Source organism: Falsiroseomonas frigidaquae, assembly GCF_012163145.1.
Lineage (GTDB): Bacteria > Pseudomonadota > Alphaproteobacteria > Acetobacterales > Acetobacteraceae > Falsiroseomonas > Falsiroseomonas frigidaquae.
Genome location: NZ_JAAVTX010000009.1, coordinates 56,391 through 167,507, shown reverse-complemented (window position 1 = coordinate 167,507; position 111,117 = coordinate 56,391). Strand labels below are relative to the sequence as shown.

Sequence of the window (111,117 nt, the reverse complement as noted above, 5' to 3'; positions counted from 1 at the left end):
GCTGCGCGCGATCCGCACGATGCGTCCTTCGGCCTGATGTTGCGCGACGGCGCGCGTGACGGCATCCCGTGCCTGCGCGCCTTCGTCATTGTCCGCGCACAGGATCAATGTGCGCACCCGCGGCGGCAGGATGATCCGCGCGAAGTTGGATACGGATACGGCGGCGATCACGCGCAGATCCGGGCACGCGAGCGCGACGCTCAAGGCCGTCTCAATCCCCTCCGCTGCCGCGACCGTCTCACCCTCCGGCGCCTCGCGCATCGGCTTGGCGGATGCGCCACGTTGCAGCGGGATGAACCCTCCCGCAAAGCCACCCAGCGCGCGCTTCGCCGTTTCCAGCGAAGCCTTCCGCCAGTGCCCCGCGGCGTCGCGCGCCAGCCAGGTGCGATGCGTCGAGAGATGAACGCCCCCTCCATCCGTGATGGCGGCGAGCATCGCGGGCAGGTCGCGCCCTGCTTCCCCGCACCAGACGGCAGGATGGAACCGCAGGGCCCGCGGCTGCCGCCCGAGCTCCGCCAGGGCGATGCCACGCCCGCGCAAATAGTGGTCCACCGGCGTGCCGGCGATGGAAGGCTGCGCGGCTAGGAACAGCGCCAGCGCTGCCCGGCGGCGCGCCTCCGCCTCGGCATCCGGCCGGCGATCCTTCGGGGCAGGCGCCGCCGGCATTATTGCCGGTGCCACGCTGCCGGCGCCGAGGCCGAGCCACCCGCGCGCCCAGCGCAGCGCCTCCCGCTTGTCACCGCCGAAGCGGGAGGCGGCCACCAGGTCCAACGCATCCCCGCGTTGCCCGCTGGCGAAGTCGCACCACACGCCGCGCCGTTCCCCGTGGATTCGCACCGCCAGCGACTGGCCACGCTCGCCCGCCAGCGATCCGCACCGCCATTCGGCGCCGTCCCGGCGGCCGTTCGGCAGCAGATCGCGCGCCAGGTCTTCGACCCGCTGCGCCAGCATGTCCGCGATCGCGGCCGCGTCGAAGCCGTCGCGCGCCATCACCACGTCTCCGGCCAGACCGCGGGGACGCGCAGCGCCATGCGGAAGATGAAATCCCGATCTGCGGTGCGCAGCCGGCCATGGGTCCGCACCAGGTCCACCAGGATGGCGGTTTCCGATGCGCCGAACAGGGCCGGCCAGACCAGGCAATGCCGCGCGACGCCCCGAGGCGGCATCAGTTCCCACCAGAAGCGCGCGCGGGGCGGCACCTGGCGGCGCGGTATGGGCCCTGGCGCGTCGCGCAGGATCTCGTCCCAGGTGAGGCCGTGCCCGGCCAGTACGTCCGCCAGCACGCGGGCCGCTGAGTCCCTTTCCGCATAATCGAGGCTAGCCAGCCTGGCGCCCAGGCGAACGATCATCGCGCGCGTGGCCCCATGCGGGTTCGGCCCCTGTGGCAAGCTGGGCGGCATCCGCTGCACCGTCATCGCATGAAGACCGGCTGGCGTCCTGCCGCCAGCGCGCACCGCATGGCGGCGCGTCGGATGCTGGCGGTGACCACATCCAGCCGCAGCGCATCGGGCGCATGCACAGCGGCAAAATCTGCCCATGGCTGGTAGGATGTGGCGCCGCATTCGACAATGATGCCGCCTGCGGGCGAAGCGGCCGTGGCCGCGCAGAGGGCGGCGTAGGCGCCGGCATCGGGCGCCCCGGTGAAGACCCCCAGCGGCGCCCCGACCCGCATGGCGGCGAACCAGGCGCGCAGATCGGCGCAATCGAACGCCGCCGGGCCGCGCGTGCCGCCGGCTGCAGCCTCGGGATCATCACCCAGTACCAGAAGCGCCGGGTGGCCGGCACGATGCGGAGGCACAGCCCGCCCATGCACCACCAGGTGCAGGTCGCAGCCGAGGGCGCGCAGGGCGAGGATGGGTTGAAGGTGGGGAGGGGGCATCATGGCGCGGCGGCCTGCGGCGCGGCGCTGCCGCCTCGCACCGTTTCCTCGGATGTGGACCGGAAGCGGCGGGCCGCTTCCCACTCCACCACATCGGATTCGCGATAGACGACCAGGCGCCCGCCTGGCATGCGCAGGTAGGATGGCCCGCTGCCATCCTGACGCCAGCGCTGAACGGTTCTGATATCGACGCCTTCGCGCTGCGCGAGCTGCGCAGACGTCAGGTGGTTGGTTCCGCGATCGGTCATAGGGCCTTCCGGTCACAAAGCGACAGGCGGCGAAACTGCCCGCATCGCCCGCGCGCCGCCCGGAGACGACGGCGGAATGCAGGGCAAAGCGGGCCAATGCTGCGTGTCAGCCCGCGCCGCTCGTCATGCCGGAGCAGTCGCGCGCGTGGCCATCAACCACCCGGGCAGGGATGCGGAGCTCGCCGCCGGGCAGGTCTTTAAGGGGCATCTTGGGCTGGCCGTCCGCAATTAGAATCGTCAGCACACCCATGATAGCGTCTGAGTCCGGCTGTTTCCCGGAAGGCTCACCCGTCTGCACTTCAAGCAAGTTGTCGCGGATCTGTTCGCCGACCCGGGCGGCGAATTGGCGGAGTTCACCACCCCAGTCCTTCTTCAGTAGCCCGAGGTCCAACCCGCGCGCCTTCTGGATTGCTGCAACCGCAACGAGGCAGAGTGTGTTGGGCACGCGCTTTGCCGCCTCATGCTCAGGCCTGAGAAGCGCTCTGGTGTGTTCGCTGATCCAGCCTTCAGGAATGGTAACGCCGCAGGCAGAGTCCCCGCGGCGTCGCATCTTGAACCCCATCGCGCCCGAGAGAGCTTCGGCCAGCTCAGAGGAAACCCGCCTCCCGCCTTTGAATACGAGACCGAGGCGATCTCGGTTGTCTTCGTGTTGATGAATCCAGAACAGCGCTCTGGCCAACGGGAGAATTCGAGCCTCATCAACGTTGCGACCGCTCGCCGCGGCTTCACGATCTTTGCTTCCTGCCCGGCTTGGCCTTGCCTTCGCAGCCGGCGCATCCGCCATGGGTGTCGCCGCCTGCTCCGGCGTCGGAACCACGACCAGCCGCCGGAAGAACGGCAGCCGCTCCGCGCCGGCACCGGTGGGAATCAGCTCTGCGGCGCGCAGGTCGAAGCGCATTCGCGGTTCACGCCACCAGGATGCCGGCACCGCACGCGGCACCGCGTCGGGATCTTCAAATGGCGCGGCCGTGGCATGCCATGCGCCCGTGGCGAGCGCGCCGCATACCGCGGCCACCAAATCATCCCGACGAAGCGCGATCTGGCGCCGCAAGGCCACGGTCAATGCGGCATCGCGGCCGGGAAGCCCGAAACCCTCAAGCGCCATCCTGCGATCCAGGCCGGCAGGATGCTGCGTATCCGGCAGGCCGCGCATAAAAGCCGTCGGCGATATGGCGCCAGTGCCAGGAAGCCACATCGCCTCGAGATACCCGGACAGCATGGCGAGGAAACCCCGCCCATCCGGGCGGAGCTGGCCCGCAAGCCCACGGAAAGCCGGGTACGCACCATCCAAAAACCTAGCTGGATGCAGGGCATGCGGCAGCGCGGGTATTTCCACCGGCAAGCCGCGCTGGGCTGCGAAGACAACGAGCCGGAGGATGATGGCATCGCTTCGCAGTACCTCGCGAAGATGGGCGTAGGGCGACGCAGTCGGCGCCGGCCGACCGCCTAGAGGATCGCGCAGATCCCGCCAAACCAGACCCGGCCGCAGTCGTTCCTGTGCCTGGCGCAGCGTCGCCAGTTGATCAATCGGATCGGCCATTTCCACAGGCGCTGGCGGCGGCTCTACGGGGCTCAGGATGATCGCCTCCAATGCCGCCTCGAGGCTTGCCGCATGGCCATCCGGGACAACGCCAAGCCATCCCTCCCGCCGCGCCGCGCCGAGGATGGCGGCACCCTCGGCGATCGCCATCACGAGCGACCAGCCGGAGGCGCGCGCAGAGGCGGCCCCCGCATCATTGTCCTGGATCATCACCACCCCACGCAGGCCCGCCCCACGCGCCAAAGGAAGCGGCGCGGCCGGCCGGGCGTGGGGTCCCGGCGCGCGGCGGCCAACCGTGGCCGCGCCTTCGGTGAACATCGGCGCCGGGGCCTGGCGGAGCAAGGCGGAAGCCGCGTTCATCATGCCGGCCTCACATTGCCGGCCGGCACACCAGAGTGATGCGCGCGGTGCCAGGCAATCGAAGCGTCCATCATCCGGCCGATGTCGGGGGCAGGGAAATCGGCGGCGCGCCAGGCAGCGTAATCCATCAGCTCCGCCGCCTCCGCCATGCGCAGCAGCGGCAGGGGCCACCACGCGCCGCACAGGGCGAGGCGCAGCAGCTCCGTCGCAAACCCCCCGCCCACCGCGGCGGCATCATCGGGTGGAAGATGCGCCTCCACCACGCTGGCAATATCGCAGGCGACAACTGCCGCCGGCATCGCCTCCGCCGCGCGGATCAGCCGCGCCATGGCCGAGGCACCACAGGCTTCGACGGTCACCCCGCGCGGCTCAGCAGGTCGCACGCCCTGCCCATCGTGGCCGGAAGTGGTGCCGCTCATGCCACCGATCCGCCAACCAAGTCGCGCGCCAGCGAGGCCGCGAGCAGGCTCACAGGATCGTCGCGGCCCTCGATGCAGTCGCGCAGGATCTCGGCCTTCGCCGCACGGCCGCGCCGGGTCGCAGCCGGCGCGTCGGCGATGGCGCGCAGCGCCTGGCGCCGCCGTGCGCCGAGACTGTCCATCGCTGCGATAACAGCCTTGGCGCGCGGGCCGCCAATCGCCAGGCCGCCCTCCGCTTCATCCAGGCCCCGCAGTTCCGCCGAGAGGCTCGCCCAGCGATCGACCAGACGCAGCAGCGACGCATCAGGCGAGGCGGCAGGCACAGCCGGCGGGACCGGCAGTGCCAGGTTGGCGAGCAGCCGCGTCGCATCCTCGGCCGCGCCGGCCAAGAGGAGAAATTCCACATCCGCCACGCCGCCTCGCTGCTCGCGAAAGGCGACCGTCGCACTGATCTTTACGGCGACGCCGGTGAAGCTGGCTGCCGGGATCTCCGCCATCGCGGACAGCGCGGACTCATACTCATCCCAAGCCGCCTCCTGCGCCTCCTGCGCCTCCGCGCACACCGCCCGATCCGCGCAGAGCTCGGCCGCGCCGAACCGCTCCATGGCCACAGACTCGGCGTCAGATGCGGCAACCGCCACGGCGCAGAGGCGCAGCAGATCGCGATCGGGGCCAGTAAGCCCCGCGGATGCGACCTCGGCCGCCAGCGGCACTGACACCGGGGTCGCAGCGACCGGGGGCACGCGCACAAGGGCCAGGGCCGGCGCAGCAGCCAGGATTCCACGCCGTGAGGTTGCAGGTTTAGAATGGTCAGCAGCCATTGTTCGGGCCTCCGTAGGGCTCGTGGGGTGGTCAGGCCGGGCATGTGGTTGCCGCCACATGCTCGGCCGAAGCTGGCAATAGTTGCCAACCTCGCGTATGTTTGGGCTTGTGTCCCGGCAAGGTCAAGAACCGTTGATGACTTCCGCAATCACTGCCGAGCAATGCCGCGGTGCGCGCGCCATGCTGAACCTGCGCCGAGAGGATCTGGCCAAGGTCGCGACGGTGGGCCACTCGACGCTGTTCGACTTCGAATCAGGCAAGCGGCAGCCTCATCCGCGCACACTCGATGCGATCCGTGCCGCCTTGGAGGCAGCGGGCGTTGAGTTCATAGCAGAGAATGGCGGCGGGCCGGGTGTGCGGCTCCGAAAGCAAGGCGCCTAATCTTTGCCAACACTTCCGGACTGGCCGCTGCTGATGAACGAGCAGACGGCCTGCGCCTTCACCAGCCAATCGCGCCGCGATTTTCGCGCCCTTGTTTCTGCCGGCCTTCTGCCCCCTGGCCGCAGCTTGCTTCCGGACCGGCCGGCGGTATGGCATCGCGAAGAAGTCGAGAAGTTGACCGCCCGCATCTGGGGTCTAGGCCTCGCAGAACGCGAAGCGGCTGCCTCACGCGCAATGGCCTTAGCGGCCGTGCAGGCTTACGACCCATCGGCAGGACGCCCCATCCGGAACCGCAAACCGAGCTGAAGGCCAAGGTCGACCTGGGTGCTAATGCGGCATTTCATGCAAGCACGGGATCCGCCACCATCTCTCGCTGGCGCGCTGGCGCGCTGGCGCGCTGGCGCGCTGGCGCGCTGGCGCGCTGGCGGGGATGCCGATCTGCTCGGTGGTCGCGGGCCTATTGTCCGCAGTGCGGACAATAGCGAAAGCGGGGGTTGATATTCGGCCCCCACGCTTCTGGCGGCCCTACTTTCGCATGACGGCAGTTTGAATACGGTCAATCAAACGGCCGGCTCCCTTCGAAGCTCGACGCAAGATCCGAGCCGCGTCCAGCAAATCGCGGCGGCACCAGCGCGGATCGTCTTCATCAGTAACATCGGCAATCATCGGGTGCGTGCGAGTAATCAGGTTCATGATCTTGTCGCCTGGAATAGTAAGACGAGATTGGCGCTTGCTGTTGGCGTCAATCGACCGAAACTGATCCCTCGGCGTCGTCGTGGATCCGCCGTTTTCGATCTTCATGTAGAACCGACTGGCGCCTGCTAAAACCACGTAGTTGATGGCCCTGGACTCGCTCAGGGAAAGTTCAACAAGCTGCCCTTCATACATGAGGACTTGGCCTCCATGCTCGATATCCGTCATCACGTTAGCAATGACGTAGGCCTGGGCGTCGGCGAAGGTTTCGTAGTGGCGTCCGTAGATGGCGGCGAAGTATCCTGGACTATTCTGGAGCCACTTGGCGCACCGCTTGCCGAGCACGAAGGCGACGATCGACATCGTGAGTGTATAGAGGATCGAGAACAGGATCAGGGTGCCCGGCCGACACCGGAGGGGCGGGCCTGCTGCGCCCGGCAATGTCGCAATCTCGGCGAAGCTATCGATCAAGCTGCAGGACGATCGCCAGTCGAATAAGGCAAGAACCGCGACGCCGACGGTGCAGTGCAGTACCGTAGAAGTTACGGCGAACATCGCCGTGTCGATCAACGTGCCCCGACTGCCATCATGCCGCGATGGGTATTGAGGCTCCGCCAAGTGGAAACCCACCAGGAAGATGAAGCCGGGGCTCAGGATAATCAGAAGCGCAAGCGCCTGAGTGGAGAGCGATCCCACGATGCAGAAGGCTGGGGCCGAGTTATGCGGCGTGAACCGCAAGCGCCCCGTGGCCGCTCTTGATGGACCTGATCGTCTCCACCACGAGGCTGGAGCTCGGCGCCCTGTTGCCTGCCTTCCGCTTCGCTTCAACAAGGGCGCGCTCGACGATTTCGAGCCGTCCATCCGCCTCCCTGAGGAAGCCGTCGAAGATGCGCTGCTGTTCGGTCATGTTCATGACAGCCTCGTCATTGCTTCGTTCCTTCCCATGGCTCTAGCACGCCTGGAACCACACATAAAGATACCTTTATGTGTGGCTGAATTCAGGCCGGGCAAGCCCTGTTTGAGTCGACGCTAGCCCGCGCCATCTCGGTTTTACAGCGAATTCGATGACAAGGAGTTTCCTAAAACCTTGATTCGCGGCCACAGGATTGGCTCCTGCGGCGGCGCCTTGCTTGGCCCGGGTATCAATCGCCTGCGGCCGAGCCCAGGGCCTCCGCCAGCGCGGCTTCCACCGCGGCGACCTGCTGCCCCGCGACCATCGTCAGCACCGCCTGCGCCGCGTTGTTCCAGTCCGGGCCGGAAAGCTGGTCGATGGAAGAAGGCGGCACGGCGGCGAGCTGCGCGATCATGCGGTGCGCAGCCCGCGAATCGATGATGATGCCGCCTTCCGAATCTAGGCGGTAGGGCAGGCCGCATTCGCGGATATCCCGGCCCGTCGCGTGGCGCAGGTTCAGCGCCGTCATCGGATCGCCATGCGCGGTGATGGGGGCGGACAGCTTCAGCGTGGTGATGGTCATGGTCGAATCCCTTGCTGGCGCGGCCTGCGCGGCGCCGGTTGAAAATGATGCGTGGTGGACGAAGCCGAAGGACACCTCTTCCCGCTGGCGGCTTCGCCCTTGCACTCTGCCGCCCACGCGCAGCAGTCCCACCCAGCGGGGTTTCGTGCGGTGGCCGGCACTCCTGCCCGGATGGGGCAGCGACGCGCCAGCTACCGAATCATTCAGCCGTCGCGCGCTCCCGCGCGAAGGTGCCACGCGGCCCCCAGATCAGGCGGCCGGCCTGGCCAGCGCCTCGGCCGGCCGGCGGCGCCGCGATCGGCTCCGGAAGCAGCGCCGCCGGCGGTGTCAGGGTCAGGGTGGTGCGGCGGCCGGTCTTGGCGCCGAGCGCGAATTCCACCTCCTTCACCAGAAGATCGGCCTCGAGCTGCAGCCATGGAATGCTGGTGAAGGCCACCTCGTTCACCTGCCACAGGCGCCCATCCGCCTGCCGCCAGCCGGCCACGACGACCCGCACCGCCATGCCCTGGCTCCGCGACGTGGCAGCCGTCCACAGTGCCCGTGCCCGCGCATCGCTGGCCGTGCCGTCACCCTCTGCCCGCAGAACGCGGGTGCGGTTGCGCGGCACCTCAGGATCTTCGGCGGTGGCTACGATGCTGGGCTGCGCCCCACCGCCGGGAAGTTCCGCCGCACCATCCACGTCCACCTGGCGGGCGGCGAAGCTGGGCGCCTGCGACAGCACGATGTACTTGCGGAACCGCTTCGCGCCGTTGATCTCGGCCGAGGCGGAGACGATGTTCTGGCCAAGTATCAGGCCGCTTGCGGCGCGCCGGGCCAGGGCGCGTGTCAGCACGACCCGACCGCGCGCATCATCGGTTGCCAGGATGCCCCGCATGCGCGCCAGGCGTTCGATCACCTGCCAGGCGGTATCGGTTCGCTCGAACCGCTCCACCTGGAAAGGCGCGCCGCAATCCGCTTCCTCCACCACCTCGATACCCAGCGGTGCCGCCAGCGCCCGCGCGATGGCCGGCAGGGTGGTGCGGCGGAACTCGGTGCCAGCAATCTCCGGCATGCAGTCCACCAGGTCCCCGGTCAGCGACCGGCCCGACACGCTGGCGGAGCTGGCGCTCGCGTCAATGCTGCCATCCAGCCGATCCACGTGGCCCGTCACCACCAGGTCATCACCAAACCGCAGCTCCACCCGCGCAAAGGGCAGCACAGGCCAGGCCTCGCGCAGCCCATCCCACCCCCGCGCGATGCCCAGAGCGAAGGCGGAGCTGGCTTGTTCCAGGCCCCGCGTCACGCGGATATCCGTCCACCCGCTGTAGAGATGGCCGGCCACCAGCAGTGCCGGGCGATCCGCGCTTTCGCGTATCATGCGAAGCGCCTCGTGACGGGGCTCCATGCCGGAGGAGGCGTCTCGTCCCCCTCGCCACGCCATGGCATATCCGCCAGCGCCAGGCCGGATTTCACCCAAGCCTCATCGAAGCCAGGCGTACCGGAGACTTCGGCCATCAGGCGCAGGAACAGGTAGCGGTCACGCTCCACCACCATCGTCTGCGGCACCGGCAGCGGCAGCCCGCCGCGGCCATCGAAACTCACCACACGGTGGGTCCGGAACAGCAGTCCATCGTACATCGATACGATCTCCACACTCCGGCTGGCGCATGCGCCACCCAGAGCGCGCAGAGCCCACGGCGCAGAAAGGTCGAATCGCCCGGTATCCACGCTGGACATGCTGACCGTCGTTCCCCGCATATCCGACGGGCTGAACACTTCCGGCGCATCGGTTGTGACACGAGAGACCACGCCGTTGATGCGCACTTGCGGCAGCGATTTTTCCCACTCTTCGGCAGATCGAGCCAGTATGCGGCGGAGCGCTTCGGAAGGCTTCATGCCAGCCTCCCCTCAGCCGAAGCCGCGCGTGCGGACCGGCAACCAGACCGGCGGCACGCGGGCATTCACCAGAGTTCCGCCGATGGGCGCCGGCAGCACCACGTCTTCGCCGATGACATGCGCCCACCCCTTCGGCGCACCCAGCATGGAACCGGCGGTTTCCAGTGTCGGCAGGGGCGTGTCGCCCATCTCGGCATGCCGCACCTGCATCAGGTTGCGGGCTCGGCGCCACGCTTCGATAGCTGCCGCCTCGGCCTCCATTGCCTTCGCAATGATCCCGGCGTGCTTCGGGTACTCGTCCCGCATCCATTTGGCGAAATCCCCGGCCATGCCGTTGGCGAGGTTGATGGCGTCCACCACCTCCGACTGGCGCCGCAGCTTCTCCGCAGCGGTCTCATCCGCCAGCACCTGCGCCAGGCGTGTGCGCAGCACGCCGAGGAAGACGCCGATCCGATCCGCCTGGCGCTGCTGAGCGGCGGCCTCGGCCCCCGCCGCGTTCAGCTCGGCATCGGTCGCACGCAACAGCAGATCCGGCAGGCTGCCGTTCACCTGCGCGACGCGGGCCAGCGTCGCGGCGTGTTCCGTCTCCGCGCGGGTGATGGCCGTCCGGATGGCCTGCGGCGTGTTCTCTGCGGGCGCCAGTGCCCGCAATGTCTCGTGTTCGCTCATGGGATAGATCCTCGGCTTCAGGTGGAACGGGCCAGGGCGCGCCGGCCCATCGGGGTAGGCGGCGCGGCCTGAAGGGGTGGCAAGGCCGCGGCTTCGCTCCGCTGCATAAGCGCCAGCGCCTGGCCGCGGGGCAGGGCGGTCGTGGTGGCCAGGGCGATCGCCAGCGGCATCCGTGATGCTGCCTCCGGCGCGCCGAGGATGGCCGCGATGCGGCTGCGCTCCCGCTCCCGCGCTGCGGCCAGCGGGCCGCCGCCGGTCATCTCGGCATCCTGCGCGCATGGCGCTGCGAAGGCGGGCGGGGCAAACGGAGCCATGATGGCTCCGACCAGATGCGCAAAGCTCGGCGGCACGGTTTCAGACATTTGCGGCGGATTCCTTGCTCGTGGCGTCGTCAGACCGCGAAGGGGCGGGCGTAACCCACATCGAGGCGGATTTCCGGAAGACCCGGATCGCTCCGCTCCTGCCGCACCGTCGCTCCTCGGGGCAGGTTGGCGAATTCGACAACCAAGCGACCCTCGGCCGATCGGCCGGCGGCGCCACGGCCGCCACCCAGGATGCCGCCGCTACCGAAGCTGCCCGGGAAAAGCCGCACCGGCGGGCCGCCCGGCATGGACGGGAAGCGCGGCAGGCCTGGCATCAAGCCGGGCGGCACGGCGCCGGGCAGGGACGGGGCGCCCGGGATGGTCGGGAAGCGCGGTAGCGCGCCCTGCGGCACTGGCGGCGCCGTCGGCGGCCCGCGGAAGGCCTCGCGCATCTGTTGACCGGCGCGTTCCATCGCATCACCGATGCGGCGGAACATGTCTTCAATTCCCTCCCAGTTTCGCCAGATGACATAAGCCGCGGCACCGATTGCGGCGGCAGCGGCGGTCACGGCGGCCACCGGCAGGCCGAGCATGGCGGCGCCGATGGCGCCGAAGATCCCGGCCAGCCGGAGGATGATCGAACCGACGAGGATACCTTCGATGCCACCCAGGGCGCCGTAGACCGCTACGGCGGCGGTCTTGAACCGCTCGAGGTTGCGCACGGTTTCCCCGAGGTTCCATTCCTCCATGGCGGTCGCGACGTTCTTCACCCATTCGGAGACACGCGCCCCAATGAGGTCCTGGTTGGCGGCGGTCCATTCCGTCATTCGCTCGATGACGGGAGCAAGCGCCGGCATCAGCCGTACCGAGATGGCGTCGCGCACGCCGGTGATGGCCACGCCCAGCTTCGCGTAGGCATCCTCTGCGCGATCCAGCGCGCCGATGTTTCCATCGTTGATTTGCGGATTGAGTCGAAATCCCTCGGCCATCTGCTCCCGCAGGGCGGCCCCACCTTGCGTCAGTGCCGCGATCAACGGCGCACCAGCACGGCTGAACAGCGCATTGGCCATCGAATTCCGAAGGGCCTGGTTGGTGTTCTGCGCGAACAGGTCTGCGAGCTGCGGCAGCACCTGCGCTGCGGTCCGAACCTGGCCGGTGACGCCGTCGCGCAGCGCGATGTTGTTTCTGCTGAACAGCTCCGCCAGATCGCGGTTCTGTCCGTTGGTCGCGTCGAACATGCCGCGATTCAAGCGTTCCATGGCCGCGACTGCCGCGGGCATTTCCACGTCGGCCATGCGGGCGGCGTGCTCGAGGCCGCGCAGGTCGCGCACCGTCATGCCGGTCCTGGCCGAGAGGTCCGCCAGATTGCCCACGGCCGTCATGGTGGCGCGGCCCATGCCGAGCAGACCCGCGACGACACCAGCACCGGAAATCCCGCCGAGGGCGGCGATCTGCGTCAGGCCGCGGTTCACAAGCATGATGCCGCGCCCAGCGACATTCATGGACCGGGCCAGCGTGTACATGGCGGTGCTGCGGCCGATGTGGCCCAGGCGATCCGAGACGCCTTGAAGGCTGCGGCCGATGCCAGCACCCACCGGTCCGATCGCCGCCAGGCGCGCCGATAGGGCGCGCAGTGGGCCAGCCGTCTTGTCGTCGAGGGTGACAACAGCCTGAAACTTGCGATTCACCGTCACGGGCCACCTCCTGCGGCCACGTGGCGGATGCCACTGACCAGCCCGGAAAGGACCACGCCGGAGCCAGCTTTGCTCGCGATGCGCGGGTGAATGCAGGGTAATGCCGGGGAATGCCGGCAATTACCCGATGTTGACGGAAGCCCTTCCGCGCGGCAGCGCCACCACGTTTTCAGCACCGGCCGCCAAAGGATCGCGCCCGGCTGCCGCCGCCTGGATGAATCGCGACCAGGCGAGTAAGGCCCGCTCCCGCTCCGGCAGAAACTCGTGGCGCTGGTAGATGGCCGCCACCCCGCTGATGGTGCCCTCGACGTGGTTCAGCAGGCGGTCCGCGACATGCGGCGCGAAGCCCATGGCGGCGATAGCCGTGACCCCCGTGCGGCGGAAGTCATGCCAGACCCAATCCAGCGCCGGCAGCCTGCCGCGATGCGCCGCCAGCGCCTCGCCACCCCGCGCCTTGCGATCGGCCAGCACTGCGGCGCGCAGGCGCCTGGCGGCGGTAGCGAAGCCATTCACACTACCCTCACCGCGTGAGGTGAACACATGCTCGCAGCCCTTGAAGCGCGGCACATCGCCCAGGATTGCCCGCGCCTCCGGCACCAGGTGCACCACATGGGCCTTGCCGTTCTTTGACCTGGCGCCTGGCAGCGTCCAGCACTCGCCGGCCTCGGCCAGCTCCGCCCAGCGCAGACCGGCCACTTCCTCCCGGCGCTGGAGGGTTAGCATCAGGAAGCGCAGATAGGGGCCATACGGCCATCCCAGCGTGCCGGCTGCACGCCAGGCCTCGCCCAGTTCGGCATCCGTCAGCACCCGTTCCCGGACCCCCGCCTTGACCGGGGAAGAAACGCCGGTGAATGGGTTCTCCGCCAGCCGCCGCCGGCTCACCGCCCATGCGAAGGCGGCGTGGCCTCGAGCGCGGACATAGACCGCGGCGCCGGGCTGGCCACCGGCCGCCAGATCGTCGAGCAGGCGCAGAACCTCATCCGCGGTCAGGCTCTTGGCCGGGCGGTCAAGCCACGGCTTCAGGTGCTTCGCGAGGGACCCCTTCGCCGTGGTGAAGCTGCGACCCTTCTTCTGAACTTGCTTTGCAGCCTGCCAGTCATCCAGCAGCGCCCGCACGGTGTAGGATTCAGCCTTCGCCGCGGCGATGGCCGAGGCCGCGGCCGCAGCGGCAGCGCCCACCGGATCGCCCCCATCCAGCACCTGGCCTCGCAACCGCTCCGCGCGGATTCGCGCGGCGGCTGGCGTGAGGGTCCCGTACTCACCGATTCGCTTGCGCTTGATCCTCCCCCCCGCCCGGTACTGGAATAGGAAGACCTTCGCCCCGCCCGAGGTCACGCGCAGGGCGAAGCCTGGCAGATCCTCATCGAAGAACAGGATATCGCGCTTGCCGGGCGGGCAGACGGCGGCATCGATCGTCCGCTTGGTCAGCTTCACGATACCGGCACCGACTGGAACACCTGGAACACCTTGCAAAATCGCCGGTGTTCCAAAACGATCGGCCGCAACACACTGATATGTCTATAGATATAGAGGAAGGAACACCTAGAACACCTAGAACACCAGAACATATAGGTTCCCCCCCCATCAAAATCGTCTGCGGACTCATGCCCCGGCGAGCCCGCGGACTCGCAGCGGACTCATCTCGTAGCGTAGCCATGACGTCTGGTGACGGGTAGTGTCGCGTTCATGAGCTCTAAGATACTGATTTTCAGCGTTGGTGTCGCACCATGGCGCGTAGTGTCCGGACCGGATCGCCGCTTGGTAAGGGAGAGGTCGACAGTTCAATCCTGTCCAGCAGCACCATTTCCCCACGACATTTCTGTCGAGCGGCCTTTTCCGCCAGCCGGGCGGGCGATTTCCAAATCCTGACATGAATCCGGCTGCGACGGCATCTTCGTCGCCGCCACGGCGTTACGGACCCGTGCCGGTCGTGTCGTGACGCCGACACCACCTCTCGATGCGTGCCGCACCCCGCCGATCCCCGGTTCGCCTGCCCCGCTCACCCACCGGCGCGATGCTTCGGCTTCAGCAACAGACGCGGTTTCCTTCCTGCTGCCGATTGAAGTTTCTGTGTGGCATGGTTGATGCTATTGCGCGGAGGGCCGTTCTTCTTGCAATCCGTGAACAATAGCCGGCGGCGTGGTTCTTTGCCGCGTCATGGCCAGCTCTGCATTCGGGACTGATCGGATGATCCGCGTGGCCAACGTCAAAAGTTCGAACCCCGCCGTCTCGGCGCGGTTGTGCCGGGAGGCGGTTGGCCCCGAAACGCCTTCCATGCTGTTGGCCTTCTGCGGCGGCAAGCATGACCCAGATGCGGTGCTGGCGGCGCTCACGGTCGAATTCGGCCCGATTCCCGTCTATGGCGGCTCGGCCGCCGGCGTCATCGGTCGCGACAGCTTCGGCTATGGCGGCTTCGAGATGGGCATCGTCGCGCTGTACGACCCGGCGGTGCTGCCGCAGGCGGTGGTGACGGAAGCCCTGCTCGACGGAACCCGCGAAGCCGGCCGGGCGCTTGGGCATGCCGTCGGCGCCATCGCCAGCCCGGATGCGGCGGTGATGCTGCTGTTCGACAGCGTCGCCTCCCGCGCCCCGCCGCGCCTGCATTTCGCAAGCTCCATCGTCGATGGCTTCAACGACGGCTTCGGCACCACGCCACTGCAATTGTTCGGCGGTGGGCTGCTGACCGACATGAACCTGACCGGCGGCTGGGTCTTCGCCGGCCGGCGCGTGATGAAGCACGCCGCCATCGCCCTGGTGTTCCCACCGGGGATCGAGGTGGAGACGGTCATCATGCATGGCTGCCGCCCGATCAGCTCCTTCATGGAGATCACCCGGATCGACGGCGCCGACGTGTTCGAGCTGGATGGCGAGCCGGCACTGCGCGTGATCGAGCGCATGCTGGGCCTGCCGCTCGGCCAGACCAGGGCGCAGGAATTGTCGCTGGAAGTGACGCTGGGGCAGAAGCTGGGCGACCCCTACGCGCCCTACCAGGAAGGCGATTACGTCAACCGGCTGATCCTGCGCGCCAACAACGAGGCCGGGTCCGTCACCTTGTTCGAGCCTGATTTCGCGCTCGGCACGATCGTCCAGATCATGAGCCGCGACAATTCGCTGATGCTCGATTCGGTGCGCCGCGGCGTCGCCGCGATGAATGACGCGGTGGCCGGCGAGGACAATCTCCTGGCGCTCTACATCGACTGTGCCGGACGGGCCAGCGCGCGCAGCGGCGCGGCGGTGGAGGAGGCGGAACTGGTGATGCAGGGGCTGGAACCCTCGACGCCGTTGCTCGGCTTCTATTCTGGCGTGGAGGTCGCGCCCGTCGGCGGCGGCATCAGCCGTTCGTTGGACTGGACCGGCGTGCTCGCCGTGCTGCGCCGCCGCCGATGACGCGCAAGCAACCGGTTCCCAACCCTCTCGACCGCGAGCTCGCCTATTACCGACGCGAGTGCAACGACCTGGGGGCGCGCCTGCTGCGGTTGCAGGAGGAACAGAGCCAGGCCTTCCGGGAGGCGCGCCGCAGCCGCACCGTCGCCAAGCTGATCCGCGAGGCGCACCGGCTGTCGGATGTCTGCAACCTGCCGGAGGAAATCGGCGATCCGATGCTGGAAGTCGTCGTCGACAACGCGCTCTGCGACCGCGCCGCGCTGCTCGAACGCGTCGGCCCGGACGGGTCCGGCCGCTTCCGCGTCACCCATGTCATCGGCATGGGCGGGGAGGCGTGGCAGCAGAACGTGATGCTGCCATCGGCGCCCAGCTTCTTCTTCACCACCTCCCGCACCCTGATCGAGCCGCCGGCCTATGAGCTGACCTCCATCCTGCGGACGCCCTATGTGCTGTGGGCCTTCGACCCGTTGAGCGGGGTCGCGCTGATCCTCGGCAACCATTCGGAAGGCAACGTCACCCGGCCGTTCGAGACGCGGGACCAGGAACTCGTCGAGGGCGCGCTCTCCGTCTACATCGACGTGCGGGCGCGCAAGGCGGCGGAAGTGGAACTGCGCGCGGCGAAGGCGGCGGCGGAGGAAAGCGGCGCGACGCGGGCGCGCTTCCTGGCCACGCTGAGCCATGAATTGCGGACGCCGCTGAACTCCATCATCGGCTTCTCCGAGATCATGGCACCGGGATCGATGATCCCGACCACGGAGGAACAGCGCGGCACCTATATCGCGCAGATCAACGAATCCGGCCGCATGCTGCTGGACCTGATCGACAACATCCTGGACTACGCCAGCCTGGAGAACGCCGCCCCCAGCCTGCGGCGCGAATGGGTGGCCAGCGAGGGACTGCTCAATTCGGCCCTGGGCGAGGCCAGTTCCATCGCGCTGCGGCAGGGCGTGCTGCTGGAACCGCTGGAGATCAGGCCGGGAATCGAGTTGTTCATCGACCGCCTGCGCTTCCGCCAGGTGCTGGGCAACCTGCTGGGCAATGGCGTGAAGTTCACGCCGCCGGAGGGACGCGTGCGACTCGCGCTGGAGGTGCAGCCCGATGGCGGCGCGCGGATCAGCGTGGCGGATAGCGGCATCGGGATCGAGCCGGCCGACATCGCCCGTGTGCTGCAGCCATTCCAGCAGGCCTCGAACGGCCATCGCCGGCGCTTCCCGGGCACCGGCCTGGGGCTGCCGATCGCCAAGAGCCTGGTCGAGGCCCATGGCGGCAGCTTCCTGCTGGAAAGCACCCCCGGGCAGGGCACCACCGTCTCGGTGCAACTGCCGCCCGAGGCGGTGCGGATGCCGCGGGATGCGCCGCCGGCGCGACGCTCCGCGGCCACGAAGCCGGCCAGCCGCGGCTGAGGCCGGCTTCGGCCACGGCTCAGCGGCCGATGGTGGCCGGCGAGGTCGCCGCCAGGGTCGCCAGGTTGCTGTCCACCGCCTCGAACAATCCCCAGCACTCCGTATAGCCGTGCGGGAAGCCCGGGGAGCCGGCCTCGGCATCCTGCTGCCGCGCATGGATGTAGCTGGTCCAGCGCCGGGTCGCCGGGCGCCGGTGGTGGAAATCGTGGCAGGGGGCATCGCCGACCAGCACGAACAACCGGACGAACAGCTGCACCGTCAGCATGTCGGCCCACCAGGCGCTCCAGCGCCACAGGCCGCGCAGGGTCCGCACCGTGCAGGCCGGCGGCCGGCGGCCCGCGAAGACGCCGGTGGTGGCGTGGCAGACGAAGCTGCGGTCGCGCAGCGCGATCAGCTCCGCCTCGGGGAAGCGATGCTCGCACAGGATGCGGTAGATGGTGGCGATCTGCAGCAGCACCGTGACCGGCAGCACCCACAGGATGGCGAATTCCAGCAGCGTGCCGGTTGCCGCCGCTGTCAGGATCAGCGCGCCCCAGAACAGCCGGCCGGTCCAGTCATGCGCCTGGTCGCCGCTGAACAGCGCCGCCTTGACCCGGCGCTGCGCGAAGCGGGCATGGAAGACCGGTGAGATGGTGTTCACCAGCACCCGGCGCCACAGCTCCGCCTTCGGCAGCCCGGGCTCGAGCCGGCACAGGCCGAGCACGAAATCGGCGAATTCATCCTCCTCCGTCAGCAGCTTCTTGGCGCTGTGGTGCTTCATGTGCTCGCGCTGGTAGTCGTCGAAGCGCTTGAACAGCAGGAAGGCGGAAACCAGCCGGCCCACCTGGCGGTTGCGCTCGCGGCTGGCGAAGACGGTGCCGTGGGAGCAGTGGTGGAAGATCACCACCTGGAACAGCCCGAGGCCGGAGGAGGTCAGCAGCAGCCCGAGCGGCAGCAGCAGCCAGGCCCAGGACGGCGGCGCGGCGAGCACCAGCGGCACCGCGCCCAGCGCGGCGCCGCCCAGCACCAACGCCAGCGCGCCGGCGACGAAGCGCCAGGCGGCGATATCGGGAATTGCCTCGCCCCGCGCCGGCATCGCCGTCAGCCAGGTCAGAAAGGGCTGCGCCATCTCGGGCAGCCGGGCGGCCATCATCTCCCTCGGGGTATCGGCGATGGGTTCCTGGCTGAGCAGGGCGGTCGTGGTGTCGAAGCGTTCCGGCGACAGATACATCTACAGAAATCCTTCCTGTTGGCGCTCGACCTGGCGCGATGCGCGTCGAGGCGTCGGCAGACGTTGCGGTTGATCCTTGGAGGAGAGACCGGCAGCGGCGGCGGGTCCGGGCCCGCACGCGGCAAGACTCGGGCGCGTCGGCGAGTCAACGGGGGGGGCGCCCAGCGGCGCGCGGGCGGCAGGTGGGCCGGCAGGCCGGCACGTTCCGAGAGGGGGGATGGCCGTGTGGCGGTCCCTTGCCATCGGGCCGGCCGCATGAGCGGCGCCGTCACCCGCCCAGACTCCGCGGGTCCGGCGTCCATGATCGCGAAGGCGAGGAGCGGCCGGGCGCCGCCTTCTTCAACCGCATGGCCGACTCCTCAACGATCGTCGCAGGCCGAGCGCAGCAACCTTTCCAGCATGGCTTCTATACTTCAGTTCAACATAGTCACGGTCTATTGAAGTCTGCCGTCGGTCCAGGCGCCTCTCGTCAGAGGCAGCAGCCCGCGGCGCCGCGGGGAGCGACGGGCGGGCGGAACACGGGCTTCAGACGCCGCCGACGGGCCGGCCGGCCCTGCCGTCCAGCGCCTCCCGCACCTTGTCCGCCAGTTGATGGCGACGGTAGGGCTTGCTCAGCAGGGGCAGCGCGCCGGCCGGCGAATCGCAGCCGGGCGGCGGCGGCTCGTTGTAGCCGCTGGTCAGCAGCACCCGCAGCGCCGGCCTCATCTGCTGCGCCGTGACGGCAAGCTGCGGCCCGGTCATGCCGCCGGGCATGATCACATCGGTAAACAGCAGGTCGAAGGCGGGATCGGCGCGGAGAATCTGCAATGCCTCCGCCGCGTGCATGGCCTCCGTCACCTGGTAGCCAAGCTCCCGCAGCAGGTTTGCCGCGTGGTCGCGGACCGGCGCGTCATCCTCCACCACCAGCACCCGTTCATGCCCGCCCCGCAGTCCGTCGCGACGCGGCGCACGCCGGCCCGGCACGGCCGGCTGCCCGGCGGGCGGAAGGTACATGCTGATGCTGGTGCCATGGCCGAGGCGGGACCGGATCGAGACGTGGCCGCCCGACTGCTTGAGGAAGCCATACACCATGCTCAGCCCGAGCCCGCTGCCCTGGCCGATCTCCTTGGTGGTGAAGAAGGGCTCGAAGGCCTGCGCCACCACCTCCGGCGGCATTCCGGTGCCGGTATCGCTGACCCGCACCATGACGTAGTCGCCCGGCACGACCTCTCCCTCCGCCTGGGCGAAATCCGCATCGAGGCGCACATCGGCGGTCTCCACCGTCAGCCGGCCGCCATGGGGCATCGCATCACGGGCATTGATGCAGAGGTTGAGCACCGCGGTTTCCAGCTGCGGCGGATCGATCATCGCGACACTGAGGCGATGCGCCGGGCGCAGCTCGAACTCCACCTGCTCACCCAGGGTGCGCTTCAGCATCTGCGCCAGCCCGGACAGCAGCGCGTTCACATCCACCGGCTTCGGGTCCAGCGCCTGGCGGCGGGAGAAGGCGAGCAGCCGGCCGGTCAGCGCCGCGGCGCGTTCCGCCGCCGCCACGCTCATCTCCGCCATCTGGCGCAATTCGCCGCCCGGCGGCAGTTCCTCCACCAGCATCTCCGCATTGCCGAGGATGACGGTCAGCAGGTTGTTGAAATCATGCGCCACGCCGCCGGTGAGCTGGCCGATCGCCTCCAGCCGCTGCGCCTGGCGCAGCTTCCGTTCCAGATCCAGCCGCTGCGTCACGTCGGTATGGACCGCCAGGATGGCGCGCGGCGAGCCATCCTCATGCCGCACCAGGGTCCAGGAAGCCTCGACCACCAGCGCGCTACCGTCGCGACGCCGCTGGTGCAGCTCGCCGCTCCAGGCGCCATTCGCCAGCACCGCCTCGATCGCCGGCTCCACCGCATCCGGCACGCCGCCGATCATCGGCCCGGCGACGCGGCCGAGCACCTCCTCCGCGCGCCAGCCATACAGGCGTTCCGCGGCGCGGTTCCAGTAGCGGATGCGCTGGTCGGTGCCCTGCACCAGGATGGCGTCCTGCACCTGTTCCAGCAGCGCGGCCTGCTGTTCGAGCTGGGTCTGGTAGCGCCTGCGGTCGGTGATCTCGCGCTCGACCGAGACCCAGTTGGCGATGCTGCCATCGGCGGCCAGCACCGGCACGATCTCCATCTCCAGCCAGAATTCCTCGCCGGACTTGGTATAGTTCAGCAGTTCCGCCTGCACCGATTGCCGCATCGCCAGGGCCGCGCGGATGCGGTTGCGCTCCACCCTCGAGGTCTTCGGTCCCTGCAGCAGGCGCGGGCTGCGGCCGATCACCTCGGTGCGGCTGTAGCCGGTGCGGCGCTCGAAGGCCTCGTTGACGAAAACGATGCGCGGGCCGGGCTCCTCGAGCGGCGCGCCGTCGGTGATCAGCACGATGTGGTTCAGCCGGCTGATGCAGGTCTCCAGCAGGCGCTGCCATTCCTCCCGCCGCCGGCGTTCGGTGATGTCGTGCAGCACCACGGTCAGGCCCTCGGCGGCCGGGTAGGCGCGCATCTCCAGCCACAGGCCGGCGCCATCCAGCAGCACCTCGCAGCCGCGCATGGTGTGGTGCGCCATCGCTTCGCGCAGCGTCGCGCCCATCGGGTCCGCCGCCCCGAAGCCGGGCTGCAGCGCGACCGGCGAACCCAGCAGGTACTCCGGCGTGGTGCCGAACAGCCGGGCCGCGCGCGCATTCACATGCGTCAGGCACCCCTCGGCATCCAGCGTGAAGAAGGCGTCGGAGATGCTGGCGATGGTTGCCGCCAGCCGCGCCGAAAGCTGCTGGTTCGCCGCCTCCGCCGCCTTGCGTTCGGAGATGTCCTCGACGATCGCGATCAGGCCTTCCAGCGCCCCGTCGGCATCGCGGAGCGCGGAGGCACTGACCCGGGTCCAGATGCCGGCGCCGGACCGGGTGCGGAACTTCTTGTCGACCACGAAGCCCTGGCGTTCGCCACGCACCACCGCCTGCACCAGGGCGCGGCAGTCCGTCTGCTGCCGGTGGTCCGCCAGCGAGTCGAAGTTGCGCCCGGCCAGTTCCTCCGGGTCCATGTCCAGCATGGCGCAGAAGGCAGGGTTGGCCTCCCGCAGCAGGTGGTTCCGGTCGGTCGTGACGATGCCGACGGCGGCGTGGTGGAAGATGTTCTGGAAGGTGCCGGCGATGCGCAACACGTCTTCCTGTGCGCTGGATAGCAGGTGCCGCTGGCCGGAGGGGCCGATCACGGCATCGACCTGCCCGCCGGTCAGTTCGACCAGCCTTTGTTCGGTCGCGTGCAGGCTTTGCAGAAGCTGCAGGATCTCGGCCTGTTGCACGGTTCCGGCGATCGCGGAGATCACGGTGGCTCCAATGCCAGCGCTGCCAGCAGGGCTGCGCGGTCGCTGAGGTCGCCAACCACGGCGCGGGCGCCGCCCTCGGCCAGGATCAGCAGTTGCGGGGTCAGCAGGATGCCGTCCGCCAGCGCGCGCCCCGGGTGCTCGAACACATCCACGGTCTCGACGGGCCAGTCCGCCACCGTCGTGGTGGCACGCAGCCGTGCGAGGTTGGCGATGGCCTTGCGCGAATTCGGGCCTGCGCCGGCGACGTAGAGCCGCAGGTGCGGCATCGCCTCAGCCATCGGCGCCGTCCTGCTCCGAACCGTCCGCCATGCGCCTGTGACGCAACTCGCGCAGGGAACGGGCGGCCTCATCCTCGACCACATCGCCGGCGTGCCGCAGCGCCGCGACCTCGGCCTGCTTGAGCTGGAGTTGCCGGCGCAACAGGGCGAGTCGCCCCTCGATCTCCGCCGCCTCCGCATCCAGCCGCAGACGCTCCAGGTTGGCGGCGTCCGCCGCCTGGCTGGCGCGCAGCCTCGCCTGGTTTTCCTGTGCCCAGCGCATCGTGCCCATCAGCACCTCGCCATCCGCCAGGTACACGTCTTCCAGCGTCACGCCCTCGCTGGTCAGCAGCAATTCCCGCACCTGGTTGGAATGGCCGGTGCCGCGCGACTTGATGATGGTCAGCGCGCGGTTCCGCTCGCCGGCGCGGATGACGTAGCTCAGATGGATCCAGGTATCGGCGATGGTGGAGACCTGTAGCTGCGTGCCCTCCTGCTCCGGATGGGTGGCGCCAAGCAGGCTGGTGCAGAGCAGCGTGATGCCGCGCCTCTTGGCCCAGTCGATCAGCCGCTCGGCCACGCTGTGGGAAAATGCGGCGTTGCCGTCCTGCGACAGCGCCGAGAGCGGGTCGATCACCAGGCAGCGCGCACCATGCGCCGTGGCTTCCGCCTTGATCCGCATCAGATGCGCTTCGGCGCTGCCGTTCACCGACCGCGCGGAGAGGATCCGCAGGCGCCCGCTGGCCAGGTGTGGCGCCAGGTGGATGGCCACCGAGTCGAGGTTGCGGATGATCTCCTCGCCCCGCGAATCGAAGCTGACCAGGAGTGTCGCTTCGTCGCGCTGGCACGCGGCCTCGGCGAAGGCGCCGCAGAGCGTGGTCTTGGCGGTGCCGGGGGCGCCGCTGATCAGCACGCTGGCACCGCGGTGGTAGCCGCCATCCAGCATCGCATCCAGCCGCGCGATGCCCGTGCCGACGCGTTCATCCGTGACGGGTGAGGCGGTGTCCCGTTCGCCGGCCGAATAGGCCACCTCGATCCCGGTGGAGCCGATCAGCAGCGGCGCCTGGTTCTCGGCGAAGGCGGAGCCGCGGTACTTCAGGACGCGCAGGCTGCGCTGGGAGATTCCGGCCACCACCTCATGCCGCAGCATTATGGCGCAATCGACCATGAACTGCAGGAAGCCCAGCAATTCCGCATCGCCGGCGGCGCCGCGGCCGCTGCCGGATTTGGCGGTGAGGATCGCGGTCATCTCATGCGCCACCAGCCAATGATGCAGGCGGTGCAGTTCCCGCCGGCGAGTCACCGGGTCGGGCAGCAGCGCCAGCACCACGTCGATGGCGTCGAGCACGATGCGGCGCGCGCCGGTCTGCGCGATCTGGGCGCCGATGGCGGCCAGCATGCCGCCCAGGTCGAAGCTGCCGGACTGCACCATGTCCGGGCTCGGCTGTGCGTCGAGGAAGAAGATCGCCTGCTGCCAGGGGCCGTCACCGGCCCAGGCGAAGCCGGCGCAATTGGTGCGGATACGGTCGGGCGATTCCTCGAAGGCCACGAAGATGCCGGGCGCGCCGTCAGGTCCGGCGCCGCGCGCCAGGCTTTGCAGCGCCAGCAGGGTCTTGCCGGCCCCGGGACCGCCCTCGATGAGCGTCACGCGCCCGGCCGGCAGACCGCCATGGGTGATCTCGTCCAGTCCAGGAACCCCGGTAGCAGCCTTGACCATCCTGCTCCGCTCCCCCCTGGACCGGCCGGCGTGCTGCACCGGCGTAATGCTTGCTACTGTGGCATGCTTTCGCCGGGCGAAGCCAGCCGGCGGTTACCTACCAGACCAGGCGATAACCCCTGCCGCGCAGCGCAGTGATGGTGATCTGCCCGGCGGAGGCCGTGACCAGCTTCTGCCGCAGGTTGGAGGCGAGCTGGTCGACGCCGCGCTGTTCCGGCAGCAGGCGGCGGCCGAGCACGCGGCGCGAAATGGTTTCGCGATCCGCCAGATTCTCAGGCTCGGTCAGCAGCAGGTTCAGCAGCCCGGCCTCGCCGCTGGTCAGTCGTGTCTCGCTGCCATCCGCCGCCTGGATCCGGCAGCGCGACGGCTGGATGCACAGGCCGGCCAGGTTCCAGCGGGCCGGCTCGGCGACGGGCGGTGGCACGTCGAGGGCAGCAGGCGCCGGCTCCCCCTGCGCCGGCGCCGCGACGGCATCGAGCCGGCGGCTGAGGGCGCGGATACGGGCGACCATCTCGCGCAGCGAGAAGGGCTTGGTGAGGTAGTCGTCGGCGCCGACCTCGAGCCCGATCACGCGATCGACCTCCTCGGCCCGGCCGCTGACGACGATGATGCCGAGATCGGCACAGGCGGCAGCCTCGCGGACGAAGGCGATGCCGTTGCCGTCGGGCAGGCCGAGATCGGCGATGACGAGGCGCGGGTTGTCGCGGTGCAGCCGCAGCCGGCCCTCGGCGAGGGTGCTGGCGGTGACGGTGGTCCAGCCATCCCTTGCCAGCGCCAGGCAGATGGTCGCGGCCACCGCGGCATCATCCTCCAGCACCAGGACCGGACGCAGGCCGGCGTGCGGCGCCAGCGGCTCAACAAGCGGGGGCGTGCTGACCTGACCGTAGAGCGGCTCGGGAAAGGACCGGACCTCAAGGGCTTGGCGAAGCTTCGGCGTTGGAACGGAGCGGGTAGGGACCAGCGGGGCTGCCGAAAGGGACATTTTCAGAGGCCAATCACGATGCTGTCAGTAATCTTTACTTAGGGTGAATGCGTTTACGAAGTCTACACGTATAAGGCGAAAAAATGACCCAAGCCCCTCCCGAAAATTGTTGAGTTTGCGGCAACATATCGATACACTATATTAACAATTAGGCCCATTCCCCAGCTTTCCCGGGCGGTAGCGCCCCACGTTGCCCCCATTGCTCAGCCCCTCGTCCCTCGCCAGGGCCAGCATCGCCTTTTCATGAGGCCGTAACGCCGGCGCGGATATCCCGCCGCCCAACCGGGGGATCGCTGTTCCGAAGAGTGATGAATCGTCGGCGAACGTAACCGCCCGGGCGTCACGCGGAATGGGACGGGCCTCATCCGCCGCGTCGGCCGCCACATCCGTCTCAGGCCGAGGGCGACATCCCGGCGGAACCCACGTCCGGCGGCAAGGTGCCTGGCGTGTATGTCGTCCTCCGTTCTGCAACGTGAGGTTGGTCCTTCTGGCACGGAACAACTCCGTACAAAAGCTGGTTCGCGGAAAATGCGCGTCACGCGTTAACCGTAAGCTTACGGATCCGCCACCACAGGGACCACGGGGATGACCCAGCGTTTGCCGCCGCTGTCATGGCCAGAGCCGAGCCCGTTGCCGGGAAGGCACGCTACACCCGCTGGGCGCGGGCTCAGTCGCCGCGCGCTGCTGGCCGCCTCCGTCGCGACAGGCGGGGTGGCCGCCGGCCTGCCGCGTCCGGCCGGTGCGGCCGCCGTGGTCGGCGATTGGCTTGATTTCCGGCGCCGCTTCGTCAACGCCGATGGCCGGGTGCTGGATACCGGGAATGGCGGCATCTCCCATTCCGAGGGCCAGGGTGCCGGGCTGCTGTTCGCGGTGCGCTTCGACGACCGGCCCAGCTTTGAGCGCATGCTGGAGTGGACCCGCGGCGCGTTGCGGCGGCCGGACGACCATCTGCTGGCCTGGGCCTTCCGGCCGGGCGCGCCGATTCCGGTGCCGGACATGAACAATGCCAGCGACGGGGACCTGCTGGTCGCCTGGGCGCTGACCGAGGCGGCGGATCGCTGGGGTGTCCCGGCCTATCGCGCATTGGCCGCGGATATCGCGCGCGACCTGCTGCGGAAGGCCGTGCTGCGGCAGGGCGAGTCGACGCTGCTGTTGCCGGGGGCCGAGGGATTCCTGAAGCACGATCATGTCGTGGTGAATCCCAGCTACTACATCTCCCCGGCCTTCCGTGCGATGGCGCGGCTGGTGCCGGCGCCGGAGTGGCGCGCGCTGGAGGAGAATGGCGTGGCGCTGGCGGACCAGGCCCGCTTCGGCCGCTGGCGCCTGCCGGCGGATTGGGTGGCGCTGCCGCGCGGCGCCTTGCGGCCGAGGCCGGCCTCCGGCTGGCCGGCGCGATTCTCCTACGATGCGATGCGGGTCCCGCTGAACCTGGCATGGGGCGGCCATGCCCAATCCGCCGCCCTGCGCGCCGCGCTGGATTTCTGGCTGGACCCGGCGCACCCGGCGCCGCCCGCCTGGGTGGATCTGCGGAGCGACGCCCTGGCGCCCTATCCCGGCGATGCCGGGCTGCGCGCCATCATCCAGCTGGCCATGGCGACACTGGCCGGACGGGGGCGGGAGGAGACGCTTCCGCGGGTGGCGGAGGCCCCTGCCTATTATCCCGCCGTGCTGACCCTGCAGGCCCGGCTGGCCTGGGCGGAGCGCAGCCTGACGGAGGGCGTCTGCGCCCCCATCCCGCAGGCCTCGTTCAGCCCGACCGCCCCGCTGCGGCGTGAGGAGCGGGGCGGGGCGGCGGGCTGGCTGCGCGGCATCCTGCCGGCCAGCTGGTCCACCGGCGGCTGAAGCGCCGGGACTGCAGCGCCGGGACTGAAGCGCCCGGATCGGCGGGCAGCCCCTTCCAGGGCTGGCCCGCCCCACGCTGCGCGCTTCAGGCGGGCGCCACCGTCAGCGCATTGCCGGTCAGCGTCGCGGTTCCGGGGCCGGCCACCGTCAGCGGCGTGGTCAGCGGCGAACAGGTCAGCGGGTTGCCGCCGCTCGCGGCATCGAACAGGCCGACATGGGTCAGGGCGCCGGCCGCGCTGGTGAAGGTGAAGCGGATTGCCTCCACATTGCGCTGCGTGCCGGTGCCGGTGAAGGTGGCGCGCTGGCGGGCATAGCCGGTGCCCGCAGGCTCCCCGGTCAGCCCGGCGGCATCGCTGCCGCCGGTGCCCAGCGCCGCCCAGACCGCGGTCGGCAGGGTGGGCAGCCGGGCACAGAGGGCGCGGGCCAGCAGGTTCTTGGCGTGATCGGTCAGGTCGCTCATCCGGGTATCCTCGTCGTGCAGGGTGGGGAAGGCGGCTCAGAAGCTGCCGAGCAGGGCGCGGGCCAGCTGCGGCCCGGCCGGCGCCAGGCCGGGCGGCAGGGCGATCTCGCCCTGCGCCGCGACCGCCACATAGGCGACGCCGTCGAAGGTCTGCGGCGGCGTGCCGGCGGCGGGGACGAAGCCGCCGATGCGCGGATCCGCGGCGCCGGCCGGCGCCTCCCCGGGCGCGTGCCAGCCCAGTTCGCGCAGCGCTGCGGTGGCCGCCTCGGGGGTGCCCTGCCAGTAGATCATGGTCCAGTCGGTCATGCGGGGGTCCTCATGGTTCGGGGGGGAAGCCGCGTCAGGGCGCCGCGGCGCCGGAGAGCAGCAGCACCTTGGTGGTGCCGCCGTCGGGGCTGAACGCCAGCAGGGTTGCCAGCCCGCCGGCGCGGATCTTCGTCAGCCCGTCCGGGTTGCCCGGCGTCGCGGCGGTGAAGCCGGTCAGCGAGATCGCCAGGTCGGTGGCACCGCGATTGGCCACCAGGCAGGAGAAGCCATCGCCGGTCGCGGCCCAGTCGATGCCGAGCGTGGTGCCCGTATTGGCGCTGACCAGCCGGCCGTTATGCGCGGCCAGTGTCAGCGCGGTGGCGCCGGAGGTGGCGACCACCGGCAGCCGGCGCGTGGTGAACTGCGCGTCGACATAGCCCTTGTTCGCCGCCTGGGCCGCGGCGGTCGGGTCCGCCGGCAGCAGCAGCGGGCCGGTCAGCGTGACGGTGCCGGAGGCGGCGATGCGGAAGCGTTCCGCCAGGGTGCCGCCGCTGCGGGTTTCCACCACGAAGGCGCCCGATTCGGCGCCGCTCGTCACCGCCTCGCTGAGGCCGCCGGCGCGGGCGAATTCCGTCTCCGTCCCCGCCAGGTTTCGCCCGCTGAAGGCGAGCTGCCCCAGCGCATGCCCGGCCGCCGGCGTGGTGGAGGCGCGGCGCAGGGTCAGCTTCATCGGCGCCGTCATGTCGGATGGTGCGCCGAAGACGACGCCGCCATTCGGGTTGGCCTCCGTGTCACCGCCGATCGCCAGCGGCGCCAGCGCACCGGCGCCGACATTCAGGCGGTAGGCAATGGCGCCGTCCTGATTCTCCAGGTCCAGTTCCGCGCCCAGCGCCTCGGACCGGCGGCGCAGCAGGGCGCTGGTCTGGTCGGCGGATGAACCGAGCGCCTGCAGCCGGTTGCCGACCAGCGCGATGCGCGCCAGGTCCGCGCCGGTCTGCGCCTCGAAGGTGGCGGAGCGGGTGTCGGAGGCGACGACGGACAGGCTGTCGCCGGTGCTCGCCAGGTAGACGCGCGCCGCCGGCAGGTCGCAGGCCACCAGGGTCAGGCCGCCGTCGAACACCTCCACCGCGCGGCCGCCGCCATCGCCGCCGATCATGACGCCGACGAACTGGTTGTCGCCCTGGTTGGTGGCGGCGGAGTTCACGCGGATGGCGGTGGCCATGCTGCTGATGAAGCCGCCGACCCATTTGGTGCGGAAGGCGGTGCCCTGGATCAGGGCGCCCACGGTGCCCGGATCCTTCAGCGTCAGCAGGTCGTCGACGCTGCAATTATGCAACTGGATGGATTGCGCGCCGGTGCCAAGGTCGAAGCCGCGGTCGTAGCCATAGCAGAAGCAGTTGACGAATTCGGCGACGTCGCTGTCTTCCACGCGGAAGGCGATGCCGGTGCGGCGGTTGTTCCAGACGGCGAGCGTGCCGCCACCTGACCAGCTGCCGGTGAAGGCGCTGCCCTGCAGGTCGACCCGCGTGCTGTCCACCACCGTCACGACGTAGCGGCTGTTCGCCGCCGGCACGCCGCCCACGCCATAGACGTTCACCACATCCCCGGTGACCAGCCCATGCGTGGCCGAGGTGGTGATGCGGATTGCGCCGCTGCCGTTATTGGCCGCGGCGGAGACGCTGCGGGTGTACAGCGAGACACCGCTGAGGTTGCCGGTCAGGAACGGCCAGAAATGCACGTCGTGGACGCGGGAGATGTCGTAGGTCCGGGTCAGGTAGATGCCGTTGCGATTATCCCCGCGCAGCCGGCGCACGTTCAGGCGCTGGCTGTTGTCGGAGCGGATCGCCAGGTCGAAGCCCAGGATCAGCAGATCCTCCACCATCACGTCGTGATGGGAGCCGGAGCCGTCGCCGATGGTGATGGCCGTGCCCGCCATGCCGTCGCGCAGCGTGACGCCGGCGCGCATCGAGGCGGGCGGCGTGCCGAGGCCCTCGCGCATCAGCGTCAGCGCGCGCAGCGTGCCTGCCCGCAGCACCTGGATGGTGCGGCTGGAGGACAGCACCAGCGTGCCGGGAATGGTGCGGTAATCTGCCGCCAGGCGCTGGCCGCCGGGGAATGAGGCGGGGCCCTCGAGGCAGACATTCTCCTTCACCACCAGATTGGCGCCGCTGACCCGGTAGCGGCGCGGGCCGAGGCGGACGATGCCACCGCCGCCGGCCGAGGCGGCATCGATCGCGGCCTGGATCGCCGCCGCATCGTCGGTGGTGCCGTTGCCCACGGCACCGAAGTCGCGGACATGGAACATGCGCTCGGCATGCACGCCGGCGGTGATCTGGGCGAAGGTGGCGCGGCGCGTCTGCGCCGCCACGCCGCTGCCCTGGACGATGGGCGCGATGTCGGCTGCGGTGAGCGCCGAGGCAGCCGGCAGGTCTGAGATCTTGGCGTCGGCCATGGGGATTTCGGTTCCGATCGTGCGGGGAAGGGAGAGGTGTCGGTCCGCCGGTGCGCGGTTCAGACCAGCAGGCGGCTGCCATCCTCGATCAGCAGCGCGCCGCCGGCCTGCAGCAGCAGCCCGAAGGGCAACGTGACGCTGAAGGCGGGGGAGGTGTCGGCCACCGCGCCGTCGCTGGTGGAGACCACGCGCAGGCGATAGCCGGTGCCGGGGGCGGGTGCCGGCAGGGATGCGGTGGCGTTGCCGCCGGTGACGGTGGCCAGCGTCGGGCCGCGCACCACGGCGCCGCCCGCGTCGCTGATGCTGAAGGCGACCTGCGCCACCGGTCCGGCCAGCGTGGCGGAGGCCTGCACGATGCCATTGGACAGGAGGCCGGCGGCCAGCGGGCCGAGGATGACGGTCATCGCCACCGCGGATGCCGTCTGTGCCACGGAGAACACCTGCGCGCCGCGGATCTGCACCCGGAAGGGCGCTTCGGCGGTATCCAGCACCAGGCCGGAGGCGACGACATCGCCGACGCGAACCGGCAGGAAGGACATGGAATCGGAGGCGAGCATCACGATGATGTCGCCGGTCGCGAGCCGCGCGGCGGCCGGTTCGGAATAGCCCGGCGTCAGTGCATCGGCGCGGCTGTCGGTGGTGCGGTACAGCCACATGGTGAAGCCGCTATTGGTGACCAGCGGCACCAGGGCCGTGTTGACGAAGGGCATGGGCGGGGCTCCGTTCGGACGCGCGGCGGGCAGGGCGCGCGAAAGCGCGTCCTGGGCGGGACGTGACTGGGATGAAAAGCCTGCGGCGGGGGCGCAGCGTGTCCGGGCGAAGCCTGGCCGGCAGCACGTGAGCTAAGGGTTCTTGTGGCTGACCCCGGGGCACGGCGCTGAACGCAACTCGCCCCTTGGTGTCCGCTGACTACAGGCGGCCCCGGAACAAGTCAAGAACAAATTCCTGAGGAGTTGGGTATTTGTGCCTGGGTGCGGCATGCCGCGGCCGTGTTAGCATCGCCTGGATTGTAGCGCGGGAGACACCCCTGATGATGCGTCGCCTGGCCCTCGCGGCCACCCTGCTCACCGCCCTGACGAGCCTCTCCGCCGCGCCGCCGGCCGTGGCGCAGGAGCGCGTGGTGAATGTCTTCAACTGGAACGACTATATCGACCCCTACATGGTCCAGCGTTTCACGCGCGAGACCGGCATCCGGGTGCGCTACGACATCTATGACAGCCTGGAGACGCTGGAGGGCCGGCTCTCCGCCGGGCGGTCCGGCTACGACATCATCGTGCCGACCGGGGAGCCCACCTTCTCCCGCCTCGCGCGTGCCGGGGGGCTGCTGCCGCTGGATCGCGCGCAGATTCCGAACCTGGCGAATCTCGACCCCGCTCTGCAGGCGCAGGTCGCCTCCTCCGACCCCGGCAACCGCTTCGGCGCGCTGTATCTGTGGGGCAGCATCGGGCTTGGCGTGAACCCGGCGCGCATCCAGGCGCTGGCGCCCGACGCGCCGATGGACAGCCTGCGGCTGATCTTCGACCCGGCCCATGCGCGCCGCATCGCCCGCTGCGGCATCAGCATGATGGACAGCGCGTTGGACGTGATCCCGACCGTGCTGCGCTACCTCGGCAAGGATCCCAACAGCACCGATGCCGGCGACCTGCGGGAGGTGGAGCGCACGCTGATGGCGGTGCGGCCGTTCATCCGCACCTTCTCCACCGGCGGTGCCATCGAGGCGCTGGCCAGCGGCCAGACCTGCCTCGCCTTCGCCTATTCCGGCGATGCGATCCAGGCCGGCGTCAGGGCGCGGGAGGCGAACCAGGGCGTCGCCGTCACCTATGTGGCGGCGAATGAGGGCGCGCAGCTCTGGTTCGACCTGCTGGCGATTCCGGCCGATGCGCCGAACCCGGAGAATGCGCATGCCTTCATCAACTTCCTGCTGCAGCCGGATGTGATGGCGGCCATCACGAACCAGGTGCGCTACCCGAACGGCGTGCCCGCCAGCCGTGCGCTGGTGGCGCCGGAAGTGGCGGCGGACCCGGCGGTGTTCCCGCCCGAAGCCATGCGCGCGCGCTTCTTCACCATCGGCCCGGTGGCGCAGGCGGCGGAGCGCACGCGCAACCGCATGTGGGCGCGCTTCAAGGCCGGGCGGTGAGCCTCGCCGAGAAGCCGGGCTCCGCTGAGCCCTGGCGCGACCCCAATGCCGAACCCTTCCTTCGCATCGAGAAGCTGACCAAGCGGTTCGGCGACTTCGTCGCGCTGGATGAGGTCAGCCTCTCGATCTATCGCGGGGAACTGTTCGCGCTGCTCGGCGGCTCGGGCTCGGGCAAATCGACCCTGCTGCGCTGCCTGGCGGGGTTTCTCGAGCCCGATGCCGGACGGATCGTGCTGGATGGGCAGGACATGGCCGGTGTCGCGCCCTATGCGCGGCCGGTGAACATGATGTTCCAGTCCTACGCGCTGTTCCCGCATATGACCGTGGCGCAGAATATCGGCTTCGGCCTGAAGCAGGAGGGCGCGGCGCGGGGCGTGATCCGCGACCGCGTGGCCGAGATGCTGGCCATGGTGAAGATGGAGGGCTTCGGTGACCGCAAGCCCGCCGCGCTGTCCGGTGGCCAGCGCGCCCGGGTGGCGCTGGCACGCGCACTGGCCAAGCGGCCGAAGCTGCTGCTGCTGGATGAGCCGCTTTCGGCGCTCGACAAGAACCTGCGGGAATCGACGCAGTTCGAATTGATCAACATCCAGGAGCGCACCGGCACCACCTTCGTCATCGTCACCCATGACCAGGAGGAGGCGATGACCATGGCGACGCGCCTGGCCGTGATGGATCGCGGCACGCTGGCGCAGGTCGGCACGCCATCCGAGGTCTATGAATTCCCCAATAGCCGCTTCACCGCGGAATTCCTCGGCACCGCCAATATCCTGGAAGGCGTCGTCGAGGGCGTGGATGCCGAGGGTGTCCGCATCGGCAGTTCGGAGCTGGATTTCGACATCCTGGCGGAGCCCGCCGCCAGCAAGCCGCTCGGCAGCCGCGTCTTCGTCGCGCTGCGGCCGGAGCGCATGCGGATCGAGCGTGTGGCGCCGGGGACGCCGCTCGGCGACAACCGCCTGGTCGGGCGGGTGCGGGACATCGGCTACTACGGGGATTTCTTCCTGTATTACGTGGTGCTGGAGAACGGCAAGGATGTGCGCGTGAGCCAGCCGAACCTCCGCCGCCGCACCGAACGGCCGGTGGATTGGGAGGATACGGTGGCGGTGACCTGGGACCGCCAGGCCAGCATGGTGCTGCCCGAATGACGCCGGCGCTGCGTCGCCGGCTGGTCCTCGCCTTGCCCTGGGCCTGGATGGCGCTGTTCTTCGTGGTGCCCTTCGCCTTCGTGCTGACCATCGCCTTCGCCGAGCCGGCCGAGGGCCTGCCGCCCTATGCGCCGCTGCTGCGCTGGTCCGGCGAGGCGACCGCCGTGCTGCAGCTCAACCTGGCGAATTTCCAGCTGTTGCTGGACGATCCCTATTACCTCGACGCCTATCTCCGCAGCCTGCGCGTCGCCGCGATTTCCGCCACGCTGTGCCTGCTGATCGGCTACCCCATGGCCCTGGCTATCGCGCGTGCGCCGGAGCATCGGCGGAACCTGCTGCTGATGCTGGTGATCCTGCCCTTCTGGACCAGCTTCCTGCTGCGCGTCACCGCCTGGATCGGCATCCTGCAGGACCAGGGCTGGCTGAATGGCGCGCTGCTGGCGCTGGGGCTGATCGATCAGCCGATCCCGCTGCTCTACACGGATGTCGCCATGTATATCGGCATCACCTATTGCTACCTGCCCTTCATGGTGCTGCCGCTCTACGCCACGCTGTCGAAGCTCGATCCCTCGCTGCTGGAGGCGGCGGAAGATCTGGGGGCGCCGCCCTGGCGCGCCTTCCTGCAGGTGACGCTGCCGCTGTCGCTGCCGGGCATCGTAGCCGGCTTCCTGCTGGTGTTCATTCCGGCGGTGGGGGAGTTCGTCATTCCCGAACTGCTCGGCGGGCCGGGCGCGCAGTTGATAGGGCGCGTGTTGTGGACGGAGTTCTTCCAGAACCGCGACTGGCCGCTGGCCTCGGCGCTGGCCATCGTGCTGCTGGCGGCGCTGGTCGCGCCGATCGCGCTGTTCCAGTGGCGGGCCGGGCGATGAGGGGCCTCGGCCGGTTGGCCATTCCGCTCGGGCTCGGCTTCGCCTTCCTGTACCTGCCGATCCTGCTGATGGTGCTGTTCTCCTTCAACGACAGCCGCATGGTGACGACCTTCACCGGCTTCTCGCTGCGCTGGTACGACAGCCTTTGGCGGAACGAGGTGCTGATGGGCGCGCTCGGCCTGTCGCTGCGCATCGCCGCCGTCTCCGCCACCATGGCGACCATCCTCGGCGTGCTGGCCGGCTTCGCGCTGGCGCGCTTCGGGCGGTTCCGTGGGCGGGCCGGCTTCGGCGCCGTGATGGCCGCGCCGCTGGTGATGCCGGAGGTGATCACCGGCCTGTCCCTGCTGCTGCTGTTCGTGGCCATGGAATCCGTCTTCGGCTTTCCCGCCGGCCGTGGCGCCAGCACCGTTGCCATCGCGCACGCCACCTTCGGCGCGGCCTATGTGGCGGTGGTGGTGCAGTCGCGGCTCGCGGATTTCGACCTGAGCCTGGAGGAGGCGGCGATGGATCTCGGCGCCAGGCCATGGAAGGTCTTCGCCGTCATCACCCTGCCGCTGATCGCGCCGGGGATCGCCGCCGGCTGGCTGCTGGCCTTCACCCTGTCGCTGGATGACCTGGTGATCGCCAGCTTCGTCTCCGGCCCCGGTGCTTCCACGCTGCCGATGGTGATCTTCTCCACCGTCCGGCTGGGGCTGACGCCGGAGTTGTATGCGCTGGCGACGCTGCTGGTCCTGGTGGTGGGGGTGGCGCTGGCCCTGGTGCTGCGGCTGGCGCGGCGGCGCTAGCGGCCCCCAGGGATCGGCCCTGGCTTTTTCACAATCCCCTGCCAGATTGGCCGCATGCGCCCCCTGGTCCTGCTGCTGCTGATCCCGCTGCTTTCCGCCTGCGCCGAGCGCTGGTCCCGCCCCGGCACGACGGAGGCCGAGGCGGATGCCATGAACCAGGCCTGCGCGGCGGAGGCGCAGTTGGCGGTGCCGCCGCAGATGGTCTGGCAGCAGGTGGCCCCCGCCCGGATCGAGCGGGAGCGGAATTGCTGGCGCGATGGCGACCGCGAACGCTGCCGCACCACCGAACGCTTCCGCCCCGCCCGCTACGACATGGTCGATATCGCGACCCAGGCGCGGGACGCGCATCGCACCGCCTGCATGCGGGAGAAGGGCTTCACCTTCCAGGGCTACCGGCCCCTCCGGCTGGAATAGCACCGCCGCGGATGTGGACGCGCCCGGCGACCGGGTTTAGGAAAAGCGGCGCCGCCCCGCGGGGGTGGGCAGGGACGCCGGAACACCACACATGAACCTCATCGCCGATCGCCTCAACCGCATCTCGCCCTCGCAGACCATTGCCATGACCGGCAAGGCCCGCGCGCTGAAGGCGGCGGGCCGGGACATTATTTCCCTCTCGGTGGGTGAGCCGGATTTCGAGACGCCGCGCAACGTCAAGGACGCCGCCATCGCCGCCATCGAGCGGGGCGAAACGCGGTATACCGATGTGGCCGGCACCATCGAGCTGCGTCGGGCCATCTGCGAGAAATTCAAGCGCGACAGCGGCATCGACTACAAGCCGGAGGAGATCCTGGTCGCCACCGGCGGCAAGCAGGTGATCTTCGACGCGCTGGTCGCCACCATCAATGCGGGCGACGAGGCGATCATCCCGGCCCCGTGCTGGGTCTCCTACCCCGATATCGTGGCGCTGGCCGAGGGCACCCCGGTGATCGTCCCCTGCGGCCCGAACCAGGGCTTCCGCATGACCGGCGAGCAGCTTGAGGCGGCGATCACGCCGAAGACCAAGTGGCTCATCCTGAACAACCCCTGCAACCCGACAGGTGCCGGCTACAACGCCGCGCAGCTCAAGGAACTGACGGATGTTCTGCTGCGCCACCCGGATGTGTGGATCTTCTCCGACGACATCTACGAGAAGCTCGCCTATGACGGCATGAAGCCGGCGACGGTGGTGGAGGTGGAGCCGCGGTTGAAGGACCGCACCGTCACCATGAATGGCTGCTCCAAGGCCTATGCCATGACCGGCTGGCGCATCGGCTTCGCCGGCGCACCGATTCAGCTGATCAAGGCGATGGACAAGCTGCAGAGCCAGTCCACCTCCAACACCAGCAGCATCTCCCAGGCCGCGGCGATCGAGGCGCTGACCGGCCCGCAGGACAGCGTGGAGGAAATGCGCCAGGCCTTCGAGCGCCGGCGCAACCTGGTGGTCGGCATGCTGAACAAGGCCGAGGGCATGCGCTGCCCGATGCCGGAAGGTGCCTTCTACGTCTTCCCGGATGTGCGCGGCTGCCTCGGCAAGACCAGCGCCGGCGGGACCAAGATCGACAGCGACGAGGCCTTCGTCCTGGCGCTGCTGGAGGAGAAGGGCGTGGCGGCCGTGCACGGCGCGGCCTTCATGTTCCCCGGCCATATCCGCATCAGCTATGCGACGGATGATGCGACGCTGACGGAAGCCTGCACCCGCATCCAGGATTTCTGCGCCGGACTTGCTTAAGGGCAGACGCCGGAGGTGTCGGAGAGCACGTCTTGGATTTCGGGGGCGGCTCTTGCGGTAAGTCTATGCACCGCCGCATGGACGATCCGCCGCGATTGGCTTGATCGAGGACGACTTCGACTATCTGTCCGATTTATGGAGATTTACGACGGCTACTCGACTACGGAGCATGACGTCATCGTCTACCGGCTCGTGAACATCGGAAGGCAGCCGATGTTTGTAACGCAGCTTGGAGGCTCCTTTGCCGCAGGCAGTGCCTTTGTACTGACGAGCGACCAGTTCCCGCGATGGCTGAGGCCTGGCGAAGTGGCGACCGACTATCTGCGGCACTGGAGCGGGATCAAGCCCATTTCGCGATTTGAGGCCTACGACTCGGTTGGAGCACGCTGGAGTGCTCCAGTTGCTGATCGCGTCAGGGTCATGCGCAGAATACGAGAACTCGCTAAAGCTGGGCGATCCGGTTCGTGGTTCGACGAATGATGGTCGCTGAGCCGATTACTTTGCCCGACAATATCGTCTTCCGCCCGGCCACACGGGCGGATTTCGAGGCGCTGCTGGATCTGTCGGTGCGCGTCATGCGCCCGCATCTGGAACGCGTCGGCCGCTGGGACCCGCCGCGCCGCCGCGCCCGCATGGAAGCCGCCTTCGCCGGCGGCGGCCTGCAGGTGATCGAGGATCGGGGCCAGGCAATCGGCTGCATCGGGCTGGAGCCTGGGGCAGACTCCGTCACCCTGCACAGCCTGTATCTGGAACCCGCATTGCAGGGCAGGGGCCTCGGCGCCGCCGTGGTGGCCCAGGCGCTGGCGCTCCACCCCGGCCGGGGCCTCGCCATCGAGGTGCTGAAGGACAGCCCAGCCCGCCGTTTCTGGGAACGCCAGGGCTTCGTGCTGGTGGGGGAACAGCCATTCGACTGGGTCATGGCACGCCCGCCTACGGATTGAGCAGCAGGCCATCCCGGACTAGTTTGTGCTCCTTCGCCAGGAGTCACCCGGAAAAATGCCCGCGCTTGCCAATCGCCTGAAGGATATCGAGCTCTCCGCCTCCGCGGTCATGACCGCCAAGGGCCGCGAGCTGGCCGCCAAGGGCATCAAGGTCATCAGCCTGGCGATCGGCGAGCCGGATTTCGAAACGCCGCGCCATGCCATCGATGCCGCCTACCAGGCGGCCCTGTCCGGCGACACCAAGTACCCGCCACAGGATGGCACCAAGGCGCTGAAGCAGGCGGTGCAGCGCAAGTTCAAGCGCGACAACAACCTGGACTACGCGCTGGACGAGATCATGATCTCGAACGGCGGCAAGCAGGTCATCATGAACGCCCTGCTCGGCACCTGCGACCCGGGTGACGAGGTGCTGATCCCGGCGCCGTTCTGGATTTCCTACGCCGACATGGTGAAGCTCTCCACCGGCAAGCCGGTGCCCGTGACCTGCCCGCAGAACAACGGCTTCAAGCTGCGGCCGGAGGACCTGGAAGCGGCGATCACGCCGAACACCAAGTGGCTGATCCTGAATTTTCCCAATAACCCGACCGGCGCCGCCTGCTCGCGCGACGAAATGAAGGCTATCGCGGAAGTCCTGCTGCGCCACCCGCATGTCTGGGTGATGACGGACGATATGTATGAGCACATGGTCTATGACGGCTTCGAATTCTGCACGATCGCGGAAGTCGAGCCGCGCCTGAAGGACCGCGTGCTGACGGTCAATGGCGTCTCCAAGACCTATGCGATGACCGGCTGGCGCGTCGGCTTCTGCGGTGGGCCGAAGAACCTGATCGCGGCGATGGTGAACATGCAGAGCCAGCTCACCAGCGGCATCAGCACGGTCGGCCAGGCGGCCGCCGTCGCGGCGCTGGATGGCCCGCAGGACCTCGTGAAGGAACGCGCGGCGATCTACAAGGAGCGCCGCGACCTGGTGGTGGAGATGCTGAACCAGGCGCCGGGCATCCAGTGCCACAAGCCGGAAGGCGCCTTCTACGTCTTCCCGAACATCGCCGGCTGCCTCGGCAAGACCAGCAAGGGCGGCCGCAGGATCGACACGGATACCGACTTCGCCCTCGCCCTGATCGAGGAAGCGCATGTCGCGCTGGTGCAGGGCGCCGCCTATGGCATGAGCCCCTATGTCCGCATCTCCTACGCTACGGATACGGACAGCCTGCGCGAGGCCTGCACGCGCATCCAGGAGTTCTGCAAAGGCCTCGCCTGATGACGCTTCGGCCCGGCCGCGACGAGGACGCTGAGGGCTTCATCGCCCTCGTCGGTGATTGCTGGGCCGAATACCCCAACTGCGTGCTCGACGTGGATGGGGAGGTGCCGGAGCTGCGCGCGCTCGCAACCTATTTTGCTGAAGCAGGCGGCGCGCTCTGGGCGGCGGAACAGGACGGCCGGATCATCGGCATGGCGGCGACACGGCCGCTGGGCGATGACGAGGCCTGGGAGATCTGCCGCGTCTATGTGGCCAAGGCCGCGCGCGGCACGGGCCTGGCGCAGCGCCTGCTGACGGCGGCCGAATCCCATGCGCGGGAGTCCGGCGCCGAACGCCTGGTGCTCTGGACCGATACGCGGTTCGAGGCGGCGCACCGCTTCTACGAGAAGACCGGCTATGTGCGGCAGGGCTCCATCCGCATCCTGGACGATGTCTCGAACAGCCTGGAATTCCGCTACACCAAGCCGCTGCGCGGCCTGGTGGTGGAGGCGCTGGATGCCGCCGCCGCGGCGAGCGCGGAGGCGCAGCTTGCCCGCATCCTGGTGAACTGCGTCGCCGCCGGCGCCAGCGTGTCCTTCTTCCCGCCGCTGGCCCCAAGCGTGGCGCGGGATTTCTTCAAGCGCGTGTCGTCGGACGTGGCGCTGGGCAAGCGCGTGCTGCTGGCGGCCTGGGTGGACGGGGTGCTGGTGGGCACGGTGCAGATCGTGCTCGACACGCCGCAGAACCAGCCGCATCGCGCCGATATCGCCAAGCTGCTGGTGGACCCTTCGGCCCGCCGCCGCGGCGTCGCCCGCGCACTGATGCGCCGCGCCGAACAGGCCGCCCGCGGCCTCGGCCGCCGGCTGCTGGTGCTGGACACGGCGAAGGGGGAGGGGGCGGAACAGTTGTACCGCGATCTCGGCTGGGTCGAGCTCGGCGTGATCCCCGGCTATGCGCTGTGGCCGGATGGCAAGCCCTGCGACACGGTCTTCTTCTGGAAGAATGTTTGATGTCCGCGTTCTGGAAGAACGACTGATGGTCACGGTGGAATGGGTGCGGCTGATGGCCGCCTACAATGCCGAGATGAATCTTCGTCTGTACGCCGCGGCCGCCACGCTGACCGACGCGCAGCGGCGGGAGGATCGCGGCGCCTTCTTCGGCTCCATCCATGGCACGCTCAGCCACCTGATGTGGGGCGACGCCACCTGGATGTCCCGCTTCGCCGGCTGGCCCACGCCGGGCTGCAGCATCAAGGACAGCCCTTCGCTGCATCCGGATTGGGTGGCGCTGCGCGTGGCGCGGCAGGATCTGGATGCGCGGATCGCGGCCTGGGCGGCGGCGATGGAGCCGGCCTGGCTTGAGGGAAATCTGGGCTGGTTCAGCGGGTCCCTGGGCCGGGAGGTCAGCCGGCCGCGCTGGGTGCTGGTGACGCATCTCTTCAACCACCAGACGCATCACCGCGGGCAGGTGCATGCGCTGCTGACGGGGCTGGGCGCCGCGACGGGCGATACGGATCTGCCGTTCGTGCTGCCGGAGGACAGCTTCGGCTGAGGCGCGGCCGCTGCCCCCCACCCCGACCCTCCCCCACAAGGGTGGGGGAGGGAGAAGCGGGCGGTGGATTGCAATCTCCCTCCCCCGCCTGCGGGGGGTTGCGGCGCTGCCGCAACGCCGAAGGCTGGTCGGGGTGGGGGCAAGCGGCGCCGCCCTACCTCTCCAAAAACCCATCCAGCGCCCGAAGCACCTCCTCCGGCGCTTCCTCCGCCAGGTAGTGCCCCGAATTCACGCTGTGCCCGCTGACCGGCCCGCGCGCATAGTCCCGCCAGACGGCCAGCGCGTCGTACCAGACCTGGATCTTCCCCTTGGCCCCCCACAGCGCCAGCAGCGGGCATTCCACCTTCTGCCCCGCCGCGCGGCTGGCGCGGTCGTGCTCCAGGTCGATGCTGGTGGCGGCGCGGTAATCCTCGCAGATGCCCATCACCGTGCCGGGCTGGTGCAGCGCCGCGATGTAGTCCGCGCGCGCCTCGGGCGCGAAGACATCCGTCTGGCCGCGCGAGGTGTGGCTGGCGAACCAGTCCTCCACGTCTCGGAGAATCATGCGCTCCGGCTTCGGATGCGGCTGGGCCAGGAAGAACCAGTGATGGTAGCCGAGCGCGAAATCCATGTTCGCCGTCTCGAAGTGATGCAGCGTCGGCACGATGTCCATCACACACAGCCGCCGCACCGCCTGCGGCGCATCCAGCGCCAGCCGATGCGCGACACGCGCCCCGCGGTCATGCGCCACCACCTGGAAGGTCTCGTGGCCGAGGCCGCGCATCAGCGCCAGCATGTCGGCGGCCATCGCGCGCTTCGCATAACCCGCATGGTCCGCGCTGGGTGAGGGCTTGCCGGAGAAGCCATAGCCGCGCAGGTCCGGGCAGATCACGGTGAAGCGCTGCGCCAGCGCCGGCGCCACGCGGTTCCACATCATGTGGGTCTGCGGATTGCCGTGCAGCAGCAGCAGGGGCGGGCCCTCGCCGCCACGCCGCAGCCGCAGCGTCACGCCGTCGCCCTCGCGCCGTTCCTCGGTGAAGCCTTCGAACATGCCGTTTCCCCCGCTCGCTTGACCCCCGAAGCTGACGCCGCCAGCCTTGCCGGGACAAGAGGGGGAAATGGCATGGACGCCACAATCGGCCGCATCGGCTTCATCGGAATCGGCAGCATGGGCTGGCCCATGGCGCGCCGCCTGGTCGAGGCCGGCTTCAGCGTCACGGTGCAGGATGCCGTGCCCGGTCGCGCCGCGGATTTCGCCCGGCGCCACGGTGGCACGGCGTCGGAGAACGCCGCGCAGGGCGCGGAGGCCGTCATCACCATGCTGCCCACCAGCCGCGACGTCGCCGCCGCGCTGGCCGCCATCCGCCCGGCGCTGCAGCGCGGCGCGGTGGTGATCGAGATGTCCTCCGGCGAACCCTCCGCCACCCGCGCTTTGGCCGCAGACCTGTCTGCGCTTGGCGTGGCGATGGTGGATGCCCCCGTCTCCGGCGGCGTGGCCCGTGCCGAGACGGGCGAGCTCGCCATCATGACCGGCGGCGAGGCGGCGGCGCTGGACCGCGTGGACCCCCTGCTGCGCGCCATGGGCACCACCATCACCCGCTGCGGCGATATCGGCGCCGGCCAGGCGATGAAGGCGCTGAACAACCTGGTGAGCGCCGCGGGCTTCCTCGTCAGCGTGGAGGCCCTGCTGATCGGCAGCCGCTTCGGCCTGGACCCCGCCGTGATGGTCGATGTGCTGAATGCCTCGACCGGCATGAACAACAGCACCCAGCGCAAGCTGAAGCAGTTCGTGCTCTCCCGCAAATTCAACTCCGGCTTCGGGCTGGACCTGATGGTGAAGGACCTCTCCATCGCCATGCAGGTGGGGCGCGAAACCTCCACCCCCGCGCCGCTCGCCGCGCAGACGCGGGAGCTTTGGGCCGCCGCTGCCGCGCTGCTCGGCCCGGGCCAGGACCATACGGCCGCGGCACGGTTCAGCGAGGCGCTGGCCGCGGGCCAGATCTCCGAGCAGAAGGGCTGAGACGATGTGGCAGGTTTTCGCCCTGCGCTATGCGCATCACGACCGCAGCGCCCAGGCCAATTTCATCATGCCCGTCGAGGACGCGCATGACGCCATGCCGATGGACTATTTCGTTTGGCTGCTGCGCGGGCCCGACGGCCGGGAAATCCTGGTCGATACCGGCTTCGATTCCGCCACCGCCGCCCGCCGCGGCCGGTCCATCCTGCGCCCGGTGGAGGATTGCCTGAAGGCGCTCGGCACCTCGGCCGAGGCGATCCGCGACGTGGTGGTGACGCATCTGCACTACGACCACGCCGGCAATCTCGGCCTGTTCCCCAACGCCACCTTCCACATCCAGGACCGCGAGGTAGCCTTCGCCACCGGCCGCCACATGTGCAGCCACTGCCTGCGGCACCCCTTCGAGGTGGAGGACGTGGTCCGCCTGGTCCGCGCCGTCTATGCCGACCGCGTGCGCTTCCATGATGGCGAAGGCGAGGTGGCGCCCGGCGTCACGCTGCACGGCGTCGGCGGCCATTCGGATGGCTTGCAGATGGTGCGCGTGGCCACCGCGCGCGGCCCGCTGGTGATCGCCGGCGACGCCAGCCACTACTACGCCAATATGGCGCGGGAGAATCCCTTCCCCATCGTCTACGACCTCGGCGCCATGGTGCAGGGCTGGCGCCGCGCCCGCGCATTGGCGGGCGGCGACGAGAGCCTGGTGATCCCGGGCCACGACCCGCTGGTCTGCAGGCGCTTCCCGGTGGCGGAGCAGGATGCCGAGGCCTGGCGCCTCGACCTGCCGCCCTATTCGTAGAGGAACGAGTAGGTCGCCAGCCCCAGCCCGACCACCGAGAACAGCATCGAGACCACCGGCCAGCCCGGCTTCGGCCCGCGATGGCCGAACCACCAGTTCAGCGCGAAGGACCCGAAAAGCGCCGCTGTCGGGTCCGACCAGTGCCGCGTGGTGAAGCCGCGCAGGATCAGCACCACCCAGACGAGCAGCGCAGCGAAGGACAGCACCCGCCACAGCAGCTCTGCCGACGGGCTGTCCAGCCGCAGGCCCAGCTTGCCGGAGACGGTGTGGATATAAGCCGCGACCGAGAGCATCAGCGCGGCGATCATGAATGCGGACATGGCGCGCTGTTACGCCGCGCGCCGCATTGCGCGCAAGCTCAGCCGGCAAGCTCAGGCTGGGCGGTTGCCCATCAGCAGGCGCAGCCCAAGGCCCAGGAACATCGCGCCCGCCACCGCCTCCAGCCATCGCGCATGGCGGTTCAGCCGCGCCGCCGCGCGGCCCGCGCCGTGGATCAGCAGCCCATAGGCGGGCAGCGACATCAGCGGCACCAGCGGGCCCAGGATGGCCATCTGCAGCGCGACCGGGCCGCGGCCGGGATCGACGAATTGCGGCAGGAAGGCCAGGAAGAACAGGATGACCTTCGGGTTGGTCAGGTTGGTCAGGAAGCCCTGGCGGAAGGCGGCCCGGGCCGGCCCCGCCGGGCGCAGCACCCCGCCGCCGCGCCAGGCCGCCCGCAGCGCGCCCAGGCCGAGCCAGATCAGATAGCCCGCGCCCACCAGCCGCAACGCCTCGAACAAGGTGGGGGAGGCGGCGATCAGCGCCGCGATGCCGGAAGCCGCCAGCGCCACATGCACCAGGGCGCCGCAGACTATGCCGAACATCGCCGCCCAGCCGCGCCGCACCCCGCCGGCCAGGCTCTGGCCGATGACGAACAGCATGTCCGGCCCCGGCGTCAGGATCAGCACCCAGGCGGCGATCAGGAAGGCGGCGAAAAGCTGCGGGTCGATCGGCATGGCGAAAGCCTGCGCCACGCCTGGCACCGCGCCAAACGAATTGGCCTGATCCGGTACATCACCGCAGCTGATGCCTCAGGCGAGCCCCGCCATCTCCCGCCACTCGGTTTCCGTCAGCACGCGCAGGCCGAGCTCCGCCGCCTTCTTCGCCTTGCTGCCGGCATCGGCGCCGACGACCACGAAATCGGTCTTCTTCGACACGCTCTTCGTCACCTTGGCGCCGAGCCGTTCCGCCTGCGCCTCCGCCTCGTCGCGGGACATGGCTTCGAGCGAGCCGGTGAAGACGATGACCTTGCCGGCGAAGGGGCTGTCGGCGGCCGCGGCCACCACCGCATCCTCCGGCGTCACTTCCCGCGCCAGGTCGTCCAGCGCGGCGCGGTTGCGCGCCTCGGCGAAGAACTCTGCCAATTCCGTCGCGATGGCAGGGCCGATGCCCTGGATCGAGCCCAGCTCCTCCCGCGCCTCCGAGCCGATGGTGGTCGCCGCCACCATCTTCGCGCGCCACTCGGCAAACGAATGATAATGGCGGGCCAGCAGCTTGGCATTCGCCTCGCCGATGCGGCGGATGCCGAGGGCGAAGATGAAGCGCTCCAGCGGCACGCGGCGCCGCGCCTCGATGGCGGCCAGAAGGTTGGTCAGGCGCTTTGCATCCTTCCCCCCCCAGCCTTCCCAGCCGCGGATCGTCGCGGCGTGGTCCTTGATGCGGAAAATTTCGGCGGGCGTCTTCACCAGGCCGGCATCGTGCAGCGCCTGGATGTTCTCCTCGCCCAGCCCCTCGATATCCATGGCGTTGCGGCGGGCGAAGTGGATCAGGCGTTCCACCGTCTGCGCCGGACAGATCAGCCCGCCGGTGCAGCGCTTCACCACCTCCCCATTCGGGCGGATGGCGTGGCTGCCGCAGGCCGGGCAGCGATCGGGGAAGACGAAGGGCACGGCGCCCGGCGGCCGCTTCTCCAGCACCACGGAGACGATCTGTGGAATCACGTCGCCGGCGCGCTGCAGCACCACCGTGTCGCCGATCCGCACATCCTTCCGTGCGATTTCATCCTCATTGTGCAGGCTGGCATGGGTGACCATGACGCCGCCGACGCCGACGGGCTGCATCACCGCGCGCGGCGTCAGGGCGCCGGTGCGGCCGACCTGGATCTCGATGTCGAGCAGCACCGTCTCCGCCTGCTCGGCGGGGAATTTCCAGGCGATAGCCCAGCGCGGCGCGCGGCCGACGAAGCCCAGGCGGCGCTGCCAATCCAGCCGGTCCAGCTTGTAGACCACGCCGTCGATGTCATAGGGCAGCGCCGCGCGGCCTTCCGCCATGCGCTTCTGGAAGGCCAGCGCGGCCTCCTCGCCCTCCAGCGTTTCCGAGGCCGGGTTCACCCGGAACCCCCAGGCGCGAAGCTGATCCAGCCAGCCGGCGTGGGTTTCTGCCGGCGCGGCGCTGGCCTCGCCCATCGCATAGGCGAACAGCTTCAGCGGCCGCTGCGCGGTGATGGCGGGGTCGAGCTGGCGCAGCGACCCGGCCGCCGCGTTGCGCGGATTCACCGGCACCACGATCGCCGGGCCGAGCTTCTCGCCGCGCCGCCGCCGTTCCTCCCGCTCCGCCGCCGCCTGCGCCTGTTGCGCGCGATAGGCGAGGAAATCGGCCTTCTCCATGAAGACCTCGCCGCGGATCTCGATGCGCGCCGGCGCCAGGCCCTGCAGCCGGCGCGGCAGTTCGCTCTCCGGCAGGGTCAGCAGGTTGCGGCTGACGTCCTCGCCCTCCATCCCGTCGCCGCGCGTCGCGCCGCGGATGAAGACGCCGTCCTCATAAAGCAGGTTGATCGACAGCCCGTCGATTTTCGGCTCGCCCACGAAGGCCAATGGTTCCTCCACGCCCAGCCGCAGGAAGCGGCGGACGGAGGCGGTGAACTCCAGGAAATCGGAATCCCCGAACGCATTGTCGAGCGACAGCATCGGCACGCCATGCCGCAGCTTGGCGAAGCCCTCCGCCGTCTCCGCACCCACCTTGCGGCTCGGGCTATCCTCCCGGATCAGGTCCGGGAAGCGTGCCTCGATGGCGCGGTTGCGGCGCACCAGCGCGTCATAGGCGGCATCCGTGATCTCCGGCGCATCCTGCCGGTGATAGGCCTCGTCGTGATGCGCGATTTCGGCGGCCAGGGCGGCGAGTTCGGCGCTGGCCTCCTCCTCGGTCAGCGCCTCGACGGCGCGGCTGCGCAGGCTGGTCTCGCTCATGCCGCGCCACATCCTTCATCCGCGAGGCGGGCCAGCGCCGCGCCTTCCAGCAATTCGCCGCTGAACAACCCCTCGCTGCGCGCGCCGATGGCCCGGTAGAACAGCATCGCCTCGTCGTCACCCTCGTCCACGCCCCACCAGAGGCAGAGCGCGCCGTGGCGCCCTGCCTCCGCGGCCAGCGCCGCCATCAGCCCGCGCGCCAGGCCCCGGCGGCGGGATTCCGGCGCCACATACAGGTCGAGCAGCATCATCGCCCAGCCACAGCGTTCCGCATCATAGATCAGGGCGGCGGTGGCGAAGCCGGCCACCCGGCCTTCGTCTTCCGCCACAAGCAGCAAGGCCTTGGGCGCCGCGCAGATCAAATCCCGCAGCACGATCTCCGCCGTCATCGGCCGCGATGGGGCAGGGCCGTCCAGGCTGTTGATGGCGTTGATCAGCCCCGCCACGGCGCCGGCATCGCCGGGCACCGCCGCCCGGATCACAGCAGCCCGCCGGCCAGCAGGCTGTCCGCCGCCATCCGCGCCGCCTCCGTCACATGCTCGCCGGCCAGCATGCGGGCGATCTCCTCCCGCCGCTGCGCGGCATCCAGCGGCGTCACGCGCGTCTCCGCCCGCCCGGCCCTGACCGATTTGGCGACGGACAGATGCCGGCTGCCCCGTGCCGCCACCTGCGGCGAATGGGTTACCACCAGCACCTGCAATCGCTCCGCCACCCGCAGCAGGCGTTCACCCACCGCCGCCGCCGTGGCGCCGCCGACGCCGCTATCCACCTCGTCGAAGACCAGCGTCGGCACCGGCGATCCGCGCGCCAGCACCACCTTCAGCGCCAGCATCAGGCGTGAGAGCTCGCCGCCCGAGGCCACCTTGTCCAGCGCGCCGGGCGCCTGGCCGGGGTTGGTGGAGACCAGGAAGGTCACCCGGTCCACCCCGTCCGCCCCCCAGGCCGCTTCCGGCTTCGCGGCCACATCCACCACCAGCCGGGCGCGATCCAGCTTCAGCGGCGGCAATTCGCGGCCGAGCGCCTTCTCGAGCTTCGCCGCCGCCTCCCGCCGCGCCTCCGTCAGCCGGCCGGAGGCGGCGAGATAGGCGGTGCGGGCGGCGGCCAGCCTCGCCTCGGCTTCGGCCACCTGGCCGGTGCCGGCATCCAGCGCCGCCAGCCGGTCCTTCAGCGAGGCCAGCAGCGACGGCAATTCCACCACCGGCACCAGATGCTTGCGGGCGGCGGCGCGCAGCGCGAACAGCCGTTCCTCCACCTGCTCCAGCCGGCGCGGATCCGGCGCCGCGTCCTGCACCAGCCGCTCCAGCGCCGTCTCGGCCTCGCCCAGCGCATCCAGCGCCCGGCCGATCGCTTCCAGCGCGGGCTCGGCATCCGTATTCGGCGCCGGCAGCCGTTCCAGGGCGCGGGAGGCACCGCGCAGCGCGTTGGCGGGGTTGGCGCTGCGCCGGTCACGCGGCTGCAGGCTGGCCAGTGCCTCCGCAATCGCCTCGCCGCGCCGCTCGCCCTGCTGCAGGCGCTGGCGTTCGGCGGCGAGGTCATCCTCCTCACCCTCCACCGGCGCGAGTGATTCCAACTCGGAGACGGCGTGGCGCAGGAAATCCTCGTCGCGCTGGGCCGCGGCGATGCGTTCCCGCGCCTCGGCCAGCGCCCGCTCCGCCTCCCGCCATGCCTTGTGGGCGGTGCCGGTGGCGGCGCGCAGCTTCTCCAGCCCGCCCGAGGCATCGAGCAGCCCGGCATGGTTGGTGGAGTCGGTCAGCCCAACCTGGTCGTGCTGGCCCTGCACCTCGACCAGCAGCGCGCCGAGGCGGCGCAACAGCGCCAACCCCACCGGCTGGTCGTTGACGAAGGCGCGGGACCGGCCATCGGCGGTGACGATGCGCCGCAGCACGATCTCGTCCTCCGCCTCGATTCCCTGTTCCACCAGCAGGCTGCGCGCCGGGTGCTGGTCCGCCGGCGCGAAGGCCGCGGCGACGCTGGCCTGGGCCTGCCCGGAGCGCACAAGGCCACTCTCGGCCCGCGCGCCGAGCGCCAGGCCGAGGCTGTCGAGCAGGATCGATTTGCCCGCGCCGGTTTCGCCGGTCAGCACCGTGAGGCCCGGGCCGAAGCCCAGGTCCAGGCGCTCGATCAGCACCACATCCCGGATGGCGAGCGAAGTCAGCATCGCGGTCGCGGCGCGTGGAGCGTCAAGCGCGCCAACCGCGCCTGCCGGATCAGAAGATGGAACCGACCACGCGGCTGAAGAAGCCGGGCCGGTTCGGTTCGGTGCCCTCCGCGCCATCCACCAGCAGCGCGTAGCTGTCCTGGTACCAGGGGCTGCCGGGGTAGTTGTGGCCGAGCACGGCGGCGGTGCGCCGGGCCTCATCCACCAGGCCCATGGTCAGGTACAGCTCGGTCAGCCGGTGCAGGGCTTCCGGCACGTGGTTGGTGGTCTGGAATTCATCGACCACGCGGCGGAAGCGCCCGATGGCGGCGGTATGCAGGCGGCGCGTCTGGTAGAAGCGGCCGATCGTCATCTCGCGCCCCGCCAGGTGGTCGCGCGCCAGGTCCATCTTCAGCCGTGCGTCGCGCGCATAGGGCGTGTTGGGGAAGCGGTTCGAGACATCCTGCAGCGCCGCCATGGCCTGTTCGGTGGTGCGCTGGTCGCGCTGGATGTCGTTGATCTGCTCGTAGTAGCTCAGCGCCCGCAGGTAGTAGGCATAGGCGATGTCGCGGTGTGCCGGATGCAGCTGGATGAAGCGATCCAGCGCGCCGAGCGCCTCCGTGTAGCGGTTGCGCATGTACTCGCCATAAGCGGACATCAGCTTCGCGTTGGTGGCGAAGGTCGAATAGGGGTGCTCGCGCTCCACCATGTCGAACAATTCGACCGCGCGCTGGTAGCGCTCCGCCGTCAGGGCTTCCATGCCTTGGGCGTAGAGGCCCTCGGCGGAGCTGTCCTGGCCGCTGGCGCCGGGCGTGCTGGCCCGTGGCGAGCCGAGCGAGTTCATCCGCCCGTCCCAGGCCGAGCAGGCGGCGATGGGCAGGATGAGGATCAGGGGCAGAAGGCGTCGAAGCATCGCGCACCGGTCAGGCATGGGGCTTCCCTATACCATGCCGCGGCATGGTCACGGCAAGGCGCGGGTCGCCGCCGTGTGTCTTGCGCTGATCTATTGCAAAGCTGCCGGCCTGTCACTTCACCCAGCCCGGCGTGGCACCGGAAGCCCGATTTTTCAGGCCATGGCCGGGGCGGCGGCGGCGGGCAGGCGCGTCCCGACTCCGTCCATCGGCACCTCGCCATCCACCATGCGCCAGGCGCCGAGGTCGGCGAACAGCGCCCGCAGCAGCTTGTTGTTCAGCGCGTGGCCGGAGCGATGGCCGACGAATCGCGCGGACAGCGCCGCGCCGGCCAGGGCCAGGTCGCCCACCACGTCCAGCAGCTTGTGGCGCACGAACTCATCCGGCCGGCGCAGGCCGCCCGGGTTCAGCACCAGCGGGCCATCCACGACGATGGCGTTGTCCAGGCTGCCACCCTGCGCCAGGCCGGCGGCGCGCAGGCGCGCGATGTCCTCGGCCAGGGTGAAGGTGCGGGCATCCGCCACCCCGGCGCGGAACGCCGCGGAGGACAGGCGCAGGCTGACCTGCTGGCTGCCGATGGCAGTGGCGGGGAAGTCGATGCTCATCGCCGCCTCGAAGCCCGGGACATGGGCCGGCAGCAATTCGACGAAGGCCTCGCCCTCATCCACCCGCACGCGGCGCAACACCTCGATAACCGGGGCCGGGGCGTCCAGGCTGACGGTGCCGGCGCAGTCGATCAGGAACAGGAAGGGCGCGGCGGAGCCATCCAGGATCGGCACTTCCGGGCCGTCCAGGTCCAGGATCGCATCGGTGATGCCGCTGCCGGCCAGCGCCGCCATCACATGCTCCACCGTGCCGATACGCGCCTGCGGCGCACCTTCGGCAACCAGGGCGGTGCAGAGGCGGGTATCCACCACGCGGTCGAAGCGGGCGGGGATGTCGATGCCGAGATCGGTGCGGCGGAACACGATGCCGGTGCCGGCCTCGGCCGGACGCAGCGTGAGCGTCACGCGGCGCCCGCTGTGCAGACCGACGCCGACGCATCCAATCGCCGTCTTCAGCGTCTTGCGCCGTCTCCGATCGATCGGGAGGAAACCGTCCATGCTCGCCTTTGCGTCCCTGACCCCGTCCTGTGCCGCGACCGCACCAAGCGGCCTATCATCCAGACGTGTCCATCATCCCGCTTCGAAGCCCCGGCGATGCCGAGGTGGTCCGATCAGGAGAGACGCCAGACCCGGCGACCCAGGGGGTTAATGCCATTTCCCCCCTGGCGGCGCCATTCAAGCCTTGTTTCTCCATATTACGTCGCAAGCTACTGTAAAACAACGATTGGTGCGACGCGAGATCGCCCTAATTTCGCCCTATTTTGCCGCGTTTCGCCTCAGTTGCTCTGGCGCCGCAGGAAGGTCGGGATGTCGAGCCCCATCTCGTCCTGCTGCGTCGGCGGTGCCACCGGGCGGGCCGCGGGTTCCATGCGCGGCTGCTGCGCCGGCTGCATCTGCGGCTCCGGCACGTCGCGCCGCATCAGGCCGGTGGCGCGGCGGAACAGGTTGTTCAGCCCGCCCGTCGGCTGTGCCTGCGGCATCGGCGCCACGGGGCGCGTCCCTGCCGGCGCCCGCAGCCCGGGTTCTGCCTGGGGTGCCATGCTCACCGGGGCCTCGGCGCCCGGTGCGGCTTCCACCATCGGGGCCGCGGTGGCCGGCGCCTGCTGCATCGGCTGCGGCGCGGCGTAGGTCTGCGCCGGGCGCATCGCACCAGGATGCTGCGGCTGCTGATGCTGCGGCTGCTGGGGCTGCGGCTGGGCCGCCACGCGCGGCGTGAAGCCGGCCGGCGCGCGCATCGCGGGCTGCGGCGCCTGCGGCTGCCCATGCTGCGCCACCTGCTGGCTGCTCACCGCCTGCAGGCTGCCGCCGCCACCCACTGCGACCAGCTTCGGCCGCTCCGCCTCCCGCGCCTCGCGCGCATCGATGCCAGTGGCAACGACGGAGACGCGGATGCGGCCGTTCATCGATTCATCGACCGAGGAGCCGAAGATCACATTGGCTTCCTCGTCCACTTCCTTGCGAATGCGGTTGGCCGCCTCGTCCACCTCGAACAGCGTCATGTCGAGGCCGCCGGTGATGTTGATCAGCACGCCGCGCGCACCGTGCATGGAGGTATCCTCCAGCAGCGGATTGCTGATGGCTTCCTCGGAGGCCTTCACCGCGCGGCCTTCGCCCTCGGCCTCGCCGGTGCCCATCATCGCCTTGCCCATCTCCGCCATCACGGTGCGGATATCGGCGAAGTCGAGGTTCACCAGGCCCGGGTTCACCATCAGGTCCGTCACGCCGCGCACGCCCATGTACAGGACGTTGTCGGCCATGCGGAACGCCTCGGCGAAGGTCGTGCGCTCATTCGCCAGGCGGAACAGGTTCTGGTTCGGGATCACGATCAGCGTATCGACGAACTGCTGCAATTCCTCGATGCCGGCATCGGCCGCCTTGCGGCGCTTCGGCCCCTCGAAGTCGAAGGGCTTGGTCACCACGCCGACCGTCAGGATGCCGCGCTCACGCGCCATGCGGGCAATCACCGGGGCCGCCCCGGTGCCGGTGCCGCCGCCCATGCCGGCGGTCACGAACACCATGTGGCTGCCTTCCAGGTGGCGCGCCAGCTCGGTCTCCGCTTCCTCCGCCGCACCACGGCCGATCTCGGGCTTCGCACCGGCGCCCAGGCCCTGGGTCAGGTAGGAGCCGAGCTGCACGCGGCGATCCGCCTTGCTGTGCTGCAGCGATTGCGCATCCGTGTTGGCGACCAGGAACTCCACGCCTTCCAGCCCCATGGTGACCATGTTGTTCACCGCATTGGTGCCGCCGCCACCGACGCCGACCACCGTGATGCGCGGGCTGAAATCGGTGTGCTGCTGGTTCGGGATCGTCAGGTTTAGGGTCATGAACGGGGCCTTTCCTGGAAGCTCAGCCTTGCAGGCCGTAAGGGAGGGGTTTGGGTGGAAGCGGGGCGCATCAGACGCGCACCCGTAGCCATTCGATGAAGCGGCGCAGCCGGCCGCCATGCCGATCCGCGCCGGGAATGATGTCGATCAGCGGCCGGCCTTCGCCGGCGCCCCAGGCGAGCAGCCCGATCGCGGCGGCGAAGGGTGGGCCGCCAGCGGTGTCCGGCAGGCCGCGCACGCTGCGCGGGCGACCGATCCGCACCTGGCGATCCAGGACGCGGGCGGCCAGTTCGCGCGCGCCGATCAGCTGGCTGGCGCCGCCGGTCAGCACCACGCGGGTGCCGGCCTCCTTGGCGACGCCCGCGGCTTCCAGCCGCTCGCGCACGAATTCGAAGGTCTCCTCCAGCCGCGGCCGGATGATGTTGACGATCATCGCCCGCGGCACGCGCGCGATGTGGTCCTCATCCTCGCCGACCAGCGGCACGGGCAGCATCTCGCGCTCGTCATCCGCCGCGCCCATGGCGCCGCCATGCAGCGTCTTCAGCCGCTCCGCATGGTTGATCGGCGTGGACAGCACGCGCGCCAAGTCGTTCGTCACCTGCCAGCCGCCGACCGGGATCTGCGCGGTGTGGATGAGATGCCCTTCGCTGAACACGGCGAGCGAGGTGGTGCCGCCGCCCATGTCGATGACGGTGGCGCCGATGCGCTTCTCGTCCTCCACCAGCGTGGCCAGCCCGGCGGCGAGGGGGGAGGAGACCAGCTCCTGCACCTCCAGGTCGCAGCGCGCCAGGCAGGCACCCAGGTTCCGCAGCGCGGCCTGCGAGGCATCGACCAGATGCACGCGCGCGCCCAGCGTGTCGCAGACCATGCCGCGCGGGTCCTCGACACCGGGCGTCGCATCGACGGTGAAGGAAACCGGCGCGCCATGCACCGTCTCCCGCCCATCCTCCGTGCCGCGGCGGCGGCCTTCGGTGAGGATGGCGCGCAGATCCTGCTCCGTCACCGCGCGGCCGCCGATCGGCCATTGCACATGCAGCAGCCGCGAATCGGGCTGGCCGCAGGACAGGTTGACGATGGCGCCGGAGAGCTGCGTGTCCGCCATTTCCTCGGCCTGGCCGACGGCGGCACGGATGGCCCGCTCCGCCTCCTCCAGATCGATGATCGAGCCGCCCTTCACGCCGCGCCCACGCTGCCAACCGAAGCCGAGCACGCGGGGTTCGCCGTCGCCCTCGATGCGCGCGATCAGGCAGACCACCTTGGTGGTGCCGATATCGAGCACGCCGAAGACGCCGCTGCGCGCGCCGCGACGGCGGCGCTCGCCGGGCGGATCCACGCCGACAGGCAGGCGGGACAGCGCATTCATGCGTGGGGAACCTGGAATGCGTTCATCCGCGCGTGCTCCGGTTCGCGTTGCGGCGGGCGGGCGTGGCGGGCTGTTCCGCCACCGGCTGCTGCCGCACCACCAGGCGATCCGGCAGTCGCATGTCCACGGCGACCAGCGGCCGGTCGAGCAGCGCGTTGCGCGACTGCAGTTCCGAAAGACGGTTCAGCGCCGGCGCCTCATGCCCCTCCGGCAGCAGCACATCCGTGCCGCTGTGCAGGCGCAGGTTCCAGCGGCGCTCGCCGACGCGCACCAGCGCCTGGGTGCGGGCCAGGATGTTGCGATGCGCCAGCAGCAAATCGTACAGCGCCGCCGCGTGCTTCTCGGCGCCCGCGCCGACCACCAGCGGCAGCGGGCCGAAGGCGTCCAGCGTCTCCGTCTCCACCACCAGCCCCTCGCGGTCGATCACCGCGAAGCGGCCCTGGTGCTGCCAGATGGCGAAGGGCGCGCGTTCCGTCAGCCGTACCAGGATGGTGCCGGGCAGGCGGCGCTCGACATGCGCGGATTCGACCCAGGCGATGGTCTCCAGCCGCTCCCGCGCCTCATTCGGCGAGAAGCCGAGCATCGGGTCGCCGAGTTCGGCGCCGATGGCTGCGCGGATCAGGTCGGGCGGCGTGTTCTCGCGCCCCTCCACCACCACTTCCACCACTTCCAACCCGGCGGAGAGGCCGAGCTCCGCCGCATTCTCCACCACGGAGCGCACGCGCCCCGCCGGGTCCACGGCATAGATCGCATAGCCGCCGGCACCGAGCAGCCCGCAGCCGATCAGCCACAGCGCCGCCGGCCGCATCAGGCCACGCCGCCGCTTCAGCCACAGCCGCAGGCGGCTTGGCCGGTCCGGATCCTTGCGCGCCGGGCGCTGCGCCGTCCGCACCGGGGCGCGGCGCGGGGCCATCGGTTCACGGGCCATGACGCGCCTCCCGTACCATCCAGGCGCAGAGTTCCGGGAAGCCGATGCCGAGATGCGCCGCCTGCTCCGGCACCAGCGAGGTGCGCGTCATGCCGGGCTGCGTGTTCACCTCCAGCAGCACCAGCCGCCCCGGTTCGCCGGCGGTGTCGTCGTAGCGCAGATCGGCGCGGGACACGCCGCGGCAGCCGAGCGCCTGGTGCGCGCGCAGCGCGATCTCCATGGCCCGCGCACGGGTTTCGGGATGCACCGGCGCGGGCAGGGTGTGGCGGCTGCCGCCATCGGCATACTTCGCCTCGTAGTCGTAGAAGACGTGGCCGGTGTCGATCTCCGTCACTTCCAGCGCGCGGTCGCCCATCACGGCGACGGTCAGTTCGCGACCGGGGATGAAGGCCTCGGCCATGATGCGCTTGTCGTAGCGCCAAGCCCGCGCCACCTCCGCCCGCCGGTTGTTGCCTTCACGAAAGATCTCGACGCCGACGGAGGAGCCTTCGTTCACCGGCTTGACCACATAGGGCAGCGGCAGCGGGTCCTCCGCCTCCAGCTCCTCCGGCGTCACCAGGCGGCTTTCCGCCACCGGCAGGCCGGCTGCCAGGAACACTGCCTTGGCCGCCGACTTGTCCATGGCGACGGCGGAAGCGCGCACGCCGGAATGGGTGTAGGGCAGGCCCATCCAGTCCAGCACGCCCTGGATGCAGCCATCCTCGCCGTAGCGGCCATGCAGTGCGTTGAACACCACATCGGGCTTGGCGGATTGCAGCGCGCCGATGACGGAGCCGAGGTCGCCGCCGACCTCGATCGGCGTCACCTCGAACCCTGCGACGCGCAGCGCCGCCACCACCTGCTGGCCTGTGGCGAGGCTGACCTCGCGTTCCGCGGAGACGCCGCCGAACAGCACGGATACATGCATCACGCCGTCACCTCGCCGATGCGCTTGATTTCCCATTCCAGGCCGATGCCGGATTGCGCCAGCACCCGCGCCCGAACCTCCTCGCCCAGCCCCTCCAGATCGGCCGCCGTGGCGCCGCCGGTGTTGAGCAGGAAATTCGCGTGCAGTTCCGAGACCTGCGCGCCGCCGCGCGCCAGCCCACGGCAGCCCGCCGCATCGACCAGCGCCCAGGCCTTCTGGCCCGGCGGGTTCTTGAAGGTGGAGCCGCCGGTGCGTGCGCGGACCGGCTGTGTCGCTTCGCGCGCCGCGCGGATTCTCGCCATCTCCGCCGCGATTGCCGCAGTGTCGCCCGGCTGCGCATGAAAGCGCGCGCGCACCACCACGCCGCGCGCCGGCAGCGTGGCGCGGCGATAGGCGAAGTGCAGGTCGCCCGCGCTCAGCCGCAGCAGGCCGGCGGGGGTCGCCACCTCTGCCCAATCCAGCGTATCCACCACCTCGCGCCCATAGGCGCCGGCATTCATCGCCACCGCGCCGCCGATGCTGCCCGGAATGCCGGAGAGGAATTCCAGCCCGGCGAGGCCCACCGCGGCGGCGTGTTCCGCGACCACGGCATCCAGCGCCGCGGCACCGGCGATGATCCCATCCGCCTCGACCAGCACCTCGCCAAAGCCGCGCCCGGCCAGCCGCAGCACCGCGCCCCGCACGCCGCCATCGCGGATGATGAGGTTCGACGCTGCGCCCACCACCGTCAGCGGCACCGCATCCGGCAGGTCGCGCAGCAGCAGCAGCAGGCCATCGGCATCCGTCGGCCGCACCAGCCATTCCGCCGGACCGCCGACGCGGAACCACGTGAAGGGCGCGAGCGGCGCGTCCGGCGTCACGCGCCCGCGCAGCGGCGGCAGGGTGGCGTGCAGGGCCATGTCGCGCGGCGCCGTCACTTCTGCCCACCGGCCAGCCGCGGCCGAGTGCGCGACTGCAGGGCCAGCAGCTGCTCCGGCAGCGCATGCGCCCAGGTGGTGATGGTGCCGGCGCCGAGGCAGACGACATAGTCGCCCGACTTGGCGATGGCGTTGACCATCTCCGCCAGGCTGTCCGGCCCGGGCAGCGGCACCACGCTGCGATGCCCGCGCGCACGCAGGCCTTCGACCAGCGCATCCCGATCATAGCCCGGCATCGGCTGCTCGCCCGCCGCATAGACGTCCGCGACGATCACAGTCCCGGCGTCATTCATGCACGTACAAAAATCCTCGAACAGCGAGGCGAGGCGCGAATAGCGATGCGGCTGCACCACCGCGACCACATCGCGCGCCCCCGCCTGCCGTGCCGCCTTCAGCACTGCAGCGATCTCCACCGGATGGTGGCCGTAATCGTCGATCACGGTGATGCCGCCGGCATCGCCGGTGCGGGTGAAGCGGCGCTTGACGCCCTTGAAGCCCATCAGCGCGGTGCGGATGGTCGCCTCGTCGATGTCCATCTCCAACCCGATGGCGATGGCGGCCAGCGAATTCTGCACGTTGTGGCTGCCCAGCATCGGCAGGCGCATCGGCTTCAACGTGCGGCTGCGGCCCGTCGCGCGGTCCCGCACCGCAACCTCGAAGGTGGCGCCCATGCGGTCCGTGATCATCTTCTCCGCCCGCACATCGGCCTGCGGCGAGAAGCCGTAGGTGATGATGCGGCGATCCGACAGGCGCGGGATCATCGCCTGCACCTCATGGTGGTCCGCGCAGAGCACCGCGAAGCCGTAGAACGGGATATTGCCGACGAACTGGGCGTAGCCCTCCTTCATCGCCTCCGCCGTGCCCCAATGGTCCAGGTGTTCCGGGTCCATGTTGGTGACCACGGCGCAGACGGCGGGCAGCTTCAGGAAGGACCCGTCGCTCTCATCCGCCTCCACCACCATCCAATCGCCGGAACCGAGGCGGGCATTGGTGCCATAGGCGTTGATGATGCCGCCATTGATGACGGTGGGGTCGAGCTTCGCCGCTTCCAGAACGCAGGCGACCAGGCTGGTGGTGGTGGTCTTGCCATGGGTGCCGCCGATGGCGACGGCCCATTTCAGCCGCATCAGCTCCGCCAGCATTTCCGCGCGGCGGACCACCGGCACCAGCCGCGCCCGCGCGGCCTGCACTTCCGGATTGTCCTTCTTCACCGCGGTCGAGGTGACGACAACCTGCGCGGAGCCGAGATTGGCCGCGTCATGGCCGACCATCACCGGAATGCCGCTCTCGCGCAGGCGGGTGACGTTGTAGCCCTCCGCGATGTCGCTGCCCTGCACGGAATAGCCGAGATTGTGCAGCACCTCGGCGATGCCGGACATGCCGATGCCGCCGATGCCGACAAAGTGGATGGGCCCGATGGAGAGGGGCAGGGCGCGCATCAGCGGGACTCCAGCATCGCGACACCGCGATAGGTCAATTTCTGCACAAGGTCGGCCAGCCGCCGCGCCGCATCGGGGCGCGCCAGCGTGGCGGCTGCCGTGGCGGCACGGGCCAGCACGGCGGGGGTGGTGAACATCGCCTGCATCTGCCGGGCCAGCGCTTCCGGCGTGAAGGCCGGCTGCTTCATGATCCAGGCCGCGCCGGCGCCTTCCAGCAGCCGCGCATTGGCACTTTGGTGGTCGTCGATGGCATGCGGCAGCGGCACCAGCACGGAAGGCCGCCCGGCGCAGGCCAGCTCCGCCACGGTGGAGGCACCGGCCCGCGCCACCACCAGATGCGCCATGGCCAGCCGCACCGCGATGTCACCGAAGAAGGGCGACAGGTCCGCCGGCACGCCCGCCTCGCGATACGCTGCCTCGACCCGCGGCAGATCTTCCGCCCGCGTCTGCTGCGTCACCACCAGCCGCTGCCGCAGGCCTTCCGGCAGCAGCGCCACCGCGCCCGGCACCACATCGGCGAAGATGCGCGCGCCCAGGCTGCCGCCCAGCACCAGCAGGCGGATCGCGCCATCCTCGCCCGGCGCGGAGAAGTCCTGGCCGGCGAGCGCCGCCAGCGCCGGCCGCACCGGGTTGCCCACCACCTCGACATGGGCGGAGGACGGCACCCGCGCGGTGTCGACGGCCGATAGCGCCAGCAGGTCGGCGCCCGGCGCCAGCAGCCGGTTGGCGCGGCCGAGCACGCCGTTCTGTTCATGCAGCGCCGTCGCCGGCCGCGTCGCGCGCGGCAGGGTACGGGCCGCGATCAGCGGGGGCACGGAGGGATAGCCGCCGAAGCCGACCACCGCCGCCGCATCCAGCCGTACCAGGATGCGCCGCGCCTCGATGGTGCCGGCGGCCAGCGCCAACGCGCCCATCGCGGCACCACGCAGGCCGCGTCCGGCCAGCCCCGAGCCCTTCAGCACGAAGCGCTCGGCATTGCCGAAGGCGGGGCTTTCATAGGCGGCGCTGCGCGCATCCGTCATCAGCGCGATGCGTTCGCCGCGCGCGACCAGCTCCGCCGCCAGCGCTTCCGCCGGAAACAGGTGGCCGCCGGTGCCGCCGGCGGCGATGACGATGGGGCGCACCATGGGGCCTCTCATCGATCGTCCTCGGTCCGGGACAGGCGGCGGCGCGTCAGCGCCAGCAGCATTCCCATCCCGAGGGCGATGGCGACCACGGAGGACCCGCCATAGGACACGAAGGGCAGCGTCATCCCCTTGGTCGGGATCAGGTGCAGGGTGGAGGCCATGTTGATGAAGCTCTGCAGCCCGAACTGCGTCAGCAGCCCGGCGCAGGCCAGCACCACGAACAGGTCGCTCTCGCCCAGCAGCCGCACCAGCCCGCGCACCACGACGAAGGCGAACAGCGCCAGGATCACCAGGCACACCACCAGGCCGAATTCTTCCCCGGCCACCGCGAAGACGAAGTCGGCATGCGCGTCGGGAAGCACGTTCTTGATGCGGCCCTCGCCGGGGCCTCGGCCCAGCAGGCCGCCATTGCCGAAGGCCTCCAGCGCCACTTCGGCCTGGTAGTTGTCGGCGTTGGGGTCGAGGAAGCGCTGCACGCGGGACTGCACGTGCGGGAACAGGAAGTAGGCGCCGAACGCGGCCGCCACGCCACCGACGCCCGCCACGACGACGACCAGCATGTTCAGCCCGGCGACGAAGAACTGCGCGAAGAACACCGCCGTCACCACCAGCAGCATGCCGATATCCGGCTGCCGCTGCAGCAGCGCCGCGCTGACGATGAACAGCAGCACCGCGAGTGCCGTGGCGCCATGGCGCCGGTTCAGCTTGCCTTCCGCGATCAGCCAGGCGGCAACCACCGCGAAGCAGGGCTTGAGGAATTCGGATGGCTGCAGCGAACCGATGCCGGGCAGCGCGATCCAGCGCCGGGCGCCCTTGATCTCCGCCCCCACCACCAGCGTCGCCGCCACCAGCAGCAGCGAACTGGCAAGGCCGAACCAGGCCAGCATCCGCACCTGCTTCACCGTCAGCATGGAGACCAGCACCATCACGCTGGCGGCCAGCGCCAGGTAGGCGATCTGCCGGATGAAGAACATGTTGCGCGACGCGGCGCCGATGCGCTCCGCCACCGCGGGGCTCGCCGCCAGCATCATGACGTAGCCGAAGCCGATCAGCGTCAGCAGCGCCGCCAGCGTCCAGCGATCGACCGTCCACCACCAGCGGCCGACCGTCGAGGTATCGGCGCGAGAGACCTGGATCATGCCGCCCTCCCTTGATCCGCGGCGCGCATCGCCTGCACCAGCGTGCGGAAGCGGTCGCCGCGCGCATCGAAACCCGTGAACTGGTCCCAGGACGCCGCGGCCGGGGACAGCAGCACCACCGCCGTGCCCGTTGCCCGCGCGGCGGCGGTGGCGGCCGGCAGCGCTGCCTCCAGCGTGCCCGCCACCTCATGCGCCACGCCATGGGCGGCGAGCGTCGCGGCGAAGGCCGGGCCGTCGCGGCCGATCAGGATGGCATGCGCGATGTGCGGGAAATGCGGCACCAGGCTCTCGATGCCGCCTTCCTTGCCGGTGCCGCCGGCGATCCAGATGACGCGGTCGTACGAGGCCAGCGCGCGCGCCGCGCTTTCGGCGTTGGTCGCCTTGCTGTCATTGACGAAGCGCAGCCCGCCGATCTCGCCCACCTGCTCCTGCCGGTGCGGCAGGCCGCCGAAGCTGTGCAGGCCGCGCGCCACATCCGCACGCTCAAGGCCGAGTGCCAGCGCTACCGCCGCGGCGGCGGCGGCGTTCTGCGCGTTGTGCACGCCGGGCAGGGCAGGGGCCTCGCGCAGATCGGCGATTTCGCCATCCGCGTCGCGCAGGCTGCGACCTTCTGCCCAGATGCCGTCCTTCACCGCGTGGTAACCCGAGATCGGGATCATCCGGGCGGCCAATCCGGCGCCCATTCCCGGGGACAAATCATCGTCCTGACCGAGCACGGCGAAGTCCTCACGGCCCTGCCGCGCGAAGATATTCATCTTCGCAGCAGCATAGCCGGCCATGCTGCCATGACGGTCGAGGTGATCGGGGCTCAGGTTCAACATCACACCCACCTTGAAGCCGACGGACGCGATTCGCTCCAAGCTGTAGCTCGACATTTCGAGGGTGTAGAACCCTTCCGACCCCAACATGTTGAGTCCGAGGGCTGCCGGCCCGAGATTCCCCCCGACCTCGGAAATCCGTCCCGCACCCACCAGGATATGGTGCAGCAGGGCGGTGGTGGTGGACTTGCCGTTGGTGCCGGTGATGCCGAGGAAACCGGCCTGGCTGCCGCTGGCGCGCACCGCGCGGAACAGGAACTCCACGTCGCACAGGATCGGCACGCCCGCCGCCCGCGCCGCATCCGCCGCCGGGTGCGGCCGGGGCAGGGTGTGCGGGATGCCGGGCGACAGCAGCAGCGCATCGGCCGTGAAGCGGCCCTCAGACGGATCGCGCAGCACGAAGCCCGCCGCTTCCGCCGCCGCGCGCGCCGCGGCGCCATCGTCCCAGCAGATCACCTCCGCGCCCCATTCGGCCAGCCGCGCCGCCGCCGGCAAGCCGGCGCGGCCGAGCCCGACCACGGCGATGCGTTGGCCCGAAAAGGGCGTGAAGGCGCTCATCGCAGCTTCAGCGTCGAAAGGCCGATCAGGCCGAGGATCATCGCAATGATCCAGAAGCGGATCACGATGGTCGGTTCGGCCCAGCCCTTCTTCTCGAAATGATGGTGCAGCGGCGCCATCAGGAAGACGCGCTGGCCGGTGCGCTTGAACCAGAACACCTGGATGATGACGGACAGCGTCTCCACCACGAACAGCCCGCCGACGATCGCCAGCACGATCTCATGCTTCGTCGCCACCGCCACCGCGCCCAGCGCGCCGCCAAGCGCCAGCGAACCGGTATCGCCCATGAATACCGCGGCCGGCGGCGCGTTGAACCACAGGAAGCCGAGGCTGGCGCCGATCAGCGCGGAGCAGAACACCGCCAGTTCGCCCGAACCCGCCACGGCATGCAGCTGCAGATGGTCCGCGAAGATGCGGTTGCCGACGAGATATGCGATCAGCGCGAAGACGCCGGCCGCGATCATCACCGGAACGATGGCAAGCCCGTCCAGCCCATCCGTCAGGTTCACGGCGTTGGAGGCGCCCATCATCACCAGCATCGCCAGGATCGGGAAGGCGAAGCCGAGCGGGATCAGCAATTCCTTGAACACCGGCAGCGCCAGCTTGTCGGCCAGCGCCTCCGGCATCAGGAAGGTGAGCCAGACGGCCGCGAGAAGCCCGATCACCGCCTGCGCGATCAGCTTCTGCTTGCCGGAGACGCCCTTGGTATTGCGCTTGGTCACCTTCAGCCAGTCATCGGCGAAGCCCAGCGCGCCATAGCCCAGCGTCACCATCAGCACGCACCAGACGAAGCCGTTGCGCAGGTCTGCCCACAGCAAGGTGGATCCAGTGAGGGCAAGCAGGATCAGCATGCCGCCCATGGTGGGCGTGCCCTTCTTGGTCAGCAGGTGGCTGGCCGGCCCGTCCTCGCGGATCGGCTGGCCGCCATTCTGCTTTGCGCGCAGCCAGCGGATCAGCATCGGGCCGAAGAACAGCGCGATGATCAGCGCCGTGATGCAGGCGGCGCCGGCGCGGAAGGTGACGTAGCGCACCACGTTGAACAGCGCGAAATTGTCCGACAGCGGCGCGAGGAGATGGAAGATCATGGAGTCGGGCTTTCGCACAGCGCCTGCACCACGGTCTTCATACCCGTCGCGAGACTGCCTTTGACAAGAACGGCATCGCCATCGCGCAGCGCGGCGGCAACCAGGGGCGCCAGTTCGGCGGAACTTTCCGCCCAGGCGCCGATGCGTGCGGCGGGCAGCGCCGCCAGCGCGTGGCGCATCAGCGGGCCGCAGGCAAAGACCAGATCGGCGGCATCCGCGACATGCGGCGCCAGCGCCGCATGTTCGTCGCGGGCGAAATCGCCGAGCTCGCCCATCTGCCCGAGCACCGCCACCCGCCGCCGCGCCGGCAGCAGCTTCAGCAGCGCCAGCGCGGCGCGCATCGAGGGCGGCTGGCCGTTATAGGCCTCGTCCAGCAGGGTCGCGTGCCCGCCATCCGGCGTGGCGATGGCGCGGCGGTCGCCACGCCCCTGCAGCGCGCGGAAACCGGCCAGCGCGCCGGCCAGCGGCGCCACATCCAGCCCCAGTGCCGCCACCGCCGCCAGCGCGGCCAGCGCGTTGCGCGCCATGTGCAGGCCGGGCGTGCCAAGCCGGAAATCCACCCGCGCGCCGAGGATCTCGGCCCGCAGATCGCTGCCTTCCGCATCGGCCCGCACCTCGATGGCACGCGCATCGCCGCCCTCGCCGAAGGTCACCACCCGCGCGCCGCCGGCGGCTTCGCGCAGCAGCGGCAGGAACTCGCTTTCCGCCGGCAGCACCGCCACGCCACCCGGCAGCAGGCCGGACAGGATTGCAGCCTTCTCCCGCGCGATCGCCTCAAGGCTGCCCATATGGCCGAGATGCGCCGCCGCGATGGTGGTGATGACGGCGACATGCGGCCGCGCCAGCGCGGCCAGCGGCGCGATCTCGCCCGGATGATTCATGCCCATCTCGATGATGGCGAATTCGCTGTCGCGCGGCATGCGGGCGAGCGTCAGCGGCACGCCCCAGTGGTTGTTGTAGCTGGCCACCGCAGCATGGGTCGTGCCCGCCACGGACAGAAGGGCGCGCAGCATCTCCTTCGTCGTGGTCTTGCCGACGCTGCCGGTCACGCCCACCACGCGGGCGCCGCTGCGGGATCGCGCGGCGGCACCCAGCGCGCGCAGGCCCGCCAGCGTGTCGCGCACCAGCAGCAAGGGCGCATCCGGCGCCACGCCGTCCGGCACATGGTCCACCAGCGCCGCCGCGGCGCCGCGCGCCAGCGCATCCGCCACGAAGCCGTGCCCGTCCCGCACATCGCGCAGCGCCACGAACAGCTCGCCCGGCGCCACGCTGCGGCTGTCGATGGACACGCCGGTGATGGTGACCTCCGCCGCCAGCGTCCCCTCGGTCGCGTCGCGCAGCTCCTGGCTGGTCCACAGCACGCTCATGCCGCACCTGCCGCGGCGCGCACCACCGCAACATCGTCGAAGGGCAGTGTCTCACGCCCGATGGTCTGGCCGCTCTCATGCCCCTTGCCGGCCACCGCCAGCACATCGCCGGGGCCGAGCGCCGCCACGGCCCGCGCGATGGCGCCGGCCCGATCGCCCGCATCGATGCCGCCGGGGCAGGCGGCGAGCACGGCGGCGCGGATCAGTGCCGGGTCCTCGCTACGTGGGTTGTCATCGGTCACCCAGCAGAGATCCGCCTCCGCCGCACAGGCCTCGCCCATCAGCGGGCGCTTGCCAGGGTCGCGGTCGCCACCGGCGCCGAACAGCACATGCAGCCGCCCGCCCGGCGCGACATGCGCGCGCAGCGCGCGCAGCAGCCGCGCCAGCGCATCCGGCGTATGTGCGTAATCCACGTAGATGGCGGCGCCGTTCGGCAGCCGCGCCGCCAGTTCCATCCGCCCCCGCACGCCCTGCAACCGCGGCAGCAATTCGAAGGCGCGCTCCGGCGCCATGCCGGCGCCGATCGCCAGCGCCGCCGCCATCAGCACGTTGTCCGCCTGGAAGCGGCCGGGCAGCGACAGGCGCAGCCTTTCCCGCAGGCCGAAACCCTCGATGGTGAGGTCCTGCCCATCCGGCAGCGCGGCCTGGGCCACCAGGCGCAGCGTCTCGCCATTCTCGCCGACCGTCATCAGCCGCAGGCCACGCGCGGCGGCGATGGATTGCAGGGCGGCGCGGGTTGCGCCCTCCATCTCCGCATGCGCCACCGCACAGGCACCCGGCGGCAGCAGCGTGTCGAACAGGCGGAGCTTGGCGGCGCGGTAGGCCTCCATGTCGCCGTGATAGTCCAGGTGGTCGCGCGTCAGGTTGGTGAAGCCGGCAGCGGCCAGCCGCACGCCATCCAGCCGCCGCTGCTCCAGCCCATGCGAGGACGCTTCCAGCGCCGCGGCGCCGAAGCCGGCGCGGGCCAGCGCCGCCAGGGTACCATGCAGCGCCACCGGATCCGGCGTTGTCAGCGACGGGCCTTCGGGGAAACCTGCCGCGCGCAGCCCGAGCGTGCCGAGCGACGCGGCGCGCTGGCCATCCAGCGTCCAGAGCTGGCGCAGGAAATCCACGCTGCTGGTCTTGCCGTTGGTCCCGGTGACGGCGACCACGATCTCCGGCTGTCCGGCATGGAAGGCGGCGGCGAGCAGCGCCAACGCGCGGCGCGGATCGGCGGCCTGCAGCAGCGGGCGCGAAGCCACGCCCTCCGGCCATGCGGTGCCTTCCGGTGCCAGCACGGCTGCCGCGCCGCGCGCCACGGCATCGGCGATGAAGCGGCGGCCATCAGCCTGGCTGCCGGGCAGGGCGGCGAACAGGTCGCCGGAGGCGACCTTGCGGCTGTCCTCCGTCAGCCCGCCGATCGCGGGCAGCGCGCCGGACGGGACGGTGATCTCGGGCAGCGCGCGCAGCAATTCGTCCAGGCGGCGCGCGACGGGTGCGTCATCGCGGCGCAATGCTCGCCTCCCGCAACAAGGCGGGGCGCGGCTCGGCGCGGCCGGGGGCCCCGGCGGCACGGGTGGGCGGGGCGGCGCGCGGGCGGCCGGGCTGCATGGCGATGGCAAGGCCGGCCTGGATCTCCGCGATGCGGTCCGTCTCCGGCGCCAGGCCGAGGATGGGCGCAACGCGGCGCACGATCTCCCCGGCCGCGGGGGCGGCGACCCAGCCGGCGGTGGCGAAGCCGTGGCTGCGCGCATTCGGCTTCGGCTCGTCCACCATCACGTACAATGCGTAGCGCGGTGCCTGCATCGGGAAGGCGCCAACGAAGGCGGCGATGCGCTTGTTCCGGATGTAGCGGCCGCCGGGCCCGGTCTTCTCCGCCGTGCCGGTCTTGCCGCCGACGAAATAGCCAGGGACATCCGCGCTGCGGCCGGAGCCATCCGTCACCACCAGCCGCATCAGCCGGCGCATGGTGGCCGACGTGCCCTCGCTGATCACCCGCGTGCCCTCGGCCACGGTGCCCGGCGGCTGCGCCATCAGCGTCGGCTGCCGCAGCATGCCGCCATTGGCCACCGCGGTGACGCCGGTGATGACATGCAGCGGGGTGACGGAGATGCCGTGGCCGAAGCCGATGGTCAGGGTGTTGATGTCGCGCCAGGCATTGGCACGCGGGATCAGCGGCACCGCCGTTTCCGGCAGCTCGATCCCGATGCGGGACCCCATGCCCATCCGCACCATGAATTCGCGGTGCCGCTGCGGCCCAACTGCCGCCGCCATGTGCGCGGAGGCGAGGTTGGACGAATAGGCCAGGATTTCCGGCAAGGCGAGCCAGCGGTTCTTGCCGCGGTAGTCGTTGATGGTGAAGCGGCCATAGCGGATCGGGCGCGACGCGTCGTAGCCGCCCCAGATATTCACCGTGCCGAGTTCCAGCGCCATGGAGGCGGTGAGCAGCTTGAAGGTGGAGCCCGGCTCATACACGCCGACGGTGGCGCGGTTGAAGCGCGGGTTGTGGCCCTGCTCGTCGGCGCCCGGCGTCACCGCCTCGACCCGCGCCGGCTCGGCCAGGTCGAAATCGGGCAGCGAGACCATGCCGATCACCTCGGCGCTCTGCACATCCATCAGGATGCCGGCGCCGCCGATGCCGTTGTAGTCCGTGATCGCCTGCTGCACGGCGTCGCGCAGCGCGAGCTGCACGCGGACATCCAGCGACAGGCGCAGATCCTCGCCGCGCCGCAGCCGCAGGCGCTCATCGAAGTAGCGCTCGACCCCGGCCGTGCCGTTGCCATCGACATCGACGCCGCCGAGGATATGCGCGGCTGCGCGGCCCTGCGGGTAGATGCGGCGCTCGGCTTCCTCGAAATACAGGCCCGGAATGCCGAGCGAATTCACCGACTGCTGCTCGCGCGGCGTCAGCGCCCGGGCGAGGTAGGCGAATTGCCGTTCCCCGGTCAGCCTCGCGGCGACGCGTTCCTCATCCAGTTGCGGCAGCACGCGCACCAGCCGGCGGGCCACGCCGGCGGGGTCGGTGATCTCGCTCGGATTGGCGTAGAGCGCCGTGATCGGCAGCGTCACCGCCAGCAACTCGCCATTGCGGTCGGTGATGGCGGCTCGGCCGGGCAGGTGCTCCGCCGGCGGCGTGTTCTGCCGCACCATCGCGGCCAGCCGCTTCGGCTCCGCCGGGGAGATCAGCGTCGCATCGGCCAGCCGCGCCGCCACCGCCCCGAACAGCAGCGCGAAGCCGCCGGCGGCGATCAGCAGGCGCGATCGCGTGCGCTCCATCACCGCGCGGCGGACCAGCTCCGGCTGGCCGATCCGCACCAGGTCGGTGCGGCCGGCACCCATCACCGAATGGCCGATGGTGCGGCCGGCGGGCAGGGCGTTGGGGTTGGGGGCGTTCAGGGACATGTGCGGTTCAGCGCTGGCTGTTCAGCGTGGCCGCGGCGGCGGAGGAGAAGGGCACCGGCGGCGCCATCGGCCGGCCGAGGCCGAGCGACGACGCGCCACCGAGCGCGGAGACGTAGGTCGGCGTGGTCGGCGCGGCCTGGGTGGTGCGGATCGGCGGCGCGGTGCGCACCGGTGCGACATGGATGGCCGGGCGCACCGTCCGGGCCGGCGCGGCGGCACGCTCGGAGGGTGCGGCGGCGCGCGCCATGGAAGCGGAGGGTGCGGCATCGCGCAGCGGCGCGGCGCGGGCCGGAACGGGCGGCGCCACACGCGGCTGCACCGCGCGCTGCGCTGCCATGGTGGCGGCCAGCGCCTGCGGGGCGGGCGCTTCCTGGGCCTCGCGCACATCTTCCGTCGCGCGGGCCGTTGTGCTGGCGACGGGTACGCTGGAGGCGGGACGCGGCGCGGGGCGGGCAGCGGCGCGCGGCGCCGGTGCTGCAGGCGTGACCGGTACGGCAGCCGCGGCCGGTGCGGCAGCCGCGGCCGGCGCGGGAATCTGGGCCGCAGCCAGCATCACCGCAGCCTCCTGCGCCGGGCGTTCCGGCACGAACAGGTTCGGCGGGCCTGCAAAGGCCACGGCCTGCGGCAGGCGGCGCACCATGTCCGGCAGGCGGGTGAACTGCGCGGGCTGCATCGGCTCCAGCGGCAGATGGCGCTGCGCCACCTCGCGCAGCCGGCCCGGCTCGTTCAGCAGCGCCCATTCGGCGCGCAGGATCGAGGTGCGGTCGCGTGCCTGCTCGATCTGCCGCCAGACCTCGCGCAGCTCGCGGTCCTGCGTCGCGACCTGGTGCTTCACCTGGTACAGCCAGGCACCGGCACCGGCGAAGGCGCAGAAGCAGAGGATCGTGAAGGGCCGGATCATGGCGAGATTCCCTGGTTCATCGGCAGGCGGCGCTGCAGGCCACGCAGACGGGCGGAACGCGCGCGTGGGTTGGCATGCGTCTCCGCATCCCCCGGACGCAGCGCGCGGAAGGTCAGCAGGTCGAAATCGGGCGCCGGCGGCGGCAGCAGCGCGGCGGGGTCGTGGCGGGATGCGGTGCCGGCACGCCCGGCGGCGCCGACCATGGCGCGCTTGACGATGCGGTCCTCCAGCGAATGGAAGGACACCACCACCAGCCGCCCGCCCGGCGCCAGCAGCGACTGCGCCGCGGCCAGGCCACGCTCGATCTCGCCCAGCTCGTCATTCACCGCGATGCGTAGCGCCTGGAAGGACCGCGTCGCGCCATCGATGCCGGAAGGGTCGCGCGGCACCGCGCCGCGGACGATCTCCGCCAGCCGCGCGGTGGTGGTGATGGGGGCCACGGCGCGTTCGCGCAGGATGGCGCGTGCGACGCGGCGCGCATGCCGTTCCTCGCCGAGATCGGACAGGATCGTTACAAGTTCGCGCTCGCCGAGACTGTTGACCAGGTCCGCCGCCGTCGCCCCGTCCTGGCCCATCCGCATGTCGAGCGGCCCGTCATGACGGAAGGAGAAGCCGCGTTCCGGCTGGTCGATCTGGAAGGAGGAAACGCCGAGATCCATCACCACGCCGTCGAGCGCGTGGACGCCCTCCGCCGCCAGGCTGTCCAGCATGTCGCCAAAGCAGGACTGCACCAGATGCAACCGTCCCGGATACCGCGCCGCCAACGCGGCACCGCGCGCGATCGCATCGGGGTCGCGGTCCAGCGCCCACAATGTACAATCTGCAGCCGCCAGGATGGCGGCCGCGTAGCCGCCACCGCCGAACGTGGCGTCGAGGTAGATGGCGCCGTCGCGCGGCTGCAGTACTGCCAGAACTTCCTCCAGCATCACGGGGACATGCGTGCTCATGGCACGGCTTTCGGAGTCGTGTTGAGGCCTGATGCCGCAACGGTCAGGCGCAATTCGCGGGCGCGCTGCTTCGACTCGAGCACATGGGCGCGGCCAACCGCTTCATTCCAGATCTCGAAACGATTTCCCTTGCCCAGGAAGACCACCTGGTCGCCGAGGGTCAGCTCCTCGATCATTTCCTGCGGCAGCACCAGCCGGCCTTCGCCGTCCAGCTTCAGCATCTCACTGCCGGCGATGAGGGTGGCTTCCAGCAACTCGCGCTCCTCGGAAAAATGCGGCAGGGCCTCGATGCTGTCGACGATCTGCTGGAAAACCGGGCGCGAACGTGCCTCGATACAGGGATGCGTGTGGGAGATACGAAAGACGAGCTGGTTGGTCGCGGCAGCCTCCAGCTCTGCGCGGAAGGGCGCGGGCACGGAAATGCGGCCCTTGCGGTCCAGCTTTCCTGTATGCGTGCCCACGAATTGGGTCATCGCGCGATGCTGTTGCCCCCGATGAATTCCCCACTCAGCGGCCGGCGAGGCCCCCCGACCTCGCCGGCTCGCCCGACCATCCCTTGCAAGCCCAAAATGCCCCCCCGAGCAGGGCCCCGCATGGGATAACCAGGGAATATCCGGGATTTTCCGGGCAAGCAAGCTAAATCCCGGCGGGAGGCCGGTCTGTCCACAGCTAAAATCGCGTCTTAACAGTTGATTAGCGTCACGTTCTGAGGGGAGTGCAGAGAAAACTGCGCGTGATGACCCGCCGGTTCATGTATTCGTGGTTTGTTCTTGTTCCAGAGCAAGCTAAACCGTGCCGCAGCAGGAAGGTGGTGCCGGGTGGCCTGTAAGCCGGGTTCTGTCCATGCCTTGAAGCACTGGGCCTCGCGGCACTGGACGACCATTCCTCTGGAGCCTGCGTTGCCGCAGGCTTCTCGCGGCCAACCCGGGCGACGGGGCGAGAATGCCCCCGCGTCCATCCGGCCCGAAGGTCGAATCACGCCGGCCGCCCCTATTCGGCCTTGCTCCCGGTGGGGTTTGCCGTGCCTCCCACGTTGCCGTGGGAGCGGTGCGCTCTTACCGCACCCTTTCACCCTTACCGCGGGACGAACCCTTGCGGGCGCATGCCGAGGCGGTTTGCTTTCTGTGGCACTTTCCCTGGGGTTTGACCCCCGCCGGTCGTTGACCGGCACCGTATTCCCGTGGAGCCCGGACTTTCCTCCAGCAATGGATCGCTCCACCACCAGCGGTCGCCCAGCCACCCGGCACCGCGCGTCACATCGCGCGTGCGCGCCGCCGGGTCAATCGGTGATCACGCGCAAATCGGGCCAGCGCTGCAGCCAGCCCTTGGCGGCCATGCGCGCGCGCAGCACGGCGGGGTCGCCCCGCGGTGGCGACCGCAGCACCAGTCCGAGCAGATCAGCCACGCCATGCGGCGCCAGGATCTCGATGCCGCCCGTCGCGCAGCGCGCCGCGACGGCGGTTGCGGTTTCCGGCCAGCGGGCGAGTGCGGCGGCGAGGTCGGGGTAGGGTGCATGGCCATGCCGGGCCGCCATCCGCGCCTGGTTCTTCACCGACCAGCGCAGGCCGGGACGGGCGGCGCGCAAGGCGGCCTCGAAAACCGCATCGGCGGAGGCGTGGTCCAGATGCACCACGTCCAGGTCGTCCAGCGCCGTCACCTCGGGCGCGCGGCCACACAGCATGTCCCACACCGTATTCCGCACGAAGCCGGCGCCGAGCCAGCCGCCACGCGGACCGGCGAGCGCCAGCGCCTGCAAGGCATCGCGATGACCCGGGCTGGCCGCCAGCATCGCGGCGACCCGCGCGGCGGTCATGCCCCGGTCCTCAATCCCGGGTCGAGGTCACCGCCGCGGCCACCGCGGCCAGCCGCGCCAGCGTCTCCGCATCCGCCTGCCCATCGATGCGCGTGGGGCGCCAGCGGCGCTGGAAGGCGCGCAGCAGCACCGGCAGGGGCAGGTCCGCGCGGTAGCCGATGCGGGCGAGCAGCGTCGGCGCATCCGCATCCGGCACCGCCCCACCCTCGGGCCACAGGCCGACGCCATTGGCGGCGAGGCCCCGCCAGTCGAACAACTCGCCCGGATCGTCCTTGCGGTCCGGCGCGATGTCGGAATGCGCCACCACGTCGCGCGGCGCGATGGCGTGGCGCGACAGGATCTCGAGGCACAGGTCGCAGACCGCGGCCATCTGCAGGGCAGGGAAGGGGCGGTAGCCGAATTCATGGCCGGGATTGACGATCTCGATGCCGATCGAGCGTCCGTTCAGCAGGTCCTGCCCGCGCCAGTGGGAGATGCCGGCATGCCAGGCGCGGCGATCCTCCGGCACCAGCCGGAACACCGCGCCATCCTCCTCCACCACATAGTGGCTGGAAACGCGGGAGGCCGGGTCGCGCAGCCGCGCGATCGCCTCCGCGCCGCTGCGCATGCCGGTGTAATGCAGCACCAGCATGTCCACCGGCTGCGGGCGTTCATCCTGGTTCGGGCTGGGCAGGTCGCGGATGCGTATCAAAGGCCCCTCTGGCGCTTGATGCGGTCCCGATCCTCCGCGCGCGGCGCGGAGGTTCTGGCAAGGGCCTGCGACCGCTGGCGCAGCCTCACAGCCCGCGCTGCCGCTTGATGCGGTCCCGATCCTCCGCGCGTGGCGCGGAGGTTCTGGCAAGGGCCTGGGACCGCTGAAGCAGCCTCACAGCCCGCGCTGCCGCTTGATGCGGTCCCAGGCGGCGTTGATCTCTGCCACCTTGCGCGTCGCGCGGTCGACGAATTCCGCCGGCACGCCGCGCGCGGCCAGGCCGTCCGGGTGATTCTCCCGCATCAGCTTGCGCCAGGCGAGCCGCACTTCCTCATCCGTCGCGCTGGCCGGCAGGCCGAGCACGGAATAGGCGTCGATCTCCTCCACCCGCCGCTGCGCGGCACCGCCCTGTCCGGCCTGGCCGCCCTTGGCGCGGTCCCAGGCGGCCGCATCCAGGCCGAAGCGCTGGTGCACGCCCTGCAGCACGCGCAGTTCGCCCTTGGTCATCGGGCCATCGGCGCGGGCGATGTAGAACAGCGCGGCCAGCACATCCTCCAGCATCGCGCGGTTGTCGGCGAAGGCCTCGCCGAGCCGTTCGGCAAAAGGCTCCCAGCCGCCGGTGTCGCGGCGTGCCTCGTCGAACATCTGCGCCACTTCGCGCAGGTTTTCCGGCGGGATGCGGAACATCGCCTTGAAGGCGTCAATCTCCGACCGCTGCACGGGCCCATCCGCCTTGGCCAGCTTGGCCGAGAGCACGATGACGGAGATCGCGAACAGCGTTTCGCGATTGCCGAGCAGCGCGGCCAGATCCGCCGCGCCGGGCGCAACGCGCCCGCCCGGCCCCTGGTCCGCCGCATGGCCGAGGGCGGCGCCCATCACCGCGCCGAGTGGCCCGCCGGTGACGAAGCCAGCGACTCCGCCCAGCAATTTGCCCCAGATGCTCAAGCGTTCCTCACCCCTGTCCGCGCGGTGCTAGCACGGACCGGCGCCGGGCTACAGGGTGGCAGCGGCCCGCGCGGCCTGGTCGTAGAAGCCGGACAGGCCGCGCAGAAGTTCCGCAACCTGCGAAAGCTGGTCCTCCGCCGGGCCGGCGCCGCGCAGCGGGCGGGCGAGCAGCCGTTCGCGCACTTCGGCATAGGCGGCACAGAGCGCGGCGCCGGCCTCGGTGGCGGCCACCAGCTTTTCCTTGCCCGCGCGGCTGGTGGCGACCAGCCCGGCTTCATGCAGCTTGCGGATGGCGTAGCTGGCGATGTGCGTATCCTCGATGTCCAGCACCAGCAGGATATCCGCCAGGCGCTTCGGCCGGTCGCGGTGACGGACGGTGTGCAGGATGAGGATCTCGGTGGCCGACATGCCGGGCCGCCCGGCGGCGGCCATGCAGCGCACCATCCAGCGGTGGAAGCCGTGGCCGGCCAGGATCAGCCCGTACTCCACCTCCGACAGGGCAGGGGAGGCGCCTGCGGCGAGATGCGCCGAGGAGACCACGGGTTGGCCAGGCATCGAGATCTCCCTGTCGCTGCCGGAATACGTTGACGATTTGTTGGTAAATTGTCAATGAATGCGGAACGTCCGGGCAGCCTTGCACGATGCGGCGCCGGATGTGATCAGCGACCGACCGAAGGGGTGTGGGCATGAGCGGCTGGCAGTTCTGGATCGATCGTGGCGGCACCTTCACGGATATCGTGGCGCGCGACCCGCAGGGGCGCCTCACCACCAGCAAGCTGCTGTCGGAGAATCCCGGCCGCTACCGCGATGCCGCGGTGGCCGGCATCCGCGCCTGCCTCGGCCTTGCGCCCGATGCACCCATCCCGCCCGGCACCATCGAGGCGGTGAAGATGGGCACCACGGTCGCCACCAACGCGCTGCTGGAACGCAAGGGCGAACGGGTGCTGCTGCTGGTCAATCGCGGCTTCGCCGACATGACCCGCATCGGCAACCAGGCCCGCCCGCGGCTGTTCGACCTGCAGGTGAAGCTGCCCGAACTGCTGCAGGAAAGCGTCGCCGAGATCGGCGGCCGCATGGCGGTGGACGGCACCGAGATCGAGGCGCTGGACGAGGCTGCGGCGCGCTCCGCGCTGGCCGAGGCGCATGCGAAGGGCATCCGCGCCGTCGCCATCGCCTTCATGCATGCCTGGGCCTATCCGGCGCACGAGATCCGCATCGGCGAATTGGCGCGCGATGCGGGCTTCACCCAGATCAGCCTGAGCCACGAGGCCTCGCCCCTGCCGCGGATCGTGCCGCGGACCGATACCACGGTGGTGGATGCCTACCTCTCGCCGATCCTGCGCCGCTATGTGGAGCAGGTGGCCGGCGAACTCCCCGGTGTGAAGCTCTACTTCATGCAATCCTCCGGCGGGCTGGCCGAGGCGCGCAGCTTCCAGGGCAAGGATGCGATCCTCTCCGGCCCCGCCGGCGGCATCGTCGGCGCCGCGCGCACCGCCGCCATGGCGGGATTTGAAAAAATCATCGGCTTCGACATGGGCGGCACCAGCACCGATGTTGCGCTCTATGCCGGCGAGTTCGAGCGCGCCTTCGAGACGCAGGTTGCGGGCGTGCGGATGCGGGCGCCGATGATGGCGATCAACACCGTCGCCGCCGGCGGCGGTTCGATCCTGAAATTCGATGGCGCGCGTTTCCGCGTCGGCCCGGAAAGCGCGGGCGCGGTGCCCGGCCCGGCCTGCTACCGCCGCGGCGGCCCGCTAACCGTGACGGATGCGAATGTGATGGTCGGCAAGATCCAGCCGGCGCAGTTTCCCGCCATCTTCGGCCCCGATGGCAATCAGCCGCTGGATGCCGGGATCGTCCGCGCGAAGTTCACGGCCCTGGCGGCGGAGATTGAAGCCGCCACCGGCCAGCCCCAGGACCCGCAGGCGGTGGCGGAAGGTTTTCTCCGCGTCGCCGTCGCCAATATGGCCAATGCCATCAAGCAGGTCTCGATCCAGAAGGGCCACGACGTCACCCGCTACGCCCTGCAATGCTTTGGTGGCGCCGGCGGCCAGCATGCCTGCCTTGTGGCGGATGAGCTCGGCATGGAGACCGTGTTCCTGCACCCCTTCGCCGGCGTGCTCTCGGCGTACGGGATGGGCCTGGCCGACCAGAGCGCGATCCGCGAGGCGGCGGTCGAGGCGCCGCTGAGCCCGAAGGGCATGGACGACCTCGCCCAGCGCCTGGACGCGCTGGACCAGGCGGGGCGGGAGGAACTGGTGCGCCAGGGCGCCGCCGCCGCCGCGCTGCGCGCCGCCCGCCGGCTGCATCTGCGCTATGCCGGCACCGACAGCTTTCTGGCCGTGCCCTTCGGCACGCATGAGCAGGTTCTGGAAGCCTTCACCAACGCCCATCGCCAGCGCTTCGGCTTCGCCACGCCCGAGCGCCAGGTGGTGGTGGAAGCCTGCGTGGTGGAAGTGACCTCGCCCGGCGAGCAGGTGGACGAGGCCGCGCTGGCCGAACGCGCCGCCGGCAAGGCGCCGGACGCGCTGGCCGAGGTGCCGGTCTTCATGGCCGGTGCGGCGCACCAGGCCCCGGTGCTGGACCGCGAGGCGCTGCGCGCTGGCGACCGCATCGCCGGCCCGGCGCTGATCCGGGAGGCGATCGCCACCACGGTGGTGGAGCCCGGCTGGACCGCGGAGGTGACGGCGCGCAACCACATGATCCTGCGGCGGACGGAACAGCGGGAAGCGGCGCGCATCGCCGATGCCAGCCGGGTGGACCCGGTGATGCTGGAGCTGTTCAACAACCTGTTCATGTCCATCGCCGAACAGACCGGCGCCGTGCTGCAGAACACGTCGCTGTCGGTGAACATCAAGGAACGACTCGACTTCTCCTGCGCCATCTTCGACGAGACCGGACGCCTGGTGGCCAATGCGCCGCATGTGCCGGTGCATCTCGGCGCCATGGGCGAAAGCGTGCGCACCGTCATCCGGTCCCGGTCCGCCACGCTGCGGCCCGGCGATGTCGTGGCGCTTAACAACCCGTTCAACGGCGGTACCCATCTGCCCGATGTCACCGTCATCACCCCGGTGTTCGATGAGGCAGGGAAGGAGATCCTGTTCTTCGTCGGCTCCCGCGGCCACCACGCCGATATCGGCGGCCTCACCCCCGGCTCCACACCGCCGGGGTCGAAGACGCTGGAGGAGGAAGGCGTCGTCATCGACGATTTCCTGCTGGTCGCCGAGGGGCGGATGCGGGAGGCGGAGTTCCGCGCGCTGCTCGCCGGCGCCCGCTACCCGGCCCGCAGTCCCGACGTGAATGTGGCCGACATCACCGCGCAGGTCGCCGCCAACGAAAAGGGCGTGCAGGAACTGCGTCGCGCCGTGGCCGATTTCGGGCTGGAGACGGTGCGCGCCTATATGCGCCACGTGATGGACAATGCGGAGGAAGCGGTCCGCTCCGTGCTCGACCGGCTGGCCGATGGCAGCTTCGAGACAACCATCGACGACGGCACGCCGCTCAAGGTCGCGGTCCGCGTCAACCGCGCGACGCGCAGCGCGACCATCGATTTTAGCGGCACCGGGCCACAGCGGCCGGACAACTTCAACGCTCCCGCGGCGGTCTGCCGGGCGGTGGTGCTGTACTGCTTCCGCTGCCTGGTGGGGGAGGAGATCCCGCTCAACGATGGCTGCCTGGTGCCGCTCGAGATCATCGTGCCGGAGGGCAGCTTCCTCGCCCCGCGTGCCGGCGGCCCGGGCGGCGGCGCGGCGGTGGTGGCGGGCAATACGGAGGTCAGCCAGATGACCTGCAACGCCCTGCTGGCGGCGCTGGATGCCTGCGCCTCGGCCCAGGCCACCATGAACAACCTGCTTTTCGGCGATGCGGTTTACCAATACTACGAGACCGTATGCGGCGGCACCGGCGCCGGCCCCGGTTTCGCCGGAACCTCCGCCGTGCAGACGCATATGACCAACACGCGCATGACGGACCCTGAAGTGCTGGAACTCCGCTACCCCGTGCGGCTCGAGGAGTTCGCCATCCGGCGCGGGTCGGGCGGTGCCGGGCAATGGGCGGGTGGCGATGGCAGCCGCCGGCGCATCCGCTTCCTGCGGCCGATGGAGGCCGTCATCGTCGCATCCCGCCGCCGCGTTCCGCCGCATGGCCTGCATGGCGGCGCGGCCGGGGCGCCGGGGCGGCAATGGGTGGAACGCAGCGATGGCACGATCACGGAGATGGCCGGCTGCGACCGCGCCAGCCTGAACCCCGGCGACGTGCTGGGGCTGGAGACGCCGGGTGGCGGCGGCTGGGGCAGGACTCGGGGCGCGCCGGCCGCCTGATGACCGCCGGATCCGCCTCGCCATGAAGCGCCTTCTCGCCGCGCTGCTGCTGCTGTTCGGGCTGGTCGGCCTGGGCCTGTGGATCGGGCCGCGCTTCGTGGATTGGGAACCCTGGCGCGGCCGGCTGGCGGATCTCGCCTCCGCCCAGCTCGGCCGGCCGGTCACGCTGGAGGGCCCGGTGGAACTCGCCCTGCTGCCGCAGCCGGTGGTCCGCGTCGGCGGCGTCGCGGTGGGCGAGGCGGGAGAGGAATACAGCTTCACCGCCCGCCTGCTGCGGGTGCGGCTCGACCTCGGCGCGCTGATCGGCGGCCGCCTGGCACCGCGCGAGATCGCACTGGTCGGTGCGGATCTCACGCTGCCCTGGCCACCTGGCCCGCTGCTGTCGCTGCGCCCGCCTTCCTGGATCACCCAGCTCGACGCCAATCTGGAGGATGGCCGGGTACGCGTCGGTGATGCGGTGCTGGAGGGCGTCTCCGCCCGGCTGACCTCCGGCGGCCTGTCGCAATCGCTGGAGATGGCGGGCGCCTTCACCTGGAATGGCCGCGCCACGCGCTTCACCGCCTCGCTCGGCCGGCCGGGCTGGGACGGCATCGCGACCTTCGAGATGGCGGTGGTGCTGCCGGAAATCCTCGGCAATGCCCGCGGCGTGCTGATCCCCGGCACCGGCTTCGAGGGCAATGTGGAGGCCAGCGGCCCCGACCTTTCGGCCCTGCTGCCCAGCCCCGCCGGCCCGTTCCGCGCCGCCGGCCGGCTTTCCGCCTCCGCCGAGTTGATCGCGGCGGATGAACTGGCGATCGAGATCGCCGGCAATCCGGCGCGCGGCGCGGTGGCGCTGCGGCTGTCGCCGGCGCCGCGCCTGGATATCGCGCTGGTCGCCAGCCGGCTGGACCTGGATGGCTGGGTCGCCGCCTTGCGGGCGGGTGGCACGCGGTCCTGGCCGATCTCCATCGACCTGTCGGCCGAGGCCGGGCTGTATCGCGGCGTCACGCTGCGCAGGCTGCGCGGCGCCGCCTTCCTCGAGGAAGGCCGGCTGACGCTGTCCGATATTTCGCTGCTGCTGCCGGGCGAGACGCAGCTCGACCTCGCCGGTGCCACCGCCGGGCAGCGGCTGGAACTGGTGGCGCGCTTCGCCGGGCCGGATCTGCGCGCCAGCGCGGCGGCGATGGGCCTGCCGGTGGAGGATCTGGACCCGACCCTGCTGCGCCGGGGCGAGGGCCGCATGCGGCTGGTGCTGGAAGACGCCCAGGCGGCGATGCCCGAATTCACCGCCAGCTTCGGCGACCTGCAGATCTCCGGTGCCGGCGTATTGCGCCATGGGGCGCGCCCGGCGTTGGGGCTGGGGCTGTCCATCAACACGCTGGACCTGGCGCGCTGGCTGCCGCGGGGCTTCGACCCGGTGCGCGCCGGCCGCGCGCTTGGCACGGTCGACCTGAACCTGCGGCTGGCGGCGGAACGGGTGATCCGCGGCGAGGCCGTGCTGGAACGCGCGGCGCTGGATGCGGCGCTGGAGGGTGGCCGGCTGACGCTGCGGCGCCTGTCCGGGCGGCTGGCGGAAGTCGATATCGCGGCCTCCGGCGTGCTGGCGCTGGCGCCGCAGCTGCGGCTGCAGGATCTGACCTTCGAGGCCACCGGCTCCTCCGCCCGCGGCCTGTCGCTGCTGCTGCCGGGCGAATGGCCGGACCGCACCGCGCTGGCCGAATTGCCTGTGGCGCTGCGCCTGTCCGGCGGCGGCACGATGGAGGCGCTGGCGCTGCGCGGCACGGCGGAGCTGGGCGAGCTTCGCCTGGAGGCGTCCGGCACGCTGGATGTGCCGCAGCGGCGCGGCAACCTCGGCGTGACGCTGCGCCACCCGGGCGCGCCGCGGCTGCTGTCCGAGGCCTTCGGGCTCAGCGCCGGGGAATGGCTGGGGGAGGGGTCGTTTTCCCTGATCGCCTCGCTGGCCGGCGGGCCGCGCGGCATCAGCGCGGAGAGCTTCGAGCTGGTTGCCGCTTCCCTGCGGGCGCGCGGCGCACTGGCGCTGGATACGGCGCAGCCCCGGCCGCGCCTGACCGGACGGGTGACGGCGGAGAGCCTGCCGCTGCCCTTCCCGGGCTGGCGCGCGCTGGACCCGCTGGGGGTGCAGGCGCTGCGCGGGCTGGATGCGGAACTGGCGCTGGAAGCGGCCCGGATCGCCATTGGCGGCGCCGTGGCGGAGGACGCCTCCGCCATCCTGCTGCTCTCCGAGGGCGGCTTCCGGCTCGATGGCCTGCGCGCCCGGCTGGCTGGCGGCCGGCTGGAAGCGACGCTGACGGGGGAAACCCCGCCCGGCCTGCCGCCGCGCCTGGCGTTGGGTGGCCGCCTGACCGAAGCGACGCTGGGCGAGCCGGTGTTCGGCCTGCCGATCGACCTCGCCGCGGCCCGCGGCGACCTGGGCTTCACGCTGGAAGCGGTGGGGCATTCCCCCGGCGCGCTGGTCTCCACCGTCTCCGGCCGCCTGCAGCTGGACCTGCGGGACGGGGTGCTGGCCGGCTTCGACCTGGTGGCCGCCTCCGCCGCCAGCGCCGGGCCGGATGCGCTGGTCGCGGAGGCCGCGATCCGGGAGGCGATGCTGTCCGGCGCCACCGCCTTCGAGCGGCTGGAGGTGGAGGCGACGCTGGCATCGGGCCGGCTGCGGCTGGATGCCGCCCGTCTGGTCGCGGAGGGCGGCGCCACCGCCACCCTGGCCGGCGAGATCGACCTGCCGCGGGCGACCCTGGATCTGCGCCTGCTGGCCCGGCCGGCGGTGCCGGAGGCGCCGGATCTCGGCCTGCGGCTGACCGGCCCCGCGGAGGCGCCGCGGGCGCTGCCGGAGACCTCCGCCTGGGCCCGTTGGCGCGCGGAACGCGGCTGAGCAACACCACGTCCACATTCACCCGCCTGTGATGCATCCAGTACCGTCCCCGGTCGCGATGCATGGGGATGAACGGCATTCGGAGATGCGCCGTGGACAACCAAGCCGAGAACCAGCCGCAGAGGCCGCTCTACACCCGTCGCCTGCCGGACAAGATCCTGCTGGCCTTCCACCAGGCCTGCGACCAGGGCGACCTGGAAACCGCGCGCCTGCTGCTCGTGTGCTGCGAGATGGCGATGCGCAACGCCGCGCAGCCGATGCGCGACCGCCGGCGCGGGGCGGAGACGCTCTGCGCCGCGCATGAACGCCTGTGGCTGCTCCGCAACCGCGACCTGGTGGCGGCGCAGGATATGGAAGCCGCACAGTAAGACCTGCGGGTTGCGACCTGCGCCCGCCAACAGGGGCGCCGCGCCAGTGCGCGGGGGCGGACCTTTCGGCATCCGCGGGTCTGGCGGGGCGCATTTCGGGGGTCCGCGGCATTAGTCAACCAAACGGTTGACTTTTCTGGCGCGCGCCTGCATATTCAACCACATGGTTGAGAATCAAGCACACATCCTGGACAGCGTCTTCCACGCCCTCGGCGATGCCACCCGCCGCCGCATGCTGCGGGCACTGGCGGAAGGCGAGCTTACGGTGGGCCAGCTCGCGGAACCCTTCGCGATCTCGCTGGCCGCGGCTTCCAAGCACATCAAGGCGCTGGAAGCGGCCGGGCTGATCCGGCGGGAGGTGAGGGGCCGCACGCATCTGTGCCGCCTCGACCCCGGCCCGCTGGCCAGCGCGCATCGCTGGCTCGCCTTCTACGAGGGCTTCTGGACGACGCGGCTGGATGTGCTCGACCAGCTCCTCCTCGAGGAGGATGCGCGCCGGACCCCTGCCAAAGGAGACGAGTGATGACCGAGACCGCGAGCCTGGAACCGCATGGCGTGCTGGTCGAGCCCGCCACGCTGAAGATCGAACGCCTGCTGCCCGGCCCCATCGAGCGCGTCTGGGCCTGGCTCACCGACTCCGAGCTGCGCCGCAAATGGCTGGCGGCCGGGGAGATGACCCTGGCGGTCGGCGCCCCCTTCGAGCTGGTCTGGCGCAATGGCGAGCTGAACGACCCGCCGAGCCCGCGCCCGCCGGGCTTTTCCGAGGAGCATCGGCTGGCAAGCCGCATCCTGGCGCTCGACCCGCCGCGCCTGCTGGCCATCGCCTGGGGCAATGGCGGCGAGGTGTCCTTCCAGCTTGAGCCGAAGGGCAGCCAGGTGCTGCTCACCCTGATCCACAGCCGGGTGCCGGACCGCGCGACGCTGCTGAATGTCTCGGCTGGCTGGCACATGCATCTGGAGATGCTGCTGGCGCGGGCGAATGGGCGCCAGCCGCCGGTGTTCTGGGAGGGCTGGCTGCGACTGAAGCAGGAATACGATTCCAGGCTGCCAGCCTGAGCTTCAGCCGCGATCCTGCCCGGCCTGGGCCAGCGCGTGCACCCGCAGCGCGCTGGCCAGTGGCAGGTCGGGCACCGGCCGCGCCGCATCCACCTCGGCCACCAGCGCTGCCAGGCTCAGGCCTCGCGTTGCCGCCAGGGCGTCCAGCACCGCCCAGAATTCGGCCTCCAGCGCCACCGAGGTGCGGTGCCCGGCCAGGCGGAAAGACCGCTTCCGCAGATGCTTCATCTGGCCCGGCGCGGATTCACCCGCCGCCGTCCAGCGTGCCGCCCGGCGCCAGCATGTCCTCCGGCCGCACCCAGCGGTCGAAATCGGCCTCGCTGACATGGCCGAGGCGGGCGGCGGCGGCCTTCAGGGTGATGTCCTCCGCCAGGGCCAGCTTGGCGATGGCGACCGCCTTGTCGTAGCCGATGCGCGGGTTCAGCGCGGTGACCAGCATCAGCGACTTGCCGAGGTTGTCGGCGAGCTTCGCCCGGTTCGGCTCCAGCTTGTCCACCATGTTGGCGGCGAAGCTTTCCGCAACATCGGCCAGCAGCCCGGCGGATTGCAGCACGGCCTGGATGATGACCGGCTTGAACACGTTGAGTTCGAGATGGCCCTGCGCGCCGCCGATGGTGACGGTGACGTGGTTGCCCATGACCTGGGCGCAGACCATGGTCAGCGCCTCGGACTGCGTCGGGTTGGTCTTGCCCGGCATGATGCTGCTGGACAGGCCATCGGCCGGGATCACCAGTTCCGACAGACCCGCCCGCGGCCCGCTGCCGAGCAGCCGCACATCGTTGCCGATCTTGTTCAGCGACACGGCAATGGTGTTCAGCACGCCCGAAAGCTCCACCAGCGCATCATGCGCGCCCATGCCCTCGAAGGGGTTGGGATGGGCGGTGAAGGGCAGGCCGGTGAGCTCGGCCGCGATGCCGGCGAAGGTCTCGGCGAAGCGCGGGTGGGTGTTCAGCCCGGTGCCGGCGGCGGTGCCGCCCTGGGCCAGCGGCATCAGCCGCGGCAGCGCGTCCTGCAGCCGGGCGATGCCGAGTTCCACCTGGCAGGCCCAGGCCGCGGCTTCCTGGCCGAGCGTGACCGGAACCGCATCCATCATGTGGGTGCGGCCGATCTTCACCAGGTCGGCCCATTCGGCGGCGCGGCGCGCCAGGCTGGCATGCAGCGTGCCGAGCGCCGGGATCAGCCGCCCCGCCACCGCCTCCGCCGCCGCGATATGCATGATGGTGGGAAAGCTGTCGTTGGACGACTGCCCGCGATTCACATGGTCGTTCGGATGCACCGGCTTGCGGCTGCCCAAGGGCTGCCCGAGCGCCCGGTTGGCGAGGTTCGAGATCACCTCGTTCGCATTCATGTTGGTCTGGGTGCCGGAGCCGGTCTGCCAGACCGGCAGCGGGAACTCCGCATCGTGCTGCCCCGCCGCCACCTCCGCCGCCGCCGCCGCGATCGGGCCTGCGAGGTCCGGGGCCAGTTCGCCCAGCCGTTCATTGGCCTGCGCCGCCGCCTGCTTCTGCAGGCCGACGGCACGGATCAGGCCTGGCGGAAAACGCTCCGAGCCGATGCGGAACAGCAGCCGCGCGCGTTCCGTCTGCGGGCCCCACAGGCGGTCGGCGGGGATCTCGATGGTGCCGAGGCTGTCGGTCTCGGTGCGGGTCTGGGTCATGCCGGTCTCCTTTCGCAAGGAGATGGGGCGGGCCAGGGGGCGGCGCCCATCACGGATGGTTATTCGGTGAATCGGTCGCCATAGCTGGCGATCTCGATCAGGTTGCCGTCCGGATCGCGGCAATAGACCGAGGTGATCGGCCCCAGCGCACCCTGCTTGGCGACCGGCCCCACTTCCACCGTCACGCCGCAGCTTCGCAGATGCTCCGCGATATCCTCCGCCGCCACGGTGACGATGAAGCACAGATCCTGCGTGCCGGGTTCGGCGACGACCGAGGAGAACCACTCGGCCTGGGTCGCGCCGCGCGGCCGCAGGTTGATCTTCTGGCCGCCGAATTTCAGTGCGACGCGCGGCGGTTCGCCGAAGCTGTCGCGTTCCATGCCCAGCACGCGCTGGTACCAATTGGCCGAAATCTCGACCTCGGCGCAGGTGATGACGAGGTGGTCGAGGCGATCGACGGCAAAGCGCATGAGCCTATTTGTCCCCTTCGCGCCGGCGCAGCCGTGCCGTCACCTCGATCTCGATCCGCATCTCCGGCGTCTGCAGGCCGACGATCATCATCGTGGAGGCAGGGCGCGCGCGGCCGAGCCACTTTTTCACCACCGGCCAGCACAGCGGCCAGTCGGCGCGGTCCGGCACCAGGTAGACGGCACGCACCACGTCATCGATCCGCCCGCCGGCCTGGCGCAGCGCGAATTCGATATTGCGGAAGGTCTGCTCGCATTGGTCCACCACGCCGGGGGCGATGGTCATGGTGGCATAGTCGTAGCCGGTCGTGCCGGAGACGAAGATCCAGTCGCCATCGATGACGGCGCGCGAATAGCCGATTTCTTCTTCAAACCGGCTGCCGGAGGAAAAGCGGCTACGGGCCATGTAAGGATCGGTTCCCGGTCTGTGGCTGGAAAGTGGGCAAGCCATAACCCACTGGCGCTGCGGCAGGAAGGGCCGCTTTCGGCGGCACAACCTCCGCCCAGCCGGAAATGGCCCGGAGACTGTGCACAGCTTGCGGAATGGTGCCAATCTGGCGCGACGGCGCCCGATGGCGCGGATGGCAGGAAGGATTGTATTGCATGGGTTTCGTCACGCGCCTCGCCCTGGGATTGTCGCTGCTGGCCGTGCCGGCCGGGCTGCTGCCGCGCCCCGCGGAGGCGCAGACCCTGCGAATCGGCATCCAGTCGCCGCCGAGCACGCTGGACCCGCATTGGCTGCTGAACCTGTCCAACACCGGCGCGCTGCGGAACATCTTTGACACGCTGGTGATGCGCGATGCCGCCATGGCGCTGCGGCCGGGCCTGGCGGAATCCTGGCGCGTGGTGGACGACAGCACCTGGGAGTTCAAGCTGCGCCCCGGCGTGCGCTTCCATGACGGCAGCCCGCTGACCTCGGCCGATGTCGCGGCCTCCTTCGCCCGGGTGCCGAATGTGCCGGGCAACCCGAATCCCTATACCATCTACCTTGCCGGCGTGGCCGGGGTGGAGGTGGTGGACGACCTGACCTTCCGCATCCGCACGGATGGCCCGACGCCGAACCTGCCGACCAATCTGACGCAGATCTTCATCGTGCCGAAATCGGTCGCCGGCCTCGGCAACCCGGAGTTCAACTCCGGCCGCGCCGTCATCGGCACCGGGCCGTTCAAGCTGGAAAGCTGGCGCGCCAACGACCCGCTGGTGCTGCGCCGGAACGCGGATTACTGGGGCGGCGCGGTGCCGTGGGAGAGCGTCAGCATGACGCCGATCCCGAACGACGCCGCCCGCGTCGGCGCGTTGCTGGCCGGCGACGTGGACTTCATCAACAACGTGCCGCTGCAGGATGCCGAGCGCATCCGCAGCGACCAGCGCGTCACCCTGTTCGCCGGGCCGTCCATCTACGCCGTGAACATCTATCCGGATGTCGAGCGGGACGACGCGCCGGGCATCGATGCCGGTGGCCGCAACCCGATGAAGGATGCCCGCGTGCGCCGGGCCATGTCGCTGTCGCTGAACCGCGACGGCATCGCCCGGACCATCCTGGAAGGCCTGGCGGACCCGACGGACCAGGCCGTGCCACCCTTCATCTTCGGCGCGGTGGCGGATCGCCCGGTGCCGGCCCCTGACTTGGCCGCGGCGCGGGCGCTGCTGGCGGAAGCCGGCTGGGGCCAGGGCTTCGGGCTGAACCTGTTCTGCTCGCCCAACCGTACGCCGCGCGTCTGCCAGGCGATCGCCGCCGCCTGGAGCCGCATCGGCATCCGCACCACGGTGGAGGTGGTGCCGCAGGCCAATTTCCTGCCGCGCCGCAACCGGCGGGACTACGGGGTCTTCGTGACGGTGTTCGGGTCCCTGACCGGCGAGACCTCCTACCTCATCGGATCGCAGATCCACCGCCGCGGCGTGGTGACGGGGCTGGGGGCGCTGAACTTCACGGGTGCCGGGACGCCGGAGACGGATGCGGCGATCCAGCGCGCCCGGGCGACGCTGGACGATGCCGACCGCGCGCGCCAGCTGGCCGCCCTGGTGCGGCATACGGCGGACGAGGCGCTGATCATCGGGGTGGGCATCCTGCGCTCGGTCAATGCCGGCAAGGCCGGCCTGACCTTCCGGGCGCGGGCGGATGAGGAAGTGCGGGCGGTGGAAATCCAGCCGCGCTGAAGCGGGCGGGGCGGGAGCAAGGCCCCCACCCAGACCCTCCCCCGCAAGCGGGGGAGGGGGAGAGGAGGCGCGGCTCCCTCTCCCGCACTTGCGGGGGAGGGTTGGGGTGGGGGCTCGGGCCGGGCTACTCCAGCCCCTCGTAGAAATCATTCCCCTTGTCATCCACCACGATGAACGCCGGGAAATCTTCCACTTGGATGCGCCAGACGGCCTCCATCCCCAGCTCCGGGTATTCCAGCACCTCGACCTTGCGGATGCAGTCCTGCGCCAGCCGCGCGGCGGGGCCGCCGACGGAGCCGAGGTAGAAGCCGCCATAGGATTGGCAGGCCTTCAGCACCGCCTTGCTCCGGTTGCCCTTGGCCAGCATCACCAGGCTGCCGCCAGCCTTCTGGAAGGCCTCCACATAGCTGTCCATGCGCCCGGCGGTGGTCGGGCCGAAGCTGCCGGTGGCGTAGCCATCGGGCGTCTTGGCCGGGCCGGCGTAATAGACCGGGTGGTTCTTCAGGTAGTCCGGCAGGCCCTCGCCGCGGTCCAGCCTTTCCTGCAGCTTCGCGTGTGCGATATCGCGGGCCACGACCACCGTGCCGGTGAGGGACACGCGGGTCTTCACAGGGTGCTTCGACAGCTCGGCCCGGATCGCGTCCATCGGCTGGTTCAGGTCGATCTTCACCACGTCGCCGCCGAGGATCTCATCCGTGGCTTCCGGCAGATACTTGGCCGGCTCGTGCTCGAGCTGTTCCAGGAACACTCCCTCCGGCGTGATCTTCGCCTTGATCTGGCGGTCGGCGCTGCATGACACGCCGATGCCGATCGGCAGCGAAGCACCGTGCCGGGGCAGGCGCACCACGCGGACGTCATGGCAGAAATACTTGCCGCCGAACTGCGCGCCGATGCCGAGGTTCTGCGTCAGCTTGTGCACCTCCGCCTCGAAGGCAATGTCGCGGAAGGCGTGGCCGGCCTTGCTGCCCTCGGTCGGCAGGGTGTCGAGCCATTTGGTGGAGGCCAGCTTCACCGTCTTGAGGTTCGCCTCCGCGCTGGTGCCGCCGATGACGATGGCCAGGTGGTAGGGCGGGCAGGCGCTGGTGCCCAGCGTCTTGATCTTGTCTTCCAGGAAGGCCAGCAGCTTGGGCTTGTTCAGCACCGCGCGGGTCTGCTGGTACAGGAAGGTCTTGTTGGCTGATCCGCCGCCCTTCAGCACGAACATCAGGTGCATCTCATCGGCGTGGTAGTCGCCGGGCTGCGCCAGGATGGTGAACTCGACGGGCAGGTTGTTGCCGGTGTTCACCTCGTCCCACATGGTCAGCGGCGCCATCTGCGAATAGCGCAGGTTGGTCTCGGTATAGGTGCGGTGGACGCCGTAGCTCAGCGCCTCCTCCTCATCGCCCTCGACCCAGACCCGCTGGCCCTTCTTGCCGAAGACGATGGCGGTGCCGGTGTCCTGGCACATCGGCAGCACGCCACCGGCGGCGATGTTGGCGTTCTTCAGCAGGTCCAGCGCCACGAAGCGGTCATTCGGGCTGGCTTCCGGGTCCTGCAGGATCTTTGCGAGCTGGGCCAGATGCGCGGGACGCAGCAGGTGGGAGACGTCCTTGCACGCGGCGAAGGCCAGTTCCTCCAGCGCCTGCGGCTTGATCTTCAGCACCGTCTGCCCGTCGCAGGTGGCGGTGCTGACGCCGGCAATGTCCAGCTTGCGGAAGGGCGTCGCATCCGGGCCCAGCGGATACATCGGGCTATAGCGGAAGCCCTCGGGCCGGGTCGGCGCGATGACGGGGGAATCGAGGTCGAGCGGTGCAGTCATTGCCATTCTCCACGGCAGTCCGGGCCCCGGACAACCGAACGAAGGATCCATGCGAGGTGCCGGGCCAGATGCGGGCCGTTGATCCGGCCCCGGCCGCCGATCCCCGGCGGCCAATCCCGGGCGTTCAGTCCCGGGCCGGACGGCGCCGGAAGGCGTCGAGGCTCACCACCTGGGCGGGGGCTTCTGGCGCGGCGGGGGCGGGCAGCTCGGGCTCGGCCTCATCGGGCAGGTCCAGCGCGGCATCCAGCATCGGCTGGAAGCGCAGGCCGTAACGCACGGCGGGGTCGGCGAAGCCGGTCAGCGCGGCGAAGGGCACCACCAGCGTGGCGGGCACGCCGCCGAAATGCAGGCGCACGGTGAAGCTGCCACCGGCGCGGTCCACCGCCAGCCCCTCATACTGGTGCTGCAGCACCACCGTCATTTCCTGCGGGTAGCGCGCCTTCAGATGGCCCGGCACCCGCGTGGCGGGATGGTCCGTGCGGAAGGTGATGTAGAAATGATGCTCCCCCGGCAGGCCGCTGCTGGCCGCGAGTTCGAGCCCACGGATGACCACTTCGCGCAGCGCGTCGTCGGTCCACCGCTCATACGGAATCAGGCTTTCGGCCGGCTGGGCGTCGTCGCTCATGTATGCATCCCTTTGCAGGGGACCATAGGCCCGCGGGCAGGCGCACGGAAGAGGCAGGCAAGGGTAAGTGGGGGGCTTCTGTTGCCCGGTGCCCCCCGAACCGCGCTTACCTTATTCAGGCAGCGAGTGCGTAAGCCTCGCGGCTATTGTCGTTCGCACTTAGAGATTAGCCCGATAACGGCGGTACAATGCCGGGCAAAAACGACCTCTTTACCACGCGCGTCGAAGCTGTTTCGCCCCCATGTCTCCCGAAGGAATTGGTGGAGGCGCCGGGCACTGCCCCCGGGTCCGCAACGATTATTCCAGGTCGCGTTTATCACCATAGTCGCCGAGGCGACGGACCTTATGTAGGCGCTTCCGGGGCGAATATCCAGGGGGGCGTAGCGGGACCGACAAAGCGGGTGCCGCGCCGGCCCTGTAAGGGGGTGCCGCGCCGGGCGCCGTAGGCTAGTGAAGCGCAAACTTTCACCTTGGACGATTCCGTATGGCGCTCACTGACGCCCAACAGCAGGAAATCGACGCCGCGCGCAGCGCCGCCCACCAGACCCGCCGGCCCACAGTGCCGGCGCTGGAGGCGATGCTCTTCACCGCCACCCCGGTGCTGGACCACGGCTTCGTTCGCGTCGTGGACTATATGGGCGACGACGCCGCCATCGTGCAGGCGGCCCGGGTCTCCTACGGCCGCGGCACCAAGGCCGTCAGCGAGGATCGCGGCCTGATCCGCTACCTGATGCGCCACCGCCACTCGACGCCCTTCGAGATGTGCGAGATCAAGTATCATGTGAAGCTGCCGATCTTCGTCGCCCGGCAATGGATCCGCCACCGCACGGCCAACGTGAACGAGTACTCGGCGCGCTACTCTATCCTGGACCGCGAATTCTACATCCCGGCGGCCGAGAACCTGGCCGCGCAGTCCTCGATGAACCGCCAGGGCAGGGGGGCGGTGCTGGAAGGCGCGGAGGCCGCGCGGGTCCTGGACCTGCTGCGGGAAGATGCGACGCGAAACTACGACCACTATGTCGAGATGCTGAACGAGGATGAGAAGGGGGAACCCATCGATCCGGGGCGGCAGGGGTTGGCGCGTGAGCTCGGGAGAATGAACCTGACGCTGAACGCCTATACCCAGTGGTACTGGAAGACCGACCTCCACAATCTGTTCAACTTCCTTTCGCTACGGGCCGACGCCCATGCCCAGTACGAGATCCGCGTCTATGCCGAGGCAATGATGCAAAGCGCCGAGGCCTGGGTGCCGATCGCCACCGGCGCCTTCCGCGACTACCGGCTCGGCGCCGTCACCTTCTCCGCCCAGATGCTCGGCATCCTGCGCCGGATGCTGGCGGGGGAGGCGGTGGAGCAGGCGGATTCGGGCCTGTCCAAGCGGGAATGGCGGGAGCTGATGGACACGATCGGCCGTGGCCTCTAGCCCCGCAGCCAGGCGCGCGCCCCGCGCCCGGCCCGCCGCCGGCGCACCCCGGGCGCGGGCGAAGGGCAAGGCGCCGGCCCGGCCGGAATGGCTGGCCCGCTGGTGGAAGGTCGCGCTGCTGGTGGCCCTGATCACGCTCGGCCTGCCGCTGGCGCATGCCATGTTCGGCGAGATTTTCGCGCTCCTCGGCGGGGCGGTGCTGCTGGGCTTCCTGCTCGGCCGCTGGACGGCGGGACTATGAGCACCCGCACAGAGGCGCTGATCGAATTCCTGGCCCTCGCCGACCGCCTGAAGCACATCGAGCGCCGCGGCGAGACCGCAAACCCCGACGGCACCTCCCGCCGCGAGAACTCCGCCGAGCATTGCTGGAACGTGGCGCTGGTCGCCCTGCTGCTGCATGCCGACATGCCGGAGCCGCGCCCCGACCTCGGCCATACGCTCGCGATGATCGTCGCCCACGACCTGGTGGAGATCGAGGCCGGCGACACCTTCGCCTATGACGAGGCGCATCTGCTGACCCAGGCAGCGCGGGAAAAGGCGGCCGCCGACATCGTCTTCGCCACCCTGCCACCCGATCTCGGCCGGAAGCTGCGCGGGCTGTGGGAGGAATTCGAGGAAGCCGAGACGCCGGAGGCCCGCTTCGCCATGGCCTGCGACCGCGCCCAGGGTTTTCTCCAGGGCTTCATCGGGACGGGGCACTGGCGGGACGCCGGCATCGCGGAAGCGGCGACGCATGGCCGCATGAATCCGGCCCGCCGGGTCGCCCCGGTCTTCGAGACGCTGATCGCGACCCTCTATGACCGCGCCCGCGCCGGGCGCATGTTCCGCGAATGAGCATCCTCGTTTTTGGTTCGGCGAACACCGACCTCGTCTTCAGCGTCCCCAGCCTGCCCACCCCCGGTGAGACCGTGCTTGGCGATGGCTTCCAGCAACTCTCGGGCGGCAAGGGCGCCAACCAGGCGGTGGCCGCGGCGCGGGATGGCGCGCAGGTCGCCTTCGCCGGCTGCGTCGGCGGCGATGGCCTGGCCCTGGTCGCGACCGGCGCGATGCGCGACGCGGGCGTGGATCTCAGCCGGCTGATCGTGGTCGATGCGCCGACCGGCTGCGCCAGCATCTGCGTCGACCGCGAAGGCCGCAACCAGATCGCCGTCGCTCCCGGCGCCAACCTGATGGCCCGTGCGGCGCAGGTGGAGGATGCGGCGCTGCATCCTGGCGTCATCCTGCTGCTGCAGATGGAAGTCCCGGCCGGGGAAGTGGCCGCGCTGGTGCTGCGCGCCGCCAGTCTCGGCGCACAATGTATCCTGAACCTCGCGCCGCCCGGCGACCTGCCGCTGGAGGTGCTGCGCGCCTTGCATCTGCTGGTGCTGAACGAGCATGAGGCCGCGGTGCTGGCCGCGCGGCTCGGCACGGAGGACAGCGCGGCGGCGCTGCATCTGGCGCTCGGCGTCGCCGTCGCGGTGACGCGCGGGGAGGCGGGGGCGGAGGCGGCGACGGCGGCCGGCCTCGCCAGCATCCCCTGCTTCCCGGTGGTGCCGGTGGATACCACCGGCGCCGGGGATACCTGGTGCGGCGTGCTGGCCGCGGGGCTGGACCGCGGCCTGCCGCTGATCCAGGCGATGCGCCGCGCCGCCGCCGCCGCGGCACTCGCCTGCACCCGCCCCGGCGCCGCGCCGGCCATGCCGGTGGCGGCGGAGACGGATGCGATGCTGGCTACGCGATGACGATCGCGATGCTGGCTACGCGATAATGATCGCGATGCTGGCTACGCGATAATGATCGCGATGCTGGCTACTCGATGACGATCTTCGGCCCGCCGGCGGCCGCGGCATTCTCCGCCAGCTTCTCCCGCAGCCGGGTCGCGATGGCCTGGTAGGCCTGCGCCTCCGGCGTCTCCGGCCGGGCGGCGACGATCGGCGTGCCGGCATCGGCCAATTCGCGGATCGCCAGCTTCAGCGGCAGCTCGCCGAGGAATTCCACGCCGAGCCGCGCGGCTTCGGCCTTGGCGCCGCCATGGCCGAAGATATCCGTCTGGTGGCCGCAATTCGGGCAGCAGAAGAAGGCCATGTTCTCGATCAGGCCGAGCACCTTCACGCCGACCCGCTCGAACATCTTCACCCCGCGCCGCGCATCCAGCAGCGCCACGTCCTGCGGCGTGGAGACGATGACGGCGCCGGCCAGCGGCACGCGCTGGCTCATCGTCAGCTGCGCGTCGCCGGTGCCGGGCGGCATGTCGACGATCATGATATCGAGCGCGCCCCATTCGACCTGGCCCATCAGCTGCTCCAGCGCGCCCATCACCATCGGGCCGCGCCAGATCATCGGCGTCTCTTCCTCCACCAGGAAGCCGATCGACATCGCCTTCAGCCCCCAGCGCGACAGCGGGATGATGCGCTGTCCCTCGGTGCGCGGGCGTTCGCGGGTGCCCAGCATCTGCGGCAGGGAAGGGCCGTAGATGTCGGCGTCCAGCAGCCCCACCTTCAGCCCCTGCAGCGCCAGCGCCACGGCCAGATTGACCGCGGTGGTGGATTTGCCGACGCCGCCCTTGCCGGAGGCGACGGCGACGATGGCGCCGACATCCGGCAGCAGCATCTCCCCCTTGCCGGGCGTGCCGCCGGGCGGCGCCTTGCGGGATGGCGCCGCAGGCTTCGGCGGCTCCGCCCGGTGGGCGGTCAGCACCACGGTGGCGGAGAGCACGCCTGGCACGCCGGCGGCGGCGCGTTCCGCGGCAGCGCGCAGCGGCTCACTCTCCCGCGCCCTTTCGCGGGGCACCTGCAGGGCGAACTGCACCATGCCGGCTTTCACCGCCAGGCCATCCACCATGCCGGCGCTGACCACGTCCTGGCCGCTTGCCGGGTCGCGCACACCGCGCAGCGCGGCCCGCACCGCCTGCTCCAGCCCTTCGCTCATCGCTTGAAATACCCTCTCTTCCGTACGATATCGCGCCTATCGGCCAAGGCCGCGGCACGCGATGCTGCGCGCCTGGCGGCCCACCCTCGGGCGGTGCCGGCACCGTTCCCGACGGGACTACCCCGACAGGGACGTGCCGACCCGACCGGGACGTGCTGATCCGGGCGATCCGCCGGGCAACCATCCGGGCCGGTTCACCTGGGACAGGCGTGCCCCATATGGACCGTTGGTGCGGTCGCCGCACCCCTCCCTTTGCCGGGATGGGCGTGGCAATAGTCTTGCTGAGTTTGGAGGAGGCCTAAAGCCCTATGGCGTGGAACAGCAGCGGCGGACCCAGCCCCTGGGGCAATCCCAGGCCCGGCGGGCCTTGGGGGCAGCCGCAGCCGCCTTCGGGCGGAGGCCAGGGGGGCGGCGGCGGTGGCCGCGGACCCGACCTCGATGACATGATCCGCCAGGCGCAGGATGCGGCGCGCCGAATGCTGCCGCGCGGCATGGGCGGCGCGGGCCTCGGCCTGCTGGCCCTGCTGCTGGTCGGCGGCTGGCTCGCCTCCGGCATCTACCGCGTGCAGGCGGATGAGCAGGGCATCGTGCTGCGCTTCGGCGCCTATACCCAGACCACCCAGCCCGGCCTGAACTATCACCTGCCCTGGCCGGTCGAGAGCGTCACCACGCCGCGCGTCACCCGCATCAACCGGGTCGATGTCGGCTTCCGCGCCTCGGCCGATTCCGGCAACGCCGTGCGCCCGATTCCGGCGCGGGACGTGCTGGAAGAAAGCCTGATGCTGACCGGCGACGAGAACATCATCGACATCGACTTCGCCGTGTTCTGGCGCATCCGCGATGCCGGCGCCTTCCTGTTCAACACCCGCAACGCCGAGGCCACGGTGAAATCCGCCGCCGAGAGCGTGATGCGCGAAGTGATCGGCCGCACCCCGATCCAGCCCGCCTTGACCGAGGCGCGCGCCCAGATCGAGCAGGCCGTGCGGACCGGCACCCAGGGGATCATGGACCAGTACCAGGCCGGTGTGGAAATCACCCAGGTGCAGTTGCAGAACGCGCAGCCGCCCGCCCGCGTGGTGGACGCCTTCATCGACGTGCAGCGCGCCGGCGCCGACCGCGAGCGTGCGCGGAACGAGGCGGAATCCTACCGCAACGGCATCATCCCCGCCGCCCGCGGTGAATCGCAGCGTCTGGTGCAGGAGGCCGAGGGCTTCCGCGAGAGCCAGATCTCCCGCGCCCGTGGTGAATCGCAGCGCTTCCTTTCCGTGCTGTCGGCCTATCAGGCAGCGCAGGACGTGACGGTGCGCCGCATGTACCTCGAGACGATGGAGGAGGTGCTGCGCCGCAACCCGACCATCCTGATCGACAACAACCTGCAGGGCATGGTGCCCTTCCTCAACCTGGACGGCGCGCGGCCGGGGCCGATACAGGGCCAGCCACAGCGCCAGGGCGGCCAACCCGTGCCGCAGCTCAATCCGGCACAGCCCGGCGCGGCGCGCCCGGCGGGAGCGATCCGATGAACAAGCTCGTCGCACTCGCGGTCGTCGCCGTCGTCGCCCTGATCGTCGCCGCCTCCACCCTGTTCACCGTTCACCAGACCCAGCAGGTGCTGATCACCCAGTTCGGCGAGCCGATCCGCGTGATCCGCGAGCCGGGGCTGCATGCCAAGATCCCGTTCGTGCAGTCGGTCATCGCCTTCGACCGCCGCCTGCTGGACTTCGACGCCCCGGCGGAGGAGATCATCCTCGGCGACCAGCGCCGGCTGAGCGTGGACAGCTTCACGCGCTACTCCATCACCGACCCGCTGCGCTTCTACCAGACGGTCGGCCCGCTCGAATCCGGCATCCGCGCCCGCATCAACTCCGTCGTCACCTCCGCTGTCCGGCGGGTGCTCGGCAATGAGCCGCTGCTGTCGGTGCTGTCCAACGACCGCGCGCGAATCATGGGCGAAATCCGCCGCCTGGTGAATGAGGAGATGCTGGCCTTCGGCATCGAGGTGCTGGATGTCCGCATCCGCCGCGCCGATCTGCCGGAGCAGAACACGGACGCCATCCTGTCCCGCATGCAATCCGAACGGCAGCGCGTCGCCGCCGAGGAACGCGCCCGCGGCCAGGAGGAAGCCACCCGGATCCGTGCCGGCGCCGACCGCGAGCGCACCGTGCTGCTGGCCGAAGCCCAGGCACAGGCCGATATCCTGCGCGGCCAGGGCGAGCAGGACGCGATCCGCATCTTCGCCGATGCCTTCCAGCAGGACCCGCAGTTCTTCCAGTTCTACCGGAGCATGCAGGCCTACCGCGAAGCCTTCTCCTCGGGTGAGACGCGCCTGCTGATGTCGCCGGACAGCGAGTTCTTCCGTTTCTTCCGGGAGAGCATGCCGGCGAGCCTGATACCGCAGGGTACTGGCGGAGCCTCGGCCCCCGCGGCCGCGGCCCCGGCTGCTTCGGCCCCGGCTGCTTCGGCACCGGCTCCCTCGGCACCGGCCGCCTCCGCCAACCCGGCTCCTGCGGCGCCGTCCGCGCCGCCACCGGTGGTGGCGCCGACGCCCGCGCCGCAATAGCGCGTGCTGGATTTCGGCCACGTCCTGGCGGGCGTGGCCGTCGTGCTGGCGCTGGAGGGGCTGTGCTATGCGGCCTTCCCCGGCGCCATGAAGGCCACGCTGGCCCGCCTCGCATCCCTGCCCGAGCAACGGCTTCGGCAGGGCGGGCTGGTGGCGGCGGCGATCGGGGTCGCGGCGGCCTGGATCATCGTCGGTCTCTGAAACGGGTGACAGGCTCGTCATGCCAGGACGGGCTTACGATTCATCCGCGCCATGCCAATCTGTTGCCCTGCCGCGCAGGGCCCCGGGCCCGGTGCCCATCCTATCCGGAAGAAGGTTGCCGCAATTGCGCTTTGCCCCCCTGCTGATGGTCGCGGCGCTGGCCGCGCCGCTCGCCACACTGCCAGCCCTGCCGGCCACGGCGCAGATTCCGCCACCCGGCGCGCCGATGACCTTCGCGCCGCTGGCCCAGCGCCTGCTGCCGGCCGTGGTCAACATCCAGACCAGCCAGGCTGCCGCCCAGGCCCGCCAGCAGCAGCGCCCCGGCACGCCACCCGGCGGGCCGGAGGTGCCCCAGGCGCCGCCCGGCAGCCCCTTCGAGGAATTCTTCCGCGACTTCCTGGAGCGCAACCGCCCGCCCGGGGGCCAGCCGAACCGGCCGCAGCCGCCCAGCCGCCGCGGCCAGTCGCTCGGCTCCGGCTTCATCATCGACGCCTCCGGCATCATCGTGACGAACAACCACGTCATCGACGGCGCGGATGAAATCAATGTGGTGATGTCCGACAACACCACCCTGCGCGCCGAGCTGGTCGGCACCGACCCGCGCACGGATATCGCCGTGCTGCGGGTGCAGCCGGAACGCCCGCTGCCCTTCGTGACCTTCGGTGACAGCGACACGGCGCTGGTCGGCGACTGGGTGCTGGCCATCGGCAACCCGTTCGGCCTCGGCGGCTCCGTCACCGCCGGCATCGTCTCCGCCCGCGGCCGGGACATCCGCCAGGGTCCGTATGACGACTTCATCCAGACCGATGCCGCCATCAATCGCGGCAATTCCGGCGGCCCGCTGTTCAACCTGGCCGGCGAGGTCATCGGCATCAATACCGCGATCTATTCGCCCTCCGGCGGATCGATCGGCATCGGCTTCTCGATCCCGGCCAATCTGGCGCGCAACATCGCGGCGCAACTGCGCGATGTCGGCCGCGTCCGGCGTGGCTGGCTGGGCGTGAACATCCAGCAGGTGACGGAGGAGATCGCCGAGAGCCTGTCCCTGCCGGGCGGCGCCCGTGGCGCCCTGGTGGCCAGGGCGCAGGAGGATGGCCCGGCGGCGGCCGCCGGCATCCAGGCCGGCGACGTGATCCTGCGCTTCAACGGCCAGGAGGTGCGCGAGATGCGCAACCTGCCGCGCATCGTGGCGGATACGCCGGTCGGCCGGCAGGCGCCGGTTGTGGTCTGGCGCGATGGCCGGGAGCAGACGCTGAACGTGACGGTCTCCGAGCTGCCCGCCGAGGCGGCCCAGGCCGGCACGCCCGACCCGGCCCCGGATGCACGCCCGCAGACGCTGGAACTGGCCGGGCTGGGCCTGAAGATCGGCCCGATCACGCCCGAGGCGCGGGAGCGCTTCACCCTGCGGCCGGAAAGCCGCGGCGTGGTGATCACCGAGGTTTCCCCCGGCAGCCCCGCCGCCGAGCGGGAACTCCGCCCGGGCGACGTGATTGTGGAAGTGCAGCAGGAGCGGGTGAACAGCCCCGCCGAGGTGCAGGCGCGGCTCGAGGCGCTGCGCCGCCAGAACCGTGCCACCGCGCTGCTGCTGATCGAGAGCGCGCAGGGCCAGCGTTGGGTGCCGCTGCGCCTGGCGGCGCCGCAAGGCAACCCGGGGTGAGGGCGCCTGCCTGATCCCTCAAGAACCCTCTCCCCGCCGGGGAGAGGGTTTTTTATTGCGCGGTCAGCCGGCCCGGAATTCCGCCCGGCGGTAGCCCTGGGCAAACAGCAGCGCCAGCAGGTCAGTATGGTCCACCCGCGCCCGCGCCGCCGCCGCGACGATCGGCTTGGCGCGATAGGCGACACCCAGCCCCGCCGCGCCGATCATGTCGAGGTCGTTGGCGCCATCGCCCACCGCCAGCGTCGCCGCCATCGGCAGGCGGTTCTCGGTGGCGAGGCGCGTCAGGGTGGCGAGCTTGGCGTTGCGGTCGAACACCGGCTCGGCCACCTTGCCGGTGAGTTTGCCGTCCTCGATCAGCAGGGTGTTGGAGACGTGGTGATCGAAGCCGAGTTTTTGCGCCACGCGCCCGGTGAAGAAGGTGAAGCCACCGGAGGCCAGGCAGCACACCGCGCCATCCGCCCGCATCGTCGCCACCAGGGTGGCCGCGCCCGGCATCATCTCCGTCGCCTTCCAGGTCGCCTCCAGCGCGGCGGTGTCGAGGCCGGCCAGCATGCCGACGCGGGCATGCAGCGCCTGGGCGAAATCCAGCTCGCCATTCATCGAGCGTGCGGTGATGGCGGCGATCTGGTCCTTCAGCCCGGCATAGGCGGCCAGTTCGTCCAGCGTCTCCGACGTCACGATGGTGCTGTCCATGTCCGCCACCAGCAGCCGCTTGCGGCGGCCCTCGGCCGGCATCGCGATGGCGTCCACCGGCGCATCCTCCAGCGCGGTGCGGGCGGCGGCAGCGGCGAGGTCGGCGGGGGCGTTGACGAAGGGAATGTCCACCGCCTCGCCCTCCGCCAACCAGTCCGGCGCGCCGGGGTTGGCGCCGAGCGCGGACAGCGCCGCGCGGCAGCGGGAGACGAGGGCGGTTTCGAGGCCGCCGGGGGCGGCGACCAGGGTCAGGATATGGGGCATGGCCCGCGCCCTGTGCCACCGGCATGACGCCAGCACAACCACCGGCCATCCTGGTCGCCGGCCCGACCACCAGCGGCAAGAGCGCGCTGGCGCTGGCGCTGGCGGAACGGGTCGGCGGGGCCGTCATCAACGCCGATTCGATGCAGGTCTATGCAGAGCTACGCGTCATCACGGCGCGCCCGACGCCGGCGGAGGAGGCGCGGGTGCCGCACCTTCTCTATGGCGTGCGCCCGGCGGCCGAGGCCGGCACCGTCGCCTGGTGGCGCGAGGCCGCGCTGGCGGCGATGGAGCAGGCGCGCCGGGCAGGCCGCGTGCCGATCCTCTGCGGCGGCACCGGCCTGTATTTCCTGTCCCTGACCGAGGGCCTGTCCGCGATTCCGCCGGTGCCGGCGGAGGCGCGGGCGGCGGCGCGGCTTCTGGCGGAAGCCGAGGGGGCGGCCGCGCTGCATGCCCGCCTCGCCGCGGTCGACCCGGAGACGGCGGCCGGGCTGCGCCCCTCCGACGCCCAGCGCGTGACCCGGGCGTGGGAGGTGGTGACCGGCACCGGCCGCGGGTTGCGCGCCTGGCAGGCCGAAGGCGGCACCGGCCCCGCACCCTGGCGCTTCGCCGCCCTGCTGCTGGACCCGCCGCGGGAGGCGCTGCGTGCGGCGATCGCCACGCGCTGGCACGCCATGCTGGGGCAGGGGGCGCTGGAGGAGGTGGCGGCGCTGGCGGCGCAGGGGCTGGACCCCGCGCTGCCGGCCATGCGCGCGCATGGCGTGCCGGAGCTGATGGCGCACCTGGCGGGGCGGATGACGCTGGAGGCGGCCTCGGAGCGGGCCATCCTCAACACCGGGCAATACACCAAGCGGCAGGCCACGTGGTTTCGCCACCACCGGCTCGCGGAGCTCGCGCATAGCATCCATGCGCGCAGTGATGGTCTCTCGCAACTTTCGGAAAGTGTTTTGGGTGAATTGATGATGTTTATTGATCTGGACGTTGACGCGGCGCAGCACGGCGCGTAAGTAACCGGCGCCCCGGGCAACCCCTCGGGCCAAGCGCCAGCTCCAAAGACCTGAAGACAGGAAAGCAACCCACCCCATGTCCGCAACCAGCCCGCACGCCGCGACGCAGCCCCTGACGATGTCGGGCGCCGAGGTCGTACTTCGTGCGCTGAAGGACCAGGGGGTCGAGGTCATCTTCGGCTATCCGGGCGGCGCCGTGCTGCCGATCTACGACGCGATCTTCCAGCAGAACGCCATCCGCCACATCCTGGTGCGGCACGAACAGGCCGCGGTGCATGCGGCGGAAGGCTATGCGCGCTCCACCGGCAAGGTCGGCTGCGTGCTGGTGACTTCCGGGCCCGGCGCCACCAATGCGGTGACCGGGCTGCTGGATGCGCTGATGGACAGCATCCCGCTGGTCTGCCTGACCGGCCAGGTGCCCACCCACCTGATCGGCAACGACGCCTTCCAGGAAGCCGACACCACCGGCATCACCCGCCCCGCCACCAAGCACAACTACCTGGTGAAGCGGTCGGAAGACGTGGCGCGCGTGGTGCATGAGGCCTTCCACGTCGCCCGCAGCGGCCGGCCCGGCCCGGTGGTGATCGACCTGCCGAAGGACATCCTGATCAACAAGGCGCCCTATGTGGAGGCGCCGCCCGCGACCCAGCCGCATCGCTCCTACCGCCCGGTGACCACGCCCGACATGGCGCAGATCCGCAAGGCGGTGGCGCTGATGAAGCAGGCGGAGCGGCCGGTGATCTATGCCGGCGGCGGCGTCATCAATTCCGGGCCCGAAGCCTCCCGCCTGCTGGGTGATTTCGCGCGGCTGACCGGCTTCCCGGTGACCAATACGCTGATGGGCCTCGGCGCCTTCCCGTCGCAGGACCCGCAGTTCCTCGGCATGCTCGGCATGCACGGGACCTACGAGGCCAATCTGGTCATGCATGGCTGCGACGTCATGCTGAACATGGGCGCGCGCTTCGATGACCGGGTGACCGGCAAGCTGTCCCACTTCGCGCCGACCGCGAAGAAGATCCACGCGGATATCGACCCGTCCTCGATCAACAAGAACGTCAAGGTGGACGTGCCGATCGTCGGCGATGCCGGGCAGATCCTGGCGGCGATGATCCAGGTCTGGAAGGAAGACAGCCAGCCGCCGATGCGCGAGGCGCTGTCCGCCTGGTGGCGCCAGATCGACGAGTGGCGTGGCAAGAACTGCCTGCAGTACGTCCAGCAGGGCAAGATCATCAAGCCGCAGCATGCGGTGAAGCGGCTGTACGAGATCACCCGCGAATCCGGGCGGGAGACCTTCATCACGACGGAGGTCGGCCAGCACCAGATGTGGGCCGCGCAGTATTTCGGCTTCGAGAAGCCGAACCGCTGGATGACCTCGGGCGGCCTCGGCACCATGGGCTACGGCCTGCCGGCGGCGATGGGCGTGCAGATCGCGCATCCCGATGCGCTGGTCATCGATATCGCCGGCGAAGCCAGCATCCTGATGAACATCCAGGAGATGGCGACGCTGTGCCAGTACCGCCTGCCCGTGAAGGTGTTCATCCTGAACAATGAATACATGGGCATGGTGCGGCAGTGGCAGGAGCTGCTGCATGGCGGCCGCTATTCCGAAAGCTACTCCGCCGCGCTGCCGGATTTCGTGAAGCTGGCCGAGAGCTTCCACGGCGTTGGCCTGCGGGCGACGGAGGAGAGCCAGCTGGATGATGTCATCCGCGAAATGCTGGCGACCGACCGGCCGGTGATCGCGGATATCTGCGTGGCGAAGGACGAAAACTGCTTCCCGATGATCCCCTCGGGGGCCGCGCATAACGAGATGATCCTGGGCCCGGGCCAGGAGGGTGGCGTCGCCGGCGTGACGGATGAGGGCAAGGTCCTGGTCTGAGCCACGCCTGCCCTTGTCCTTTCCTCCTGCGTGAAGTGCTGAACAACCATGGCTGATGATTCGGGACAATTCCGCTCCGCGACGATCGCGGTGCTGGTGGAGAATGAGGCCGGCGTGCTGGCGCGCGTCATCGGCCTGTTCTCTGGCCGCGGCTACAACATCGAGAGCCTGACCGTGGCGCCGGTGGATGAGGATCGGCGCCTGTCGCGGATCACCGTTGTCACCTCCGGCACGGAAATGGTGATCGAGCAGATCAAGGCGCAGCTCGACCGGCTGGTGCCGGTGCACAAGGTCTCCGACCTGTCGCTGGCCGGGCCGCACCTGGTTCGCGAATTGGCGCTGATCAAGGTCGTGGGGTCCGGCGACCATCGGGTGGAGGCGCTGCGCCTGGCGGATGCCTTCCGCGCCCGTGTGGTGGATGCGACGACGGAGAGCTTCGTCTTCGAGATGACGGGCAATGCCGAGAAGATCGACGCCTTCTGCGCGCTGATGCGGCCTATCGGGTTGGCGGAGGTCAGCCGCACCGGTGCCGTCGCCATCGTGCGGGGCAGCAGCGCGCTGACGGTCCAAAGCCACAACGGCTGAAACTTTGCTGGCCTCCCCGCCGTTCGCAGGGCGAACCGACTCCGGAGCCCACGCCATGCGCCTCTTAGCCTGCCAGAATTGCGGCAACCTGCTGCATTTCGAAAACACCGCCTGCGAGAAGTGCGGCCTGTCGCTGGGCTTCCTGCCGGAGGCCGGGCGGCTATCCGCCTTCGACGCGGATGGGCTGGCCATGCTGGACGGCAAGCCGAAGAAGCCCTGCGCCAATGTGGCGAAGGAGGCCTGCAACTGGTTCCTGCCGGAAGACGATGCCGAGGATTACTGCCCGGCCTGCCGGCTGAACTCCATGGTGCCGGATTTGTCGATGCCGGAGAACCTGCCGCTCTGGCGTCGGATGGAGATGGCCAAGCGCCGGCTGATCTACACGCTGGACCGCCTGCGCCTGCCGCATGAGGGGCCGGAACTGCGCTTCTCCTTTCTCGCCGACCTGGATGGCGAGCCGCCGACCATGACCGGCCATGACGAAGGCCACATCACCATCGCCCTCGCCGAGGCCGATGATGCGGAGCGGGAGGCGCGGCGCACCCGGCTGAACGAGCCTTTTCGGACATTGCTCGGCCATATGCGGCACGAGGTCGGCCATTGGTATTTTCTCGTGCTGGTGGAACGCGCCGGACGCACCGATGATTTTCGGGCGCTGTTCGGCGACGAGAGCCAGGACTACGCCGCGGCGCTGCAGGCGCATTACGCCAGGCCGCCGAACAATGACTGGCGCGGCGACTACATCTCGGCCTACGCCGCGGCGCATCCGCATGAGGATTGGGCGGAATGCTTCGCCCATTACCTGCACATGGTGGACAGCCTGGAGATGGCGACGAGCTTCGGCATGACGATCAACCCGGTGCTGGACCGGGACGGCGTGCTGGAGACGGAGCTGGATTTCAGCCCCTACCGCGCCGGCATGGAGGAGATCCTCAATGCCTGGACGCCGCTGACCATTGCCATGAATGCGATGAACCGCTGCATGGGCACGCCGGACCTGTATCCCTTCGTGCTCAGCGCGCCGGTGGCGCGCAAGCTTGGTTTCATCCACGAAGTGGTGCATCACCGCCCCGATCAGGGGCAATAGCGCCCCCAACGGGGCAACCGAAGGAAGCTGCGACGATGCGTGTGTATTATGACCGCGATGCGGATGTGAATCTGATCAAGGCCAAGAAGGTCGCGGTCATCGGCTTCGGCAGCCAGGGCCATGCCCATGCCCAGAACATGCGCGACAGCGGCGTGGCCGATGTGGTGATCGGCGCCCGCCAGGGCGGGTCCTGGAAGAAGGCGGAAGCCGCCGGCTTCAAGGTGATGACCCCGGCCGATGCGGCGAAGTGGGCCGATGTGGTCATGGTGCTGACCCCGGACGAGCTGCAGGGCGACCTGTACCGCGACCACCTGGACGCCAACATGAAGCCCGGCGCGGCGCTGGCTTTCGCGCACGGCCTGAACGTGCATTTCAACCTGCTCGACCCGCGCGCCGATATCGACGTGTTCATGATCGCGCCGAAGGGCCCGGGCCATACCGTGCGCGGCGAATACCAGAAGGGCGGCGGCGTGCCCTGCCTGGTGGCCGTGCACCAGAACCCCTCGGGCAATGCGCTGGAAATCGCGCTGTCCTACGCCTCCGCCATCGGTGGCGGCCGTTCCGGCGTGATCGAGACGACCTTCAAGGAGGAATGCGAGACCGACCTGTTCGGCGAGCAGGTGGTACTTTGCGGCGGCCTGGTCGAGCTGATCAAGGCGGGCTTCGAGACGCTGGTGGAAGCCGGCTATGCCCCCGAGATGGCCTATTTCGAGTGCCTGCACGAGGTGAAGCTGATCGTCGACCTCATCTATGAGGGCGGCATCGCCAATATGAACTACTCGATCAGCAACACCGCCGAATACGGCGAATACGTCACCGGCCCGCGCATCGTCACCTCCGAGACCAAGAAGGAGATGAAGCGGGTGCTGGAGGACATCCAGTCCGGCAAGTTTGCCCGGGATTGGATGCTGGAGAACAAGGTCAACCAGGCCTCCTTCAAGGCCACCCGCCGCCGCCTGGCCGAACACCCGATCGAGGAAGTCGGCGAGAAGCTGCGCGGCATGATGCCGTGGATCAAGACCAACCAGCTGGTCGACAAGGCCAAGAACTAAGCACGCGTCTCCCTCCCTCGCTCGCGCGGGGGAGTACGCCTCTTCCCCCTCTCCCGCTCTTGCGGGGGAGGGTCGGGGTGGGGGTTCCGCCCGCCATGCGCCACATCGCCTGCCTCCACACCGCCGCCTCAAATCTTTCGCTGTTCGACGCCGCCTGCCCCCCAGGCGTCACGCTGTCCCATACGATCCGCCCCGACCTCCTGGCCGAAGCCGAGGCCGCCGGCGGCCTCACCCCCGCCATTGCCGCCCGCACCGCCGCAGCCCTCGAAGCCCTGGCCGCGCCCGGCATCCAAGCCGTGCTGCTCACCTGCTCCACCCTCGGCCCCGCCCTGGCCCAGGCCCGCGCCGCCATCCCGCTGCTGCGTGCCGATGCCGCCCTGGCCGAGGCCGCGCGCCGTGCCGGCGGCCGGGTGGTCGCGCTCTGCGCCGTCGAGACCACCCTGGCGCCAATCGCCGCCCTGTTCGGCCCGGCCTGCGAGACTCGCCTGGTGCCCGGCGCCTGGGCCGCCTTCCGGGCCGGCGATGCCCACACCTATGCCCGGATGGTCGCCGCCGCCGCCGATGCGGCCTTCGCCGAGGGCGCCGGCTGCGTCGCGCTCGCCCAGGCCAGCATGGCGCCCGCCGCCGCGCTGTGCCGAAACGGCATCCCGCTGACCAGCCCTTCCGCCAGCCTCGCCGCGCTTGCGTGAGGCGCCGGCCGCGCCACATCGGCAGGGCACCCCGGAGCAACCCATGCGCAACCGCCTCGCCGCCGGCGCCACCGCCCTATTGCTCGGCGCCTGTTCGGTGGTGGGCGTGAGGTCGGGCACCGAAGAACCGCGCTTTGAGCTTCTGGAACAGGCCAATGGCCTGGAGATCCGCCGCTACGCCCCGCGCCTGGCGGCGGAGACGGAGGTGGCGGCGGATGAGACCGCCAGCCGCGAACAGGGTTTCCGCCTGCTCGCCGGCTACATCTTCGGCGGCAACCGCGGCAGCGCGCGCATCGCCATGACCGCCCCCGTGGCGCAGGAGCCGGTGCGGATCGCGATGACCGCGCCGGTCGCGCAATCCCCCACGGCCAGCGGCCACCGCGTCCGCTTTTTCCTGCCCGAATCGCTGCGTGACCCGCCGGTGCCGAATGACCCGCGCGTGCAGGTGGTGGAGGTGCCGGCGGAGACCTACGCCGTGCTGCGCTTCACCGGCAGCACCAGCCCGCAATCGGTGGCGGATGCCCAGGCACGGCTGCGCGCCGCACTGGGCGATACCGCCTGGCAGGCCAGCGGCCCCGCCACCGCCTGGTTCTACGACCCGCCCTGGACCATCCCGGCGCTGCGCCGGAACGAGGTCGCAGTACCGGTCACCCGGCGCTAGGCCGGTGGGCGCGGGACGATCAATCCCGGTCCCACTCCTCCCGTCATGCGCCACGATCGCGGGGCTTGACGCTGGGATGACCCCTGCGCCGTGTCGCCCGCCCTCGGGTCTGACGCTGCATCACGCAGATTCGTCCATTGCTGCGGCTATGGGCGTGCCGGTGCCAGGAGTGCCAGCAGATTGGTCTGGGCGACCTTATCCCGCACCGCCGGGCTCAGTTGCCGCAGGAAGGCCTGGACGCTGGCATACTTCATGGTGTCGCTTGCCATGCTCCGGTGGCTGGCATCCGTGCCGATGATGAAGCGATCGGGCTTCGCCTCGATCAGTTGCAGCCATTCCGGCCAGACGGCCGCACCATCCCGCAACAGGGTGTAGTCCGGAGAGCGCGGATGCCGTGGCCAGCTGCGCGCGCTGAGTTCGTAGATCAGGTTGCCATGCTGTTCGAGCATCCGGCGGGCCAGGAACAGGGGCGTGTAGCCGCCATGCGCCCAGATGATCGGAACGTCGGGATACTCTGCCAGCAGAGCCTGCATCTCCCGGAGCCGGGTGATTTCGACATGAAGCATCACCGGCACGCGGTAGCGGCGTGCCAGTTCGACGATGCCGCGCATGTTCGGTGAGGTCGGATCGTAATCCGCCTCGGGGAATCCCGGCGACGGAAAATGCACCGCCGAGATCTCGCCAATGCCCCGGAACCGGCCGGAGCCCAGCATCCGGTCCAGGCCGGTGAGCAGCGCTGGGTCCTGCCGGTCCCACGCCAGGCGGAATTCCTGACGCTCCGGGGAGACGCAGGCGAAGGCCAGGAAACGGTCGGGACGTCGCCGTGCCGCCGCCGCCACCGAATCATTGTCGCTGGCGCGGCCCCAGAAGATGATGGCGCGCGTCGCCCCGTGGCGCTCCATCAAATCAAGCTGCATGGCCTCGTCATTGAGATGCACATGCGCATCGAAGAAGGGCACGACTTCCTGCGATTGCGGCGCCTGTTGGGGCCGGCGCAGGGTTCGTGCCGGAAGCCGTTCGCCTGGAACGGCGTCCTGCGCCCTTGCTCCCTCGGCACAGGCGACGGTCAGCGCCGCGCCAAGGCAGGCGCGGCGGGAGAATGGGCTGCGTGTCGTCATCCTGGCGCACTCACCTGGACAGGGTCGGTTGCGACGCGGCGGGTGCCGCTCAGTCCCGCTCCCACTCCTCGCGGGTGATGCGGCCGGCCAGGTCGACATGGATCTCCACCCGTTCGTTGCGCGGGTTGAAGGCCTCGATCTCCCAGTGGCGGCGCTTGCGCTCCACATCGCCGCGGATGCGGTAGCCGGCGGCCTCCGCCACGCGGCGCGCCTCGGTCTCGTCGATGCCGCCCTGCTGCTGGCGCTCCTCGCGCCGCTCCCGCTGCTGGCGGCCCTCGAGGCGTTCCCGCGCCTCGCGGCCTTCGCGGCCGGCCCAGGGGGGGCTGCCCTCGGCGCGGCGGATGGTGATCTCCCGCCCATCCTCGCGGCGGATGGTGAAGGCGTCGAAGCTGCGGCCCTCCGGGCGGCCGGTCACACGCAGCCGCTCACCCTGGCGGATGTCGAGGCGGTGGTACCAATCCGGCCCGGCCTCCACCAGCACCCGGCCGGTGCCGTCCTGCAGCACGAAGCGGTTGCCGAAGACATCCGTCACCTCGCCCTCGATGGCGATGCCGCCGGGGGCGATGGCGCCGATCGGGGTCTGGGTGGCGGCGGGCGGCGTTGCGTTCTGGGTCGTCGCATTCTGGGCGAAGGCAGGGGCGGCCAGCGCGGTGGCGAGCGCCAGGCTCAGCGCGGCTCGGCGGAAATGGGTGGTCTGCATCGATGGCTCTCCTCTCGGTTGCCGCCGGATCGCGTTCCGGCATGGCCGCCTTCTCCCACACCACGCCTGAACCCAGCCGGAACCGCGCCGTTCAGGCTGGGTTCAGCCAGGGCCCTGCAGTAGAAGCCGCATGATGCGCCGCGCCGCCATCCTTCTCCTCCTGGCCCTGCCGCTCGCCGGCCCCGCCGGCCAGTCTCTGCTGCCGCTGCCGCGCGCGGTGGAGATCGTTGCCGAACGCTATCATGGCCGGATGATCGAGGCCCGCGTGGTGCCAGGGCTGGATGATGAGGAAACCTCCGTCGCCTATGAGCTGCGCTGGCTGACCCCGGCCAATGACGTGCTCCGCATTCGCATCTCCGCCACCGATGGCGGCATGCTGCTGGTGGAGGGCAGCGGCATGATCGCGGCGCGCAAATGAGGCTGCTGCTGGCCGAGGATGACGCGACGCTCGCCGCCCAGCTTCTGGCGGCGCTGCGCGCGGCGGGCTTCGCGGTGGACCACGCCGCGGATGGCGAGGAAGCGGCCTTCCTGGGTGCCGAAAACCCCTATGCCGCCGTGGTGCTGGATCTCGGCCTGCCGAAGCGGGACGGCATCGCAGTGCTGACCGGCTGGCGCGCGGCAGGGCTTTCCCTGCCGGTGCTGGTGCTGACGGCGCGGGAGGCCTGGGGCGACAAGGTGGCCGGCTTCCGCGCCGGCGCCGATGACTACCTGACGAAGCCCTTCCGGATGGAGGAGGTGGTACTGCGCCTGCGCGCGTTGATCCGCCGCGCCGCCGGCCATGCCGCCCCGGTGCTGGAATGCGGCCCGCTGGCGCATGATTCGCAGACCGGCGGCTTCACGCTGGATGGCCTGCCGCTGAAGCTGACTGCCTTCGAGGGCCGCATCCTGTCCTACCTGCTGCACCGCGCCGGTCGCGTCGTCAGCCGCACGGAATTGTCCGAGCAGATCTATGACGGCGACCAGGACCGCGACTTCAACGCGATGGAGGTGCTGGTCAGCCGCCTGCGCCGCAAGGTCGCCCCCTGCCGGATCGAGACGCTGCGCGGCCAGGGCTGGATGCTGGCCGCGCCGTGATCCGCCGCTCGCTTCGGCTGCGCCTGGCTCTGCTGGGTGCCGTCGCCATTCTGGCCGCGCTGGTCGGTGCCGGCTTCGCCATCGACCGGCTGCTGACCCGCGCGGTGGAACGCGGCTTCACCCAGCAGATGGACACCGCCCTGCTGGCGCTAATGGCGCGGGTGGAGGTGGAGGACAGCACCGGCCAGGTGATCCTGGAAGCGCCCCCCGCCGAGCCGCGCTTCGACCAGCCGCTGTCCGGCTGGTACTGGCAGGTGGCCTCGGGGGCGGAGGTGCTGCTGCGGTCCCGGTCGCTGTTCGACGCCGAGTTGCGCGGCACCAGCGGCCCGGGCGGGGAGGCGCTGCGCATCCTGCGGCGGGACTATACCACCCCCGGTTCGCCCGAATTGCTGACCGCGACGGTTGCCGTGCCGCAGGCGGAAATCGCGGCGGCGCGGGCGGAACTCACGCGGCCGCTGCTGGTCTCGCTCGCCGTGCTGGGCCTGGCGCTGCTGGCGGCGTCTTTGGTGCAGATCGGCTTCGGCCTGGCGCCGCTCGCCCGGCTGCAACGGGGGCTGGATGCGGTGCGGCGCGGCCAGCGTGCCCGCATGCCACAGGCGCCGCATGCGGAGGTGGCGCCGCTGGTCGCCAGCCTGAACGCGCTGCTGGACCACAAGGAGGCGATGCTGGACCGCGCCCGCCGCCATGCCGGCGACCTGGCGCATGCACTGCAGACGCCGCTCGCCGCGCTGCGGAACGCTTCGCAGGACCCGCAGGTGGCGGCATTGGTCGCGCGGATGGAGGGGCAGATCCGCCGCCACCTGAGCCGCGCCCGCGCCGCCGCCACCGCCGGCCTGCCCGGCGCCCGCTGCGCCGTGGCGCCGGTGCTGGAGGATCTGGCGATGGTGCTGCGCGCCGCGCATCGCGACCGCGACCTGCATCTGGAAATCGCGGCGGACGGTGCGCCCGATTTCGCCGGCGACCGCGGCGACCTGGAGGAGATGGCCGGCAACCTGATGGACAATGCCTGCAAATGGGCACGCCGGTCCGTGCGGGTGGAGGCACGGGCGGAGGGCGCCCGGCTGCTGATCCGCATCGCCGATGACGGGCCAGGCATGGACCCCGCCGCGCGCGACGCGGCGCTTGCCCGGGGCGGTCGGCTGGATGAGGCGGTGCCGGGGCATGGGCTGGGGCTGGCCATCGTGGCGGAGACGGCGGATCTCTATGGCGGGGCGCTGGCGCTGGAAGGGGAGGGGACGGGCCTGGTCGCGCTGCTGCGCCTACCCGCAGCCTCTTGACCATGGTGCGCCGCACAGCCGACCCTGCGCACATGACCAAGCTCGGCACCGAGACCGACTATCCCCGCGACTTCGCCGGCTATGGCGCCACCCCGCCCGACCCGCGCTGGCCGGGCGGCGCGAAGCTCGCGCTGTCCTTCGTGCTGAACTACGAGGAGGGCGGCGAGAATACCGTGCTCAACGGCGATGCGGGCAGCGAGCTGTACCTGCATGAAGTCCCCGGCGGCACGCCCATCATTGGCGAGCGCAACCGCACGGTGGAAAGCCAGTTCGACTATGGCGCGCGGGCCGGGGTGTGGCGGGTGCTGCGGCTGTTCCAGGAGCAGGGCTTTCCGCTGACGGTCTATGGCGTCGGCCGGGCGCTGGAGCTGAACCCGGACGCCGCCCGTGCCTTCGCCGAGGCGGGGCATGAGGTGGCAAGCCATGCCTGGCGCTGGATCGACTACCACAACATGGATGAGGCGACGGAAGCCGCCGAGATCGCCCGTTGCGTCGAGACCATCACCCGCCTGACCGGCACGCCGCCCGTGGGCTGGTACACCGGGCGGATCAGCCCGCGCACCCGCACCCTGGTCGCCCGCCATGGCGGCTTCCTGTACGACAGCGACGCCTATGACGACGACCTGCCGCATTACGTGACGGCGGAGGGCCGGCCCCACCTCGTCATCCCCTATACGCTCGACAACAACGACATGAAATTCGCCGTGCCGCCGGGCTTTGCCGGGCCGGACGGGTTCGAGCGCCATCTGACGGATGCCTTCGACCTGCTGCTGGCCGAGGGCAGGGCAGGGGCGCCCAAGATGATGTCGGTCGGGCTGCATTGCCGCATCGTCGGCCGCCCCGGCCGTGCCGCCGCGCTGCGCCGCTTCCTGGCGCATGTGGCGCGCCACAAGGATGAGGTCTGGGTGACGCGCCGCGCCGATATCGCGCGGCATTGGTGGAAGGAACACGCCCCCGCATGAGGCCCCTGGCTCTGCTCCTGGTCCTGCTGGCCGCCGGCTGCGCGACCGAACCCGCGACGGCCCCGTTGCCGCGCGGCGACCGCGCCTTGCCGCCGCCCGGCCTTTCCGAAGCCCCGGCCGGCGCCCGCTGCGCCGACCATGCGGCCGCGCTGCCGGCGCTGGTCGGTCGGCCGGAGGCCGAGGTGCGCGCCGCGCTCGCCGCGATGCCCGGCATCCGCACCATCCGCCTGCTGGCCCCGAACCAGCCCGCGACGCGGGATTACCGCCAGGACCGGGTGGGCGGCGTGGCCCGCGGCGGGGTGGTGGAGAGCCTGGCCTGCGGCTGAGGCGCCTCAATCCTCGACCAGCGCCACCCCCACCGCATGGTGGTCGCTGAAGCCATCGGCCTGGATGCCGCCGCGCAGGGCGGGCCGCAGGAAGGGCCGGGGGCGGCCGGTGACGCCGGGCGGCCGCAGGATGGACATCGGCCCGTCGAGCCGCAGGCCGGCGCTGCCGGTCACCAGAGCGCGGCCGGCCAGTATCTGGTCCAGCATATTGGGCTGGCCACCGTAGAAGTAGGTGCCCTCGCCGGACCCGGCCAGCGGCGCGGCCAGGTTCAGGAATCGCCGTACCACCCGCAGCGGCCCGCTGCCCGGCCGACCCGCCACCCTGTCCCGCGCATTGGTCGCCAGCGCGTAATGCACCAGGGACCGGTCGAAGGGTTCGTCGTTGAAGTCGCCCATGGCCAGCACGGCGATATCCTCGCCCTGTTCCTCATGGATGCGGGTGTGCCAATGGGCCAGCGTCTCCGCCGCCGTCATGCGGTAGGGCTCGCTCTCGAACTGCCCGCCGGAGCGGGAGGGCCAGTGATTGGCCAGCAGCACCAGGCTGCGGCCGGCGGCGGTGGCGAAGCCGGCCTGCAGGATGTCCCGCGTATAGGTGCGGCGCATGACGAAATGGGTGAAGACCTTCTTCCGGTCCACCTTGTAGCGGTCGCGGCGGTACAGGAAGGCCGTGTCGATGCCGCGGGCGTCCAGCCCCTCCGCATGCACGAAGCCCCATTTGCGGCTGCCCAGCTTCTGCACCAGGCGCTTCAGCACGCCGGCGCTCTCCACCTCGCAGACGCCGAGGATGCCGGGGCCGGCGCCGCCATCCATCGCGGCGATGGCCTGGGCGATCTGGCCCAGCTTCTGGTCCAGCACCGCCGCATCCCAGCCCTTGAGATCGGCGGCCAGGCGCCTGTCGAGGCCGCCGCTGCGCGGCGCGTCCTCGGTATCGAACAGGTTCTCCAGGTTCCAGAAGGCGATGAAGTGGCGGTCCGCCATGGCCGTCATCCGTCCCGATCGGTTCGCAGGATGCGCCAGGCGCCGGGCGGGCCGCCACTGGTTTCACATCCGCGACGACTGCAGGATCTCCGGATTCACCATCATCGAGGGATCGGCCCGCCCATCCAGAACGTCCAGGATGTTCTGGGCGGAGATGCGGGCCATGCGGCCCATCCCCTCCTCCGTGCTCGCCGCCGAATGCGGGCTGATTACAACGTTGGGGAGGGCCAGCAGCGGGTTGCCCGGGGTGGCGGGCTCCACCTCCAGCACATCGAGACCGGCGCCCATCAAATGGCCGGATTGCAGGGCGGCGACCAGGGCTTCCTGCTGCACCACAGGCCCGCGCGCGGTGTTCACCAGGATGGCGCCGGGCTTCAT

General features: G+C 70.3%; 108 protein-coding genes and 2 other RNA genes (2 of these 110 running past the window's edge). 43 read left to right on the top strand and 67 right to left on the bottom strand.

From position 1 onward, the window contains the following. From HB662_RS26950 to HB662_RS26920, 7 genes are all read right to left on the bottom strand, one after another. Positions 1-990, bottom strand: the 5' portion of a protein-coding gene (locus HB662_RS26950; protein ID WP_245185933.1) for a DUF7146 domain-containing protein. It extends 51 nt beyond the left edge of the window; only the first 990 of its 1,041 coding nucleotides appear in the window; the start codon lies at positions 988-990; the stop codon falls past the left edge of the window. Then, positions 990-1,349 carry a hypothetical protein gene (locus HB662_RS26945; protein ID WP_168054817.1) on the bottom strand — a complete coding sequence of 120 codons (360 nt, stop codon included), beginning with the start codon at positions 1,347-1,349 and terminating at the stop codon, positions 990-992. Before HB662_RS26945 ends, HB662_RS26950 begins: the two co-directional genes overlap by 1 nt. A gap of 62 nt (positions 1,350-1,411) precedes the next feature. Continuing rightward, positions 1,412-1,882, bottom strand: a complete 471-nt coding sequence (locus HB662_RS26940; protein WP_168054815.1) for a hypothetical protein — start codon at positions 1,880-1,882, stop codon at positions 1,412-1,414. Continuing rightward, on the bottom strand, positions 1,879-2,127 hold the full coding sequence (locus HB662_RS26935; protein WP_209443492.1) for a helix-turn-helix transcriptional regulator: 249 nt from the start codon (positions 2,125-2,127) through the stop codon (positions 1,879-1,881). Before HB662_RS26935 ends, HB662_RS26940 begins: the two co-directional genes overlap by 4 nt. Positions 2,128-2,233: 106 nt before the next feature. Beyond that, complete coding sequence (locus tag HB662_RS26930) at positions 2,234-4,030, bottom strand: hypothetical protein (protein WP_168054813.1); 1,797 nt, start codon at positions 4,028-4,030, stop codon at positions 2,234-2,236. Beyond that, positions 4,027-4,446: a hypothetical protein gene (locus HB662_RS26925; protein ID WP_168054811.1), complete on the bottom strand. Its 420-nt coding sequence runs from the start codon at positions 4,444-4,446 to the stop codon at positions 4,027-4,029. Before HB662_RS26925 ends, HB662_RS26930 begins: the two co-directional genes overlap by 4 nt. After that, a complete protein-coding gene (locus tag HB662_RS26920) occupies positions 4,443-5,267 on the bottom strand; it encodes a hypothetical protein (protein WP_168054809.1) in 825 nt (274 codons plus the stop codon). The genes HB662_RS26925 and HB662_RS26920 overlap by 4 nt, the downstream gene beginning before the upstream one ends. A gap of 136 nt (positions 5,268-5,403) precedes the next feature. On the opposite strand from HB662_RS26920, the gene HB662_RS26915 reads away from it, so the two are divergent. Together HB662_RS26915 and HB662_RS26910 are read left to right on the top strand one after the other, a co-directional pair. Next, complete coding sequence (locus HB662_RS26915; protein WP_168054806.1) at positions 5,404-5,649, top strand: helix-turn-helix domain-containing protein; 246 nt, start codon at positions 5,404-5,406, stop codon at positions 5,647-5,649. A 33-nt stretch (positions 5,650-5,682) separates the two neighbouring features. After that, a complete protein-coding gene (locus HB662_RS26910; RefSeq protein WP_168054804.1) occupies positions 5,683-5,955 on the top strand; it encodes a hypothetical protein in 273 nt (90 codons plus the stop codon). Positions 5,956-6,174: 219 nt separating this feature from the next. Here HB662_RS26910 and HB662_RS26905 read toward each other — a convergent pair whose 3' ends face one another. The 9 genes from HB662_RS26905 to HB662_RS26865 form a co-directional block, all read right to left on the bottom strand. Next, entirely contained in the window at positions 6,175-7,038 is an 864-nt protein-coding gene (locus HB662_RS26905; protein ID WP_168054802.1) for a hypothetical protein, read from the bottom strand. 22 nt (positions 7,039-7,060) lie between these two features. Then, positions 7,061-7,255 carry a hypothetical protein gene (locus tag HB662_RS26900; protein ID WP_168054799.1) on the bottom strand — a complete coding sequence of 65 codons (195 nt, stop codon included), beginning with the start codon at positions 7,253-7,255 and terminating at the stop codon, positions 7,061-7,063. A 229-nt stretch (positions 7,256-7,484) separates the two neighbouring features. Then, on the bottom strand, positions 7,485-7,817 hold the full coding sequence (locus HB662_RS26895) for a phage tail assembly protein (protein WP_168054797.1): 333 nt from the start codon (positions 7,815-7,817) through the stop codon (positions 7,485-7,487). Positions 7,818-8,016: 199 nt separating this feature from the next. After that, positions 8,017-9,174 carry a phage baseplate assembly protein gene (locus tag HB662_RS26890; RefSeq protein WP_168054795.1) on the bottom strand — a complete coding sequence of 386 codons (1,158 nt, stop codon included), beginning with the start codon at positions 9,172-9,174 and terminating at the stop codon, positions 8,017-8,019. Then, entirely contained in the window at positions 9,171-9,692 is a 522-nt protein-coding gene (locus HB662_RS26885) for a hypothetical protein (protein WP_168054793.1), read from the bottom strand. Before HB662_RS26885 ends, HB662_RS26890 begins: the two co-directional genes overlap by 4 nt. A 12-nt stretch (positions 9,693-9,704) precedes the next feature. Next, the gene (locus tag HB662_RS26880) at positions 9,705-10,361 is read right to left on the bottom strand and encodes a hypothetical protein (protein ID WP_168054791.1); all 657 of its coding nucleotides are present in this window, start codon (positions 10,359-10,361) and stop codon (positions 9,705-9,707) included. 17 nt (positions 10,362-10,378) lie between these two features. Next, positions 10,379-10,723 carry a hypothetical protein gene (locus HB662_RS26875; RefSeq protein ID WP_168054789.1) on the bottom strand — a complete coding sequence of 115 codons (345 nt, stop codon included), beginning with the start codon at positions 10,721-10,723 and terminating at the stop codon, positions 10,379-10,381. A 29-nt stretch (positions 10,724-10,752) separates the two neighbouring features. After that, positions 10,753-12,357: a phage tail tape measure protein gene (locus HB662_RS26870; protein WP_168054787.1), complete on the bottom strand. Its 1,605-nt coding sequence runs from the start codon at positions 12,355-12,357 to the stop codon at positions 10,753-10,755. Positions 12,358-12,477: 120 nt separating this feature from the next. Next, entirely contained in the window at positions 12,478-13,791 is a 1,314-nt protein-coding gene (locus HB662_RS26865) for an integrase arm-type DNA-binding domain-containing protein (RefSeq protein WP_168054785.1), read from the bottom strand. Between the two features lie 762 nt (positions 13,792-14,553). Between HB662_RS26865 and HB662_RS26860 the strand changes: the two genes are divergently transcribed. Further along, a complete protein-coding gene (locus HB662_RS26860) occupies positions 14,554-15,744 on the top strand; it encodes an FIST N-terminal domain-containing protein (protein ID WP_168054783.1) in 1,191 nt (396 codons plus the stop codon). Continuing rightward, the gene (locus tag HB662_RS26855; protein ID WP_168054781.1) at positions 15,741-17,144 is read left to right on the top strand and encodes a sensor histidine kinase; all 1,404 of its coding nucleotides are present in this window, start codon (positions 15,741-15,743) and stop codon (positions 17,142-17,144) included. Before HB662_RS26860 ends, HB662_RS26855 begins: the two co-directional genes overlap by 4 nt. A gap of 19 nt (positions 17,145-17,163) precedes the next feature. Here the strand turns inward: HB662_RS26855 and HB662_RS26850 are convergent, their stop codons facing one another. The 5 genes from HB662_RS26850 to HB662_RS26830 form a co-directional block, all read right to left on the bottom strand. Continuing rightward, positions 17,164-18,354: a fatty acid desaturase gene (locus tag HB662_RS26850; RefSeq protein ID WP_168054779.1), complete on the bottom strand. Its 1,191-nt coding sequence runs from the start codon at positions 18,352-18,354 to the stop codon at positions 17,164-17,166. Positions 18,355-18,879: 525 nt separating this feature from the next. Next, a complete protein-coding gene (locus tag HB662_RS26845) occupies positions 18,880-21,684 on the bottom strand; it encodes a PAS domain S-box protein (protein ID WP_168054777.1) in 2,805 nt (934 codons plus the stop codon). Then, positions 21,681-21,962, bottom strand: a complete 282-nt coding sequence (locus HB662_RS26840) for a circadian clock KaiB family protein (protein WP_168054775.1) — start codon at positions 21,960-21,962, stop codon at positions 21,681-21,683. The genes HB662_RS26845 and HB662_RS26840 overlap by 4 nt, the downstream gene beginning before the upstream one ends. After that, positions 21,955-23,658, bottom strand: a complete 1,704-nt coding sequence (gene kaiC, locus HB662_RS26835) for a circadian clock protein KaiC (RefSeq protein WP_168054773.1) — start codon at positions 23,656-23,658, stop codon at positions 21,955-21,957. The genes HB662_RS26840 and kaiC overlap by 8 nt, the downstream gene beginning before the upstream one ends. 97 nt (positions 23,659-23,755) lie before the next feature. After that, positions 23,756-24,640 (bottom strand): response regulator transcription factor, encoded by an 885-nt coding sequence (locus tag HB662_RS26830; protein WP_168054771.1) that lies wholly within the window; start codon positions 24,638-24,640, stop codon positions 23,756-23,758. 585 nt (positions 24,641-25,225) lie between these two features. Between HB662_RS26830 and HB662_RS26825 the strand changes: the two genes are divergently transcribed. After that, positions 25,226-26,482, top strand: coding sequence for a glycosyl hydrolase family 8 (locus HB662_RS26825; protein ID WP_168054769.1), 1,257 nt, complete (start codon positions 25,226-25,228; stop codon positions 26,480-26,482). Between the two features lie 85 nt (positions 26,483-26,567). On the opposite strand, the gene HB662_RS26820 is transcribed toward HB662_RS26825, so the two are convergent. The 4 genes from HB662_RS26820 to HB662_RS26805 are packed head-to-tail and all read right to left on the bottom strand — an operon-like array spanning position 26,568 to position 30,350. Next, on the bottom strand, positions 26,568-26,942 hold the full coding sequence (locus HB662_RS26820) for a phage tail fiber protein (protein ID WP_168054767.1): 375 nt from the start codon (positions 26,940-26,942) through the stop codon (positions 26,568-26,570). Between the two features lie 36 nt (positions 26,943-26,978). Continuing rightward, entirely contained in the window at positions 26,979-27,248 is a 270-nt protein-coding gene (locus HB662_RS26815; RefSeq protein ID WP_168054765.1) for a hypothetical protein, read from the bottom strand. A 34-nt stretch (positions 27,249-27,282) separates the two neighbouring features. Next, on the bottom strand, positions 27,283-29,640 hold the full coding sequence (locus HB662_RS26810; protein WP_171970288.1) for a glycosyl hydrolase family 28-related protein: 2,358 nt from the start codon (positions 29,638-29,640) through the stop codon (positions 27,283-27,285). A 59-nt stretch (positions 29,641-29,699) separates the two neighbouring features. Continuing rightward, positions 29,700-30,350 carry a hypothetical protein gene (locus HB662_RS26805; protein WP_168054763.1) on the bottom strand — a complete coding sequence of 217 codons (651 nt, stop codon included), beginning with the start codon at positions 30,348-30,350 and terminating at the stop codon, positions 29,700-29,702. Between the two features lie 320 nt (positions 30,351-30,670). On the opposite strand from HB662_RS26805, the gene HB662_RS26800 reads away from it, so the two are divergent. From HB662_RS26800 to HB662_RS26755, 10 genes are all read left to right on the top strand, one after another. Further along, a complete protein-coding gene (locus tag HB662_RS26800; protein ID WP_168054761.1) occupies positions 30,671-31,777 on the top strand; it encodes a polyamine ABC transporter substrate-binding protein in 1,107 nt (368 codons plus the stop codon). After that, positions 31,774-32,919, top strand: coding sequence for a polyamine ABC transporter ATP-binding protein (locus HB662_RS26795; RefSeq protein ID WP_168054759.1), 1,146 nt, complete (start codon positions 31,774-31,776; stop codon positions 32,917-32,919). The genes HB662_RS26800 and HB662_RS26795 overlap by 4 nt, the downstream gene beginning before the upstream one ends. Beyond that, positions 32,916-33,788, top strand: coding sequence for an ABC transporter permease subunit (locus tag HB662_RS26790; RefSeq protein WP_168054757.1), 873 nt, complete (start codon positions 32,916-32,918; stop codon positions 33,786-33,788). Before HB662_RS26795 ends, HB662_RS26790 begins: the two co-directional genes overlap by 4 nt. Then, positions 33,785-34,573: an ABC transporter permease subunit gene (locus HB662_RS26785; RefSeq protein ID WP_168054755.1), complete on the top strand. Its 789-nt coding sequence runs from the start codon at positions 33,785-33,787 to the stop codon at positions 34,571-34,573. Before HB662_RS26790 ends, HB662_RS26785 begins: the two co-directional genes overlap by 4 nt. A 54-nt stretch (positions 34,574-34,627) precedes the next feature. Continuing rightward, positions 34,628-34,987, top strand: coding sequence for a hypothetical protein (locus tag HB662_RS26780; protein ID WP_168054753.1), 360 nt, complete (start codon positions 34,628-34,630; stop codon positions 34,985-34,987). Positions 34,988-35,078: 91 nt separating this feature from the next. Further along, positions 35,079-36,281, top strand: a complete 1,203-nt coding sequence (locus HB662_RS26775; protein WP_168054751.1) for a pyridoxal phosphate-dependent aminotransferase — start codon at positions 35,079-35,081, stop codon at positions 36,279-36,281. A gap of 476 nt (positions 36,282-36,757) precedes the next feature. Continuing rightward, positions 36,758-37,222: a GNAT family N-acetyltransferase gene (locus HB662_RS26770; protein WP_168054749.1), complete on the top strand. Its 465-nt coding sequence runs from the start codon at positions 36,758-36,760 to the stop codon at positions 37,220-37,222. Between the two features lie 55 nt (positions 37,223-37,277). Then, complete coding sequence (locus HB662_RS26765; protein WP_168054747.1) at positions 37,278-38,480, top strand: pyridoxal phosphate-dependent aminotransferase; 1,203 nt, start codon at positions 37,278-37,280, stop codon at positions 38,478-38,480. Next, entirely contained in the window at positions 38,480-39,469 is a 990-nt protein-coding gene (locus HB662_RS26760) for a GNAT family N-acetyltransferase (RefSeq protein WP_168054746.1), read from the top strand. The genes HB662_RS26765 and HB662_RS26760 overlap by 1 nt, the downstream gene beginning before the upstream one ends. After that, positions 39,462-40,010 (top strand): DinB family protein, encoded by a 549-nt coding sequence (locus HB662_RS26755; protein WP_245185931.1) that lies wholly within the window; start codon positions 39,462-39,464, stop codon positions 40,008-40,010. Before HB662_RS26760 ends, HB662_RS26755 begins: the two co-directional genes overlap by 8 nt. Before the next feature lie 154 nt (positions 40,011-40,164). Here HB662_RS26755 and HB662_RS26750 read toward each other — a convergent pair whose 3' ends face one another. Then, complete coding sequence (locus HB662_RS26750) at positions 40,165-41,040, bottom strand: alpha/beta fold hydrolase (RefSeq protein ID WP_168054744.1); 876 nt, start codon at positions 41,038-41,040, stop codon at positions 40,165-40,167. A gap of 72 nt (positions 41,041-41,112) precedes the next feature. Between HB662_RS26750 and HB662_RS26745 the strand changes: the two genes are divergently transcribed. Together HB662_RS26745 and HB662_RS26740 are read left to right on the top strand one after the other, a co-directional pair. Beyond that, complete coding sequence (locus tag HB662_RS26745) at positions 41,113-42,009, top strand: NAD(P)-dependent oxidoreductase (protein ID WP_168054742.1); 897 nt, start codon at positions 41,113-41,115, stop codon at positions 42,007-42,009. 4 nt (positions 42,010-42,013) lie between these two features. Continuing rightward, a complete protein-coding gene (locus HB662_RS26740) occupies positions 42,014-42,802 on the top strand; it encodes an N-acyl homoserine lactonase family protein (RefSeq protein WP_168054740.1) in 789 nt (262 codons plus the stop codon). On the opposite strand, the gene HB662_RS26735 is transcribed toward HB662_RS26740, so the two are convergent. From HB662_RS26735 to HB662_RS26600, 28 genes are all read right to left on the bottom strand, one after another. Next, entirely contained in the window at positions 42,793-43,122 is a 330-nt protein-coding gene (locus tag HB662_RS26735; RefSeq protein WP_168054738.1) for a hypothetical protein, read from the bottom strand. The genes HB662_RS26740 and HB662_RS26735 overlap by 10 nt on opposite strands. A gap of 51 nt (positions 43,123-43,173) precedes the next feature. Next, entirely contained in the window at positions 43,174-43,797 is a 624-nt protein-coding gene (locus HB662_RS26730) for a LysE family translocator (RefSeq protein ID WP_168054736.1), read from the bottom strand. A 75-nt stretch (positions 43,798-43,872) separates the two neighbouring features. Then, the gene (gene ligA / locus HB662_RS26725) at positions 43,873-46,026 is read right to left on the bottom strand and encodes an NAD-dependent DNA ligase LigA (protein WP_168054734.1); all 2,154 of its coding nucleotides are present in this window, start codon (positions 46,024-46,026) and stop codon (positions 43,873-43,875) included. Beyond that, on the bottom strand, positions 46,023-46,508 hold the full coding sequence (locus HB662_RS26720) for a GNAT family N-acetyltransferase (RefSeq protein WP_168054732.1): 486 nt from the start codon (positions 46,506-46,508) through the stop codon (positions 46,023-46,025). Before HB662_RS26720 ends, ligA begins: the two co-directional genes overlap by 4 nt. Next, a complete protein-coding gene (gene recN, locus HB662_RS26715) occupies positions 46,505-48,184 on the bottom strand; it encodes a DNA repair protein RecN (protein WP_168054730.1) in 1,680 nt (559 codons plus the stop codon). Before recN ends, HB662_RS26720 begins: the two co-directional genes overlap by 4 nt. A gap of 49 nt (positions 48,185-48,233) precedes the next feature. Continuing rightward, complete coding sequence (locus tag HB662_RS26710; RefSeq protein ID WP_168054728.1) at positions 48,234-49,076, bottom strand: outer membrane protein assembly factor BamD; 843 nt, start codon at positions 49,074-49,076, stop codon at positions 48,234-48,236. A gap of 153 nt (positions 49,077-49,229) precedes the next feature. Further along, positions 49,230-50,177, bottom strand: a complete 948-nt coding sequence (gene lpxC / locus HB662_RS26705; protein WP_168054726.1) for a UDP-3-O-acyl-N-acetylglucosamine deacetylase — start codon at positions 50,175-50,177, stop codon at positions 49,230-49,232. A gap of 278 nt (positions 50,178-50,455) precedes the next feature. Then, positions 50,456-52,003 carry a cell division protein FtsZ gene (ftsZ, locus tag HB662_RS26700; protein WP_168054725.1) on the bottom strand — a complete coding sequence of 516 codons (1,548 nt, stop codon included), beginning with the start codon at positions 52,001-52,003 and terminating at the stop codon, positions 50,456-50,458. Between the two features lie 70 nt (positions 52,004-52,073). Then, positions 52,074-53,366: a cell division protein FtsA gene (gene ftsA, locus HB662_RS26695; protein ID WP_168054723.1), complete on the bottom strand. Its 1,293-nt coding sequence runs from the start codon at positions 53,364-53,366 to the stop codon at positions 52,074-52,076. A gap of 22 nt (positions 53,367-53,388) precedes the next feature. Continuing rightward, positions 53,389-54,294, bottom strand: coding sequence for a cell division protein FtsQ/DivIB (locus tag HB662_RS26690; RefSeq protein ID WP_245185930.1), 906 nt, complete (start codon positions 54,292-54,294; stop codon positions 53,389-53,391). Further along, complete coding sequence (locus tag HB662_RS26685; RefSeq protein WP_245185929.1) at positions 54,284-55,201, bottom strand: D-alanine--D-alanine ligase; 918 nt, start codon at positions 55,199-55,201, stop codon at positions 54,284-54,286. Before HB662_RS26685 ends, HB662_RS26690 begins: the two co-directional genes overlap by 11 nt. Further along, entirely contained in the window at positions 55,201-56,100 is a 900-nt protein-coding gene (gene murB / locus HB662_RS26680; protein WP_168054719.1) for a UDP-N-acetylmuramate dehydrogenase, read from the bottom strand. Before murB ends, HB662_RS26685 begins: the two co-directional genes overlap by 1 nt. Before the next feature lie 14 nt (positions 56,101-56,114). Further along, positions 56,115-57,557 (bottom strand): UDP-N-acetylmuramate--L-alanine ligase, encoded by a 1,443-nt coding sequence (gene murC / locus HB662_RS26675; protein WP_168054717.1) that lies wholly within the window; start codon positions 57,555-57,557, stop codon positions 56,115-56,117. After that, positions 57,557-58,684, bottom strand: coding sequence for an undecaprenyldiphospho-muramoylpentapeptide beta-N-acetylglucosaminyltransferase (gene murG / locus HB662_RS26670; protein ID WP_168054715.1), 1,128 nt, complete (start codon positions 58,682-58,684; stop codon positions 57,557-57,559). The genes murC and murG overlap by 1 nt, the downstream gene beginning before the upstream one ends. A gap of 8 nt (positions 58,685-58,692) precedes the next feature. Then, positions 58,693-59,823: an FtsW/RodA/SpoVE family cell cycle protein gene (locus tag HB662_RS26665; RefSeq protein WP_168054713.1), complete on the bottom strand. Its 1,131-nt coding sequence runs from the start codon at positions 59,821-59,823 to the stop codon at positions 58,693-58,695. Beyond that, positions 59,820-61,199: a UDP-N-acetylmuramoyl-L-alanine--D-glutamate ligase gene (gene murD, locus HB662_RS26660; RefSeq protein ID WP_168054711.1), complete on the bottom strand. Its 1,380-nt coding sequence runs from the start codon at positions 61,197-61,199 to the stop codon at positions 59,820-59,822. Before murD ends, HB662_RS26665 begins: the two co-directional genes overlap by 4 nt. Then, complete coding sequence (mraY, locus tag HB662_RS26655; protein WP_168054709.1) at positions 61,196-62,284, bottom strand: phospho-N-acetylmuramoyl-pentapeptide-transferase; 1,089 nt, start codon at positions 62,282-62,284, stop codon at positions 61,196-61,198. Before mraY ends, murD begins: the two co-directional genes overlap by 4 nt. After that, complete coding sequence (locus tag HB662_RS26650) at positions 62,281-63,651, bottom strand: UDP-N-acetylmuramoyl-tripeptide--D-alanyl-D-alanine ligase (RefSeq protein ID WP_168054707.1); 1,371 nt, start codon at positions 63,649-63,651, stop codon at positions 62,281-62,283. Before HB662_RS26650 ends, mraY begins: the two co-directional genes overlap by 4 nt. Next, the gene (locus tag HB662_RS26645; RefSeq protein WP_171970292.1) at positions 63,648-65,111 is read right to left on the bottom strand and encodes a UDP-N-acetylmuramoyl-L-alanyl-D-glutamate--2,6-diaminopimelate ligase; all 1,464 of its coding nucleotides are present in this window, start codon (positions 65,109-65,111) and stop codon (positions 63,648-63,650) included. Before HB662_RS26645 ends, HB662_RS26650 begins: the two co-directional genes overlap by 4 nt. 19 nt (positions 65,112-65,130) lie before the next feature. Continuing rightward, positions 65,131-67,032: a peptidoglycan D,D-transpeptidase FtsI family protein gene (locus HB662_RS26640; protein ID WP_168054703.1), complete on the bottom strand. Its 1,902-nt coding sequence runs from the start codon at positions 67,030-67,032 to the stop codon at positions 65,131-65,133. Positions 67,033-67,039: 7 nt separating this feature from the next. Next, positions 67,040-67,933 (bottom strand): cell division protein FtsL, encoded by an 894-nt coding sequence (gene ftsL / locus HB662_RS28915; protein ID WP_209443491.1) that lies wholly within the window; start codon positions 67,931-67,933, stop codon positions 67,040-67,042. Then, entirely contained in the window at positions 67,930-68,880 is a 951-nt protein-coding gene (gene rsmH / locus HB662_RS26630) for a 16S rRNA (cytosine(1402)-N(4))-methyltransferase RsmH (protein WP_168054701.1), read from the bottom strand. The genes ftsL and rsmH overlap by 4 nt, the downstream gene beginning before the upstream one ends. Next, positions 68,877-69,353 (bottom strand): division/cell wall cluster transcriptional repressor MraZ, encoded by a 477-nt coding sequence (locus tag HB662_RS26625; protein ID WP_168054699.1) that lies wholly within the window; start codon positions 69,351-69,353, stop codon positions 68,877-68,879. The genes rsmH and HB662_RS26625 overlap by 4 nt, the downstream gene beginning before the upstream one ends. A 337-nt stretch (positions 69,354-69,690) precedes the next feature. Further along, positions 69,691-70,124: RNase P RNA component class A (rnpB, locus tag HB662_RS26620), an RNA gene on the bottom strand. Positions 70,125-70,159: 35 nt separating this feature from the next. Then, on the bottom strand, positions 70,160-70,693 hold the full coding sequence (locus HB662_RS26615) for a nucleotidyltransferase family protein (protein WP_168054697.1): 534 nt from the start codon (positions 70,691-70,693) through the stop codon (positions 70,160-70,162). Between the two features lie 10 nt (positions 70,694-70,703). Further along, entirely contained in the window at positions 70,704-71,384 is a 681-nt protein-coding gene (locus HB662_RS26610; protein WP_342449595.1) for an N-acetylmuramoyl-L-alanine amidase, read from the bottom strand. 174 nt (positions 71,385-71,558) lie between these two features. Then, positions 71,559-72,329 (bottom strand): TerB family tellurite resistance protein, encoded by a 771-nt coding sequence (locus tag HB662_RS26605; protein ID WP_168054695.1) that lies wholly within the window; start codon positions 72,327-72,329, stop codon positions 71,559-71,561. Positions 72,330-72,377: 48 nt separating this feature from the next. Further along, positions 72,378-72,884 (bottom strand): winged helix DNA-binding protein, encoded by a 507-nt coding sequence (locus HB662_RS26600; protein WP_168054693.1) that lies wholly within the window; start codon positions 72,882-72,884, stop codon positions 72,378-72,380. A 131-nt stretch (positions 72,885-73,015) separates the two neighbouring features. Here HB662_RS26600 and HB662_RS26595 point away from each other — a divergent pair, with 131 nt between their 5' ends. From HB662_RS26595 to HB662_RS26575, 5 genes are all read left to right on the top strand, one after another. Continuing rightward, positions 73,016-76,648, top strand: coding sequence for a hydantoinase B/oxoprolinase family protein (locus HB662_RS26595; RefSeq protein WP_168054691.1), 3,633 nt, complete (start codon positions 73,016-73,018; stop codon positions 76,646-76,648). A gap of 22 nt (positions 76,649-76,670) precedes the next feature. Beyond that, positions 76,671-79,517, top strand: a complete 2,847-nt coding sequence (locus HB662_RS26590) for an AsmA family protein (protein ID WP_168054689.1) — start codon at positions 76,671-76,673, stop codon at positions 79,515-79,517. A gap of 92 nt (positions 79,518-79,609) precedes the next feature. Continuing rightward, positions 79,610-79,885, top strand: a complete 276-nt coding sequence (locus tag HB662_RS26585) for a hypothetical protein (RefSeq protein WP_342449594.1) — start codon at positions 79,610-79,612, stop codon at positions 79,883-79,885. A 163-nt stretch (positions 79,886-80,048) separates the two neighbouring features. Further along, complete coding sequence (locus HB662_RS26580) at positions 80,049-80,408, top strand: ArsR/SmtB family transcription factor (protein ID WP_168054685.1); 360 nt, start codon at positions 80,049-80,051, stop codon at positions 80,406-80,408. Then, on the top strand, positions 80,408-80,941 hold the full coding sequence (locus HB662_RS26575) for an SRPBCC family protein (protein WP_168054683.1): 534 nt from the start codon (positions 80,408-80,410) through the stop codon (positions 80,939-80,941). Before HB662_RS26580 ends, HB662_RS26575 begins: the two co-directional genes overlap by 1 nt. A gap of 3 nt (positions 80,942-80,944) precedes the next feature. Here HB662_RS26575 and HB662_RS26570 read toward each other — a convergent pair whose 3' ends face one another. From HB662_RS26570 to HB662_RS26555, 4 genes are read right to left on the bottom strand one after another with little or no spacing between them, the layout of a single operon-like run. Continuing rightward, a complete protein-coding gene (locus HB662_RS26570; protein WP_168054681.1) occupies positions 80,945-81,169 on the bottom strand; it encodes a ribbon-helix-helix domain-containing protein in 225 nt (74 codons plus the stop codon). A 16-nt stretch (positions 81,170-81,185) separates the two neighbouring features. Then, the gene (locus HB662_RS26565; protein ID WP_168054679.1) at positions 81,186-82,598 is read right to left on the bottom strand and encodes a class II fumarate hydratase; all 1,413 of its coding nucleotides are present in this window, start codon (positions 82,596-82,598) and stop codon (positions 81,186-81,188) included. Positions 82,599-82,657: 59 nt separating this feature from the next. Next, positions 82,658-83,068, bottom strand: coding sequence for a VOC family protein (locus tag HB662_RS26560; RefSeq protein WP_168054677.1), 411 nt, complete (start codon positions 83,066-83,068; stop codon positions 82,658-82,660). A gap of 4 nt (positions 83,069-83,072) precedes the next feature. Next, entirely contained in the window at positions 83,073-83,471 is a 399-nt protein-coding gene (locus tag HB662_RS26555) for a RidA family protein (protein ID WP_168054675.1), read from the bottom strand. Between the two features lie 197 nt (positions 83,472-83,668). Here HB662_RS26555 and HB662_RS26550 point away from each other — a divergent pair, with 197 nt between their 5' ends. Continuing rightward, on the top strand, positions 83,669-85,222 hold the full coding sequence (locus HB662_RS26550; RefSeq protein ID WP_168054673.1) for an ABC transporter substrate-binding protein: 1,554 nt from the start codon (positions 83,669-83,671) through the stop codon (positions 85,220-85,222). A 124-nt stretch (positions 85,223-85,346) separates the two neighbouring features. Here the strand turns inward: HB662_RS26550 and HB662_RS26545 are convergent, their stop codons facing one another. From HB662_RS26545 to ssrA, 3 genes are all read right to left on the bottom strand, one after another. Then, positions 85,347-87,020, bottom strand: coding sequence for a fumarate hydratase (locus HB662_RS26545; protein ID WP_168054671.1), 1,674 nt, complete (start codon positions 87,018-87,020; stop codon positions 85,347-85,349). Positions 87,021-87,144: 124 nt separating this feature from the next. Then, positions 87,145-87,645, bottom strand: coding sequence for an SspB family protein (locus HB662_RS26540; protein WP_168054669.1), 501 nt, complete (start codon positions 87,643-87,645; stop codon positions 87,145-87,147). Positions 87,646-87,711: 66 nt separating this feature from the next. Continuing rightward, positions 87,712-88,022, bottom strand: a transfer-messenger RNA (tmRNA) gene (gene ssrA, locus HB662_RS26535). Positions 88,023-88,129: 107 nt separating this feature from the next. On the opposite strand from ssrA, the gene thyX reads away from it, so the two are divergent. The 4 genes from thyX to HB662_RS26515 are packed head-to-tail and all read left to right on the top strand — an operon-like array spanning position 88,130 to position 90,789. Next, the gene (gene thyX, locus HB662_RS26530) at positions 88,130-89,068 is read left to right on the top strand and encodes an FAD-dependent thymidylate synthase (protein WP_168054667.1); all 939 of its coding nucleotides are present in this window, start codon (positions 88,130-88,132) and stop codon (positions 89,066-89,068) included. Further along, positions 89,058-89,309, top strand: a complete 252-nt coding sequence (locus tag HB662_RS26525) for a hypothetical protein (RefSeq protein WP_168054665.1) — start codon at positions 89,058-89,060, stop codon at positions 89,307-89,309. The genes thyX and HB662_RS26525 overlap by 11 nt, the downstream gene beginning before the upstream one ends. Beyond that, on the top strand, positions 89,306-89,902 hold the full coding sequence (locus tag HB662_RS26520) for an HD domain-containing protein (RefSeq protein WP_168054663.1): 597 nt from the start codon (positions 89,306-89,308) through the stop codon (positions 89,900-89,902). The genes HB662_RS26525 and HB662_RS26520 overlap by 4 nt, the downstream gene beginning before the upstream one ends. Next, positions 89,899-90,789 (top strand): ribokinase, encoded by an 891-nt coding sequence (locus HB662_RS26515; RefSeq protein WP_168054661.1) that lies wholly within the window; start codon positions 89,899-89,901, stop codon positions 90,787-90,789. Before HB662_RS26520 ends, HB662_RS26515 begins: the two co-directional genes overlap by 4 nt. Before the next feature lie 67 nt (positions 90,790-90,856). Here HB662_RS26515 and HB662_RS26510 read toward each other — a convergent pair whose 3' ends face one another. Continuing rightward, positions 90,857-91,975, bottom strand: a complete 1,119-nt coding sequence (locus HB662_RS26510) for an Mrp/NBP35 family ATP-binding protein (protein ID WP_168054659.1) — start codon at positions 91,973-91,975, stop codon at positions 90,857-90,859. A 443-nt stretch (positions 91,976-92,418) separates the two neighbouring features. Between HB662_RS26510 and hflK the strand changes: the two genes are divergently transcribed. The 4 genes from hflK to HB662_RS26490 all read left to right on the top strand — a co-directional run bounded on the left by hflK (position 92,419) and on the right by HB662_RS26490 (position 96,390). Next, entirely contained in the window at positions 92,419-93,495 is a 1,077-nt protein-coding gene (hflK, locus tag HB662_RS26505; RefSeq protein WP_342449593.1) for an FtsH protease activity modulator HflK, read from the top strand. Next, positions 93,492-94,532: a protease modulator HflC gene (gene hflC, locus HB662_RS26500; protein WP_168054655.1), complete on the top strand. Its 1,041-nt coding sequence runs from the start codon at positions 93,492-93,494 to the stop codon at positions 94,530-94,532. The genes hflK and hflC overlap by 4 nt, the downstream gene beginning before the upstream one ends. Positions 94,533-94,535: 3 nt before the next feature. Next, entirely contained in the window at positions 94,536-94,733 is a 198-nt protein-coding gene (locus HB662_RS26495; protein WP_342449592.1) for a DUF2065 domain-containing protein, read from the top strand. A 124-nt stretch (positions 94,734-94,857) separates the two neighbouring features. Further along, positions 94,858-96,390, top strand: coding sequence for a DegQ family serine endoprotease (locus HB662_RS26490; protein ID WP_245185928.1), 1,533 nt, complete (start codon positions 94,858-94,860; stop codon positions 96,388-96,390). A 63-nt stretch (positions 96,391-96,453) separates the two neighbouring features. On the opposite strand, the gene serB is transcribed toward HB662_RS26490, so the two are convergent. Further along, positions 96,454-97,347: a phosphoserine phosphatase SerB gene (serB, locus tag HB662_RS26485; RefSeq protein WP_168054653.1), complete on the bottom strand. Its 894-nt coding sequence runs from the start codon at positions 97,345-97,347 to the stop codon at positions 96,454-96,456. Between the two features lie 23 nt (positions 97,348-97,370). On the opposite strand from serB, the gene miaA reads away from it, so the two are divergent. The 7 genes from miaA (at position 97,371) to HB662_RS26450 (ending at position 104,304) form a co-directional block, all read left to right on the top strand. After that, positions 97,371-98,351, top strand: a complete 981-nt coding sequence (gene miaA / locus HB662_RS26480; RefSeq protein ID WP_168054651.1) for a tRNA (adenosine(37)-N6)-dimethylallyltransferase MiaA — start codon at positions 97,371-97,373, stop codon at positions 98,349-98,351. A 76-nt stretch (positions 98,352-98,427) separates the two neighbouring features. Beyond that, positions 98,428-100,230, top strand: a complete 1,803-nt coding sequence (locus HB662_RS26475) for an acetolactate synthase 3 large subunit (protein ID WP_168054649.1) — start codon at positions 98,428-98,430, stop codon at positions 100,228-100,230. Between the two features lie 48 nt (positions 100,231-100,278). After that, entirely contained in the window at positions 100,279-100,815 is a 537-nt protein-coding gene (gene ilvN / locus HB662_RS26470) for an acetolactate synthase small subunit (RefSeq protein ID WP_168054647.1), read from the top strand. Positions 100,816-100,870: 55 nt separating this feature from the next. Further along, positions 100,871-101,902 (top strand): zinc-binding metallopeptidase family protein, encoded by a 1,032-nt coding sequence (locus HB662_RS26465; RefSeq protein ID WP_168054645.1) that lies wholly within the window; start codon positions 100,871-100,873, stop codon positions 101,900-101,902. 35 nt (positions 101,903-101,937) lie between these two features. Further along, positions 101,938-102,954 (top strand): ketol-acid reductoisomerase, encoded by a 1,017-nt coding sequence (ilvC, locus tag HB662_RS26460; protein ID WP_168054643.1) that lies wholly within the window; start codon positions 101,938-101,940, stop codon positions 102,952-102,954. Positions 102,955-103,049: 95 nt separating this feature from the next. Then, the gene (locus HB662_RS26455) at positions 103,050-103,643 is read left to right on the top strand and encodes an Asp/Glu racemase (RefSeq protein ID WP_168054641.1); all 594 of its coding nucleotides are present in this window, start codon (positions 103,050-103,052) and stop codon (positions 103,641-103,643) included. A gap of 43 nt (positions 103,644-103,686) precedes the next feature. Further along, positions 103,687-104,304, top strand: a complete 618-nt coding sequence (locus tag HB662_RS26450; protein WP_168054639.1) for an SOUL family heme-binding protein — start codon at positions 103,687-103,689, stop codon at positions 104,302-104,304. A gap of 146 nt (positions 104,305-104,450) precedes the next feature. Here the strand turns inward: HB662_RS26450 and HB662_RS26445 are convergent, their stop codons facing one another. Continuing rightward, a complete protein-coding gene (locus HB662_RS26445; RefSeq protein ID WP_168054637.1) occupies positions 104,451-105,422 on the bottom strand; it encodes an amidohydrolase family protein in 972 nt (323 codons plus the stop codon). Between the two features lie 49 nt (positions 105,423-105,471). Then, complete coding sequence (locus tag HB662_RS26440; RefSeq protein WP_168054635.1) at positions 105,472-106,122, bottom strand: OB-fold nucleic acid binding domain-containing protein; 651 nt, start codon at positions 106,120-106,122, stop codon at positions 105,472-105,474. A 130-nt stretch (positions 106,123-106,252) separates the two neighbouring features. On the opposite strand from HB662_RS26440, the gene HB662_RS26435 reads away from it, so the two are divergent. Genes HB662_RS26435 through HB662_RS26415 form a run of 5 tightly spaced genes read left to right on the top strand, consistent with a single transcriptional unit; the run spans position 106,253 to position 109,761 of the window. After that, positions 106,253-106,540, top strand: coding sequence for a hypothetical protein (locus HB662_RS26435; RefSeq protein ID WP_168054633.1), 288 nt, complete (start codon positions 106,253-106,255; stop codon positions 106,538-106,540). Continuing rightward, positions 106,537-107,196, top strand: coding sequence for a response regulator transcription factor (locus HB662_RS26430; RefSeq protein ID WP_168054631.1), 660 nt, complete (start codon positions 106,537-106,539; stop codon positions 107,194-107,196). Before HB662_RS26435 ends, HB662_RS26430 begins: the two co-directional genes overlap by 4 nt. Beyond that, the gene (locus HB662_RS30020) at positions 107,193-108,473 is read left to right on the top strand and encodes an ATP-binding protein (RefSeq protein WP_168054629.1); all 1,281 of its coding nucleotides are present in this window, start codon (positions 107,193-107,195) and stop codon (positions 108,471-108,473) included. Before HB662_RS26430 ends, HB662_RS30020 begins: the two co-directional genes overlap by 4 nt. Positions 108,474-108,505: 32 nt before the next feature. Further along, positions 108,506-109,435, top strand: coding sequence for an allantoinase PuuE (gene puuE, locus HB662_RS26420; protein ID WP_168054627.1), 930 nt, complete (start codon positions 108,506-108,508; stop codon positions 109,433-109,435). Beyond that, positions 109,432-109,761: a hypothetical protein gene (locus HB662_RS26415; protein ID WP_168054625.1), complete on the top strand. Its 330-nt coding sequence runs from the start codon at positions 109,432-109,434 to the stop codon at positions 109,759-109,761. The genes puuE and HB662_RS26415 overlap by 4 nt, the downstream gene beginning before the upstream one ends. A 6-nt stretch (positions 109,762-109,767) precedes the next feature. On the opposite strand, the gene HB662_RS26410 is transcribed toward HB662_RS26415, so the two are convergent. Both HB662_RS26410 and HB662_RS26405 read right to left on the bottom strand, forming a co-directional pair. Then, positions 109,768-110,739: an endonuclease/exonuclease/phosphatase family protein gene (locus HB662_RS26410; protein ID WP_168054623.1), complete on the bottom strand. Its 972-nt coding sequence runs from the start codon at positions 110,737-110,739 to the stop codon at positions 109,768-109,770. 63 nt (positions 110,740-110,802) lie between these two features. After that, positions 110,803-111,117 carry the final stretch of an NAD(P)-dependent oxidoreductase gene (locus HB662_RS26405; protein WP_168054621.1) on the bottom strand. It continues 666 nt past the right edge of the window, so only the last 315 of its 981 coding nucleotides appear in the window; its start codon lies beyond the right edge, outside the window — the gene reads right to left on this strand; its stop codon occupies positions 110,803-110,805.

Excerpts from the sequence above, each read along its gene's own strand:
- HB662_RS26945 (WP_168054817.1), bottom strand. The coding sequence starts at position 1,349 with ATGATCGTTCGCCTGGGCGCCAGGCTGGCTAGCCTCGATTATGCGGAA.
- HB662_RS26940 (WP_168054815.1), bottom strand. The coding sequence starts at position 1,882 with ATGATGCCCCCTCCCCACCTTCAACCCATCCTCGCCCTGCGCGCCCTC.
- HB662_RS26935 (WP_209443492.1), bottom strand. The coding sequence starts at position 2,127 with ATGACCGATCGCGGAACCAACCACCTGACGTCTGCGCAGCTCGCGCAG.
- HB662_RS26930 (WP_168054813.1), bottom strand. The coding sequence starts at position 4,030 with ATGATGAACGCGGCTTCCGCCTTGCTCCGCCAGGCCCCGGCGCCGATG.
- HB662_RS26925 (WP_168054811.1), bottom strand. The coding sequence starts at position 4,446 with ATGAGCGGCACCACTTCCGGCCACGATGGGCAGGGCGTGCGACCTGCT.
- HB662_RS26920 (WP_168054809.1), bottom strand. The coding sequence starts at position 5,267 with ATGGCTGCTGACCATTCTAAACCTGCAACCTCACGGCGTGGAATCCTG.
- HB662_RS26915 (WP_168054806.1), top strand. The coding sequence starts at position 5,404 with ATGACTTCCGCAATCACTGCCGAGCAATGCCGCGGTGCGCGCGCCATG.
- HB662_RS26910 (WP_168054804.1), top strand. The coding sequence starts at position 5,683 with ATGAACGAGCAGACGGCCTGCGCCTTCACCAGCCAATCGCGCCGCGAT.
- HB662_RS26900 (WP_168054799.1), bottom strand. The coding sequence starts at position 7,255 with ATGAACATGACCGAACAGCAGCGCATCTTCGACGGCTTCCTCAGGGAG.
- HB662_RS26895 (WP_168054797.1), bottom strand. The coding sequence starts at position 7,817 with ATGACCATCACCACGCTGAAGCTGTCCGCCCCCATCACCGCGCATGGC.
- HB662_RS26890 (WP_168054795.1), bottom strand. The coding sequence starts at position 9,174 with ATGATACGCGAAAGCGCGGATCGCCCGGCACTGCTGGTGGCCGGCCAT.
- HB662_RS26885 (WP_168054793.1), bottom strand. The coding sequence starts at position 9,692 with ATGAAGCCTTCCGAAGCGCTCCGCCGCATACTGGCTCGATCTGCCGAA.
- HB662_RS26880 (WP_168054791.1), bottom strand. The coding sequence starts at position 10,361 with ATGAGCGAACACGAGACATTGCGGGCACTGGCGCCCGCAGAGAACACG.
- HB662_RS26875 (WP_168054789.1), bottom strand. The coding sequence starts at position 10,723 with ATGTCTGAAACCGTGCCGCCGAGCTTTGCGCATCTGGTCGGAGCCATC.
- HB662_RS26855 (WP_168054781.1), top strand. The coding sequence starts at position 15,741 with ATGACGCGCAAGCAACCGGTTCCCAACCCTCTCGACCGCGAGCTCGCC.
- HB662_RS26850 (WP_168054779.1), bottom strand. The coding sequence starts at position 18,354 with ATGTATCTGTCGCCGGAACGCTTCGACACCACGACCGCCCTGCTCAGC.
- HB662_RS26840 (WP_168054775.1), bottom strand. The coding sequence starts at position 21,962 with ATGGCTGAGGCGATGCCGCACCTGCGGCTCTACGTCGCCGGCGCAGGC.
- kaiC (WP_168054773.1), bottom strand. The coding sequence starts at position 23,658 with ATGGTCAAGGCTGCTACCGGGGTTCCTGGACTGGACGAGATCACCCAT.
- HB662_RS26830 (WP_168054771.1), bottom strand. The coding sequence starts at position 24,640 with ATGTCCCTTTCGGCAGCCCCGCTGGTCCCTACCCGCTCCGTTCCAACG.
- HB662_RS26825 (WP_168054769.1), top strand. The coding sequence starts at position 25,226 with ATGACCCAGCGTTTGCCGCCGCTGTCATGGCCAGAGCCGAGCCCGTTG.
- HB662_RS26820 (WP_168054767.1), bottom strand. The coding sequence starts at position 26,942 with ATGAGCGACCTGACCGATCACGCCAAGAACCTGCTGGCCCGCGCCCTC.
- HB662_RS26815 (WP_168054765.1), bottom strand. The coding sequence starts at position 27,248 with ATGACCGACTGGACCATGATCTACTGGCAGGGCACCCCCGAGGCGGCC.
- HB662_RS26810 (WP_171970288.1), bottom strand. The coding sequence starts at position 29,640 with ATGGCCGACGCCAAGATCTCAGACCTGCCGGCTGCCTCGGCGCTCACC.
- HB662_RS26805 (WP_168054763.1), bottom strand. The coding sequence starts at position 30,350 with ATGCCCTTCGTCAACACGGCCCTGGTGCCGCTGGTCACCAATAGCGGC.
- HB662_RS26800 (WP_168054761.1), top strand. The coding sequence starts at position 30,671 with ATGATGCGTCGCCTGGCCCTCGCGGCCACCCTGCTCACCGCCCTGACG.
- HB662_RS26790 (WP_168054757.1), top strand. The coding sequence starts at position 32,916 with ATGACGCCGGCGCTGCGTCGCCGGCTGGTCCTCGCCTTGCCCTGGGCC.
- HB662_RS26785 (WP_168054755.1), top strand. The coding sequence starts at position 33,785 with ATGAGGGGCCTCGGCCGGTTGGCCATTCCGCTCGGGCTCGGCTTCGCC.
- HB662_RS26780 (WP_168054753.1), top strand. The coding sequence starts at position 34,628 with ATGCGCCCCCTGGTCCTGCTGCTGCTGATCCCGCTGCTTTCCGCCTGC.
- HB662_RS26775 (WP_168054751.1), top strand. The coding sequence starts at position 35,079 with ATGAACCTCATCGCCGATCGCCTCAACCGCATCTCGCCCTCGCAGACC.
- HB662_RS26770 (WP_168054749.1), top strand. The coding sequence starts at position 36,758 with ATGATGGTCGCTGAGCCGATTACTTTGCCCGACAATATCGTCTTCCGC.
- HB662_RS26765 (WP_168054747.1), top strand. The coding sequence starts at position 37,278 with ATGCCCGCGCTTGCCAATCGCCTGAAGGATATCGAGCTCTCCGCCTCC.
- HB662_RS26760 (WP_168054746.1), top strand. The coding sequence starts at position 38,480 with ATGACGCTTCGGCCCGGCCGCGACGAGGACGCTGAGGGCTTCATCGCC.
- HB662_RS26755 (WP_245185931.1), top strand. The coding sequence starts at position 39,462 with ATGTTTGATGTCCGCGTTCTGGAAGAACGACTGATGGTCACGGTGGAA.
- HB662_RS26750 (WP_168054744.1), bottom strand. The coding sequence starts at position 41,040 with ATGTTCGAAGGCTTCACCGAGGAACGGCGCGAGGGCGACGGCGTGACG.
- HB662_RS26745 (WP_168054742.1), top strand. The coding sequence starts at position 41,113 with ATGGACGCCACAATCGGCCGCATCGGCTTCATCGGAATCGGCAGCATG.
- HB662_RS26740 (WP_168054740.1), top strand. The coding sequence starts at position 42,014 with ATGTGGCAGGTTTTCGCCCTGCGCTATGCGCATCACGACCGCAGCGCC.
- HB662_RS26735 (WP_168054738.1), bottom strand. The coding sequence starts at position 43,122 with ATGTCCGCATTCATGATCGCCGCGCTGATGCTCTCGGTCGCGGCTTAT.
- HB662_RS26730 (WP_168054736.1), bottom strand. The coding sequence starts at position 43,797 with ATGCCGATCGACCCGCAGCTTTTCGCCGCCTTCCTGATCGCCGCCTGG.
- ligA (WP_168054734.1), bottom strand. The coding sequence starts at position 46,026 with ATGAGCGAGACCAGCCTGCGCAGCCGCGCCGTCGAGGCGCTGACCGAG.
- recN (WP_168054730.1), bottom strand. The coding sequence starts at position 48,184 with ATGCTGACTTCGCTCGCCATCCGGGATGTGGTGCTGATCGAGCGCCTG.
- HB662_RS26710 (WP_168054728.1), bottom strand. The coding sequence starts at position 49,076 with ATGCTTCGACGCCTTCTGCCCCTGATCCTCATCCTGCCCATCGCCGCC.
- lpxC (WP_168054726.1), bottom strand. The coding sequence starts at position 50,177 with ATGGACGGTTTCCTCCCGATCGATCGGAGACGGCGCAAGACGCTGAAG.
- ftsZ (WP_168054725.1), bottom strand. The coding sequence starts at position 52,003 with ATGACCCTAAACCTGACGATCCCGAACCAGCAGCACACCGATTTCAGC.
- ftsA (WP_168054723.1), bottom strand. The coding sequence starts at position 53,366 with ATGAATGCGCTGTCCCGCCTGCCTGTCGGCGTGGATCCGCCCGGCGAG.
- HB662_RS26690 (WP_245185930.1), bottom strand. The coding sequence starts at position 54,294 with ATGGCCCGTGAACCGATGGCCCCGCGCCGCGCCCCGGTGCGGACGGCG.
- HB662_RS26685 (WP_245185929.1), bottom strand. The coding sequence starts at position 55,201 with ATGCATGTATCCGTGCTGTTCGGCGGCGTCTCCGCGGAACGCGAGGTC.
- murB (WP_168054719.1), bottom strand. The coding sequence starts at position 56,100 with ATGGCCCTGCACGCCACCCTGCCGCCGCTGCGCGGGCGCGTGACGCCG.
- murC (WP_168054717.1), bottom strand. The coding sequence starts at position 57,557 with ATGCGCGCCCTGCCCCTCTCCATCGGGCCCATCCACTTTGTCGGCATC.
- murG (WP_168054715.1), bottom strand. The coding sequence starts at position 58,684 with ATGGTGCGCCCCATCGTCATCGCCGCCGGCGGCACCGGCGGCCACCTG.
- HB662_RS26665 (WP_168054713.1), bottom strand. The coding sequence starts at position 59,823 with ATGATCCAGGTCTCTCGCGCCGATACCTCGACGGTCGGCCGCTGGTGG.
- murD (WP_168054711.1), bottom strand. The coding sequence starts at position 61,199 with ATGAGCGCCTTCACGCCCTTTTCGGGCCAACGCATCGCCGTGGTCGGG.
- mraY (WP_168054709.1), bottom strand. The coding sequence starts at position 62,284 with ATGATCTTCCATCTCCTCGCGCCGCTGTCGGACAATTTCGCGCTGTTC.
- HB662_RS26650 (WP_168054707.1), bottom strand. The coding sequence starts at position 63,651 with ATGAGCGTGCTGTGGACCAGCCAGGAGCTGCGCGACGCGACCGAGGGG.
- HB662_RS26640 (WP_168054703.1), bottom strand. The coding sequence starts at position 67,032 with ATGTCCCTGAACGCCCCCAACCCCAACGCCCTGCCCGCCGGCCGCACC.
- ftsL (WP_209443491.1), bottom strand. The coding sequence starts at position 67,933 with ATGATCCGGCCCTTCACGATCCTCTGCTTCTGCGCCTTCGCCGGTGCC.
- rsmH (WP_168054701.1), bottom strand. The coding sequence starts at position 68,880 with ATGAGCACGCATGTCCCCGTGATGCTGGAGGAAGTTCTGGCAGTACTG.
- HB662_RS26625 (WP_168054699.1), bottom strand. The coding sequence starts at position 69,353 with ATGACCCAATTCGTGGGCACGCATACAGGAAAGCTGGACCGCAAGGGC.
- HB662_RS26615 (WP_168054697.1), bottom strand. The coding sequence starts at position 70,693 with ATGACCGCCGCGCGGGTCGCCGCGATGCTGGCGGCCAGCCCGGGTCAT.
- HB662_RS26600 (WP_168054693.1), bottom strand. The coding sequence starts at position 72,884 with ATGCCTGGCCAACCCGTGGTCTCCTCGGCGCATCTCGCCGCAGGCGCC.
- HB662_RS26595 (WP_168054691.1), top strand. The coding sequence starts at position 73,016 with ATGAGCGGCTGGCAGTTCTGGATCGATCGTGGCGGCACCTTCACGGAT.
- HB662_RS26590 (WP_168054689.1), top strand. The coding sequence starts at position 76,671 with ATGAAGCGCCTTCTCGCCGCGCTGCTGCTGCTGTTCGGGCTGGTCGGC.
- HB662_RS26580 (WP_168054685.1), top strand. The coding sequence starts at position 80,049 with ATGGTTGAGAATCAAGCACACATCCTGGACAGCGTCTTCCACGCCCTC.
- HB662_RS26575 (WP_168054683.1), top strand. The coding sequence starts at position 80,408 with ATGACCGAGACCGCGAGCCTGGAACCGCATGGCGTGCTGGTCGAGCCC.
- HB662_RS26570 (WP_168054681.1), bottom strand. The coding sequence starts at position 81,169 with ATGAAGCATCTGCGGAAGCGGTCTTTCCGCCTGGCCGGGCACCGCACC.
- HB662_RS26565 (WP_168054679.1), bottom strand. The coding sequence starts at position 82,598 with ATGACCCAGACCCGCACCGAGACCGACAGCCTCGGCACCATCGAGATC.
- HB662_RS26560 (WP_168054677.1), bottom strand. The coding sequence starts at position 83,068 with ATGCGCTTTGCCGTCGATCGCCTCGACCACCTCGTCATCACCTGCGCC.
- HB662_RS26555 (WP_168054675.1), bottom strand. The coding sequence starts at position 83,471 with ATGGCCCGTAGCCGCTTTTCCTCCGGCAGCCGGTTTGAAGAAGAAATC.
- HB662_RS26550 (WP_168054673.1), top strand. The coding sequence starts at position 83,669 with ATGGGTTTCGTCACGCGCCTCGCCCTGGGATTGTCGCTGCTGGCCGTG.
- HB662_RS26545 (WP_168054671.1), bottom strand. The coding sequence starts at position 87,020 with ATGACTGCACCGCTCGACCTCGATTCCCCCGTCATCGCGCCGACCCGG.
- HB662_RS26540 (WP_168054669.1), bottom strand. The coding sequence starts at position 87,645 with ATGAGCGACGACGCCCAGCCGGCCGAAAGCCTGATTCCGTATGAGCGG.
- thyX (WP_168054667.1), top strand. The coding sequence starts at position 88,130 with ATGGCGCTCACTGACGCCCAACAGCAGGAAATCGACGCCGCGCGCAGC.
- HB662_RS26520 (WP_168054663.1), top strand. The coding sequence starts at position 89,306 with ATGAGCACCCGCACAGAGGCGCTGATCGAATTCCTGGCCCTCGCCGAC.
- HB662_RS26515 (WP_168054661.1), top strand. The coding sequence starts at position 89,899 with ATGAGCATCCTCGTTTTTGGTTCGGCGAACACCGACCTCGTCTTCAGC.
- HB662_RS26510 (WP_168054659.1), bottom strand. The coding sequence starts at position 91,975 with ATGAGCGAAGGGCTGGAGCAGGCGGTGCGGGCCGCGCTGCGCGGTGTG.
- hflK (WP_342449593.1), top strand. The coding sequence starts at position 92,419 with ATGATCCGCCAGGCGCAGGATGCGGCGCGCCGAATGCTGCCGCGCGGC.
- hflC (WP_168054655.1), top strand. The coding sequence starts at position 93,492 with ATGAACAAGCTCGTCGCACTCGCGGTCGTCGCCGTCGTCGCCCTGATC.
- serB (WP_168054653.1), bottom strand. The coding sequence starts at position 97,347 with ATGCCCCATATCCTGACCCTGGTCGCCGCCCCCGGCGGCCTCGAAACC.
- miaA (WP_168054651.1), top strand. The coding sequence starts at position 97,371 with ATGACGCCAGCACAACCACCGGCCATCCTGGTCGCCGGCCCGACCACC.
- HB662_RS26475 (WP_168054649.1), top strand. The coding sequence starts at position 98,428 with ATGTCCGCAACCAGCCCGCACGCCGCGACGCAGCCCCTGACGATGTCG.
- ilvN (WP_168054647.1), top strand. The coding sequence starts at position 100,279 with ATGGCTGATGATTCGGGACAATTCCGCTCCGCGACGATCGCGGTGCTG.
- HB662_RS26465 (WP_168054645.1), top strand. The coding sequence starts at position 100,871 with ATGCGCCTCTTAGCCTGCCAGAATTGCGGCAACCTGCTGCATTTCGAA.
- ilvC (WP_168054643.1), top strand. The coding sequence starts at position 101,938 with ATGCGTGTGTATTATGACCGCGATGCGGATGTGAATCTGATCAAGGCC.
- HB662_RS26455 (WP_168054641.1), top strand. The coding sequence starts at position 103,050 with ATGCGCCACATCGCCTGCCTCCACACCGCCGCCTCAAATCTTTCGCTG.
- HB662_RS26450 (WP_168054639.1), top strand. The coding sequence starts at position 103,687 with ATGCGCAACCGCCTCGCCGCCGGCGCCACCGCCCTATTGCTCGGCGCC.
- HB662_RS26445 (WP_168054637.1), bottom strand. The coding sequence starts at position 105,422 with ATGACGACACGCAGCCCATTCTCCCGCCGCGCCTGCCTTGGCGCGGCG.
- HB662_RS26440 (WP_168054635.1), bottom strand. The coding sequence starts at position 106,122 with ATGCAGACCACCCATTTCCGCCGAGCCGCGCTGAGCCTGGCGCTCGCC.
- HB662_RS26435 (WP_168054633.1), top strand. The coding sequence starts at position 106,253 with ATGATGCGCCGCGCCGCCATCCTTCTCCTCCTGGCCCTGCCGCTCGCC.
- HB662_RS26430 (WP_168054631.1), top strand. The coding sequence starts at position 106,537 with ATGAGGCTGCTGCTGGCCGAGGATGACGCGACGCTCGCCGCCCAGCTT.
- puuE (WP_168054627.1), top strand. The coding sequence starts at position 108,506 with ATGACCAAGCTCGGCACCGAGACCGACTATCCCCGCGACTTCGCCGGC.
- HB662_RS26415 (WP_168054625.1), top strand. The coding sequence starts at position 109,432 with ATGAGGCCCCTGGCTCTGCTCCTGGTCCTGCTGGCCGCCGGCTGCGCG.
- HB662_RS26410 (WP_168054623.1), bottom strand. The coding sequence starts at position 110,739 with ATGGCGGACCGCCACTTCATCGCCTTCTGGAACCTGGAGAACCTGTTC.